At 72.4% G+C, this 114,250-nt stretch carries 96 protein-coding genes and 1 riboswitch (1 of these 97 cut by a window edge); of the genes, 41 read left to right on the top strand and 55 right to left on the bottom strand.

Annotation, left to right across the window (positions count from 1 at the left end):
* The 5 genes from ACZ3OF_RS13560 to ACZ3OF_RS13540 all read right to left on the bottom strand — a co-directional run.
* Positions 1-116: the 5' end (the start) of a GNAT family N-acetyltransferase gene (locus ACZ3OF_RS13560; protein ID WP_467304579.1), read on the bottom strand. Its footprint begins 421 nt before the window's first position; only the first 116 of its 537 coding nucleotides appear in the window; its start codon is at positions 114-116; its stop codon lies off the left edge, out of view.
* 163 nt (positions 117-279) lie between these two features.
* Entirely contained in the window at positions 280-1,722 is a 1,443-nt protein-coding gene (locus ACZ3OF_RS13555; protein WP_467304577.1) for a GH1 family beta-glucosidase, read from the bottom strand.
* 103 nt (positions 1,723-1,825) lie between these two features.
* Entirely contained in the window at positions 1,826-2,695 is an 870-nt protein-coding gene (locus ACZ3OF_RS13550; protein ID WP_467304575.1) for a carbohydrate ABC transporter permease, read from the bottom strand.
* Positions 2,696-2,699: 4 nt separating this feature from the next.
* Positions 2,700-3,698, bottom strand: a complete 999-nt coding sequence (locus ACZ3OF_RS13545; RefSeq protein WP_361673298.1) for a carbohydrate ABC transporter permease — start codon at positions 3,696-3,698, stop codon at positions 2,700-2,702.
* Between the two features lie 245 nt (positions 3,699-3,943).
* Positions 3,944-5,293, bottom strand: a complete 1,350-nt coding sequence (locus ACZ3OF_RS13540) for an ABC transporter substrate-binding protein (protein ID WP_361673301.1) — start codon at positions 5,291-5,293, stop codon at positions 3,944-3,946.
* 216 nt (positions 5,294-5,509) lie between these two features.
* On the opposite strand from ACZ3OF_RS13540, the gene ACZ3OF_RS13535 reads away from it, so the two are divergent.
* From ACZ3OF_RS13535 to ACZ3OF_RS13520, 4 genes are all read left to right on the top strand, one after another.
* A complete protein-coding gene (locus ACZ3OF_RS13535) occupies positions 5,510-6,538 on the top strand; it encodes a LacI family DNA-binding transcriptional regulator (RefSeq protein ID WP_361673304.1) in 1,029 nt (342 codons plus the stop codon).
* Between the two features lie 101 nt (positions 6,539-6,639).
* Entirely contained in the window at positions 6,640-11,256 is a 4,617-nt protein-coding gene (locus tag ACZ3OF_RS13530) for an aminotransferase class I/II-fold pyridoxal phosphate-dependent enzyme (protein ID WP_361673307.1), read from the top strand.
* Positions 11,253-12,026 (top strand): class I SAM-dependent methyltransferase, encoded by a 774-nt coding sequence (locus ACZ3OF_RS13525; RefSeq protein ID WP_361673309.1) that lies wholly within the window; start codon positions 11,253-11,255, stop codon positions 12,024-12,026. The genes ACZ3OF_RS13530 and ACZ3OF_RS13525 overlap by 4 nt, the downstream gene beginning before the upstream one ends.
* Positions 12,027-12,035: 9 nt before the next feature.
* Positions 12,036-13,163 (top strand): cellulase family glycosylhydrolase, encoded by a 1,128-nt coding sequence (locus ACZ3OF_RS13520; RefSeq protein ID WP_361673311.1) that lies wholly within the window; start codon positions 12,036-12,038, stop codon positions 13,161-13,163.
* Here the strand turns inward: ACZ3OF_RS13520 and ACZ3OF_RS13515 are convergent.
* The 6 genes from ACZ3OF_RS13515 to ACZ3OF_RS13490 form a co-directional block, all read right to left on the bottom strand.
* On the bottom strand, positions 13,150-14,898 hold the full coding sequence (locus ACZ3OF_RS13515; RefSeq protein WP_467304569.1) for a glycosyltransferase: 1,749 nt from the start codon (positions 14,896-14,898) through the stop codon (positions 13,150-13,152). The two genes, ACZ3OF_RS13520 and ACZ3OF_RS13515, sit on opposite strands and share 14 nt — an antisense overlap.
* A gap of 43 nt (positions 14,899-14,941) precedes the next feature.
* On the bottom strand, positions 14,942-17,224 hold the full coding sequence (locus ACZ3OF_RS13510; protein WP_467304568.1) for a glycosyltransferase family 4 protein: 2,283 nt from the start codon (positions 17,222-17,224) through the stop codon (positions 14,942-14,944).
* Between the two features lie 109 nt (positions 17,225-17,333).
* Positions 17,334-18,671, bottom strand: a complete 1,338-nt coding sequence (locus tag ACZ3OF_RS13505; RefSeq protein WP_361679869.1) for a lipopolysaccharide biosynthesis protein — start codon at positions 18,669-18,671, stop codon at positions 17,334-17,336.
* Positions 18,668-21,085, bottom strand: a complete 2,418-nt coding sequence (locus tag ACZ3OF_RS13500) for a hypothetical protein (protein ID WP_467304565.1) — start codon at positions 21,083-21,085, stop codon at positions 18,668-18,670. The genes ACZ3OF_RS13505 and ACZ3OF_RS13500 overlap by 4 nt, the downstream gene beginning before the upstream one ends.
* Complete coding sequence (locus ACZ3OF_RS13495; RefSeq protein ID WP_361679863.1) at positions 21,082-21,819, bottom strand: polysaccharide deacetylase family protein; 738 nt, start codon at positions 21,817-21,819, stop codon at positions 21,082-21,084. The genes ACZ3OF_RS13500 and ACZ3OF_RS13495 overlap by 4 nt, the downstream gene beginning before the upstream one ends.
* Entirely contained in the window at positions 21,816-22,256 is a 441-nt protein-coding gene (locus ACZ3OF_RS13490) for a hypothetical protein (RefSeq protein WP_467304563.1), read from the bottom strand. Before ACZ3OF_RS13490 ends, ACZ3OF_RS13495 begins: the two co-directional genes overlap by 4 nt.
* 385 nt (positions 22,257-22,641) lie before the next feature.
* Here ACZ3OF_RS13490 and ACZ3OF_RS13485 point away from each other — a divergent pair, with 385 nt between their 5' ends.
* On the top strand, positions 22,642-23,358 hold the full coding sequence (locus ACZ3OF_RS13485; RefSeq protein WP_361679857.1) for a TetR/AcrR family transcriptional regulator: 717 nt from the start codon (positions 22,642-22,644) through the stop codon (positions 23,356-23,358).
* A 124-nt stretch (positions 23,359-23,482) separates the two neighbouring features.
* Here ACZ3OF_RS13485 and ACZ3OF_RS13480 read toward each other — a convergent pair whose 3' ends face one another.
* The 8 genes from ACZ3OF_RS13480 to ACZ3OF_RS13445 form a co-directional block, all read right to left on the bottom strand.
* A complete protein-coding gene (locus ACZ3OF_RS13480; protein WP_467304561.1) occupies positions 23,483-24,220 on the bottom strand; it encodes a glycosyltransferase family 2 protein in 738 nt (245 codons plus the stop codon).
* Positions 24,221-24,550: 330 nt separating this feature from the next.
* Positions 24,551-25,552, bottom strand: a complete 1,002-nt coding sequence (galE, locus tag ACZ3OF_RS13475) for a UDP-glucose 4-epimerase GalE (protein WP_361679852.1) — start codon at positions 25,550-25,552, stop codon at positions 24,551-24,553.
* A 173-nt stretch (positions 25,553-25,725) separates the two neighbouring features.
* A complete protein-coding gene (locus ACZ3OF_RS13470) occupies positions 25,726-26,823 on the bottom strand; it encodes a glycosyltransferase family 4 protein (protein WP_467304558.1) in 1,098 nt (365 codons plus the stop codon).
* On the bottom strand, positions 26,820-27,077 hold the full coding sequence (locus tag ACZ3OF_RS13465; RefSeq protein ID WP_361679846.1) for a hypothetical protein: 258 nt from the start codon (positions 27,075-27,077) through the stop codon (positions 26,820-26,822). Before ACZ3OF_RS13465 ends, ACZ3OF_RS13470 begins: the two co-directional genes overlap by 4 nt.
* Positions 27,059-28,876 (bottom strand): glycosyltransferase family 4 protein, encoded by a 1,818-nt coding sequence (locus ACZ3OF_RS13460; protein WP_361679843.1) that lies wholly within the window; start codon positions 28,874-28,876, stop codon positions 27,059-27,061. The genes ACZ3OF_RS13465 and ACZ3OF_RS13460 overlap by 19 nt, the downstream gene beginning before the upstream one ends.
* On the bottom strand, positions 28,873-30,195 hold the full coding sequence (locus ACZ3OF_RS13455) for a hypothetical protein (protein ID WP_467304555.1): 1,323 nt from the start codon (positions 30,193-30,195) through the stop codon (positions 28,873-28,875). The genes ACZ3OF_RS13460 and ACZ3OF_RS13455 overlap by 4 nt, the downstream gene beginning before the upstream one ends.
* The gene (locus tag ACZ3OF_RS13450) at positions 30,192-30,422 is read right to left on the bottom strand and encodes a hypothetical protein (RefSeq protein ID WP_467304553.1); all 231 of its coding nucleotides are present in this window, start codon (positions 30,420-30,422) and stop codon (positions 30,192-30,194) included. Before ACZ3OF_RS13450 ends, ACZ3OF_RS13455 begins: the two co-directional genes overlap by 4 nt.
* A gap of 605 nt (positions 30,423-31,027) precedes the next feature.
* Positions 31,028-31,780, bottom strand: coding sequence for a glycosyltransferase family 2 protein (locus tag ACZ3OF_RS13445; RefSeq protein WP_467304551.1), 753 nt, complete (start codon positions 31,778-31,780; stop codon positions 31,028-31,030).
* 186 nt (positions 31,781-31,966) lie between these two features.
* On the opposite strand from ACZ3OF_RS13445, the gene ACZ3OF_RS13440 reads away from it, so the two are divergent.
* From ACZ3OF_RS13440 to ACZ3OF_RS13415, 6 genes are all read left to right on the top strand, one after another.
* Positions 31,967-33,790, top strand: coding sequence for a glycoside hydrolase family 15 protein (locus tag ACZ3OF_RS13440; protein ID WP_361679831.1), 1,824 nt, complete (start codon positions 31,967-31,969; stop codon positions 33,788-33,790).
* Between the two features lie 29 nt (positions 33,791-33,819).
* A complete protein-coding gene (locus tag ACZ3OF_RS13435) occupies positions 33,820-34,116 on the top strand; it encodes a hypothetical protein (RefSeq protein WP_467304549.1) in 297 nt (98 codons plus the stop codon).
* A gap of 169 nt (positions 34,117-34,285) precedes the next feature.
* A complete protein-coding gene (locus tag ACZ3OF_RS13430) occupies positions 34,286-35,326 on the top strand; it encodes a phosphatase PAP2 family protein (RefSeq protein WP_361679825.1) in 1,041 nt (346 codons plus the stop codon).
* Positions 35,327-35,371: 45 nt separating this feature from the next.
* The gene (locus ACZ3OF_RS13425; RefSeq protein WP_467304547.1) at positions 35,372-37,591 is read left to right on the top strand and encodes an NADP-dependent isocitrate dehydrogenase; all 2,220 of its coding nucleotides are present in this window, start codon (positions 35,372-35,374) and stop codon (positions 37,589-37,591) included.
* Positions 37,592-37,687: 96 nt separating this feature from the next.
* Positions 37,688-37,978 (top strand): hypothetical protein, encoded by a 291-nt coding sequence (locus ACZ3OF_RS13420; protein WP_361433854.1) that lies wholly within the window; start codon positions 37,688-37,690, stop codon positions 37,976-37,978.
* 115 nt (positions 37,979-38,093) lie between these two features.
* Positions 38,094-39,686: a sigma-70 family RNA polymerase sigma factor gene (locus ACZ3OF_RS13415; RefSeq protein WP_467304544.1), complete on the top strand. Its 1,593-nt coding sequence runs from the start codon at positions 38,094-38,096 to the stop codon at positions 39,684-39,686.
* A gap of 26 nt (positions 39,687-39,712) precedes the next feature.
* Here ACZ3OF_RS13415 and ACZ3OF_RS13410 read toward each other — a convergent pair whose 3' ends face one another.
* The 4 genes from ACZ3OF_RS13410 to ACZ3OF_RS13395 form a co-directional block, all read right to left on the bottom strand.
* Entirely contained in the window at positions 39,713-40,477 is a 765-nt protein-coding gene (locus tag ACZ3OF_RS13410) for a CAP domain-containing protein (RefSeq protein ID WP_467304542.1), read from the bottom strand.
* Positions 40,478-40,748: 271 nt separating this feature from the next.
* Positions 40,749-41,621 carry a universal stress protein gene (locus ACZ3OF_RS13405; RefSeq protein ID WP_467304540.1) on the bottom strand — a complete coding sequence of 291 codons (873 nt, stop codon included), beginning with the start codon at positions 41,619-41,621 and terminating at the stop codon, positions 40,749-40,751.
* A gap of 131 nt (positions 41,622-41,752) precedes the next feature.
* Positions 41,753-43,063: an acyl-CoA dehydrogenase family protein gene (locus tag ACZ3OF_RS13400; RefSeq protein WP_467304538.1), complete on the bottom strand. Its 1,311-nt coding sequence runs from the start codon at positions 43,061-43,063 to the stop codon at positions 41,753-41,755.
* 140 nt (positions 43,064-43,203) lie between these two features.
* Positions 43,204-43,662: an RrF2 family transcriptional regulator gene (locus ACZ3OF_RS13395; RefSeq protein WP_361679807.1), complete on the bottom strand. Its 459-nt coding sequence runs from the start codon at positions 43,660-43,662 to the stop codon at positions 43,204-43,206.
* A gap of 414 nt (positions 43,663-44,076) precedes the next feature.
* Here ACZ3OF_RS13395 and ACZ3OF_RS13390 point away from each other — a divergent pair, with 414 nt between their 5' ends.
* Entirely contained in the window at positions 44,077-44,943 is an 867-nt protein-coding gene (locus tag ACZ3OF_RS13390) for a glutathione S-transferase C-terminal domain-containing protein (protein WP_467304536.1), read from the top strand.
* On the opposite strand, the gene ACZ3OF_RS13385 is transcribed toward ACZ3OF_RS13390, so the two are convergent.
* Both ACZ3OF_RS13385 and ACZ3OF_RS13380 read right to left on the bottom strand, forming a co-directional pair.
* A complete protein-coding gene (locus ACZ3OF_RS13385) occupies positions 44,898-45,356 on the bottom strand; it encodes a rho GDP-dissociation inhibitor (protein WP_361679799.1) in 459 nt (152 codons plus the stop codon). The genes ACZ3OF_RS13390 and ACZ3OF_RS13385 overlap by 46 nt on opposite strands.
* A 160-nt stretch (positions 45,357-45,516) precedes the next feature.
* Positions 45,517-46,554: an NAD-dependent epimerase/dehydratase family protein gene (locus tag ACZ3OF_RS13380; protein WP_361679796.1), complete on the bottom strand. Its 1,038-nt coding sequence runs from the start codon at positions 46,552-46,554 to the stop codon at positions 45,517-45,519.
* A gap of 138 nt (positions 46,555-46,692) precedes the next feature.
* Between ACZ3OF_RS13380 and ACZ3OF_RS13375 the strand changes: the two genes are divergently transcribed.
* The 3 genes from ACZ3OF_RS13375 (at position 46,693) to ACZ3OF_RS13365 (ending at position 47,887) form a co-directional block, all read left to right on the top strand.
* Positions 46,693-46,938 (top strand): DUF5133 domain-containing protein, encoded by a 246-nt coding sequence (locus tag ACZ3OF_RS13375; RefSeq protein ID WP_467304533.1) that lies wholly within the window; start codon positions 46,693-46,695, stop codon positions 46,936-46,938.
* 127 nt (positions 46,939-47,065) lie between these two features.
* Complete coding sequence (locus ACZ3OF_RS13370; RefSeq protein WP_361679793.1) at positions 47,066-47,425, top strand: STAS domain-containing protein; 360 nt, start codon at positions 47,066-47,068, stop codon at positions 47,423-47,425.
* Positions 47,426-47,431: 6 nt separating this feature from the next.
* On the top strand, positions 47,432-47,887 hold the full coding sequence (locus tag ACZ3OF_RS13365; RefSeq protein ID WP_467304530.1) for an ATP-binding protein: 456 nt from the start codon (positions 47,432-47,434) through the stop codon (positions 47,885-47,887).
* 111 nt (positions 47,888-47,998) lie between these two features.
* On the opposite strand, the gene ACZ3OF_RS13360 is transcribed toward ACZ3OF_RS13365, so the two are convergent.
* Entirely contained in the window at positions 47,999-48,889 is an 891-nt protein-coding gene (locus tag ACZ3OF_RS13360; RefSeq protein ID WP_361679787.1) for a SigB/SigF/SigG family RNA polymerase sigma factor, read from the bottom strand.
* A gap of 130 nt (positions 48,890-49,019) precedes the next feature.
* Between ACZ3OF_RS13360 and ACZ3OF_RS13355 the strand changes: the two genes are divergently transcribed.
* Positions 49,020-49,481 carry an ATP-binding protein gene (locus ACZ3OF_RS13355; protein ID WP_467304527.1) on the top strand — a complete coding sequence of 154 codons (462 nt, stop codon included), beginning with the start codon at positions 49,020-49,022 and terminating at the stop codon, positions 49,479-49,481.
* A 117-nt stretch (positions 49,482-49,598) separates the two neighbouring features.
* Complete coding sequence (locus tag ACZ3OF_RS13350; RefSeq protein WP_361679781.1) at positions 49,599-52,574, top strand: hybrid sensor histidine kinase/response regulator; 2,976 nt, start codon at positions 49,599-49,601, stop codon at positions 52,572-52,574.
* Between the two features lie 67 nt (positions 52,575-52,641).
* Here the strand turns inward: ACZ3OF_RS13350 and ACZ3OF_RS13345 are convergent, their stop codons facing one another.
* Positions 52,642-54,996 carry a SpoIIE family protein phosphatase gene (locus ACZ3OF_RS13345; RefSeq protein WP_361679778.1) on the bottom strand — a complete coding sequence of 785 codons (2,355 nt, stop codon included), beginning with the start codon at positions 54,994-54,996 and terminating at the stop codon, positions 52,642-52,644.
* Positions 54,997-55,152: 156 nt separating this feature from the next.
* Between ACZ3OF_RS13345 and ACZ3OF_RS13340 the strand changes: the two genes are divergently transcribed.
* The 3 genes from ACZ3OF_RS13340 to ligA all read left to right on the top strand — a co-directional run bounded on the left by ACZ3OF_RS13340 (position 55,153) and on the right by ligA (position 58,084).
* Positions 55,153-55,500, top strand: a complete 348-nt coding sequence (locus tag ACZ3OF_RS13340) for a DUF3040 domain-containing protein (RefSeq protein WP_467304524.1) — start codon at positions 55,153-55,155, stop codon at positions 55,498-55,500.
* Positions 55,501-55,561: 61 nt separating this feature from the next.
* Complete coding sequence (locus ACZ3OF_RS13335; RefSeq protein WP_361679772.1) at positions 55,562-55,885, top strand: plasmid stabilization protein; 324 nt, start codon at positions 55,562-55,564, stop codon at positions 55,883-55,885.
* A gap of 90 nt (positions 55,886-55,975) precedes the next feature.
* Positions 55,976-58,084: an NAD-dependent DNA ligase LigA gene (ligA, locus tag ACZ3OF_RS13330; RefSeq protein WP_467304521.1), complete on the top strand. Its 2,109-nt coding sequence runs from the start codon at positions 55,976-55,978 to the stop codon at positions 58,082-58,084.
* Positions 58,085-58,172: 88 nt separating this feature from the next.
* On the opposite strand, the gene ACZ3OF_RS13325 is transcribed toward ligA, so the two are convergent.
* A complete protein-coding gene (locus ACZ3OF_RS13325) occupies positions 58,173-59,588 on the bottom strand; it encodes a D-alanyl-D-alanine carboxypeptidase family protein (RefSeq protein ID WP_467304519.1) in 1,416 nt (471 codons plus the stop codon).
* 338 nt (positions 59,589-59,926) lie between these two features.
* On the opposite strand from ACZ3OF_RS13325, the gene ACZ3OF_RS13320 reads away from it, so the two are divergent.
* Positions 59,927-61,828 (top strand): NAD-binding protein, encoded by a 1,902-nt coding sequence (locus tag ACZ3OF_RS13320; RefSeq protein ID WP_467304971.1) that lies wholly within the window; start codon positions 59,927-59,929, stop codon positions 61,826-61,828.
* 85 nt (positions 61,829-61,913) lie between these two features.
* On the top strand, positions 61,914-63,137 hold the full coding sequence (locus ACZ3OF_RS13315) for a cytochrome P450 family protein (protein WP_467304517.1): 1,224 nt from the start codon (positions 61,914-61,916) through the stop codon (positions 63,135-63,137).
* 28 nt (positions 63,138-63,165) lie between these two features.
* Here ACZ3OF_RS13315 and ACZ3OF_RS13310 read toward each other — a convergent pair whose 3' ends face one another.
* The 6 genes from ACZ3OF_RS13310 to ACZ3OF_RS13285 all read right to left on the bottom strand — a co-directional run bounded on the left by ACZ3OF_RS13310 (position 63,166) and on the right by ACZ3OF_RS13285 (position 68,998).
* The gene (locus ACZ3OF_RS13310) at positions 63,166-63,411 is read right to left on the bottom strand and encodes a hypothetical protein (RefSeq protein ID WP_361608008.1); all 246 of its coding nucleotides are present in this window, start codon (positions 63,409-63,411) and stop codon (positions 63,166-63,168) included.
* A gap of 56 nt (positions 63,412-63,467) precedes the next feature.
* Positions 63,468-63,950 (bottom strand): NUDIX hydrolase, encoded by a 483-nt coding sequence (locus tag ACZ3OF_RS13305; protein WP_361679758.1) that lies wholly within the window; start codon positions 63,948-63,950, stop codon positions 63,468-63,470.
* Between the two features lie 23 nt (positions 63,951-63,973).
* Positions 63,974-64,708, bottom strand: coding sequence for a D-Ala-D-Ala carboxypeptidase family metallohydrolase (locus ACZ3OF_RS13300; RefSeq protein ID WP_361679755.1), 735 nt, complete (start codon positions 64,706-64,708; stop codon positions 63,974-63,976).
* Between the two features lie 155 nt (positions 64,709-64,863).
* A complete protein-coding gene (locus ACZ3OF_RS13295) occupies positions 64,864-66,105 on the bottom strand; it encodes an FAD-dependent oxidoreductase (RefSeq protein WP_467304513.1) in 1,242 nt (413 codons plus the stop codon).
* Positions 66,090-67,550, bottom strand: coding sequence for an FAD-dependent oxidoreductase (locus tag ACZ3OF_RS13290; RefSeq protein ID WP_361679749.1), 1,461 nt, complete (start codon positions 67,548-67,550; stop codon positions 66,090-66,092). The genes ACZ3OF_RS13295 and ACZ3OF_RS13290 overlap by 16 nt, the downstream gene beginning before the upstream one ends.
* Positions 67,547-68,998, bottom strand: a complete 1,452-nt coding sequence (locus ACZ3OF_RS13285; protein ID WP_467304511.1) for an FGGY family carbohydrate kinase — start codon at positions 68,996-68,998, stop codon at positions 67,547-67,549. The genes ACZ3OF_RS13290 and ACZ3OF_RS13285 overlap by 4 nt, the downstream gene beginning before the upstream one ends.
* Positions 68,999-69,296: 298 nt before the next feature.
* Between ACZ3OF_RS13285 and ACZ3OF_RS13280 the strand changes: the two genes are divergently transcribed.
* Both ACZ3OF_RS13280 and ACZ3OF_RS13275 read left to right on the top strand, forming a co-directional pair.
* The gene (locus ACZ3OF_RS13280; RefSeq protein WP_361679743.1) at positions 69,297-70,271 is read left to right on the top strand and encodes a hypothetical protein; all 975 of its coding nucleotides are present in this window, start codon (positions 69,297-69,299) and stop codon (positions 70,269-70,271) included.
* Positions 70,272-70,347: 76 nt separating this feature from the next.
* A complete protein-coding gene (locus ACZ3OF_RS13275) occupies positions 70,348-71,877 on the top strand; it encodes an amino acid permease (protein WP_361679741.1) in 1,530 nt (509 codons plus the stop codon).
* 116 nt (positions 71,878-71,993) lie between these two features.
* Here the strand turns inward: ACZ3OF_RS13275 and ACZ3OF_RS13270 are convergent, their stop codons facing one another.
* A complete protein-coding gene (locus ACZ3OF_RS13270) occupies positions 71,994-72,746 on the bottom strand; it encodes a GntR family transcriptional regulator (RefSeq protein WP_467304507.1) in 753 nt (250 codons plus the stop codon).
* A gap of 197 nt (positions 72,747-72,943) precedes the next feature.
* On the opposite strand from ACZ3OF_RS13270, the gene ACZ3OF_RS13265 reads away from it, so the two are divergent.
* Positions 72,944-74,284 carry a DUF2252 domain-containing protein gene (locus tag ACZ3OF_RS13265; RefSeq protein WP_361679736.1) on the top strand — a complete coding sequence of 447 codons (1,341 nt, stop codon included), beginning with the start codon at positions 72,944-72,946 and terminating at the stop codon, positions 74,282-74,284.
* On the opposite strand, the gene ACZ3OF_RS13260 is transcribed toward ACZ3OF_RS13265, so the two are convergent.
* Both ACZ3OF_RS13260 and ACZ3OF_RS13255 read right to left on the bottom strand, forming a co-directional pair.
* The gene (locus tag ACZ3OF_RS13260; protein WP_467304504.1) at positions 74,262-75,704 is read right to left on the bottom strand and encodes an FAD-dependent oxidoreductase; all 1,443 of its coding nucleotides are present in this window, start codon (positions 75,702-75,704) and stop codon (positions 74,262-74,264) included. The two genes, ACZ3OF_RS13265 and ACZ3OF_RS13260, sit on opposite strands and share 23 nt — an antisense overlap.
* A gap of 29 nt (positions 75,705-75,733) precedes the next feature.
* Entirely contained in the window at positions 75,734-76,111 is a 378-nt protein-coding gene (locus ACZ3OF_RS13255) for an ArsR/SmtB family transcription factor (protein ID WP_389576184.1), read from the bottom strand.
* A 119-nt stretch (positions 76,112-76,230) separates the two neighbouring features.
* Here ACZ3OF_RS13255 and ACZ3OF_RS13250 point away from each other — a divergent pair, with 119 nt between their 5' ends.
* Positions 76,231-78,126 carry a heavy metal translocating P-type ATPase gene (locus ACZ3OF_RS13250; RefSeq protein ID WP_467304500.1) on the top strand — a complete coding sequence of 632 codons (1,896 nt, stop codon included), beginning with the start codon at positions 76,231-76,233 and terminating at the stop codon, positions 78,124-78,126.
* A 105-nt stretch (positions 78,127-78,231) separates the two neighbouring features.
* Here ACZ3OF_RS13250 and ACZ3OF_RS13245 read toward each other — a convergent pair whose 3' ends face one another.
* From ACZ3OF_RS13245 to ACZ3OF_RS13200, 10 genes are all read right to left on the bottom strand, one after another.
* Positions 78,232-78,765 (bottom strand): PadR family transcriptional regulator, encoded by a 534-nt coding sequence (locus ACZ3OF_RS13245; protein WP_361679724.1) that lies wholly within the window; start codon positions 78,763-78,765, stop codon positions 78,232-78,234.
* A 32-nt stretch (positions 78,766-78,797) separates the two neighbouring features.
* Positions 78,798-80,819: an NADPH-dependent 2,4-dienoyl-CoA reductase gene (locus ACZ3OF_RS13240; protein WP_361679721.1), complete on the bottom strand. Its 2,022-nt coding sequence runs from the start codon at positions 80,817-80,819 to the stop codon at positions 78,798-78,800.
* A 171-nt stretch (positions 80,820-80,990) separates the two neighbouring features.
* Positions 80,991-81,830, bottom strand: coding sequence for an ATP-binding cassette domain-containing protein (locus ACZ3OF_RS13235; protein ID WP_361679718.1), 840 nt, complete (start codon positions 81,828-81,830; stop codon positions 80,991-80,993).
* Entirely contained in the window at positions 81,827-82,576 is a 750-nt protein-coding gene (gene cbiQ / locus ACZ3OF_RS13230; protein ID WP_467304497.1) for a cobalt ECF transporter T component CbiQ, read from the bottom strand. Before cbiQ ends, ACZ3OF_RS13235 begins: the two co-directional genes overlap by 4 nt.
* Before the next feature lie 6 nt (positions 82,577-82,582).
* Positions 82,583-82,924, bottom strand: a complete 342-nt coding sequence (locus tag ACZ3OF_RS13225) for an energy-coupling factor ABC transporter substrate-binding protein (protein WP_361679712.1) — start codon at positions 82,922-82,924, stop codon at positions 82,583-82,585.
* Complete coding sequence (locus tag ACZ3OF_RS13220) at positions 82,924-83,622, bottom strand: energy-coupling factor ABC transporter permease (RefSeq protein WP_361679709.1); 699 nt, start codon at positions 83,620-83,622, stop codon at positions 82,924-82,926. Before ACZ3OF_RS13220 ends, ACZ3OF_RS13225 begins: the two co-directional genes overlap by 1 nt.
* Before the next feature lie 29 nt (positions 83,623-83,651).
* Positions 83,652-83,847: riboswitch (cobalamin riboswitch) on the bottom strand.
* A gap of 114 nt (positions 83,848-83,961) precedes the next feature.
* Entirely contained in the window at positions 83,962-84,384 is a 423-nt protein-coding gene (dhaM, locus tag ACZ3OF_RS13215; protein WP_361679706.1) for a dihydroxyacetone kinase phosphoryl donor subunit DhaM, read from the bottom strand.
* Positions 84,381-84,995, bottom strand: a complete 615-nt coding sequence (gene dhaL, locus ACZ3OF_RS13210) for a dihydroxyacetone kinase subunit DhaL (RefSeq protein ID WP_467304494.1) — start codon at positions 84,993-84,995, stop codon at positions 84,381-84,383. The genes dhaM and dhaL overlap by 4 nt, the downstream gene beginning before the upstream one ends.
* A gap of 6 nt (positions 84,996-85,001) precedes the next feature.
* The gene (gene dhaK, locus ACZ3OF_RS13205) at positions 85,002-85,994 is read right to left on the bottom strand and encodes a dihydroxyacetone kinase subunit DhaK (RefSeq protein ID WP_361679700.1); all 993 of its coding nucleotides are present in this window, start codon (positions 85,992-85,994) and stop codon (positions 85,002-85,004) included.
* 351 nt (positions 85,995-86,345) lie between these two features.
* A complete protein-coding gene (locus tag ACZ3OF_RS13200) occupies positions 86,346-86,573 on the bottom strand; it encodes a DUF5133 domain-containing protein (protein WP_361679697.1) in 228 nt (75 codons plus the stop codon).
* Positions 86,574-86,709: 136 nt separating this feature from the next.
* Between ACZ3OF_RS13200 and ACZ3OF_RS13195 the strand changes: the two genes are divergently transcribed.
* Together ACZ3OF_RS13195 and ACZ3OF_RS13190 are read left to right on the top strand one after the other, a co-directional pair.
* Entirely contained in the window at positions 86,710-86,982 is a 273-nt protein-coding gene (locus tag ACZ3OF_RS13195) for a DUF3253 domain-containing protein (protein WP_361679694.1), read from the top strand.
* Positions 86,983-87,125: 143 nt separating this feature from the next.
* A complete protein-coding gene (locus ACZ3OF_RS13190) occupies positions 87,126-89,540 on the top strand; it encodes a bifunctional serine/threonine-protein kinase/ABC transporter substrate-binding protein (protein ID WP_467304491.1) in 2,415 nt (804 codons plus the stop codon).
* A 44-nt stretch (positions 89,541-89,584) separates the two neighbouring features.
* On the opposite strand, the gene ACZ3OF_RS13185 is transcribed toward ACZ3OF_RS13190, so the two are convergent.
* Positions 89,585-90,190: a hypothetical protein gene (locus ACZ3OF_RS13185; protein ID WP_467304489.1), complete on the bottom strand. Its 606-nt coding sequence runs from the start codon at positions 90,188-90,190 to the stop codon at positions 89,585-89,587.
* A 314-nt stretch (positions 90,191-90,504) separates the two neighbouring features.
* Here ACZ3OF_RS13185 and ACZ3OF_RS13180 point away from each other — a divergent pair, with 314 nt between their 5' ends.
* Positions 90,505-90,771 carry a DUF4235 domain-containing protein gene (locus ACZ3OF_RS13180; protein ID WP_361679685.1) on the top strand — a complete coding sequence of 89 codons (267 nt, stop codon included), beginning with the start codon at positions 90,505-90,507 and terminating at the stop codon, positions 90,769-90,771.
* A gap of 224 nt (positions 90,772-90,995) precedes the next feature.
* Here the strand turns inward: ACZ3OF_RS13180 and ACZ3OF_RS13175 are convergent, their stop codons facing one another.
* Entirely contained in the window at positions 90,996-91,295 is a 300-nt protein-coding gene (locus ACZ3OF_RS13175) for a hypothetical protein (protein WP_467304486.1), read from the bottom strand.
* A 362-nt stretch (positions 91,296-91,657) separates the two neighbouring features.
* Here ACZ3OF_RS13175 and ppk2 point away from each other — a divergent pair, with 362 nt between their 5' ends.
* From ppk2 to ACZ3OF_RS13150, 5 genes are all read left to right on the top strand, one after another.
* Complete coding sequence (gene ppk2, locus ACZ3OF_RS13170) at positions 91,658-92,620, top strand: polyphosphate kinase 2 (RefSeq protein WP_467304484.1); 963 nt, start codon at positions 91,658-91,660, stop codon at positions 92,618-92,620.
* Positions 92,621-92,869: 249 nt separating this feature from the next.
* Positions 92,870-94,036, top strand: a complete 1,167-nt coding sequence (locus tag ACZ3OF_RS13165) for a carboxylate-amine ligase (protein ID WP_467304482.1) — start codon at positions 92,870-92,872, stop codon at positions 94,034-94,036.
* A gap of 228 nt (positions 94,037-94,264) precedes the next feature.
* On the top strand, positions 94,265-96,049 hold the full coding sequence (locus ACZ3OF_RS13160; protein WP_467304480.1) for an N-acetylglutaminylglutamine amidotransferase: 1,785 nt from the start codon (positions 94,265-94,267) through the stop codon (positions 96,047-96,049).
* Positions 96,022-98,058, top strand: a complete 2,037-nt coding sequence (locus ACZ3OF_RS13155) for a S9 family peptidase (protein ID WP_361679671.1) — start codon at positions 96,022-96,024, stop codon at positions 98,056-98,058. The genes ACZ3OF_RS13160 and ACZ3OF_RS13155 overlap by 28 nt, the downstream gene beginning before the upstream one ends.
* A gap of 51 nt (positions 98,059-98,109) precedes the next feature.
* Positions 98,110-99,576: an aminotransferase class I/II-fold pyridoxal phosphate-dependent enzyme gene (locus tag ACZ3OF_RS13150; RefSeq protein WP_467304478.1), complete on the top strand. Its 1,467-nt coding sequence runs from the start codon at positions 98,110-98,112 to the stop codon at positions 99,574-99,576.
* A 28-nt stretch (positions 99,577-99,604) separates the two neighbouring features.
* Here the strand turns inward: ACZ3OF_RS13150 and ACZ3OF_RS13145 are convergent, their stop codons facing one another.
* Together ACZ3OF_RS13145 and ACZ3OF_RS13140 are read right to left on the bottom strand one after the other, a co-directional pair.
* Entirely contained in the window at positions 99,605-100,816 is a 1,212-nt protein-coding gene (locus ACZ3OF_RS13145) for an amidohydrolase (protein WP_467304476.1), read from the bottom strand.
* A 184-nt stretch (positions 100,817-101,000) separates the two neighbouring features.
* Positions 101,001-101,213 (bottom strand): hypothetical protein, encoded by a 213-nt coding sequence (locus ACZ3OF_RS13140; RefSeq protein ID WP_467304474.1) that lies wholly within the window; start codon positions 101,211-101,213, stop codon positions 101,001-101,003.
* A 192-nt stretch (positions 101,214-101,405) separates the two neighbouring features.
* On the opposite strand from ACZ3OF_RS13140, the gene ACZ3OF_RS13135 reads away from it, so the two are divergent.
* A complete protein-coding gene (locus ACZ3OF_RS13135) occupies positions 101,406-102,350 on the top strand; it encodes an RNA polymerase sigma-70 factor (RefSeq protein WP_361679660.1) in 945 nt (314 codons plus the stop codon).
* Positions 102,351-102,432: 82 nt separating this feature from the next.
* Complete coding sequence (locus tag ACZ3OF_RS13130) at positions 102,433-103,665, top strand: NAD(P)/FAD-dependent oxidoreductase (protein ID WP_361679657.1); 1,233 nt, start codon at positions 102,433-102,435, stop codon at positions 103,663-103,665.
* A gap of 38 nt (positions 103,666-103,703) precedes the next feature.
* Here the strand turns inward: ACZ3OF_RS13130 and ACZ3OF_RS13125 are convergent, their stop codons facing one another.
* From ACZ3OF_RS13125 to aceA, 3 genes are all read right to left on the bottom strand, one after another.
* Positions 103,704-104,549, bottom strand: coding sequence for a 3-hydroxybutyryl-CoA dehydrogenase (locus tag ACZ3OF_RS13125; protein ID WP_467304471.1), 846 nt, complete (start codon positions 104,547-104,549; stop codon positions 103,704-103,706).
* Positions 104,546-106,138: a malate synthase A gene (aceB, locus tag ACZ3OF_RS13120; protein ID WP_361679652.1), complete on the bottom strand. Its 1,593-nt coding sequence runs from the start codon at positions 106,136-106,138 to the stop codon at positions 104,546-104,548. The genes ACZ3OF_RS13125 and aceB overlap by 4 nt, the downstream gene beginning before the upstream one ends.
* A gap of 122 nt (positions 106,139-106,260) precedes the next feature.
* A complete protein-coding gene (aceA, locus tag ACZ3OF_RS13115) occupies positions 106,261-107,547 on the bottom strand; it encodes an isocitrate lyase (RefSeq protein WP_361679875.1) in 1,287 nt (428 codons plus the stop codon).
* 368 nt (positions 107,548-107,915) lie between these two features.
* On the opposite strand from aceA, the gene ACZ3OF_RS13110 reads away from it, so the two are divergent.
* Complete coding sequence (locus ACZ3OF_RS13110; RefSeq protein WP_467304468.1) at positions 107,916-109,331, top strand: short-chain fatty acyl-CoA regulator family protein; 1,416 nt, start codon at positions 107,916-107,918, stop codon at positions 109,329-109,331.
* A 38-nt stretch (positions 109,332-109,369) separates the two neighbouring features.
* Here the strand turns inward: ACZ3OF_RS13110 and ACZ3OF_RS13105 are convergent, their stop codons facing one another.
* Positions 109,370-110,287 (bottom strand): LysR family transcriptional regulator, encoded by a 918-nt coding sequence (locus ACZ3OF_RS13105; RefSeq protein ID WP_361679646.1) that lies wholly within the window; start codon positions 110,285-110,287, stop codon positions 109,370-109,372.
* 72 nt (positions 110,288-110,359) lie between these two features.
* On the opposite strand from ACZ3OF_RS13105, the gene ACZ3OF_RS13100 reads away from it, so the two are divergent.
* The 4 genes from ACZ3OF_RS13100 to ACZ3OF_RS13085 form a co-directional block, all read left to right on the top strand.
* Entirely contained in the window at positions 110,360-111,859 is a 1,500-nt protein-coding gene (locus ACZ3OF_RS13100) for an aminotransferase class I/II-fold pyridoxal phosphate-dependent enzyme (RefSeq protein ID WP_467304465.1), read from the top strand.
* Positions 111,860-112,006: 147 nt separating this feature from the next.
* Positions 112,007-112,960 (top strand): ABC transporter substrate-binding protein, encoded by a 954-nt coding sequence (locus ACZ3OF_RS13095; RefSeq protein ID WP_467304463.1) that lies wholly within the window; start codon positions 112,007-112,009, stop codon positions 112,958-112,960.
* Positions 112,961-112,990: 30 nt separating this feature from the next.
* Positions 112,991-113,932, top strand: coding sequence for an amino acid ABC transporter permease (locus tag ACZ3OF_RS13090; RefSeq protein ID WP_361679637.1), 942 nt, complete (start codon positions 112,991-112,993; stop codon positions 113,930-113,932).
* Between the two features lie 5 nt (positions 113,933-113,937).
* Positions 113,938-114,250: ATP-binding cassette domain-containing protein (locus ACZ3OF_RS13085; protein WP_467304969.1), on the top strand; the 313-nt coding region annotated here is incomplete at its 3' end.

Here is a 114,250-nt window from a genome sequence, read left to right as displayed (position 1 = left end):
TCCGGGCGGGGCAGCACACCGCTGTACGCGGACACGTCGTGGCGGAACATCAGCCAGAGGCGTTCCAGGGTGGGGCGGTCGGCCGGGCCGGCAAGGCGCACAGATGCGTCGGGCATGGGTCTCCTCGGGGTTCGGGGCATGAAAAAAGCCTCCCTGGCGGGGGCGATTGCCCGGCCGGGAGGCGAATTGACGTACCGGAAGAATACCAGCTGCCGAGGGCCGGGGGTGGTGTGTGAGGGCCGAACTCCCCCCTCACACACCGTGACTCGGCCCTCGGACTCAGCCCTCCTCCGGGTCCACCAGCTCGTTCGACCGCGCCACGCGCGCGTACCAGTGCGCGCTCGACTTGGGGGTACGGGCGAGGGACGTGTAGTCGACGTGGACCGCGCCGAACCGCTTCTCGTAGCCGTACGCCCACTCGAAGTTGTCCATGAGCGACCAGAGGAAGTACCCGCGGACGTCCGCCCCGTCCGCGATGGCCCGGTGCACGGCCGCGAGATGACCGTGGACGTAGGCGATCCGGTCGGGGTCGTGCACCGAGCCGTCCGCGCCGATCTCGTCCTCGTACGCGGCGCCGTTCTCCGTGATCAGCAGCGGCAGCTCCGGATACCGGGCGGAGACCCGGGTCAGCAGCTCGTACAGCCCGTTCGGGTCCACCGCCCAGCCCATCGCGGTGGGTTCGCCGGGCGCACGGTGGAAGGCCACGTCGTCCGCGCCCGGCCAGGGGGAGTGCTCGCTCGCCCCGTGCCCGTCGTCCTGCGGCTTCGCCATCCCCTCGGTGACCGCCGACACCACCGTCGGCGTGTAGTAGTTGATGCCGAGCGAGTCCAGCGGCTGTCCGGTCGTCGCCGTGTCGCCGTCGCGTACGAAGGCCCAGTCGGTCAGCGAGGCGGTGTCGGCGAGGAGGTCCGGGGGGTAGCCGCCGTCGAGGAGCGGACCCAGGAAGACCCCGTTGCCGACCGCGTCGATGCGGCGGGCCGCCTCCCGGTCCTCCGCCGACGTGGTGAGCGGCCGGATCTCGTGCAGGTTCAGGCTGATGGAGACCTTCGCCTGCCCGGGGTGGGCGGAGCGCAGCGCCTGCGCGGCGAGCCCGTGTCCCAGGTTCAGGTGGTGCGCGGCACGGAGGGCCGCGACGGGGTCCGTCCGGCCGGGTGCGTGGACGCCGGAACCGTAGCCGAGGAAGGCGGTGCACCACGGCTCGTTGAGGGTGGTCCAACGGGCGATCCGGTCGCCGAGAGCCTCGCCGACCAGCGCCGCGTACGCCCCGAACCGCTCGGCCGTGGCCCGCTCGGGCCAGCCGCCCGCCGTCTCCAGGTCCTGCGGCAGGTCCCAGTGGTAGAGAGTGGCGACCGGCTCGATGCCGGCCGCGAGCAGCTCGTCGACGAGCCGTCGGTAGAAGTCCAGGCCCTTCTGCACGGCCGGTCCGCGGCCGGTGGGCTGGACGCGCGGCCACGACACCGAGAACCGGTAGGCGCTCAGGCCGAGGTCCGCCATCATCCGGACGTCGTCCCGGAAGCGGTGGTAGTGGTCGACCGCCACATCGCCGTTGTGGCCCTCGAACACCTTCCCCGGGGTGTGCGAGAAGGTGTCCCAGATCGACGGCGTACGGCCGTCCTCGGCCGCCGCTCCCTCGATCTGGTACGCGGCGGTGGCGGCGCCCCACAGGAAGCCGGGCGGGAACTGACGGACCGTCGTGAGCGGTCGGGGATCTGTCGCGGTCATGCGGAAGTGCTCCCGGGTGAGAGGGGTGTACGGGGGAAGGGCAGGGGCCGGCCACCGGTCCGCGGGTCGGGTCGTGACCCGCGGACCGGCCCGTGACCTCGGGTCAGCTCTTGACCGCGCCTGTGGTGATGCCGCCGACGATGTGCTTGCCGAGCACGGCGAAGACCAGCAGCAGCGGCAGGGTGGAGATCAGCGCGCCGGTCAGCACGATCGACTGGTCGACGGTGTGGTTGCCCGCTCCCAGACCGGCCAGAGCGACCTGGAGTGTGGGACTGCCGTCCGGGGTGAGCGCGATGAACGGCCAGAAGAAGTCGTTCCAGGCCTGGACGAAGACCAGCATGCCGAGCACCGCCATCGCGGGCCTCGCGACGGGGAACACCACGTGCCAGATGATCCGCAGGCTGTGCGCGCCGTCCACCCGGGCCGCCTCCACCAGCTCCACGGGCAGCGCCTCGATCAGGTACTGGCGCATGAAGAACACGCCGAACGCGGCGACCAGGGACGGCAGGACGACGGACTGGAGCTGGTCGACCCAGCCCAGATCGGTGATGATCCGGTACAGCGGGATCACGCTCAGCTGCGGCGGGATCGTCATGGTCGCCACGACGAGCGTCAGCATCGCGCCCCGTCCCTTGAAGGGCAGCTTGGCGAAGGCGAAGCCGGCCAGGGTGGAGAAGAGCACGGTGGAGACCGCCACCAGCCCCGCCACGACCGTCGTGTTGACCAGCGCCTCGCCCATGTCGACCTGGTTCCAGGCGAAGGCGAGGTTGTCGAAGAGCCGGGGGCCGGGCAGCAGCGGGGCCGGGGGAGACACGACGCGCTCGCCCGAGTGGGAGGCGGCGACCAGGTTCCAGTACAGCGGGAAGAGCGAGATCAGCGCGGCCAGAGAGAGCAGGACGTAGGTCAGCGGGCCGGCCCGGTGCTGATCACCGGCCGGCGGGCGCGGACGGAGACGTACGTGCAGACGTGACATGAGGTCAGGCCCCCAGCTTCTTGCGGTTCGCCCGGGCGAGGAGCGTACGGACCGCCCCGATCACCAGCAGGAGCAGCAGCATCACCCAGGCGATGGCGGACGCCTGGCCGAGCGCTCCGGTCACCCAGCCCTTCTCGTACATCAGCAGACTCAGCGTCTGGAACTGGTTGCCGCTGCCGCCGCTGATGCCGAGGCTGCCGCCGAAGATCATCGGTTCGCCGAAGAGCTGGGTGGCGCCGATCGTGGAGACCACGATCGTGAAGAGGATCGTCGGACGGATCGACGGGATCGTCACGCTGAGGAACTGGCGCCACCGGGAAGCCCCGTCCAGCGCCGCCGCCTCGTACAGATCCTTCGGCACGGCCTGCATCGCGGCCAGGTAGATCAGCGCGTTGTAGCCGGTCCAGCGCCAGGTCACGATCGTCGAGATCGCGATCTGCGCGGGCCACTTGGAGGACTCCCAGTCCACCGGCTCGAAGCCGACCCAGCCCAGAACGGTGTTGATCAGGCCGTAGTCGGTGTTGAAGAGCTGGGCGAAGACCAGGGTCGCCGCCGCGATCGAGGTGGCGTACGGGGCGAGGACCGCGACCCGGAAGAACCCCCGGGCGCGCAGGCGGTAGTTGAGGAGATGGGCGAGGCCGAGCGCCATCAGAAGCTGGGGGACGGTCGACACGACACCGATCGTGAAGGTGTTGGCGAGCGCGTTCCAGAAGAACTCGCTGTCCGCGAGGGAGGTGTAGTTGTCCAGCCCCCGCCACTCGGCCGAACCGCCGAGCTCCACCCGGTGCAGCGAGAGCCAGCCCGTGTAGATCAGCGGGAAGAGCCCGAAGGCGGCGAAGGTGAGGAAGAACGGCGCGACGAAGGCGTACGGGCTGAACCGCAGGTCCCAGCGGTAGAACCGGCTGCGCAGGCCCGCGCGGGGCGATGGGGGAGGGGGCGAGGCGGGAGAGGGCGGGGCGGGCGGCGGGGAGCCGTCGGCCGCCGCCCGGAGGGAGGTGGCCACGGGGGCGTCCCTTCGGAATCGGTACGGATGCGCGGCGCGCGGTCGGTGCGGCGGGTGCGGGTGCGGGTGCGGTGGGCGCGCGGGCGGAGGCGGGCGCGCGGACGGAGGTGGGGGCGGTGGCGCGCGCGGACGGGGGGTGGCGTCGGTGCGGGCGCGGCGCGAGGGCGGTACGGGTGCCGGGACGGCGGGGCCGGCGGCCGCCCGGCGGGGGAGCGCCGGGCGGCCTGCGGCGTCGGGCGCCTCCGCTACTGCTCGATCTTGTCCTCGATCAGCTTCTTCACGTTCTCCCAGGCCTTCGCGGGATCCGTGCCGCGCTGCTCGACGTCGAGGATGCCGTTGTCGGTGAGGAAGGTCTTCACCTGGCCGTCCCAGCGGCTGATCGGGGCCGGGGTGATGCCGGCCGCCGCCTCCGAGTAGATCCGGCCGACGGGTGTGTCGCCGAAGTACGGCAGCTTCGCGTCCTGCACGGCCGCCGACGAGAGCGTGTCCTTGGTCGAGGGGATGTTGCCGTTCACGCCGAAGACCTTGGCGTGCTGCGCCGGCGCGGTGAGCCAGGCGGCCAGCTCCGCGGCCTCCTTGGCGTGCTTCCCCGACTTGGGGACGGCGAGGAACGAACCGCCCCAGTTGCCGGCCACCGGCGGCGCGGCGATGTCCCACTTGCCGTGGTTGCCCGCGCCCGCCTGGTCCTTGATGATGCCGGTCATCCAGCTCGGGCAGGCGACCGTGGCGAACGTGGAGTTCTTGAAGGCGGCGTTCCAGGTGCCCTTCTCGTCGAACTGGCGGAGCTTGGCGGTGAGGCCGCCCTGCGCCGCCGCGACGGCGGTCTCCCATGCCTTCTTCACGCCCGGGCTGTTCTCGTAGTCCAACTCGCCCTTGGTGTCGGCGTACTGCACGGCCTCGCTGGAGACGACGGCGTTGAACAGACCGCTCGCGGAGTCGTGGAAGGACGTTCCGGACGGAGCGGCCTTCTTGTAGGTCCGGCCCGTCTCCAGGAACTTGGCCCAGTCCCCCTGCCAGAGCGCGCCGACGGCGGCGCGGTCGGTGGGCAGCTTGGCCTTGGCGAAGAGTTCCTTGTTGTAGCAGATGGCCATCGGGCCGATGTCGGTGCCGAGGCCGATGACCTTGCCGTCGGCGGTGGTGGCCTGCTTGACCTTCCAGTCGAGGTACGCGCCCAGGTCCGCGCCGCCGGTCGTGCCGAGGTCGACCCACTTGTCCGCCATGGCGGGACCGGTGGCCTCCGCGACGTAACCGACCTCCAGGGCCTGGATGTCGGCGAGGCCGCTGTTGCGGGAGAGCCGCAGCTTGAGGGTGTCCCAGTACTTCTGGCCGTCGGCGACGTTCGACTCGACGATCTTGATGTTCGGGTGCGCCTTCTCGTACTCGGCGTAGAGCTTGGCGCCCGTCCTGTCGTCGTAGCCGAACGAGCCGAAGGTCCCGATGCGCAGGGTGATCTTTCCGTCGCCGCCGGCCTCGTCGGAACCGCCGTCGCTGCCGCAGCCGGTGATCAGGGCGGCGCAGACGGCGACCCCGGCGACCGCGGCCCGCGCGGTGCGGCGCCGTGCCTGTCTGCTGCGGCTCGTGCTGGAAGTGCGCATTCGACTCTCCTCGTCCGGGGTGGTGCGATGCGTGGCCCGGTACGGCCCGCGCGCGGCTCGCTGCGTGGGAGCGCTCCCACTGCGTCTCGCCGGAAGGTTGCTGCCTGGCTCGTACGGGTGTCAAGGGGCGGGCCGGAATCCGTTACACCGACCTTGGGAGCGCTCCCACGCTTGATACAGTCACCGGGACGCAGGGGACACGAGGGGAGACGGCAGATGGTGGTGAGCGGGCGCCAGACCGGCAGGCCCACCCTGGAGGAGGTCGCGGCCAGAGCCGGCGTCGGCCGGGGCACGGTCTCGCGGGTGATCAACGGCTCCCCGCGGGTGAGCGAGCACGCCAAGGCCGCCGTCACCCGGGCCGTCGCCGAACTCGGCTACGTACCCAACCGCGCCGCCCGGGCCCTGGCCGGCAGTCGTACGGACGCCGTGGCGCTCGTGATCCCCGAGACCGAGGCCCGGCTCTTCGCCGAGCCGTACTTCCTCGACATCATCCGCGGGGTCAGCGCCGAACTCGCCGACGCCGACAAGCAGTTGCTGCTCACGCTGATCCGCAACGACAAGGAGCGCCAGCGCTTCGAGCAGTACCTCACCGCGCAGCGGGTGGACGGCGTGCTGCTCGTCTCGGTCCACGCCGACGATCCGCTGCCTGACCAGGTGAGGGCGCTCGGTCTGCCGGCCGTGCTGAACGGCCGGCGCACCGAGGCGGAGCAGGTGGCCTATGTGGACTCCGACAACGTCGGTGCCGGGCGGTCGGCCGTCGCCCATCTCGCCGGGCGGGGCCGCCGCCGCATCGCCACCATCACCGGCCCGCTGGACATGTACGGCGCCCGCTGCCGCCTCGACGGCTACCGGCAGGGACTCGCGGAGGCCGGGATCGCCGTGGACGAGCGGCTCGTCGCCACCGGCGACTTCACCGAGGAGGGCGGGCGGCGGGCCATGCGGGAGCTGCTCGACCGCGAGCCCGGCCTCGACGCCGTCTTCGCCGCGTCGGACGTGATGGGGGCCGGTGCGCGCGGGGTGCTGAGGGAGTCGGGGCGGCGGGTCCCGCAGGACGTGGCCCTGGTCGGGGTCGACGACTCGCCGGTGGCCCGTCACATGGACCCGCCGCTGACCAGCGTGCGCCAGCCGATCGAGGAGATGGGGCGCACGATGGCCCGGCTGCTGCTCCAGGAGATCGCGGGGGCGTCCGAGGAGCAGCCGCACCGGGTGCTGCCGACGGAGCTGGTGGTCCGCGACTCGTCCTGACCCACCTCCCCAAGATGCACCGGGGTCTCGATACCCGGAGAATTGCACGAACAGGGTCCGTTTCCGCCACCGGGCGCAACCTGGCAAGGGGGCGGTCGACGATGCCGCTGCGACAGGAGTACCGGGCGCTCGCGTCCGGGACACTGCGCCGGTGGGTCGTGGTCTATCTGGGTGCGGTGGCCGTTCTCACGGTCTGCTACCTCACGATCCCCTCCAGGCACACCGTCCTGTGGGCACTGATCGGCCTGAGCGGTGTCGCCGCCATCCTCACCGGGATCCACCTCCACAAGCCGGCGAGGCGCTGGCCGTGGCTCGTGCTCGCGGCCGCCAACTTCACCTTCGTCGCCGGGGACACGGCGTACAACCTCCTGGAGAACCTGTTCGGGCAGACCAACCCGTTCCCCTCCGTCGCGGACGCCCTCTACCTGGCCACGTACCCCCTGTTCGCCATCGGGCTCTTCGGGTTCATCCGCTACCGAGCCGCCGGGCGCGACCTCGCCGTGGCGCTCGACGCCCTCATCCTCACCTCCGGGCTCGCCCTGCTCTCCTGGGTGAACCTGATCACCCCGCTCGCCAAGTCGACCGACATGACCTGGATCGAGAAGGCCATCTCGATCGCCTATCCGCTCGGCGACGTCCTGATGCTGGCGATGCTCGCCCGACTCCTGGTCCCCGGCGGGCTGAGGTCGCGGTCGGTGCAGCTGCTCACCCTGGGGACCTGCGGAATCCTCGCGTCCGACGTCATCTACGGCACGCTCCAGTTGCAGGGAACCTGGCAGGTCGGCACCGGCTGGGACCTCGGCTGGGTCATCTTCTTCACGGCCTGGGGCCTCGCCGCCCTGCATCCCTCCATGACCGGGCTGACCGAGCGCGTGCCCCAACCGCCGCCCGTCATCGCCGAACGGCGGCTCGCCCTGCTCGCCGCGGCCTCGCTCATCGCCCCCGTCCTGCTGCTCTACCAGTCGCTGCGTGACGACCGGGAACAGGACATAGCCGTCATCGCCGTCTTCTCCGCCATCATGTTCCTGCTCGTACTCACCCGCCTGTGGGGCATGATGGCCGAACACCGCAGCGCCGAGGCCCGCGAGCGCAGCCTGCGGGTGGCCGCCGCCTCCCTGGTGGCCGCGTTGAGCCCGCGCGAGGTCGCCAGCGCCGTCGAGGTGGCCGCCGCAACCCTCGTCGGGCCCGGCACGCCGCACAAGACGATGCTCCTCGCCCGTGACCGACGGCGCTTCCTCTACGCCGTCCCGACCGGGCACCTGCCGTGGAACTTCCGGGGTACGGAACTCTCCGGCCCCCGGAGCCCGCCCTGGCCGCAGCTGCTCGATCAGGGCAGCCGGCTCGTCCGCACCGACGAACTCGACCCCACCGTCGCGCACGCTCTCGGTCCGCTGTCGCACGCCCTGCTGTGCCCCCTGGCCCTGCAGGCACCCGCCGCGGGCGAACCGCTGCTCGGCGTCCTGCTGCTCGCGGCGCCCGAGAAGAAGCTCCGCGCGATCTCCGGGCCCGCCCAGTCCCTGGCCTCCCAGGCCGCCCTCGCCCTGGAGCGTTTCGGGCTCAGCGAGGAGGTCAACCGCCGCACCAGCGAGGCGTACTTCCGCACCCTCGTGCACAACACCTCGGACGTCATCCTGATCGTCGACGACGACGACACCGTGCGCTACGCCAGCCCCTCGGCCGAGTCGATGTTCGGCCACTCGCTGCTGCCCGGGACGCCGCTGACGGACCTCCTGGCGCCCGGCGACGCCGCCAGCGCGCTGCGGATCCTCAAGGGTGTCCGCTCACGTGACGACGTGGACGCCCGGGACGACTGGAAGCTGCGAGGCGGCGAGTCCACCGACCTGCACGTCGAGGTCCGGTGCAGCAACCTCCGTAACGAACAGACCGTCCACGGCCTGGTCCTCACCCTGCGGGACGTGACGGAGCAGCGGAAGCTGGAGCGGGAGCTCACCCACCGCGCCTTCCACGACTCGCTCACCGGACTTCCCAACCGGGTCCTGCTCCTCGAACGGATCGAGCGGGCCCTGCTGCGCGGCCGCCGCGACTCCACCCTGACCTGCATGCTCTTCGTCGACCTCGACGACTTCAAGGTCGTCAACGACACCATGGGGCACTCGGTCGGCGACGAGCTGCTCGTCGCCGTGGCCCGCCGGCTGACCTCCGTGCTGCGGCTCAGCGACACCGCCGCGCGCCTGGGCGGCGACGAGTTCGCGGTCCTGATCGAGGGCGCCAAGGAACCCAGCGACGCCGAAGCACTCGCGGCCCAGATCGTGCACACCCTGAGCCAGCCCTTCCACCTCACCGACGGTGCCGTCTCCGTGTCGACGAGCGTGGGCATCGCCACCGTCCTGGACAGTGCCCACGCCGAGGAACTCCTCGGCCACGCCGACCTCGCGCTGTACGCCGCCAAGGCAGCGGGAAAGAAGCGCTGGCGGCGGTTCCGGCCCGAACTGCACTCCCGCCTCGTCGCCCGCCACGAACTCCAGGAGGGCATGGACACGGCCATCGCCGACCATGCCTTCGCCCTGCGCTACCAGCCGATCGTCGAGGTCTCCGACGGGTCCGTCGCCGGTTTCGAGGCCCTGATCCGCTGGCCGCACGCGCGGCGCGGCATGGTCCCGCCCGACCAGTTCATCACCCTGGCCGAGGAGAGCGGGCACATCATGCCGCTCGGTGCCTGGGTGCTCGAACACGCGGCGCTCGACGTCGCCCGCTGGCAGCGGGCCCGCCCGGGACGACAACCGCCGCTGTACGTCAACGTCAACGTCTCGCCCCGGCAGTTCCGCGACCCGGGCCTCCTCGACGACGTGCGCCGCACCCTGAGCTCCTCCGGGCTGGCTCCCGGCACCCTGGTCCTGGAGCTCACCGAGACCGTGCTGATGCGCAAGGACGAGCAGATCCGCACCACCATGCGGGCGCTGCGGGAGCTCGGAGTCTCCATCGCGATCGACGACTTCGGCACCGGGTTCTCCTCGCTCAGCTATCTGCGGGAGTTCCCCATCGACGTGCTCAAGGTCGACAAGTCGTTCATCGACGACATCACCACCGACCGGCAGCAGCTGGCCCTCGTGGAGGGCATCGTCCGCATCGCCGACGTCCTCGGGCTGAACGTCGTCGCGGAGGGCATCGAGTACGAGGGGCAGCGCGAACTCCTCGCCGACATGGGCTGCCAGTTCGGGCAGGGGTATCTCTTCGCCCGGCCCATGACCGCCCACCAGGCGGAGTCCTTCCTGCGCCGTTCCTCGCACGGGCCCGTGTCCGCCTCGCACGGGCCCGTGTCCGCCTCGGCGGGAACCGCGTCCGCGCCGGCCGGGACCGCCGTCGCCGAGCGGCCCCGGCCGGTCGACCGGCCGATGACGGCGCAGCAGGCAGCGGCAGAGGCAGCGACGGCACAGGCGCGCGGGGCGCCGGCAAGGAAGCGGCCTTCCGGGAGCGCGCGGCGCGGTGCCGCCCAGCGCGATCGCCGGTGGCGCGACCTGGAGCGCCTGAAGCGGACCAGCCCGATGTGCGACGCCGTCATCGACGAGATCGACGGCCGCAAGCTGCGCGTCGAGAACGAGTGGCTCGTCGACTTCGCCTCCTGCAACTACCTCGGCTTCGACCTCGACCCGGAGATCATGGCGGCGATCGGCCCGCAGGTCAGCAGCTGGGGCACGCACCCCAGCTGGTCCCGCCTGATCGGCAGCCCCCGGCTGTACCCCCGTATCGAGGAGCGGCTGACCGAACTGCTCGGCGCTCCGGACACCCTGCTGCTGCCGACGATCACCCTCATCCACCAGTCGGTGATCCCGCTGCTCGCGGGCGACGGACGGGTCTTCGTGGAGGCGACGGCCCACCGCACGGTGTACGACGGATGTGTGGTGGCCCGCGGTCAGGGCGCCACCGTGCAGCGCTTCCACGCCGACAGCCCGTGGGAGCTCGACATGCAACTGCGGTCCGTCCCCGGCGACGAGAGCCGCCTGGTCTGCATGGACGGCGTCAACAGCATGACCGGCAACTTCCCGGACCTCGGCGAGATCGCCCGGATCTGCCGGGAGAACGGCGCACTGCTGTACGTGGACGACGCCCACGGCTTCGGAGTGATCGGCGAACGGACCCAGGGCGAGACCTCGCCCTGGGGCTCCCGGGGTAACAGCATCATCCGCCACCTCGGCGAGTCCTACGAGGGGGTCGTCATGGTCGGCGGCTTCTCCAAGGCCTACTCCTCGCTGCTCGCCTTCCTCGCCGTGCCGAGGTGGCTGAAGGACCATCTCAAGGTCGCGGCGGCGCCCTACCTCTACTCCGGGCCCTCCCCGACGGCCTCGCTCGCGACCACCCTCGCCGGGCTCGACGTCAACGCCGAGCGCGGGGACGCGATCCGGGCAGACCTCCACCGTAAGACCACGCGGATCCTCGACCACGTACGGGCGCTGGACATCGCCACCCCCAACACCGACGGACTGCCGATCATCGAGATCCCGCTCGCCGACGCACAGGACCTCGAAGCCGTGGCCTCGTTCCTGTGGGCGCGGGGCATCTACGTCACCCTGGCCAGCTATCCGCTCGTCCCGCGCAACCGCGTGGGCTTCCGTATCCAGGTCACGGCCCCCAACACCGATGAGGAGATCGACCAGCTCAACGCGGCGCTGACCGACCTCTCGCGGCGCTTCGCCCTCCAGCGGGTGCCCGGCAGCCCGCACCCCGGCGTCCCCGCCGGCCGGCCCGCGGACTCCCGGTGAACCCCTCCGCGCGAGCGCGGGCGTTCCGGCACAACCGCGACGCGGACTGGGACTCCTGGCCGGTCGCCGACTACCTGGCGGAGAACTACCGGCAGCTGCATCCGTGCGACATCGGCGTCATCCACCACCACTCCGCCTTCTACCGGCAGTTCGCGCCCGGCAGCGTCGCCCGCTCCCTGGAGTTCGGCGCAGGACCCAATCTGTATCCCCTGATGCTGGCCGCCGCGGCGAGCCGGCACATCGACGCCCTCGAACCCGGCGCGGCCAGCGTCCGCTATCTCCGCGAGCAGATGGCCCGGGGGCCCGACGCCAGCTGGGACCCCTTCTACACGCTCTGCCGTGAACTCGACCCGGGCCTCCCCGAGACGCCCGCCGAGGCCCTGGCCCGGGTACGGATCGTCCCCGGCGCGGCCGACGGGGTCCCCGCGGGAGCGTACGACCTGGCCTCGATGAACTTCGTCGCCGAGAGCGTCACCGAGGACTTCGCCGAGGTCGCCGCCCTGTGCGGCGACTTCGTCCGCTCGGTGCGTCCGGGCGGGCGCCTCGTGGCCGCCTTCATGGAACGCATGCCGAGCTACCGCATCGGCGACGGGCCGGTCTGGCCGGCCTGCCCCGTGGACGCGGGCGCGCTCCGTACCGTCTTCGCGCCGCTGACCGAGGAGCTGCGCATCACCCGGCTGGCGAAGGACCGCACGCTGCCCGAGTACGGCGACACGGGCGTGCTCCTCCTGACGGCCCGGCGAACGGAGACCTCACGTTCGCAAAGTTAGGATGAGTGGATGCGAGGCACCCACCGATGCCGTCGGTCGGTCACGTGGACGGCGGTGATCGCGTTCATGGCCCTGGCGCTCCTGACCACGGGATGCGCGCCCCCGGCTCCGGACGGCCTGCGCGTGGGCATCGCCTACGGTGACCGTCTCGTCTGGATGTCCGACAAGGATCTCGACGCCGCCCTCGATGATGCCGTCGCGGTGGGTGCGCGGTGGGTGAGGGCGGATCTGATGTGGACCCATGTGCAGCCGGATGGGCCGGACACATACCGGTGGGAGGGATTCGACAGAGTTGTCACCGCGGTCGAGGAGCGGGGCCTGGACCTCCTGCCGGTTCTCGGATTCACACCGGAGTGGGCGCGCCCGGCCGATTGCACCGGCAAGCAGTGCCGACCTGCCGACCCCGTGGATTTCGCCGCATTCGCCGGCGCTGCCGCGGAGCGCTACGCACCGCGCGGGGTGCACACCTGGGAGGTCTGGAACGAGCCGAACCTCACCCGTTCATGGGCGCCCGCGCCCGACGAAGGCGCCTATACGGCGCTGCTGAGGGAGACCAGCAAGGCCTTGCGGGACAGCGACCCGGAGTCGTACGTCATCCTGGGCGGACTGGCGGCGACCACCACGAAGGACGGGAACATCTCCCAGACCGCGTTCCTGCAGGGTGTCTCGGCGCGCGGCGGAAACCACCTGGTGGACGCCATCGGCTATCACCCGTACACGTACCCGTTCCTGGCGAGTTCCGTGACGTCGTGGGGTACGCCGTGGGAGCGGATCGAAGGGGCACGGGACAGCCTGAGGAGCGTGCTCGTCGCGAACGGCACACCGAAGATGCCCCTGTGGCTCACCGAGTTCGGCGCGCCGACGAACGGTCCCGGCGCGTCGTCGGACGGCCGGGGGGCCGTGGCGGCGGACACCACGCACGTGCCCGAGGAACGTCAGGCACAGATCGCCACGGACGCCGTGCGCACGGCGGCCTCGACCCCGCATGTCGCCGCGCTGATCTGGTATGCCGAGCGTGATCTCGGTACGGACAGACGGGACAGCGAGAACTTCTTCGGGCTGCGGCGGGCCGACGGAAGCGCGAAACCCGCCCTCGCCGCCCTGCGGGACGCGGTGGCCGGACTCAGCGGCCGGTAGGTGTGGGGGGCAGTGTCCGGAAGAGGTCGAGGTAGCGGTCGGTGAGTGCGGGCCAGGCGTAGCGTTCCACGGCGCGTTGTCTGCCGGCGGCGCCGAGTCGGTCTGCCAGGTCGCCGTCGCGGAGTACGCGTGTGCAGGCGGTGGCGAGTGCTTGTGGGTCGCCGTGCGGGACGATGAGGCCGGTGACGTTGTCGGCGATGACGTAGGGGATGCCGCCGGCGTCGGATCCCACGACGGGGGTGGCGCATGCCATGGCCTCGACCAGCACCATGCCGAAGGACTCGGCCGCGGTGAGCGAGGGGAGCACGAGCACGGCAGCGTTGCGCATCTCTGTGACGAGAGGGGGCCCGGTGAGCGGTCCGGTGAACTCCACGCGGTCGTCGATGCCCAGGCGTTCGGCCAGTGCGGCGTGGTCGGCCGCGGCGTCCCCGCCGCCCACCAGGCGCAGCCTGGCTTCGGGCAGTTCGGACGCCAGGAGCGCGAACGCGCGCAGCAGCACGTCGACACCCTTCCATGGCGAGGCCCGGTCCAGCCTTCCCACGAACACGATCGTGCGCGGCCGGGTGGATGCCTTCGGTCCCGGAGTGAACCGCTCCACGTCGACGCCCGGCGTGATCTGCAGGGCCCCGGGGCGGCCGGATGCCAGCGAGGCGGGTGACACCGCGACCAGTGCGCGGGTGCGGTCGAACACCCGGGGCAGGGCGTTCCGCTCGTAACAGCCCAGGAGCCGGTCGCGGAATCTGTCGCCCTTGACCATGGTTCCGGCGTGGTAGGTCATGACGGCCGGCCTCTTTCCGGCCACCGCGACCGCCAGTTCGCCGAGGCCGGGGACCGGTGCATGGGCGTGGACGACGTCGACGCGGAGCCGGCGGAGCCAGCGGCGCAGCTGGAACGGCCACAACGGACTGACCGGTGTGTTGACGTACCGGCTTGTCCAGGTGCCCAGGCGGACGACCGGTACGCCGTCCTCGACGCCCACCGAGGTGCGCCAGCCGGTCGTGCTCGCGGTGATGACCGCGGCGCGCATCCCCGGATCCGCGGCGACCGCCTGCGCGACGCGGTGCGCGTAGTGCTCGACACCGCCGATGTGGGGCGCGTAATAGGGCGCGACGACGGCGACGGTGCGTGCCCGGCGGCCGGGGTCGGCGGCGCGCTCGAAGACCTCGACGGTACGGTCGCACAGGTCCTCCCAGGGTGGTTCCCCCGGCGTGTCCTCGAAGCTCCGGCGGCCGATCGCGGTGGCCCGGGCCGCGAGGAGCCCGGGCAGGTCTGCCGCGGAGTCCGACACGCACACGATCTCGCGCGCCCGGGAGACGGCCGGGGCCGGGAACGTCCGGTGGACCGGCATCCGTGGGCCTCGCGAGGGCCGGCCGGCGTGACAGGTCAGCACGAGCGGCAGGTCACGGCCGGCGCGGGCCGCGGCGGCCGCGAGCAGCGCTGCGGGGGTGTGGGCGTCGACGAGGTCCACATCCTCCGTCTCGATGATGCGGCGCAGGTCGTGGCCCCAGCGCAGGGCCGGGGGAGTGCCGGGCGCGGCCAGGCGGTACACCGGCACGCCGGGGGGGCCTTCGTGGGACCGAGGTTTCGTCCCCCGTTCCGAGGGTGCGGCGACCACCACCCGGTAGTCGTGACGGGAGCTCAGGAGGCGGGCGAGATGCCACACGTGCAGGGCCACCGGACCTGTGTCGTCGGGCGGGAAATGCGGCGCCACGATCAGAACGGAACGCGGATTCATGAGAACGCTCCTGACGGCAGGTCTGCCGGGCTCGGTGCCGGACTCAGCGGCCGGCGGGTGTGGGGGGCAGTGTCCGGAAGAGGTCGAGGTAGCGGTCGGTGAGTGCGGGCCAGGCGTAGCGTTCCACGGCGCGTTGTCTGCCGGCGGCGCCGAGTCGGTCTGCCAGGTCGCCGTCGCGGAGTACGCGTGTGCAGGCGGTGGCGAGTGCTTGTGGGTCGCCGTGCGGGACGATGAGGCCGGTGACGTTGTCGGCGATGACGTAGGGGATGCCGCCGGCGTCGGATCCCACGACGGGGGTGGCGCATGCCATGGCCTCGACCAGCACCATGCCGAAGGACTCGGCCGCGGTGAGCGAGGGGAGCACGAGCACGGCGGCGTTGCGCATGGCGTCGAGCAGGTCGTCTCCGGGAATGGTTCCGGTGAACTCCACGCGGTCGTCGATGCCCAGGCGTTCGGCCAGTGCGGCGTGGTCGGCTGCGGCGTCCCCGCCGCCCACCAGGCGCAGCCTGGCTTCGGGCAGTTCGGACGCCAGGAGCGCGAACGCGCGCAGCAGCACGTCGACACCCTTCCATGGCGAGGCCCGGTCCAGCCTTCCCACGAACACGATCGTGCGCGGCCGGGTGGATGCCTTCGGTCCCGGAGTGAACCGCTCCACGTCGACGCCCGGCGTGATCTCCAGGGCCCCGGGACGGCCGAAGGCCAGCGAGACCGGGGAACTGGCGACGAGTGCGTCGGCGCGGGCGAACACCCGGGGCAGGGCGTACCGCTCGTAGGCGCGGACCAGCAGATCGACGTCCTTGTGTCCTTGGAGCATCGACCCGGCGTGGTAGGTCATGACGGCCGGCCTCTGTCCGGAGCAGGCGATCGCCAGATCGCCGAGGCCGGGAGCGGGCGCGTGGGCGTGGACGACGTCGACCCCGAGACGTCGCAGCCAGCGGCGCAGCTGGAACGGCCACAACGGGTTGACCGGTGTGTTGAGATGGCGCACCCAGGTGCCCAGGCGGACGACCGGCACGCCGTCCTCGACGCCCACCGAGGTGCGCCAGCCGGTCGTGCTCGCGGTGATGACCGCGGCGCGCATCCCCGGATCCGCGGCGACCGCCTGCGCGACGCGGTGCGCGTAGTGTTCGACACCGCCGCGCCGCGGGGGGAAGTTGGGCGCGACGACGGCGACGGTGCGTGCCCGGCGGCCGGGGTCGGCGGCGCGCTCGAAGACCTCGACGGTACGGTCGCTCTGCCGGTCCCAGGTCAGCTCGCGGGCCACGTGCTCGCGGCCGGCGCTGCCGAGGCGCTGCGCCGTGGTGTGATCGCCGAGCACCGATCCCAGCGCCTCGACGAGGCGCCGACCGTCGCCGGGAGGCACGAGGAGTCCGTTGTCCCCGTCCTTGACGAGCCAGGGGATGCCGCCCACACGGGTCGTCACCACCGGGCGCCCGCTGGCCATTGCCTCGACGAGCACGCAGGGGAAGCTGTCGAAGTGGGTCGGCAGCGCCAGGACGAGGGCGTCGCGGTAGGCCGAGGCCAGATCCGCGCCTTCGACCCGTCCCCGGAACGTCACGTGCCGGGAGATACCCAGCCGGTCGGCGAGCGCCGCGTGGCCGGAGGCCCCCGAGCCGTCTCCGACCACGTCGAGGTGCACCTCGGGAAACTCGCCGGCCAGCTGCTCGATCGCTCGCAGCAGGTCGGGAAGCCCCTTGTAGGCGGCGGACCGCTCCAGCGAGCCCACGAACACGATGCGCGGCGCGTCGGGCACCGGGCTCGCCGGGAAGCTCTCCAAGGACACCCCCGGTGAGATGGTGGTGCACCGGCCTGCGAAGAGTTCGGGCAGGTCACCCGGGATGTAGTCGGAAGAGCACACGATCTCCTGGGCGCGCCCTGCCGTCCGGGCCAGCACCGTCCGCTCGTAGGCCGCGCAGACCAGATCCGGCAGGAGGCGGCCCTTGCGCATCCGGCCTGTGTGGTAGGTCAGCACGAACGGCAGGTCGCCGCAGGCCCGTGCGGCGGCGTCGGCGAACAGGGGCACCGGCGCGTGCGCGTTGACGAGTTCGACGCCCTCCCGCTCGATCACGGTGCGCAGGTGGCGGCTCCAGTACAGGCCCAGCGGTGTGTGGGAGACCCGCAGCGGAGCCGGCAGGCGGTACACCGGGAAGCCCTCGGGGTGGTCGTACCGTCCGCCGTCCGTTCCGCGGGGCGCGGTCGTGGCGACGACGACCCGCATGCCGTGCCGGGATCTCAGCGATCGCGCGAGATTCCAGACGTACTGCTCCAGTCCCCCGAGGGCGGGGGGGAAGTAGGGGGCGGCGAGCAGGACGGCGCGCGGTGTCATGACGTTCCTCCTTCGGCGCGTGTCGCGTCACATGAGACGGGTGCCATGAGGCTTGTGGTCGGGGTTCCCGACGCGGCGCGGGACGGCGGGGTGGTCACGATGACCGTCATCATCGGTCTCCCTTGCTCGGGGAGGGCGCCGGCGTGGACGCCGGACGGTTGGCGGTTCGCCGGCGGGCGAACAGTGCCAGGCAGGCGTAGACGCCGGAAGCGAGGTTGCCTATCAGCCATGCCCAGCCGATCCACAGCAGGCCCCTCGGTGCCCACGCGACGGCGAGGCCGACGGTCACCGCGGTGAGGACGACACCGCTCGCGACGAGGTGCCCGAGGCGTCCGGCCAGCTTGAGCCCGAAGCTGGCCCACGTCCGCAGGGCGACGGCGAGGGCGCCGAGCGTCAGCACGATCAGCGGGCCCCGGGCGTGGTCCACGTAGGAGCCGCCGAACAACCGCAGTACCAGGCCCGCGGCGGCGACGAGGACGACCGAAGCGGGCACCTGCACCGCGGCGAGGATGACGGCCGAGCGCCTGAGCATCTGCGCGAACCGCGTCTCGTCGTAGGAGACCTCGGCCAGCAGGGCCTCTCCTACGTTGTCGGACAGGGTGTTCAGCAGGTTCGCGATCTGGAAGGCGACGAAGTAGTAGCCCGCGGCGGCGGGGCCGAGCCAGTGCAGGGCGATCAGCGGCGTCACCAGGATCGGCACCAGGGTCAGCGCGCTGAACGCGTAGCTCGCGGCCGAGAAGCCGGCCTGCGGGAGCAAGGGGGCGCGGCGCAGCCGGAGATCGAAACGGAAGCCGGCTCTGCGCCACAGGAAGAAGAAGGAGGCGAGCACCGCCGCGGCGCAGGCACCACCGGACGCGGTGACGATTCCGTACGATCCGACGCCCACGAGGAACAGGGGCAGAATGATCTTCGTCAGTCCCTGGACACCTCCGTCGACGACCAGGTTGTACTGGGGTTTGCGGGCGCCGATGAAGACGGCGTCGGTCAGCTGGTTGAGGGCGGCGAAGACGCAGAACGCCACGAAGGCGGCCGAGAGCACCAGGTCGGCTCGCACGAACAGCAGGTCCTGGCCGTACCACCGCAGACCGAAGAGGTAGGCCGACGCCAGGATGCATGCGGCGCCCGTGACGAGGAGTACCGACTTGGTGATCTGCGCGTTCCGGGTGCCCGCCGGGGCGAGGAAGCGGATGAGTGTGCTGTTGAGCCCGAAGAGGCTGAAGAAGGCGATCAGTTCGGTCGCGGAGATCAGGGTGGTGGCCAGACCCACCTGCTCGGGCGGGTAGAGGCGCGCGACGATGATCCAGAAGACGAAGCCGAGCACGGCCATCGCCAGCGACGAGGCCATGAGGAAGAAGGAGCTGCGGGTCAGCTGGTCCTGACGCCGTGTCCGCCAGCCGCCCGAGGGGCGGGCGGGAGGCCTCGAGTACCGCTGCGCGGGCGCCTTCATCGGTAGATCTCCGCTCCCTCGCTGCTGTAGATCTTGTTCTTCGTCTCCTCCAGGAGTGCGGTGGGGTACTTGTAGGTCACCAGGTCACCGCGGTAGAACATCGTCGCTTCGCCGCTGCGGGCCGTCGTCGTGCCCAGCAGGACGGTGGCGTCGTCGCGGACGAGGAGGGGGTGGATGTCGTTCCTCGCCGTGATCGGGACGACCGTCCCCGCCTTGCTCAGGGTGAATCGGTTGCTCAGGTTCTCCGACTGGATGTCCCCGAGTTCGTCGGGGGGAGTACGGGCGGTCAGCCAGGCCAGCGCCGCGCGCTCCTCCGCATGGGGGTAGTAGATGTCGTAGTACGTGCCCGCGTTGTCGAGGTGGAGCTGCGGCGGATTCCCGCCGAAGAGCCGGGGCAGCACGCCGGTCAGGTCGAAGAAGAGCAGCAGGACCACGGAGCAGGCGAGCGATTCGGCCCATCGCCGTCCCACCCATCGGCACACCCACAGCACACCGGCCGCGATGAAGGGCGCGAACACGAAGAGCCCCTGCTGGAAGGCGCGTAGTACGCCGTACTCGACGGAGAGCTGCGGCAGCACGGTGAGCATCCCGATGACCCCGACCATGCCGGCGGTCAGTGTCACCTGGTCACGGGTCGGGTGGAACTCCTTGCGCCGTCCCCAGAGGGCGGTGACGACGCCGAGCAGCAGGAAGACCTGCCACAGCCGTGCGGCTGCCTGCCGCAGGAAGTCCCCGACCGCCGACACGTCGACGCCCCGGTCCTCGACCTGCTGCCCGAGCGAGGTGAGGGGGAGGCGGGGCTCCGGTACGGCCTCGACGGCATCGGCAGAGGTTGCCGACCACGGCACGTACACCCCGGCGGCCCGTTCGGCGGCCGTGTCGCGCAGCGTGACGGTCTGGAAGTCGCGCAGCCGCTCTTCGGGGCTGCTCCGCTCCCCGCCGAACAGGCTGTACGACACATCGGACGACCAGGCCATCGGCTGCCTGCCGCCGGTCACCTCTTGCACGGTGGTGACGAGGGTGGATTTGAGATGGCCGCCCGTGTGGGTCAGCGGGCCGGTCCACACGAGGGCCGCGGCCGCGGCGGCGACGACGATCCACCAGGTCACGAAGGCCTGCTGCCCGGTGGCCACGGGCCGCCCTCGCCGGGTGCGTGAGAGCAGCCGCCAGCAGAAGTCCGCTCCGAGTGCCAGCGCGAGGGCCGCGAGGAAGACGTACGCCGTGGAGTAGTGCGCCAGGACGACGCCGATGGTCAGCACCACGAACGTGATCCGACGGCTGAGCAGCGCCCGGCCTCTGTCGGTGAGCACGACCATGGCGCATCCGAGGAGGACGAAGGCGACCTCCTGACGGGCCAGGAACATCATGTCCGTGAAGAAGGTCGGAAAGACCATGAACAGGACGGCCGACAACAGCGCCACGAACGGAGGCGCCACATTGCGCACCGAGCGGTGGACGAGCACGGGTGCGAGTGCGAACAGGAGAGGCAGGACGGCCTTGAAGACGTACGGGCCGGGGATGTCGGTCAGCCGGGTCCATGCCGTCGGCAGCAGGTTGATGCTCAGGCAGGCGTTGTAGGGGTCGCCGAACGCGGACATGTCCCAGCGGCTCCGGTCCGACGTCAGCTCGAAGACCTCGTACTCGCGCTGTATGTCGTGGCCCGTGATGTACCAGCCGCGCAGCGAGCTGAGGAGCAGGAGTCCGGCGGCGGCGAAGAACAGCCCGACTCCCACGACGGAGGAGGAGTAGCGCCGATGCCTGATCATCAGGAGCGTCAGGAGAGCCGCGATGGTGACCATCGAGGCGACGCTGACCGACGAGCCCAACCCGTTGTTGAGCCGGATCGGCCCCGCGACGGACAGGATGAGTGCGAGCGTGCCCAGGACCGTCACGGCGACGAGGCCGGGCGGCAGGCCCTGCGCACGGGCCCGCAGCCACCGTGCGGGAGCGGCCGGGTCCTTGGCCGGAGGGTCCACGACGGCGGCGACGACCGTGACGGTCAGGGCCGAGCCGATGGCGAGCGCCGGACGGGTGAGGGGCCCGTCCACTCCGACGAGCGGCAGCACCGAGTTGACCGCCAGGGCCACGACGATGGACGAAAGGACGCTCAGGCCGACGGCCAGCAGCACGCGCGCGTCCCGGGTCGACACGATCCGGGAGGCGGGCCCGTACCACACCACGGTCGGCGCGCCGAGGAGGAGCCACACACCGGCCAGGGTCGGCAAGGGCATGAGAGCACCGGCCAGGGTCGGCAAGGGGGTGAGGGCGCCGGGCAGGAGTTCGACGAGAACGGCCAGAGCGGTTGCGGCAAGGACGCCCCGGCGAGCGGCGATGCGCCGTCCGATGCGGCCCGCCGCACGCTCCACCGGCGGGGCAGTGGTCGTGGGGCCTCCTCCGGGCGGGTTCGCGGTCATGGCTGCGCCAGGTCGGGGAGATCGCGGTTGGAGAGGTAACTGACCCCCGGGCGACCGGATATGTGGGTGAGCACCCGCTCCAGACGGTGCCAGTCGCGGTGTGCGTCGACCTCCCAGCTGTGGCCCCAGAGGTGGAACACGCCACCTCGCTCGAGGCAGAGGTCGAACCATCTGAGGGCGAGTTCGTCCCACTGGAGGAACAGCCTGGCGGCTGTGCGCGGCCGCCCCCGCGCCAGGCGGAGGGCGACCGGCCCGTCGACGCGGTGGGCGCACGCGTGGACCGTGGTGGGCAGCTCCAGAGGAGGACCGGCGGTGAGCGAGTTGCGTCGCACGGTGCGCGCGCGCCTGAAGCCCACGGCGCGGGCCGAGTCGATGTGGGCCGCGGTGTACTCGCCGCGCGGATAGCAGAAGCTCGTGACCGCGGTGCCGACCGTCCCCTCGAGCTCCTCCTTGCCGGCGCGCATCTCGTCAGCGGCCGCGCTGTCCGTCAGCCGCGGAAGCCGCTGGTGCGTCAGCGTGTGCCCGCCGATCTCGAACCGCTCGGCCAGTCGGCGGACTCCCGCCGGGGACAGCCGGTCGCGGGCGGCGATCTCGATGTTGCGCGGCGCGATGTAGAACGTGCCGGCGATGCCGTACCGGTCGAGCAGCCTGGCGAGGCGGTCGTCGAGCCGGTGCCCGTCGTCCCAGCTCGTCGTCACCACGACACGGCGGTGCGCTCGGGCCCCTTCGGTCATGGCGTACTCCCCGGTGCCGGAGCGCTCTGGGCGGGCAGCCGGAAGTGCAGACTCTGGCTGCTGTCCAGCAGCGCGACGCGGACGATGACGGACCCCGCACTCAGCGGCAGTCGGGAGACGGCCGACGCGGGAGTGTCGGAGGGCGCGGTGAGGGCCGTGGTGGTCGATGCCGTGGTGCGGCCGTCGGACGCTTCGACGGAGATCCGCAGCTGATGCGTTCGCTCACCCGGCCCGCGGTCGTCCACGGTGACCGGGACGAGCACCGAGTCCCCCGCGACGACCGGGGCGCTGGTGAAATACAGCTCGGTGTACCGGGTCGGCACCGGTGAGAAGGACTGCTTCAGTTCCTTGCGGACCGCGGGCGTGGCCACAGCGACCACGGCGGCCACGACGACCGCCAGGAGGACCAGGACGACCTTGCGCAGGCGAGGCGACATCGGCCTCCTGCGCGGGCGGGGGCGGAGCCGGCGCATCGAGCGGCGGCAGACTTCCGACGCCTCGTTCAACGCGTGCTTGGCAACCGACGGACTGCTCATCGCAGGTCACTCCGTGGGAACACCCGTAGCGGGCCCTGAGACGCTTTCAGCGCACACGCGCGAACACTCAGCCCCGAGCACGCAAGGCGCACATGACCTTCCGATCGGGAGTGATCCCCCATCCACGGAAGATATCCATCATAAAATGATTCTGTCTATTTACGCCGTATACGCCCATAATGTTCCCTGTCTCGGTCAGAGTCAAGACGGCGACGGGAGGTCTCCCGCGCGGCCCCTCCCCTTTTCGGCCGCACGCCATACAGTCGGGTGGTGAGGAGGAACGCTCATGGCACAGGACTCGGCAGCCCGGCCGGCCCGTCGGGCGGGCGACCACGGGCACCGGGGCAGGCTCAGCCGTGAGGTCGTGCTGGCGGCGGCCCTGGAACTCGTCGACCGCGAGGGCCTGTCCGCACTGAGCATGCGCCGCCTCGGTGCCGAACTCGGCGTCGAGGCCATGGCCCTGTACCGCTACGCCAACGGCAAGGATGCGCTTCTGGACGGGCTGGTCGAGGCCCTCTATCTGCGGTTGGAACAGAATCTCGACCACGCGCAGGCCGCCCCCGACGCCGACTGGAGAGCCGGACTGCACCAGATGGCACTGCAGACGTATCAGGCGTGCCTCGCTCACCCCCACGTGGTGCCCCTCCTCGCCACCCGCATGCTGGCGGTTCCCCTGGCGCAACGGCCGCTCGCGGTCCTGAGGAGTCACGAGCGCATGCTCGCCATGTTCAGGGCGGCGGGGCTCGGGCCGGTCCAGACCGCGGCCGCCTTCCGTGCGGTCACGGCCTGGATCCTCGGATACGTCTCCGTGGAGCTGGGGGCCATGGTGGACAACCCCGCGGAGCCCGATCCGTCGTTCCGGCTCGGCCTGCACCGCATGCCGGCCCAGGAACTGCCCACCCTGCGCGAGATCACCCCCGTGCTCGCCGAACGGGGAGGCTACGCGGGCCTCATCGCCGGCTTGGACGCCCTGCTCGACCGTTTCGCGAGCGAGGAGCCGTGAGCCGTGTCAGGCGGACGGTCGGAGCCGGGCCCGGCGGCGGGTGCCGGCGGGCCCGGAGAGCCGGGCGCTCATGCGAACCTCGCCGGGGAGTCGTGGCACCGACCTTCCCGGGGGCGGCCCGCGTTCACGCCGTGCTGCGGCCGGTGAGAGCCTCGGAGGGGTGGGTCGGGCCTTCCGCGGGGAGGGCGGCGGACGTGCTCCTGCGGCGGAACCGGTGTGCGAAGAGCTGACAGAGGTTGGCGGTGCCGTCATGCAGGGCGTGCAGCTTCACTTCACCCCCGCGTACGCGGTACGCGATCGGGACTTCGAGGCAACGGCACCCCGCGAGCGTGGCCGCATTCTTGATCTCCTGAGAGAACGCCATGCCCGTCGACCGGACGTCGAGACTCTGCCAGACGTAGCGGCGGAAAACCCACATGCCCGACTGTGAGTCGTGCAGTCCGTTGCGGAACAGCATGCGGCTCACCATGCTCAGCACGTGATTGCCCATGGAGTGCGTCGGCTGCATCGCGTCGCGGTTGCCGGGGACGAGCCGATCCGTCGTCAAGAACTCGACGTCCAAGGCCTCCAGGACCTTCAGCAGCCCTGGCAGTGCGTCGAACGGGTACGTGCGGTCGGCGTCACCGGTGGCGATCACGTCCCCCCGCGCCGCGTCGAACCCCGCGTGGTAGGCGTTGCCGTAGCCCCGCTCGGGCTGGGAGACCACACGTGCCCCCAGTGAACGTGCGATGTCCCCCGTGCCGTCGGTGGACGCGTTGTCCACCACGACCAGTTCCGTCTCCCACCCCCCTTCTGCCAGTTCCTTCACGGGAACAGCGGCAAGCACCGCGGGCAGATTGGACGCTTCGTTGTATGCAGGCATGACAACCGACAGACTGCTCATCGCAGGTCACTCCGTGTGGAACACCCTTAACGGGTTGTGAGGAATGTCGGCGCACGCGCGCCCCGAGCCTGCGCGGCACCACGCGGACTCCGGCCCGGCGAAGCAACAGCCGGAAGTATCCGCTGTAGAACAACATCGCCCATTTACGACGTATACATACACTTTGCGCCTCTGTGTGGCCGGCGTCAAGAGCAGCGGGATCACAGGGTTCGCCGGGGGAGCGGGCACGTGCCCGCCGCGAAGGCCGCAACCGGCCGGGGCTCCCTGGCGGGGCGCGTCGTGGCGGCGGGAACCCCGGGCGGGCGGAGGTTATCGTCCCGGTGGGTCGAGCACCGCGTCGCGATGCTCGACCCACGCCAGGGCGTCGGCAATTCCCTGTTGCAGGGTGAGACGGGGCCGCCAGTCGAGCAGTCGGCCGGCGAGGCCGATGTCGGGATAGGCGCCCTCGACATCGCCCGGCCGGCGATCGGTCAGGACCGTGGCCAGCGGAGTGCCGGTCACCTCCTCGAAGGCCCTCACGAGCTCAAGGACCGTGGTGCCGGTGCCGGAGCCGAGGTTGACCGCGCGATAGGAGTCGGGCCCGCCCGGAACCACCTGGTCGAAGCGCCGGACGGCGGCGACGTGCGCCCGGGCGAGGTCCCAGACGTGGACGTAGTCACGGATGCCCGAGCCGTCGCGCGTGGGCCAGTCCGTCCCGGTGACGGGGAACGGCTCCCCGGCCAGGTACTTGTCGATCATGACGCCCAGGGCGTGGGACGGCCTTCTGGACTGGAGGCCCGTACGCAGCTTGGGGTCGGCCCCGATCGGGTTGAAGTAGCGCAGGGAGACGGCACGCAGGTCCGTCCCGTGGGCGACGTCCTCGAGCGCGTTCTCGAAGGCGGCCTTGGTGCGGGCGTACGGGGACAGCGGCTCGAGCGGGGCCGTCTCGGTGATGCCCTGGCCGGAGGCGTAGATCGACGCGGAGGAGCTGAACACGAACCGGTGGCACCCGTTGCGCAGCAGGTGCTCGATCAGGGCCAGGCCCTTGACCACGTTCGCCTCGTAGTAGCGCAGCGGTTGCGCGACCGACTCGGGGACGACGATGAGCGCGGCGCAGCCGATCGCGGCCTCGATGTCGGGGTGGTCGGCGAAGATCCGGTCGATCAGGTCGCCGTCACCGATGTCTCCGCGGTAGAAGTCCCGGCCCGCGACGAACTCGGGCCGCCCCGTGGCCAGGTTGTCCAGGACGATGGGGGTGAGGCCCTCGTCCAGGCAGGCCGAGGCGATGGTCGAACCGATGAATCCGGCGCCGCCGGTGATGAGAGTCTTCACGGTCTTCTCCGCGGTCGAGGAAGCACACCGCGCACAGCCTGACGGCGTTCAGTGGCGGTTTGTCATGACTCGTCGTTATTCGCGACAGCATAAGGGCAGTTCGTTCCTCGGCCCCCGCTCCGTGGTTCCGCCTGGTGCCGCACGCGTACGCCTCCGACGCGACGTCGGCGGCCTCATGCCAGCAGTTCCCGGTACAAGGACCCGTACTGGGCCGCGAATCGCTCGGGCCCGAAGGACTCCTCCACGGTCGCCCGGCCGCGCTCCGCGAGCATGTCCCAGACCCGGGGCTGTTCGAGCAGCCAGGCCAGCTGCTGGCCGGTCCTGCGGGCGTCACCGGCTGGAGCCCGCAGAACCGCGTCCCCGAAGTCGGCGAACTGCGGAAGGTCGCTGAGGATGGCCGGCCGGCCGGTGGCCAGCGCCCGCAGCACCGTGAGGGGGATGTCCGCCGTGCCACCGATCACCGGTGGCGGGAAGAGCAGGACGTGCGCCGAGGCCAGCAGGCCCTGCATGTCGTCGACGTAGCCCCGTACCTCCACGTCGGTCAGGCCCCCGGCCCCGGCCCGCTCCCTCAGCTCCCTCTGCAGGGCGACCGAGTTCTGCCCGGGCCGCCCGCCCATGGCCAGGACCAGTCGGAACACCGCTCCGGACGTCGCCGCCTCCGCCGCCGCCTCGACGGCGGTCAGGGCGCCGCCCTGCGCATCGAGATGTCCGGCGAAGAGGACGGTCGGCACCCCCGCGGGGCGGGGGAGGAAGGGCCACTCGCTCAGCCGGATCATGGGAGGGATCACCCGGACGTCGCCGAAGTTCGCGGCGCGCAGCCGGCGGGCCATCGACTCCGACAGGGCGACCGTCGTCCCCAGCGGCCGGGTCCTCGCGAGCAGTCGCGCCTCCATCACACCGGGCACGGTGTGGACGACGGGGCGCGCCCCCAGCATCAGAGGGCGTAGCCAGGAGTAGGCGGGAAAGGCGCGCCCGATCGTCACGAACGCGTGGACCAGATCGGCGCGGCGTGCCGCGACGGCCCCGGCCAGCGCGGCCTCCAGACGGACCGGAACCTGTTTCGTGCCGCCCGGCGACCAGAGACGGACCGCTCGCCCGACGGGCGGCGGCGGTCGGCCGCGACGGGCGGGCCACTGGCAGAACCAGAGGAAGTCCGTGTCCGGCAGGGCTCGGAGGACGTCCCTGGCCATCCCCACGTCCGACCCGTCCGCGCCGTCCAGCGGGCTGCCGGTCAGGAGCAGGACACGCGGCGGCCGCGCGCTGACGGTCATGATCCACGTCCGGGGTGGGCCGCCGGGGCCGTGCCGCCCGGCAGCGGGATCCGGCAGAGCGGGAGCGGCCGGTACGGCTCTCTCCCGGAGGCGGACAGCGGCTCGCCGCGCCCGGTCAGCCGCTCGGCCTCGGCGAGGCCGGTCTCCTGCGCGTCCGAGGCCCGGGTCTGCCGCACGCCGTCGTACGGATGCGGTGACCGCACGCCCCACGGGCGGCCGTACGCGATCGGGGCGGTCAGAGGGTCGTCGGCCATGGCTCGCCCCTCCGGTCCTTCCTCGGCCGTCGCCCGCGGACGGACCCGTCCACCAGACGGCGCGTCAGGGCCAGGTACCGGCCCGTCATCTCGTCCCATGTGTAGTGCTGCGCCGCCTGTCCGGCCTGCCGCCCGAGCGCCCGCCGCGCCCGCTCGTCGGAGGCCAGCATCCGCATCCCGTCGCCCAGCGCGGCGACGTCGAACGGCGGCACGGCGACATCGCCTCCGCCGCGCATCCACCGCAGGGCGGGCAGATCGAAGTGGAGGATCGGTTTCCCGTACGACATCCCTTCGAGCGCCACCAGGCCGAAGGTCTCGTGACGCGACGGCATCACCAGGAAGGCGCTGTCGCGCAGGAGGTCCCGCTTGAGCTCCTCCCCGGCGAACCCCACCCAGCGGACGCTGCCCGGGTGCGCGGCGAGCAGCGCCGCCAGCTTGCGCTCCTCCGTCTGCGTGCCGCTGCCCGCCAGCAGCAACGGCAGCGGAGGACGGCTCAGCCGGTACGCCTCAAGGAGCAGGTCGAGTCCCTTGACGCGGGTGTCGATCCGCCCGAGGAACAGGATGTAGTCGCCCGCGCCGATCCGGGCGTCGTCGAGCTGCCGCTGCTCGACACCGTCGGCGATGACCTGGACGTCCGCCCGGGAACTGAGCCGCCGGACGGCGGAGGCGTCGGCCTCGTTCATCACCACGATGTGCCGGTAGCAGCGCAGCCCGAGCCGCTCCACCAGGAAGAAGGGGATGTGGTACCGCCGCCACAGCGCCTCGGCGCTGCGTCCCTGGTCGATCCCGACGACCGGCGCGCGGGAGAACAGCGGCAGGAAGCTCGTCGAGAACGGCGGCGTGAAGTTCTCCAGCCACGCGTCGTGCGGAAGCCTGCGGGCCAGGAAGGGGAGCAGCGTCAGGAAGAGCAGCTGCCCGGCGCGCGGACCGGCCCAGCGGACCGGGAGGTAGAGGTAACGGATGCCGTCACGGCGGAGGGAGACACCGCGCCTGCCGGCCGTCACCACCGTCACGTCGAAGTCGTCCGACAGCCGCCGGGCGACCTTCTCGACCACCAGGGCGCCACCGCCCCGGTGGTCGGGATTGCCCGCGTCGTCGTAGATCGAGACGACGATCCGCTTCCGCCGCGCCGGGCCCGCCCCCTCCCCGGCGTCCGGGAGACGCCGCGTCCGTACGGTGTCGAGCACCCGCTCCAGCGCCTCCGCCGCCACCCGCGACGGGGCACGCTCGCCGTCGAGCCGCACCACCCGGGGCAAGTGCGAGGCCCAGGCGCGGTGAAGCGCCCACCGCAGGGCCGGCGATCCGGCGGTCCGCTCCCCGCCGCGCCCACGCGACGAGGCGGGAGCGGTCTCCACCAGCAGGGTCAGGTCGTAGCGGCGGACGAGCCGGGTGAAGCGGTCCGAGGCCCGGTGCCCCGGCGGGAGGCCGAACGTCACCAGCCCGTCCAGCGGCCCTCCGTCCGTCAGGAGGATCGCCGGACGGCCCCGGGAACGTGCCGCCAGGGCGCGGCGGGTGGCACGCGTCCGTACGGACAGGTCACCGGCGTCGAGCACGGCGTGGGCACGGCGCGCCCACGATCCCCGGCGCGCGGGATCGGCAGGGCGCCGTACCGTCTCCTCCTCTTCCCTCACCCGTGGAGGAGAGCCGGATCCACGGCACAGGACGCAGCCGTGGCAGTCGAGGGTGGTCACCGCGAAGCCGCGCTGCCGCAGCAGCCCGGCCACGCGCCGGACCAGCGAGGACCTGCCCGCGCCGTCGGGGCCGGACACCGCGATCAGGAGCGGCCGCGCCGTGTTCATGAGGTGCGCCTCCGCAGTCGCTCGGTGACGACTAGCGGCACTCGCAGAGCGACCTCACGGGCCGCCGTGGAAGCCCGCCCGCGGGTCAGCAGGTGCCCGGCGTGCTCCACGCCGGTGCGCAGCGACGTCGATACGGGCAGCGGCAGGGGGAGCCGTACGAGCTCGCCCCGGTCGAGCGCGGCGATCGCCTCGGTCGCGAGGTCCAGGGCCCGGTCCGCGCCCGCGGACCAGCCCTCCCGAGCGGTCTGGGTGCGGGCCTCGGCCATGACCTCGGGCGCCAGCAGCTCGCGCAGCGCGAGGAGTTCGGACAGGTCGAGCGACTGGTTCCGGAACAGTCCGTGGGCCAGCCAGATCCGCAGCCGGTCGGCGGGGCACGGGACGAGCCAGGCGCGGCCGTCGTGGTCGGGGACGGCGTGGGCGAAGAGACGGTCCGTCGCCATGACCGGGACGCCGCGCCAGGCCACCGAGGTGTGCAGCTGGGCCGAGGGACCGTCGGGCGGCTCCAGGAGGACCGAGGTGGACCGCTCCAGCCAGTGCGCCGACCGCTCCACGTACCAGCCGTCGAGCGCCTCCTGGGCGGCCTTCCAGCGGTTCGTGGGGACGACCAGGTCGAAGGTTCCGTTCACGAGATCGCCGGACAGGTCGGCCTTGATGAGCACCGTGGGGATGTCCGCCGCGCCCAGCCGGTCCGTCGACTCGACGAGGTTGCGGCGGAAGAGGAGGGTGGCGTCGCTCACCGCGTCGAGCGTCGCGGCCAGTTGGCGGGGGTAGGCCCGCGCGAGCCGGCCCTCGACCCGGTTGACGCGGGCGGCGGCCAGCGCCGCCCGCAGCTCCTCGTCGGACGCCGGCCGGGGGTCCCCCCGCCAGACGGCGTCGACGAGCAGGCGGAGGGTGCGCTCGGGGTTCTGCCCCGTGCCACGGCCAGGGCCCACCCCGTCCGACCGGGGCCCGCGCCGCTCCGTCCCGTCCGACCGGGTCTCGTACGGCTCGCTCCCGTCCGGCACCGCCTCCTGGGGCACGGCCTCGCCCTGACCGTTGTCGTCCGGCTCGGGGGCGCCGCGGCGGCTCAGGAACCGCCCCAGCACCACAGTGGTGGTCAGGATCGCCGCGAGCAGCCACAGGACCGCTCCGGCGAGGAAGAGCGGGACCCGGCCCAGGTACGAGTCGATGTCGAGCAGCTCGGTGAGCGCAAGCGCGTGCACGGAGTTGACCACTACCACGGTGACCGCCGCAGTGGTGATCCAGCGCGCGCCGTGCGCCGCCGTGACCTCGTCCTGGAGGACGGGCGCGCGGGGGGCGACGGGGCCGGCGGTCGTCATGGCCTGATCCCCCGCGGAGGGCTCGGCGTGCCGACGAGTACGTCCCGGCCGCCGGCGGGCGAGACGGTCGCCTCGCGCACGTCGAGCCTCCTCAGGGCCTCCGGCGCCTGCACCTCGTCACAGCCGTGCAGCAGCCGGAAGCGGTCTCCGGGGTCGTGGTCCGACGCATCGGTCGTGCGTGGCGCCCGACGTGGCGGCCGCTGCGTGGCCTCGGCGTCCCGCGCCATGAAGCGAGTGACGGCCGAGAGGCCGCTCGGAGTGCGCCGCGAGCGCCGGGTGCCCAGTCGTTCCGGCCCTGGCCCGTCGCCGCGGGCGGCCGCCCCGAGGCCGGGCGCGGCGTGCAGCAGGCCAGGGAAGACCTGGTGGGGCGTGATGCGGGCGTGACCGGCGGATGCCGCCGGAGGGGTGGGCGGGGCGTGGCCCGCGGGTCGGGCGGGTCCGGCGGGTTCCGAGGGTGAGCCGTGCGAGCCGCTGCCGCGTCGGTTGCTCGCGGTGCGGGCGCGGACGCTACGGGAGCGCCGGCGCCGGGCGGTCGCCCGCGGGCGGCGTACGGCGGAACGGCAGGGGCGGACCGTGGGCCGGAGCCGGTCGGTGGCCCGCCGTCCGGGATGGGACGTGGGGCGGCGGCCCGGGACGCGGGGGCTACGGCGCCGGGACTCGGCGGAGGGCCAGTCGGTCACCCGTCGCAGTGGATGCGGAGCGGGTGCCGCCGGTGTCCTGCCGATCAGATGTGACCTCACGGGAAAGCTTCTTCCGGCAACCGACCCTGCCAAGGGTCTCTCATCCATCCAAAATGCCTGACTTCCACCGTTAGCATCGGATTTCTGATCCGTCAAGCGTGGTGGGCCCGTTCCGTTCGGCCCGCGAGACGCGGCGACGGCGCGAGCCGGTGCAGCGCGTTGTGCGGGCGCTCGTCGAGCAGCCCGCCCAGGATGCGCGCACCGTCACGCACCGTGCGGGTGTGCGACAGGCCGTGGTGGCAGGGCAGTTCGAGACTCGGCACCTCGGCGATGCGCAGCCCGTAGTGCAGGGCGTGGGTGACCAGTTCGGCGCCCAGCTCCACCCCGTCCTCCCGCAGGTCGAGGAGGTCCACGAAGCCGCGGCGGAAGGCGCAGAAGCCGTACCAGAGGTCGGTCAGATGCTGACCGTACAGCTGCCGGGCGAGGCGCAGCAGCGCGCTGTGGCCGAGTCTGCGCAGGAGCGGGTAGTCGGCGAAGTCACCGCCCGCGATGAAGCGCGAGCCCTTGACGAAGTCGTAGCCGCTCTCCAGGTAGTGCAGGTAGTGCGGGATCTCCTTCGGCGACATGCTGCCGTCGGCGCCCATCAGCACGATGTGCTCGCCGGTGGCGGCGAGCAGCCCCGCGTGCGGGATGTCGCCCGCCTCGCAGTTCCACGGCCCGAGCCTGCGTACGGTCACAGACGCGCGGGCACCGCTGGGGCCGGTGGCCGTGGCGCTGCCTTCGTCCGCCGTCGATTCCCCGGACGCGCTCCCGACCAGGACCACCTCGCGAACCTCGGCCGGTACCTGCTCCAGCAGCCGGTCGGTGTCACGGTCCCCGGGACGCACCGGAATCACCAGACTCACCGTGCGGGTGTCCGCGTCGGGTGAACGGTCGGTCGACCGGCGCATCGGATGTGGCCCGTTACCCATTGGTACGGCTTTCTCCAGAATCGCGGGAGCGACTTTCAGCATCCTGCGCGGAATGCCGCGGAGTCAAGGCCGCACCCTTCTGTCCGTGCGCCGCACCGCTCAGAGGAATACAATCCGTTCATGGCAGGGCGAATTGAGGACTACGCCCTCATAGGTGATCTGGAGACGGCTGCCCTCATAGGGAAGGACGGGGCTGTCGACTGGTGGTGCGCGCCTCGATTCGACTCGCCCGCCTGTTTCGCCGCGATCCTCGGCGACGAATCCCATGGGAAATGGAGTCTCGCGCCCGTCGGAAATCGCCCGTGCAGTCGCCGGAGTTACCGACGTGATTCGCTCGTCCTGGAATCGGTCTGGGAATCCGTCTCCGGCACCGTGCGCATCGTCGACTTCATGCCGCCCCGCGAACGAGCCCCGCAGATCATCCGGTTGGTGGAAGGCGTCTCCGGACGCGTCGACCTGCACGGTGAGTTGCGCATGCGGTTCAACCACGGCACCGTGATCCCCTGGTCCCGGTCGGTCGACCGGCGTACGGTCGCGACCGTGGCCGGCCCGGACGCCGCATATCTGCGGTGCGGGCCGGGAACCGAGATCAGCGTCACCGATGAATGCACCTCCCTCGACGTGTCGGTGACGGCCGGTCAGCGCATTTCCTTCGTCCTCGGCTGGAGCCCTTCCCATACCGCGCCGCCCCCGGAGCCCGACGTGGCAGGGGAATTGGCCCGCACGCTCGCCTTCTGGGACGAGTGGGCCTCACAGTTCCGCTACGAAGGTCCCTTCCGTGAGGCCGTCATCCGATCGCTCGTCACCCTCAAGGCTCTCACCTACGAACCGACCGGCGGCGTCATCGCCGCGGCCACCGCCTCGCTCCCCGAACGCATCGGGGGAGAGCGGAATTGGGACTATCGATTCTGCTGGCTGCGCGACTCCACCTTCACCCTGTCCTGCCTCCTGCGCAGCGGATACCGACGCGAGGCGCTCGCCTGGAAGGACTGGCTCGTCCGCGCCGTCGCGGGTGACCCCGCCGACCTCCAGCCGCTCTACGGCGTGGCCGGTCAGCGCAACCTCCCCGAGGTACGCGCCGACTGGCTGCCGGGCTACGAGGGCTCCAGGCCGGTCCGGTTCGGGAACGCGGCCGTCGACCAGTTCCAACTGGACATCTATGGCGAGGTGTTGAGCACGATCTACTCGGCCGTCCGCGCCGGAGTCGCCATCGACCCGCACGTCTGGAGCCTGATGGCCTCACTCCTGGAGTACGTGGAGAAACGCCGGCGGGAACCGGACGAGGGCATCTGGGAAGTGCGCGGCCCGCGCCGCCACTTCGTCCACTCCAAGATCATGGCCTGGGTCGCTGCCGACCGCGCCGTGCGCCTGGCCCGCGTCGCCGGGCTGCGTACCTCCGTCCGGCGCTGGCAGACCATGCGCCGCGAGCTGCGCGACGAGGTGTGCGCGCGGGGCTGGAGCGACGAGCAGCAGTCGTTCGTGCAGTACTACGGAGCCCGGCGCATCGACGCGACGGCGCTGCTGATCCCCCGGCTCGGCTTCCTCCCCCCGTCCGACCCGCGCGTCCTCAGCACGGTCGAGGCGATGGGCCGGCTCGACGACCGCGGATTCGTACGCCGGTACGCGGACGTCGGCAACGGGGAGGTGCACGAGGTCGACGGCCTGGACGGCGCCGAAGGGGCCTTCCTGGCCTGTACGTTCTGGTACGCGGACGCCCTGGCGATGACGGGGAGGCCCACCGACGCCCGTACCGCCTTCGAGCGAGTCCTCGACATCCGCAACGACGTCGGACTGCTCGCCGAGGAGTGGGACCCGCACGCGGGCCGCCAACTCGGGAACACGCCCCAGGCGCTCAGTCACGTGGCCCTGGTGAACACGGCGTTCACCCTCTTCGGAACACGTCGCCACGACCGTTCACCCGCCGGACGGTCCGCTGTGGCATGATCCGGCCGACATCGAGGGGAAGGGTCGGCATGACGTTGTACGTCGGGTGGGCTGTCGGTCTGCTGGGGCTGCTGCTCGCCATCAGTGGAGTGCTCGCGATCGCGCGCGGCTGGATCCTGCCCTACCAGCGCACACGGATCCACCGCACGGCCGTGTTCGGCTGGGCGCAGCTCGTGGTGGCGGGTTCGTTCCTGCTCCACGCGGCCGAAGCGCTGCTCGTCGAGGACCCCGACGTGGGCATCGCCATGAGCAACGCCGGATTCGCGGCGCTGCTCTGCGGTCTCGCCCTCGGCGTGTACGCCCAGTGGCCCCGCCAGGACGGCTGACGGATTCTTTTGGGACGGCCGACAATTCGAGGACGGCCGACCCCCAGCTCGGGTGGCTCCCGGAGCCGTCCACGTGCCACCACGGCCGAAGGCGCCGGAAGGGCCGCTCGGCGATTCGTTCGGGTGCGCCCAGCGGGCGATTCGAACCCCGCGGGGTTCGAATCGGAGCATGGCCCCCAACGACAGGCTCCGCACCGACGGCACCCCGCAGTCGCTGACCGGCACCTGGTGGTACGCCGCCGTCGCCGGTGAAGCGGCCGACTCCTTCAGCGCCCGCGTACGCAAGCGGATGCGCCGCACCTGCCTCGGCTCGGTGCTGCTCATGGCGGTCGTCTACGCCGGACTCGTCCTGACCGCGACGGGCCAGCGCTGGGAGAACGCCGTCCTCACGGGCCGCTTCACCGACGAGACGCTGGCCGCCGCCCATGAGGCGAACAGCACACTCCAGCACATCACCGTCTATTCCCTCGCCGTCGCCCTGCTCGTCCTGACCGGCATCGGGATGCTGCGCCGGCGCTACACGCTCACCGTCACCGCACTGGGCACCGTCACCGTCTCGCTCTTCCTCGCCGAGGTGCTCGAGCGCCTCCTCCTGGCCCGCCCCGACCTCGTCGAGGCACCGGCGCACCTCGCGCACAACAGCTTCCCCAGCGGGCACACCGCGATCGCCATGAGCGTGATGTTCGGTCTCGTCCTCGTCGTCCCCTACCGCGCGCGCGGTGTCGCCGTGGGCCTGTGCGCCCTGTGGGCGGCGGCCGTGGGCGCGTACACCGTGGCCGCCGGATGGCACCGGCCCAGCGACGCGATCGGCGCCGACCTGCTCGTCCTCGCCGTGGCCTGCGGGCTGCTCGCGGTCCTCGCCCGCCGCGGCAAGGTCGCCCCCGCACGCACGCGCCGCTTCCCGCTGCGCGCGCTCTTCGTCGTGGCGCCCCTCGCCCTCGCCGCCGCGGGCGGCCTCGGCACCGGGATCGTCCTCCTCGTCGACTCCATGTACGTGCTGGAGCCCACCGACCCGTCCGTCCCCCGCGTCGCCCATCGGGCCGGACAGGCACTCGTCGCCGGGGCCGGCGCGGCGGTCACGCTCGTGCTGCTGGCCCTGCTCCGCCGCGTCGACCTGGACGCCGCCCCCGCCCCGTACCGGCTCACGGGCACCCTCGCGACCGAGCCGACAGGGCCCTTTCCCACCGAGGCCGATCACGAGATATCTTGATGTCGAGCAATCTCGCAGACGCAGACGTGGAGCGGAGCACACCCGGTGACTGACTCGACCATCATCTACACCCACACTGACGAGGCGCCCGCCCTGGCGACGTACTCGTTCCTGCCCGTGATCCAGGCCTACGCCTCGACGGCCGGAGTCAATGTCGAGACCCGTGACATCTCCCTGGCCGGGCGCATCATCGCCGGATTCCCCGAGCGTCTCGAGGCGGGGCAGCGCATCGACGACGCCCTCGCCGAGCTCGGCGCGCTGGCGAAGACGGCCGAGGCCAACATCATCAAGCTTCCGAACATCTCGGCGTCCATCCCGCAGCTGAAGGCCGCGATCGCCGAGCTCCAGGCGCAGGGCTACGCCCTCCCGGACTACCCGGACGACCCGCAGACCGACGAGGACAAGGACGTCCGCGCCCGCTACGACAAGGTCAAGGGCAGCGCCGTCAACCCGGTCCTGCGTGAGGGCAACTCCGACCGTCGCGCCCCCGCCTCGGTCAAGAACTACGCCAAGACCCACCCGCACCGCATGGGCGCCTGGAGCGCGGACTCCAAGACGAACGTCGCGACGATGGGCCAGAACGACTTCCGCTCCACCGAGAAGTCCGCCGTCGTCACCGAGGCCGGCGCCCTGCGCATCGAGCACGTCGCCGCCGACGGCACGACCACCGTCCTGCGCGAGTCGGTCCCCGTCCTCGCCGGCGAGGTCGTCGACGCCTCCGTCATGCGCGTCGCCGCCCTGCGTACCTTCCTCTCCGAGCAGGTCGCCCGCGCCAAGGCCGAGGACGTCCTCTTCTCCGTGCACCTCAAGGCCACGATGATGAAGGTCTCCGACCCGATCGTCTTCGGCCACGTCGTGCGCGCCTTCTTCCCGAAGACCTTCGCCGCGCACGGTGCGGCGCTCGCCGCCGCCGGCCTCTCCCCGAACGACGGCCTCGGCGGGATCCTCAACGGCCTGGCCGCCCTGCCGAACGGCGCCGAGATCAAGGCGTCCTTCGACGCCGAGATCGCCGAGGGCCCGGCCCTCGCCATGGTCGACTCCGACAAGGGCATCACCAACCTGCACGTGCCGTCCGACGTCATCGTCGACGCCTCGATGCCGGCCATGATCCGCACCTCCGGCCACATGTGGGGCCCGGACGGCCAGGAGGCCGACACCCTCGCCGTCCTCCCGGACAGCAGCTACTCCGGTGTCTACCAGGCCGTCCTCGACGACTGCCGCGCCCACGGCGCCTTCGACCCGTCGACCATGGGCTCCGTCCCGAACGTCGGTCTGATGGCGCAGAAGGCCGAGGAGTACGGCTCCCACGACAAGACCTTCGAGATCGCCGCGGCCGGCACCGTCCGCCTCGTCGACGCCGCGGGCAACGTCGTCCTGGAGCAGGAGGTCGCCGAGGGCGACATCTTCCGCGCCTGCCAGACCAAGGACCTGCCCATCCAGGACTGGGTCAAGCTCGCCGTCACCCGCGCCCGCGCCACCGGCGCCCCGGCCGTCTTCTGGCTGGACGAGACCCGTGCCCACGACGCCCGGCTGATCGCCAAGGTCGAGCAGTACCTGCCGGAGCACGACACCGAGGGCCTGGAGATCAAGATCCTCTCCCCGGTGGAGGCCACGAAGTTCTCCCTGGAGCGCATCCGCCGCGGCGAGGACACCATCTCGGTCACCGGCAACGTCCTCCGCGACTACCTGACCGACCTCTTCCCCATCCTGGAGCTGGGCACCAGCGCCAAGATGCTGTCGGTCGTCCCGCTGATGGCGGGCGGCGGTCTCTTCGAGACGGGCGCCGGCGGCTCCGCCCCGAAGCACGTCCAGCAGCTCGTCAAGGAGAACTACCTCCGCTGGGACTCCCTGGGTGAGTTCTTCGCCCTGGCCGCCAGCTTCGAGCACCTGGCCACCACCACGGGCAACGCCCGCGCCCAGGTCCTGGCCGACACCCTCGACCGCGCCACCGGCACCTTCCTCAACGAGGACAAGTCGCCGACCCGTCGCGTCGGTGGTATCGACAACCGCGGCAGCCACTTCTACCTGGCCCTGTACTGGGCCCAGGAGCTGGCCAAGCAGACCGACGACGCGCAGCTCGCCGAGGCCTTCGCGGGCCTGGCCAAGACCCTGACCGAGCAGGAGGAGACCATCGTCTCCGAGCTCAACGCGGTCCAGGGCTCCCCGGCCGAGATCGGCGGCTACTACCAGCCCGACCCGGCCAAGGCCGCGGCCGTGATGCGCCCGTCCGCCACCTTCAACGAGGCCATCGCGTCCCTCGTCTGATCCCGGCACGACAGCCGAACCGCCCCGGCCGGAATTCCTCCGGCCGGGGCGGTCCCGTCAGTGGCGGATGTGGCATCCGGGTGTGAACCTGGATGGATGAGCTGGGCATCATGGACGACCCCCGGCGTCTACACCGGGCGCGGTGGGGTGCTCACCGACGAAGTCGGTGCGGTCACGGGCGACCTGACCGTGCACACCACCTGGGCAGATGGCGAAGCACGCGTAGCCGTGCAGTACAGCGGTGCCTCCGACTGGTTCACGATGGCGGGCAGTCCGGTGCCGTGCTCCTCCGAGGCGGAGAGCCGCGAACTCCACGAGGCCGCCGTCGAGGCCGTACGGGCGGGGCAGGGGGCCACCTTGCCGTATCTGCCCCACCCACCCGCATAGCCGGTTTCGCGGCCCGGTAACGTCGCGTCCCCGGCCGCGAAGTGTTATCCCACCCGCTCCCACGGGTCTCCTCACGACGGGGACGGACAGACCCAGGTACGAGGGAGCAGGGCACATGCACAGCGACGAGCGCGGCACGGCCGCACTGGTGGACGCGGCGGCGGCGGGCGACGCCGACGCCGGTGAGCTGCTGATACGCGCCTACCTTCCGCTGGTCTACAACATCGTCGGCCGGGCGCTCGACGGACACGCGGACGTCGACGACGTCGTCCAGGAGACGATGGTCCGCGCCCTCCACGGTCTGCCCGGGCTGCGCGACTCCGAGAGTTTCCGGTCCTGGCTCGTCGCCATCGCGATGAACCAGATCCGCCGCCGCTGGCGCGAGCGGCAGAACGGCCCCGTCCCCGGTCTCGACCGGGCCGCCGAGCTGGCCGACCCCGACGGGGACTTCGTCGACCTGACCATCCTGCGGCTCGGCCTCTCCGGCCAGCGGCGCGAGGTCGCCGAGGCCACCCGCTGGCTCGACGAGAGCGACCGAGAGGTGCTCGCCCTGTGGTGGCTGGAGGCCGGCGGTGAACTCAGCCGCGCGGAGCTGGCCGAGGCCCTGGAGGTCACCCCCGCGCACGCGGCCGTCCGGGTCCAGCGGATGAAGGAGCGCCTGGAGACGGGCCGTGAGGTCGTACGCGCCCTGGCCGCGCGGCCGCAGTGCGCGGAGCTGGCCCGGCTCACCGCCGACTGGGACGGCCGACCCTCCCCGCTCTGGCGCAAGCGCCTCGCCCGCCATGTGACGAGCTGCGCCCGGTGCGTCCCCGCCGGCACGAACCTCGCCCCGGCCGAAGCGCTGCTGGTGGGCCTGGCCCTCGTCCCCCCGCTCCTTCTCTGGGCGACCCCGCCGCCGGAGACCGAGGCGGTCGTCTGGGCCGGCGACCACGCGGACCCGAGCCCCTACGGGACCGCGGGATCCGACCCGACTCCGTACGCCGGTACGCCCGCGGATCCGGTCGCCGGCCAGGCCGCGGGGCCGGCAGCGGCCGGGACCCCGCACGGCGGTACCGGGCCGGTACCCGTCGACTCCGGGGCGGGGACGAGCGGGGCGGCCGGGGGCTCGTTGCGGCGGGCCTGGGTCGCCGGGGCGGTCACCCTCGGCGTACTCGGCGGGATCATCCTGCTGATGCCGTCCGAGCCGGAGCCCCGTGAGCCCGCGCCCCCCGTCACGCCGGTGGCGGCACCGCCCCCGGCGCCGACCACCCCGCCCCCGCCGAGCCCCACCACCCCCGAGCCCACCCCGACCCCGACCCCGACGCCCACCCCGACACGGACGGCCACCCCCGAGGAGCGGTTGAACCGCCTGGTCAACCAGCGGCGGGCGGAGGCCGGGTGCAAGCCCCTGACGTCCGATCCCCGGCTCGCCGAGGCGGCCCGCGCCTACGCCCGGGACATGGTGCGCCGTGGCTACTACGCGCACAGCAGCCCCGAGGGCCGGTTCGCCGACGCGCGGATCTCGGCCGCCGGGTACTCCTGGTCGGCATGGGCCGAGAACCTGGCGCGCGGCTCGGCCGACCCGGCCGCCGTCTTCGAGGACTGGATGGACGGCGCGATGCACGAGCAGAACATGCTGAACTGCCGCTACCGCCACACCGGCGTCGCCGCCGTGTCCGGGCCCGACGGCACGGTGTGGGTGCAGAAGCTGGCCGCGCCCGCGTCCTGAACCCACCGCCGCACCGGCCCGCCGGATCAGCGCCGGATGCCGAAGTTCTGCACCCACCAAGGCCCGTTGGACGTCAGGGCCACCCCGACGCCGAGGTCCTTGAACGAGCAGTTGAGGATGTTGCGGCGGTGACCGTCGCTGTTCATCCAGTCCTCCATGGCCTCCACGGGGGTCTTGGGGCCGCGGTGGATGTTCTCCGCCCAGCTGGACCATGTGTAGCCGGCCGCCGTGATGCGGTCGCCCGCGTCCCGGCCCTCGGGGGTGGTGTGGGCGTAGTAGCCACGGTCCGCCATGTCGTCCGCGTGGGCCTGGGCCGATTCGTGCAGTCGGCCGTCGGCGCGCAGCGGGGAGCAACCGACTTTCTCCCGCTCGGTGTTGGCGAGCGTGACGACCTGCTCGATGACCTGCGCGGCCGCCCCGCCACCGCCCGCCTTCGGCGCCGGGGCCACCGCGTTCTCCACCGCGGGGGCCCGCGCCGGGGCCTGAGCGGGGGGCGTCGAGCCCGACGCGGACCCCTTCGGGACAGGGGCGGGCGCCGACGGCGCGGACCGGGGCGCGGAGGGGGTCACGGATGGTGCCACGGACCCCGAAGGGGTGGCCTCGGCCGGGGTGGATGGGACGGGCGCGGACGGCGGTGCGACGGGCGGCGCCGACCGGCCGATGAGGGGCGCCACATTCGTCAGGGCGACCTCCTCCGAACGGGTGTCCACCGCCGACGGGCCTCCGAGGGACGCCACGTACGCCCCGGCCGCGACCGTCAGCGCCACCGTCGCCGTACCCGCGAGGGCCACGGCCGTACGGAAGGACGGCGCCCGGCGGACAGGACGCGGAGGACGCCCGCCTCTGCGGTGCCGGCCACCGCCGTGCGTCCGCTGCTCGTCTGGCCTTGGCTCGTCGTGGTGCTGCATGGGCTCCGCTCTCTGCTCCGGAGCCGCCGGACGGTCCGGCGGCAGGGGAGAGCCGCCGGGGCGACGGTCATAACCCTTTCCGGGCCAGGACCAGCCGACACACCGCGTCAACCTGCCGCGTCACCCCGCAGGGTCAACCCGTGGCGCCACCGCATCACTCGTGCGGCACGACCGCCACCGGGCACGGAGCCAGATGGAGTGCGGCGTGCGCCACCGAACCGATCCGGGGACCGACCGCCCCACGCCGGGCCCGGCGCCCGACCACGAGGAGCCGCGCACCGCCCGATGAGGTGAGAAGCACCTGCCCGGCGCTCCCGATCTCCACCTGCTCCGTCACCCGGACGTCGGGGTACCGCTCCCGCCACGGGGCCAGGGCCTCGCGCAGCGCCTTCTGCTCGTACGGGACGAGTCCGCCGGCCTCGTCGGCGAGCGCCATCGACCCGGGGCTGTAGGTGTACAGGGAGGGCAGGTTCCACGCCCGTACCGCCCGGATCGACGCCCCGCGCGCCGCCGCCGTCGCGAACGCGAACCCCAGCGCGGGGGCGCTGTCCTCCGGCCCGCCCAGCTGGCCGACGACGATCTCGCCGCCCTCGGGTTCCGGCTCCTCGCCGCCGAGCGCCCGGACCGCCACGACCGGCCCGGTGGCGCCCGCGATGATCTGCTGTCCGTACGAGCCGAGCAGGAAGCCGGCCACCGCCTCGTGCCCCCGCGAACCGATGACGAGCATCTCCGCCCGTTCCTCGGTGCTCAGCAGCGCGGCGACCGGCGTGTCGGGCAGGACCTGGGCGGAGAGGGCCAGGCCGGGAAACCGCGAGGCGATCGCCGACTCGGCCTCGCGCACCACCTCGGCGGCCATTCGCTCCTGGTGCTCCGGGTCCTGGGTCAGCGGGAGGTCGAGCGGCTGCCACCGCCAGGCATGGACCAGGCGCAGGGCGAGCCCGCGGTGCACGGCCTCACGCGCGGCCCAGTCCGCCGCTGCCAGACTCTCGGGCGAACCGTCCACTCCGGCGACGATGTCACGGCTCATCAGGCTGCCTCTCTCACTCGACGACTCCGGCCTGTCGACCGGCGCCTTTCCCCTCCAGCTTGGGTCAAACGACCGCTGGGCGAGAGGGCCGGAGGTCCCGACATGCCGACGGCATGCCGACAGCGGGGACATCACGCGAGCAGTCGGAGTCCCGGTCGCGTGCCGTGGAGGTAGTGGTCGCCGATGTCGCGCAGGCGGTGCGTTTCGGAGGACCGGGCCGTCAGGGCGCGGGCGTTGCGCCAGAAACGGTCGAAGCCGGGGCCACCGCCCGGGGCGTCGGCGGGTTCGGTGGTGTCGACGAGTTCGAGGATCCGGCTGGTGATCCGTACCGCCGCCCGGCTCGTCACGGCCTCGGCCGCGGCGACGAGCACGGCGATGTCGGCGCGCTCCTCGACCCCGAGCGCGCTCCCGGCCGCCAGACCGCGCGCCAGAACGTCCGTCGCCCGCTCGACGACGGCCGCGGCGGCATGAGCGGAGGTGGCCAACTCCCCGTACGCCAGCAGGAGGAACGGGTCCTCGCGGCCGAAGGCGTCGTCGGACGGTTCGTCGGGCGCACCCGTGCGCTGTCCGGTGCGCTGCGGCACCGCCCGGGTCGCGCGGCTGACGTCCCGGGCCTCGGCGAGTGCTCCTTCCGCGATGCCGAGCCCGACATGGACGAGCAGGAGACGCAGGGCGAGCGGGGCGAGTGTCGTGAACGGGGCGACGGCGTGCTCGTCGCGGGGGAGCGAGCCGAGGACGTTCCGCGCGTCCACCCGTACCTGATCGAACGTCACCGTCCCGGCACCCGCGAGCCGCTGTCCGACCCGCTCGGCCCCGGGCTCGGTGAACACCGCGGGATCCGCGGGGTCCACCAGGACGACGAACAGCTCCCCGGTCTCCGTACAGCGCGCTCCGACGACGAGACGATCGGCGACGCTCACGCCCGAGGCGAAGGAGCGCCGCCCGTCGAGGAGGTGTCCGCCCGGCGCCGGGGTGAGGGTGAGGCCGGGCTCCGCGGGCGTACCGGACGGCTCGATGCCGCCGGCGAGCAGCCGGCCCTCCCGTGCCGTGCCGTCCTCGAAGCCGGCCTGCGGGGCGCTCGCGGGGACGGGTGACTCGCCGCCGGCGAGAAAGCGGGCGGTCCAGGAGAGGACGTGATGGTGGGCGAGGAGCTCGCCTATCGAGCTGTCGGCCGCGGAGATCTCCCGGATCACCGCGCAGGCGGCCCGCCAGTCGGCTCCTCGGCCGTTCGGTCCCGGCGGGGCGAGCAGGGCGGGCAGCCCGGCCTCCTGGAGCCGGGCCACCTCGTCGAACGGGGGCTTGCCCGCCCGGTCCCTGGCCGGGGCGTCGAAGGCGAGGTCGTCGGCGAGCTCCCGGGTGACGCGGGGCCATATCTCGTCGTCACCACGGCGGTCGGCCGGTCGGGAGGTGGGGCGTAGCGCTGACTTCTTCGGCGTTCTCACGTCACCTCATAGGTTCCCTAGGTTTCCCACTGGAATGGTAGGGATACTCGCAGAGGGGTGCCGGGGCGCCAAGGGGCGTTCACATCATGGACGGTTGAATCTCGTGAGCCGAGATGGCGGGGCTGTCCTGCGGGGAGATGTCAGGGGTTGGTCCAGGCGTCCGGGGCCTCCGCGAGCCCGGAGATCTCGGCCGGCAGCTTCGCCGCCGCGAGATCCGCGAGCGACACGCCGTCGAGCACCTGGCGCACATTCGCCCGCAACGCGATCCAGAGCGTCAGCAGGGACTCGGCCGGACCCGTGTACGAGAGCTCCGGCGGCCGCACCCCGCGCACGGACACCAGCGGGCCGTCCACGCAGCGGATGACGTCCGCGACGGAGATCGACTCCGCCGGCCTGGCCAGCCAGTACCCGCCCTTCCCGCCGCGCTGGCTCTGCACCAGACCACCACGGCGCATGTCGCCGAGGATCCCCTCCAGGAACTTGTGCGAGATGCCCTGGTCGTCGGCGATCGCCTCGGCCTTCACCGGCCCCGTGTCCTGGGCGGCGGCCAGCTGGAGCGCGGCGCGTACCGCGTAGTCGGCCCTGGCTGAGATGCGCATGCCCGCATTATTCCGCACCTCGGTGACCGGATTCGTACGCCCGGGCGGGGTGTGTCCGGGGTCGGTCCGCACTCTTGACGCGGACCGTGACCGCGTCGACACTCGGGGACGGGAATCCGAGTGAACAGGTAGGGAATGATGGGAATCGCCGGAACGCAGGACACCGCCGGGGCCGCCCGGCAGCCGCTCTCACCGGCCCTGACCTCCCGCCGTCACATCGACCTTCTGCGGATGTGCGGCGCGACACGTCGCCACCGCCGCCGGGGCGCGGTCTCGGCCCGCTGAGCGGCCGCGCCGGGCCTCCCGCGCACGGCTGCGCGCTCTCCTCCTTCCCGTATCGCCGCTGCCTCCGGGCGCGCGCCGACGTCGTCGCGCGCTGCCGTGACCCAGCACCGAGCACCCTCAGGGAGAAGCATGTCCGTCATCCAGCACCACGGTCCGTACGTACCGCCGTACCTCGCCCCGTTCGTCCCTCCGGCGACCGCCCGGCCCGCCTTCTCCGGCCGGATCGGCCAGGACGTCCGCAGCGGCCACTACCCCGTGCCGCACCGCTACCGGCTCCATGTCACGCGCGCCTGTCCCGGCTGTCTGGGCATCGCCGTCACCCACGGTCTCCTCGGTCTCCAGGAGACCGTTCCGCTCTCCTTCCTCCCGGCATCCCCCGACACACCCGACGGTGGTTACGCCGTGCTGCGCGCCCTGTACGAGGCCAGCGCCCACCAGTACGCCGGACCGGCGGCCGCGCCCGTGCTCAGCGACGGGTGGACCGGCCGGATCGTCAGCACCCACGCGCCCGACATCCTGCGCGACCTCGCCCTCCGGTTCCGCGGCCCGGACCGGCCCGACCTGCTGCCCGAGGGGTGCGACGCCGAGGTCGAGGCGATCGGCGACCTCTGTGCACGCGGCATCGACGGAGCCGCGCGCGACGCGGGGCAGCCGGGGCTCGACACGGAAGCCGCCCGCCAGGGCCCGCTCGTCGTCCTGTTCGCCGCCCTCGGCGAGCTGGAGCGCACGCTGGAGCGACGGCCCTACGTCCTCGGCGATGCCGTCACCGCGGCCGACGTCCATGTGTGGGTGACCCTGCTCCAACTGGACACGGTCCACCGCGGGCACCTCGACGGCGCCACCCGGGACCGGATCGCCGGACACCGCGCGCTCTGGTCCTACGCCCAACGCCTCGCCGCGCACCCGGCGTTCGCGTCCCATCTCGACTTCGGGAGCGGCGTCGGCGACGCTCAGGCCGCGAGCGGCTCCCAGTCCTTCCTGACCTCGAAGCGGTAGTTGCTCCGGTCGAGCACCCGCCCGTCGCCGTCGACGAGCGCCGCCTCCACCTCGTACAGGCCCCGGGCGCGTGGGCCGTTCGGTACCCGCTCGGGCGGGAGCGCCAGCTCGTACGGGCCGCCGTGCCGGAAGTCCCCGAGCGCCACCTCGCGGCCGCCGAGTTCGGCTCCGGCGCGGTGCCGGACGTCGACCACCTTCAGGCCGGTCACCGCCGTGCCGTCCACCTGGAAGCGGACCACGGCCCGGCACTCCGTGCCTTCCTTGACGGTGAACGGGGCGGACGCCCGCTCCGCCGCGGGCACCGGTACGGAGATGTCCTCATGTCCGGTGTACTGGAGCTCCAGTCCGAGCAACCGGACGGTGGGGCGTTCCCGGGGAGGGACGGCCGGGGCCGTGTCGGCGAGGGAAACCATGGTGTGCTCGCCTCTCAGGGCAGGGCCTCGCGAACGAGGAGGACGGTACGACGACGCATCAGCGGCTACCCGCTTCGCCCCCGCGCATGCGGGGCGGTGGACGCGGCGCGGCGGGCGGGCGGCGCGGCGGGGGAGACGGCGCGCGGCGCGCCCGTGTCTCTCAGCCTACGCGGCGCCCTGTGAGCGGGCCGGTGGCGTCCCCGCTGCCTGCCCGTACACCCCGTAGAAAGGCACCCAGTGCCTCCAGGGAGGTCGAGGACGGTTCCCAGTCGAGCTCGCGCCGCGCGCGGTCCGGGGCCAGCAGCGGAATCTTCAGCACCGCGTCGAAGAGGTCGGGCGAGGCGGGCGCCACCCGCAGGTGCCAGGCGGCCGAGAGCAGGCTCCGTGCGGCGCCGTTCGGTACCTTCACGGGCCGCGCGTCGAGGAGCGAGGAGAGCACCGCCGTGTCGATCACCGGGTCCGCCGCGAGGTTGAAGGGGCCCCGGACGTCCCGTACGAGCGCACGGCGGTACGCGTCGGCCGCGTCGTCCGTGTGCAGCGCCTGGAAGCGCAGCCCCCGCAGCTCCGGCAGGACGGGCAGCAGGTCGGGACGGAACAGCCAGCCCGGGAAGTACCGGCCGGCGAAGATCCGGCGCTGCTCGCTCGCCGACTCCTCCTTGAAGAGGAAGCAGGGCCGCATCCGCACCACCCGGGTCTGCGGGTGGTCGCGCTCGAAGGTGTCCAGGACGCGCTCCAGATACGCCTTCTCGCGGGTGTACGCGGCGCCCGGCCAGCCATGGGTCGGCCAGGACTCGGAGACGGGCGTTCCGTTCTCCGGCCCCGGCGAGTAGGCGGCGACGGACGAGGCGCACACCAGGGTCGGCACGTGCGCCGCCGCCACCGCGTCGAAGACCCGCAGGGACCCGAGCACGTTGGTCCGCCAGGTCTCGACGGGATCGTGCGTCGGCTGGAACCGCCACGCCAGATGGACCACGGCGTCGGCGTCCGCGATGTACTCCGCGAGCCGCGGTTCGTCGCTCTCCAGCGACAGGTCCACCTCGGCCCACTCGGTCTTCTCCAGCGTCAACGAGGGGGTGCGCCGGGCGAGTCCGAGGACGGAGGCGATCCGTGGCTCGCGCGCCAGAGTTCTCATCAGGCTCGTCCCGACATTGCCCGTGGCACCGGTGACGACGACCTTCAGTTCCGCACTCGCCTTCATGGAACGACCTTCCGCCATTCCCGGCGGACGCGCATGTCGACCCGAAGGCGTGACGCATCGTGTTCGCATGGGTCGCGCGGGTGACGCGGTGACCCGAATATGGAGCGACGGAGGGACGGGGGCCGCGCCAGGAGGAGCATGATGTTGCTGCCCGACAGAAACAAGATCGACCGGCTGCTGCGGCACTACCGGGCCCAGGAAAGAGTGGTCCTGGCCCGGCCGTGCGACCTGTCGATCCGAAGGCGGTTCGAGGACACGGCGTACACGCTGTGCGTGTTGATGGGGGAGCGGACCGCGCGCGAGGCGGTGCACGCCGCCGAGCGGTACGTGGGACGGACGAGCCCCGCACCCCGGCAGGCACTGGAAGGGCTCCCCGGTTCCTGACCGTTACGGCATCTCGGGGCACCTCGCCCGCGCCGATGGGACAAGAGAGGCGTTCCGGGGTAGGTCGGGGGCATGAGAGAGATGGACCCCTGACTCTGTACGACCATGGAGGGAGGCGGGTGATCCGATGACGTCGGAGCGGTTCGCCGTCACGGCCGAGCCCGGACCGCAGCCCGGTGCCGTGGTGCTCTCCCTCACGGGGGAGCTCGACCACGACACCGCGGACACATTGCGGAGCGCTCTGGAGGAGCGGATCGGTGCGGTACGGATCCTGGTCGACTGCGAGAAGCTGAGCTTCTGCGACTCGACCGGCCTGAACGTGCTCCTCCGCGCCCGCCTGCGCGCCATGGAGGAGGGCGGCCGGCTGGAACTGGCGGCCCTTCGCCCGCCCGTGGCCCGGATGTTCGAGATCACGGGGGCGCGGATGGTGTTCCGGGTGTACGAGGACGTGGCCGAGGCGCTCACCGACCACCGGGCCGGTGGCTAGGCGCGGATGGCGGAGGGAGTCGTGGGCGGGAAAGGCGTGGACGAGGGACAGGTGCGGCGGCTGGTGCTGTTCGGGACCAAGGGCGTCGTCATGCGCTGTCGTGACTTCACGGCGGAGGCGCTGACCGACTGGGGCTGGATCCCGGCCGAGGACGAAGAGGGACGGGAGCGGGCGGAGGACGTCCTGCTCCTGGTCTCCGAAGTCGTCACCAACGCCTGCCTGCACGCCGGAGGCCCCGAGGAACTCGTCCTGCGCCACAGGGACGGCCGGCTGCGGGTCGAGGTCTCCGACGGGAACCCGGAGCACCCGCGTCGGCGCCAGCCCCGCGCACCGTCGCTGCCCGGCGGCCACGGCCTGATGGTCCTGGACCGCCTGGCGCACGCCTGGGGTTCCGAAGCCCGCGAACGCGGCAAGGTCGTCTGGCTGGAAGTCGCCCGCCCCACGCCTCGCGGCGACGGCTGACCGCGCAGGAGACCGCGTACGTACCGCGTAGGACCGTGTGTGTGACGCCCTCGCCCCCGCGGGGCCGGCGGGCGGCACGGTGGCTCGGCGCCACCTAGTGGTCGGTGCCGCCTAGTGGTCGATCGGGTCCTCCAGGAGGCCCGTCCGGAGCTCGTCCAAAATGCGGGCCAGAAGACGCGAGATGTGCATCTGCGAGAGGCCGAGCCGATCGCCGATCTCCGCCTGCGTCAGCTCCTCGCCGAACCGCAGCGCGAGGATCCGGCGGTCGCGCTCCTCCAGCCCCGCGATCAGCGGCTTGAGCGACTCCAGCGCGTCGATCAGCTCGAAGGCCCGCTCCTCCTCGCCCAGCCGCCGCGCCCCCGCCGTGACGGCCGACTCGTCGTCCCCGGTCGGCGTGTCGAGCGACCGGGCGACATAGCCGTTCGAGGCCTGCTCGCCCTCGGCCACGCTCTCCTCACCGATCCGCAGATGCTCGGCGAGCTCCGCCCGGGTCGGGCGCCGGCCGAGCCGCTGCTCCAGCACGTCGACGGCCTTCGCCAGCTCGATGCGCAGCTCCTGGAGCCGGCGCGGCACCTGGACGGCCCAGCTGGTGTCCCTGAAGAAACGCTTCATCTCGCCCACGATCGTGGGGAGCGCGAACGCCGAGAACTCCACGTCCCTGCCGACCTCGAACCGGTCGATCGCCTTGATCAGGCCGATCGTGCCGACCTGGACGATGTCCTCCATCGGCTCGGCCCGGTTCCGGAAGCGGCGGGCGGCGAACTTCACCAGGCTGAGGTTCAGCTCGATCAGGGTGTTCCGCACGTACGCGTGCTCCGGCGTGCCCTCGTCCAGAGCCTCCAGGCGGGTGAAGAGGACGGTCGAGAGCGTCTGCGCGTCGCTCGTGCTCACCTCGGTGGGCCGGTCGATCTCGGGCAGACCGTCCAGAGCGCGCTCGCGCACGGCCGAGACATCGTCGACCCGGGTGCCGGTCGTGACGGGGGGCTTACGGGGGGTGGACATGAGGGCTCCCTCGACGGGGTGCGGGGTGAGCCTGTGCCGCCGGTGCGGCGGGCTCCGTCGTTCGAGCGTCCACAGAGAATCATTCCCTTTCCTGGCGGTTTGACACCGAATGTCCGGGAAGCGGAGACGTATGACGAGTGCACCGAGTGCTGACGGAACGGCCCGCGCGGCGGACCGGTCCCGGCTTTTCGCGCTGGGAGACGGCCCGGGCGTGGTCGGGGAATGCCGTGACCTCACGCGGCGGGCGCTCCAGGAGTGGTTCGGCACCTCGGCCGTCGTGGGGAACGTCGCCGTGGACGACATCATGCTGCTCGTCTCGGAGGTCGTCGCCAACGCGTACGCGCACGGGGGAGCGCCGTACGAGCTCCGTCTCGACCGCACCGGCGGCCGGCTGTGGGTCCAGGTCAGCGACACCAGCCCCGTACGTCCCCGGCCGCACGGTCCGCACCGGGCGAGCCGGGCCTCGGGACACGGGCTCTACCTGCTCGAACGGCTCTCCGCAGGGTGGGGCTCGGTACCGCGCGGCGAGGGCAAGGCGGTCTGGTTCGAGGTGGCGGTCACCGACGCTGCCGACCCCGCGCGCGGTGCCTAGAGTGGAGGAGCGGAACGGTGTCGCGACGGCTGCGCCCGGTACTCGTACCAGGTTCCGAGGCAGGCTAACCGCGTCCGTACCGCTCTCGTACCCCCCCCGTGGAGCGTGAGGTCCGCGATGGAGAGTTCCCCCCGGTCGCACCACCCCGATCCGCACGCGCCCGCCTACCGACTCGGTGAGGACGGGCTCGGCGAGCTTCTGGCCGGGCTCACCGCCGTACGCGACGGTGACCTCGCCGTCCGGTTGCCGGAGTCCTCCGGAGGCATCCTCGGCGAGATCGCGGCCGTCTACAACGACATGGTCGACCGGCTCTCCCTGGTCACCTCCGAGGTCACCCGGGTCGCCAGCGAGGTGGGCGGACAGGGCCTGCTCGGCGGCCGGGCCCGCGAGCTGCGGGTGAGCGGCGTCTGGCGCGACCTGACCTCGGGCGTGAACACGATGGCGGACAACCTGACCTCCCAGGTCCGGTCGATCGCCCAGGTCGCCACGGCCGTCGCCCAGGGCGACCTCACCCGGAAGATCCGGGTCGACGCCCGCGGCGAGATCCTGGAGCTGAAGGAGACCATCAACACGATGGTGGACCGGCTGTCCTCCTTCGCCGAGGAGGTCACCCGGGTGGCCCGCGAGGTCGGTACGGAGGGCAAGCTCGGCGGCCAGGCCACCGTCCACGGCGTCTCCGGCACCTGGAAGGACCTCACGGACAACGTCAACTCGATGGCGGACAACCTGACCAACCAGGTCCGCAACATCGCCCAGGTGACCACGGCCGTCGCCCAGGGCGACCTCACCAGCCGGATCGACGTCGCGGCGCGCGGCGAGATCCTGGAGCTGAAGACCACGATCAACACCATGGTCGACCAGCTCTCCTCCTTCGCCGCCGAGGTCACCCGGGTGGCCCGCGAGGTCGGCACGGAGGGCAAGCTCGGCGGCCAGGCCGAGGTCGAGGGAGTCTCCGGCACCTGGAAGCGCCTCACCGAGAGCGTCAACGGACTCGCTGGCAACCTGACCCGGCAGGTCCGCGCCATCGCCGAGGTCACCAGCGCCGTCGCCGAGGGCGACCTCACCCGCTCCATCGCCGTCGACGCCCCCGGCGAGGTCGGCGACCTGCGGGACAACATCAACGCGATGGTCGAATCGCTGCGCGTCACCACCCGAGCCAACGAGGAACAGGACTGGCTCAAGACCAACATCGCCCGTATCGCCGCCCTGATGCAGGGCACCCGCAGCCTGCCGGACGTCGCCGAACTCATCATGACCGAGGTGCCGCCCCTGGTCTCCGCCCAGTACGGCGCGTTCTTCCTCGCCCGGCAGGACGACCGCGGCACCGAACTCGTCGTGACCGCCTCCTACGGAGCGTCCGACGAACCCGACGCCCCTGCCCGCCGCTTCCGCCTGGGCCAGTCCCTCGTCGGCCAGGCCGCCAGCGACCGGCGCACCCTCGTCGTCGAAGGAGTGCCCGCCGGCTACGCCACGATCGCGTCGGCGGCCGGTTCCGGCGAACCGGCCATGCTGATCATCCTGCCGATCGTCGTCGAGGACCAGGTACTCGGCGCCGTCGAACTCGCCTCCCTGCGGCCCTTCACGGACATCCACCGCGACTTCCTCGACCAGTTCGTCGACACCGCGGGCGCCGTCGTCAGCTCGCTCGTGGCCAACCTCCGTACCGACGAACTCCTCGGCCAGTCCCAGCGCCTCACCGACGAGCTGCGCTCCCGGTCGCAGGAGTTGCAGGCCCGGCAGCAGGAACTCCAGGACTCCAATGCCGAACTGAAGGAGAAGGCGGCGCTGCTCGCCGAACGCAACAAGGACATCGAGTCCAAGAACCTCGTGATCGAACAGGCCCGGCAGGAACTGGAGGCGCGCGCCCATCAACTCTCCCGGACGTCCATGTACAAGTCCGAGTTCCTCGCCAACATGAGCCACGAACTGCGCACACCGCTCAACAGCCTGCTGATCCTGGCCCGGTTGCTGGCGCAGAACCCGGAGGGGAACCTGACGGAGAAGCAGGTCGACTACGCCGAGGTCATCCACTCCGCGGGATCCGACCTGCTCCAGCTGATCAACGACATCCTCGACCTGTCCAAGGTCGAGGCGGGCAAGATGGACATGCGCCCCGAACGGTTCGCCCTGCACCAGCTCCTGGAGTATCTGGAGGCGACGTTCGGGCCGGTGGCCGACGAGCGCGCGCTGACCTTCTCGATCACCGTCTCCTCGGACGTACCGGAGGAACTCACCACCGACGAGTCGCGGTTGCGGCAGATCCTGCGCAACCTGCTCTCCAACGCGCTGAAGTTCACCGACGAGGGCGGGGTGGAGTTCAGCATCGAGTACGCGGGCGACGACGAACCGCCCGTCGCGCTCCGGGACAGCGGGCCCGTGCTCGCCTTCCGCGTCAGCGACACCGGCGTCGGCATCCCCGCCGAGCGCCTCGAAGGGATCTTCGGCGCGTTCCAGCAGGGTGACGGGACGACCGCCCGCCGCTACGGCGGTACCGGGCTCGGGCTCTCCATCAGCCGCGAGGTGGCCGGGCTGCTGGGCGGAGAGATCGACGTCCACTCGACCCCCGGCAAGGGCAGCCGGTTCACGTTCTATCTGCCCGCCCCACGGCCCGCCCCGGCGGGGGCGCGGGCCGCCGCGGCCGGCACCGCCGCGGGCCGGGCCGCGGACGCCGGATCCCCCGGGACCCCCACCGGCTCCCAGGACTCCAGGACCGCCGGCCGTACCGTCCTCGTGGTCGACGACGACGTGCGCAACGTCTACGCGCTCACGGAGGTGCTCGAACGCCACGGCGTGCAGGTGCTCCAGGCCGACAGCGGCGGGGCGGGCCTCGACCTCCTGGAGCGGCACGACGAGGTCGAACTCGTCCTGATGGACGTGATGATGGCGGGCATGGACGGCTACGCCACGACCGAGGCGATCCGCCGTCTCCCGGGCCGCGGCGAGCTTCCCGTCATCGCCGTCACCGCCAAGGCCATGCCGGGCGACCGCGCCCGGGCCCTCGCCGCGGGCGCCAGCGACTACGTGGCGAAGCCCGTGGACGCCGACGAACTCATGGACAAGGTCCGCCAGTGGCTGACCGCACCGACGAAATGACACGGAAGCGACGTCGCGTGGCCTCGGAGCGACCGGCTCCGAGTCGTGGACCCGCCCGGTGCCCTCGTCAGCGTACGAGCACGGCGACGAGGCTCGTGTCGTCGTCCGTGTCGCCGTCGGCGACGTCGAGCAGGCGCTCCACCTGTTCGTCCGGTGAGTAGCCGCTGACCAGTTCCGCCTGCGCCGCGAGGCGCGCGAGCCCGTCGTCGAGGCCGTCGTGGCGGCGTTCGATCAGCCCGTCCGTGAACAGCAGCAGTGTGTCGCCCGGTCGCAGCGCGGTGCGCCGTTCCTCGTACGCGTACGAGGGCACCGCGCCCAGCAGGACGTCCTGCGGCGGGTCGATCAGCCGCGCCGCGCCGTCGCGCACGAGCAGCAGCGGCAGGTGCCCCGCGCTCGCCCAGACCAGCTCCCGGTCCGCCGGGTCGTACAGCGCGCACACCGCCGTCGCCGTGGGGTGCCCGCTCGTGCGCAGCGTCATCTCGTTGAGCCACCCCATCAACCGCCGTGGCGACTCTCCGGTGATGGCCAGCCCCCGCTGGGCGTTGTGCAGCGCCACCATCCCGGTCACCGAGTCGATGCCGTGCCCGGCCACGTCCCCGACCGCCACGAGGACCTTGCCGCTGGGCAGCGGCTGGACGTCGTACCAGTCGCCGCCCACCCGGTACTCCGCGGCCGCGGGCCGGTACCGGGCCGCGACCACGAGACCGGAGAACTCCTGGAGATCGGGGACCTCGGGCACGATCGCCTGCTGGAGCTGCTGCGCCATCTGGTGCCGCAGTTCGGCCCGGGTCCGTACGGCCGTCAGCTGGTCGAACGTCGCGGTCAGCGCCGCCTCGGTGCGGCGGCTCGCGGACACGTCCTGGTACACCCCCGCGAACCCCGTGACCGTCCCGCCGTCGAGCAACGGCTCCGCCGCCACCCGGACATGGCGCACGGCCCGGTCGCCGGCGACGATCCGCAGCACCGCCTGCGCCCCGGTGCGCCGCTCGGTGAGCACCCTGAGCAGATCGGTCAGCGCCTCCCCGTCCTCCGGGTGCACCAGACCGCGCAGCCCGAGCAGGGGCACGGGAGGCTCCTCACGGCCCCGGCCGAGGACGGCGTACGCCTGCTCCGACCACACCGTGTCACCGCCGGTCAGGCTGTCCTGGAACAGCGCCACGCTCTGCAGCCGGGACACCGCGCGCTCGGAGGCGAGCCAGGGATCGGTGACGGCGTGCCACAACAACACCACCCGCTCTTCCCCGGCCGGCAGGACCCGTACGTCGAGCAGCGGCGCGTCGTCGCCCTGCCCGGGGGTCGCCGACGCCGGGAGCCGTGCCACCCGCTGGGTGCGCGCCGTCCGGTGGGCACGCCGCGCCAGATGGGCGATGTCGGCGTGGACCCGGGGGAGGGCGAGCGTCAGGGACCGGTCCTCGGACGGGTGCGCGCCCCCGAGAGCCGCGACGGCGGACTCGTTGAGATGCTCGACCGTGGGAGGCGACGCGGGCAGGCCCACCCGCAGCAGCATCGCCGGATGGGTGAGCGCGTCCAGGACGTCCACGAGCGCCGGAGCGCCCGAAGGGGACGAGTCCGTCGCGTCGAGCACGGTGCCCGCCACGTCGATGAGGCCCACCAGGGCCCTTCTCAGGGGCTCGTCGAACGTCGTGGGGCCCGGCCAGGCGGCCAGCGCCAGGCCGACCGTCGCGCCGCGCAGCCGGAGCGGCAGGACCGCCCGTCCGGCGCGTGGTGCGGGGCCCGGCAGCACCTCGGCGACCTCCGGGCCGGCGTCCAGCCAGACGGGTTCGCCGTCGGCGAGGACGGAGCGGAACGCGGGCGGGGCCGCAGGGGGGATCCACTGCCAGGCCGCCGCCTCCGCCGCACCGACACCGGCGTGTCCGGCGAGGCGCAGGCAGTCCCACGCGTCCCGGCGCCAGAGCCACAGACTCTCCGCGCCGAGCGGGGCGAGTCCGCCTTCGAGCAGGGCGTGCGCCGCCTCGCCGACGGTGTCCAGCGTCTCGGCCGCGCTGGCCGCTCGCCGCGCCCGCCGCTCGTCCGGGGTGCTGAAGACGACGGGAGGGGGCGGGGCGGGCTCCACCCGTGCGGCAGTCGAGGGAGGGGAGGGACGAGAGGAGGAGGACGACGTGGAAGAGGACGCCGTGGAGGCGGAGGACGATGCGGCGGAGGCGGCCGGCCCCTCGCCGGACGTTCCGGCGACGCCGTTGACGATGTCGGCGGACAGGTCCTCGACGCCGAGCCCCGTGGCGCGGGACAGGGCGGCCAGGTGCTCCGCCGCGTCGGCGGGGGAGGCGCCCAGCTGGGCCGCGAGGACACCGGTCGCCAGATCGATCAGATGGCGGCGGGTGAGTTCGGCGCGCAGTCGCCTGTTCTCGGCCGAGAGGCCGGCGGGGCCGGGCCCCTCGGGCCCCTCCGCAGACGTCGTCACGACTCCTGCCGTCCCTCCACCATGCGAATGTCCGTAGATACTCGTATTCGATCTGGATTCTACCGTTATGCGTGATTGCGGGGTGTGTCCGAACCTCCGGTCGCGGGTACGCGCCCCGCGGAACGGATTCGGCGCTCGGATGGGAGGTGTCCGGCGATGGAGGAAGCCCGTCTCTCGCCGCGCGAGCAACGCGTCCTGGCCGAGATCGAGGAGACGCTCGGCGAGGACGCGCCGCTGGAGCGCGGATTCCGCACGATGGGCGCGGAGCCTGCGGGCCACCGGGCGCGGAAGCGGCCTGGCCCGGGTCCCGGCGGTCGCCGCGAGGCGATGGCCGTCACGGTGCTGGGCGGCCTGGCCCTCGTCCTGCTCGTGCTCGCGGTCGGGACCGCCGAGCCCGCCCTGATCTGGGCCTTCGCGGCCGTATGGGTGATCACCCTGTCCGGCCTGCTGCGCCTCGTCGTCCGCTGGTCCCGACGGCTGAAGCCGAGGTCCTGGCCGCCCTGACGCCGCCGTTCGCCCGCCCCACGTCCCCACATCCACGCCCCGCATCGGAGAGGAGCACGTCATGCCGCGCGGATCGAGCCCCAAGCGGGAACGGCAGTACGAGCACATCAAGGAGAGCGCCCTCGACAGGGGCGAGAGCAAGAAGCGCGCCAAGGAGATCGCCGCGAGGACGGTCAACAAGGAACGCGCCCGCTCCGGCGAGTCGGAGACGGCGAGCAAGAGCTCGACGCAGGACATGTCGTCCTCGAAGCGGGGCGGACAGCGCTCGCACAGCGGCTCCGGGGGGCCGACGTACGACCAGCTCTACGCCGAGGCGCAGCGCCGCAACATCCACGGCCGCTCGTCGATGAACAAGGCCGAACTGAAGCGTTCCCTCGGCCACTGACACCGGCCAGGAGGTCGGCGAGGGCCGTTGTCGTCGGCGAGGACCGTTGCCGGAGGACCCGTTGTCAGTGGTGACCGGCACGATGGACACATGACGACGACTCCGGTTCTCGCCGATGCCGCCGCGTACGCGCGTGCGGTCGAGGACGCCCAGCAAGCCGCTGCCGCCTACTACGCGGGCGGCACGTCCCCGCTCGACGACGACGCGTACGACCACCTCGCCCGGGCGATAGCGGCCTGGGAGGCCGACCACCCGGACCAGGTGCGGAGCGACTCCCCGACGGGCAAGGTCGCCGGTGGTGCGGCCGTCGGCGACGTGCCGCACACCCGGCCGATGCTGTCGCTGGACAACGTCTTCTCCGCCGAGCAGTTCACCGCCTGGGCGGCCTCACTGGAGCGCAGGATCGGCCGGAGCGTCGAGCGGTGGAGCGTCGAGCCCAAGCTCGACGGCCTCGCGATCGCCGCGCGCTACGAACAGGGCCGGCTCACGCGGCTCATCACCCGGGGCGACGGCACGGCCGGGGAGGACGTGTCGCACGCCGTCGGGACGATCGTCGGACTCCCGGAGCGGCTCACCGAGCCCGTCACGGTCGAGATCCGCGGCGAAGTGCTGATGACCACCGAACAGTTCGAGGCCGCCAACCCGGTACGGGTCGCCCACGGCGGCGAGCCCTTCGCCAACCCGCGCAACGCGGCTGCGGGCACCCTGCGCGCCAAGGACCGTCCGTACCGCGTCGAGATGACGTTCTTCGCGTACGACATGCTGCCGCTGGACGAGCCCGGGCAGGGGGCGGAGAGCTCGGCCGGACTCGACGAGACGGCCCACAGCGAGCTGCTCGCCCGGGCCGTCACCCTCGGCCTGCACACCTCGGGCGCCACCGCCGTCCCCGGCCGGATGGTGACCGGCGTGGCGGAGGTCCTCGCCCGGGTGGACGAGATAGCGGCCCTCCGGGCGGAGCTGCCCTTCGGGATCGACGGGATCGTCGTCAAGGCGGACCTCGCCGCCGACCGCCGCGCGGCGGGCGAGGGATCCCGGGCGCCCCGCTGGGCGATCGCCTACAAGCTGCCCGCCGTCGAGAAGGTCACCCGACTTCTCTCCGTCGAGTGGAACGTCGGCCGCACGGGCATCATCGCGCCGCGCGCCGTCCTGGAGCCGGTGGACATCGACGGCAGCACCGTCACGTACGCCACGCTGCACAACCCCTCCGACATCACGCGCCGCGACCTGCGGCTCGGCGACCAGGTCATGGTCTACAAGGCGGGCGACATCATCCCCCGGGTCGAGGCGCCCGTCGCCCATCTGCGGACCGGCGAGGAGCAGCCCATCGACTTCCCCGAGGCGTGCCCGCAGTGCGGCTCGGAGATCGACCGGAGCGAGCAGCGCTGGCGGTGCGCCCGGGGGCGGAACTGTCACCTCGTCGCCTCCCTCTCGTACGCCGTCGGCCGCGACCAGCTCGACATCGAGGGCCTCGGCGGAACCCGGATCGTCCAGCTCGTGGACGCCGGACTGGTCGCCGACGTGGCCGACCTCTTCACCCTCACCCGCGAGCAGCTGCTCGGCCTGGAGCGGATGGGCGGGACGAGCACGGACAACCTGCTCGCAGCGCTCGCCACCGCCCGTACACGTCCGCTCGCCCGCGTCCTGTGCGCCCTCGGCATCCGGGGCACGGGCCGCTCCATGTCCCGCCGGATAGCCCGTCACTTCGCCACCATGGACGCGGTCCGGGCGGCCGACGCGGACGCGATGCGACAGGTGGAGGGGATCGGGACGGAGAAGGCGCCGGTCATCGTCGCCGAGCTGGCCGAGCTGGGCGCGGTCGTGGACAAGCTGGTCGCCGCCGGGGTCAACATGACCGAGCCCGGAGCGACCCCGCCGCCCCCGCCCGGCACCACCGCGGACACCGAAGCCCCCGACGCCCCCGGCACGGGCTCCGATGCGGCGGCGGGTCCGCTCGCCGGCCTGGCGGTGGTCGTCACCGGCGCCATGAGCGGGCCGCTCGAGGCGCTGAGCCGCAATCAGATGAACGAACTCATCGAGCGCGCCGGGGGCCGGGCCTCTTCCAGCGTCTCCAAGCGCACCGGGCTGGTCGTCGCGGGGGAGAAGGCCGGGTCCAAGCGGGCCAAGGCCGAGGAGCTGGGCATCCGTCTGATGGACCCGGAGGAGTTCGCCGTGCTGCTCGGCGACTTCCTGCCGGCCTGACGCACGCGCGGCGGGGCGCCGGTCGTGCGGCGTTCGGCGGGGCCTGTGGCGAGGGGCCCTGTCTCCGGAAGCGCCGCACGACCGGCCGTCACAGGCCCCCGTCACAGCCCCCGTCGCCCCGCCCGGTCGACCGGCGCCGCCACACCCAGAGGGAGAGCGCGGCGCCGAGCGACGCCCCCACCAGGGCCAGCGGAAGGCCCGCCCAGGGACGGGAGGGCACGTCCTCCCGGGACACGACCTTGGGCCCGCTCAGCGCCGCCACGTCCTTGGACACCGCCGCGCCCGGCCGCCCCTCGGTGGCGGACCGACCCGCCCCGGGACCGGCCTCGGGACCCGCCTGAGAAGCGGGCTTCTTGCCGGGTTCACCAGCGGGCTTCTCGCCCGGGCTTCCCGCGGACTTCCCCGTGGGCTGCCCGGCGGGCTTCTCGCCGGACTTCTTCACCGGCTTCTTCACCGGCTTCGTCACCGGTTTCGTCACCGGTTTCGTCTCCGACCGGTTGTTCGCCGCGTCGCCTCCCGACGCGGGAGCCAGTGAGCCCACCGGCTGGACCTCGCCCGCCGCGTCGAAGCCCCAGTCGAGCAGCGTCCGCGCCTCCTCGTACACCGCGAACCCGCCGCCCGACTGCGGGTTCATCACCGACACCACCAGCGTCCGCGAGCCCTGCCGCGCCGCCGCGATCAGCGTGTTGCCCGCGCCGCTGGTGTAGCCGTTCTTCACACCGATCAGCCCGGGATAGCGGTCCACCCCGTTGTCCCCGGTCAGCAGCCGGTTGGTGTTGCGGATGCCGTACGACCAGTCCCCCGAGGGGAAGTCCGCGTACCGGGTGGAGCAGTACCGTACGAAAGCCGGGTCCTGCAGCCCGGCCCGCCCGAAGAGCGCCAGGTCGTAGGCGGAGGACACCTGGCCCGGCGCGTCGTACCCGTCGGGGGAGACGACCCGTGTGTCGCGCGCCCCCAGTGCTCGGGCTTTCTCCTGCATCTGACGGGACATGGACTCCCAGCCGCCGTTCATCGCCGCGAGCACCCGCACCGCGTCGTTCCCGGAGCTGAGGAAGACGCCGTTCCACAGGTCGGACACCTTGTACGTGTATCCGGCCTGGACGCCGACCATGCTGCTCCCGCTGCCGATCCCCTCCAGCTCCGACTCGGAGACGGTGTGGTGCTCCTCGTGGTCCATGCGCGGGAGCGCGGTGACGGCGAACAGCGTCTTGAGCGTGCTCGCCGGAGGCAGCCGCCGATGCGCGTTGCGGGCTGCCAGGATCTCGCCCGTGGAGGCGTCCGCCACCACCCAGGACAGCGCGGAGACCGAGTCCGGTGCGTCCGGCCCGTCCGCGAGGGGCTGGACCTGTGTGCCCGTGCGGTACAGCCGGGCGGGATCGATGAAACGTTCGACAGGGGGCGTGGGTTCGGTGACGGTGGATGCCGTGGCCGCCGGGGCGGGCAGCGCGAGCAGCAGCGCCGCGGCACCGGCGGCCGCATGACGGACAGCTGACATGACGATCATTCAGCCACCGTAAGAAGCAGGCGCGGTACTCGCAGATCGAAGTGCGCCGACCGGCGTACGGACGGTGGCATTCGGGCGGTGTCGGCCGGAAGGAGCGGGGTGAGGGCGTGGCCCTGGCGCACGTGGCCCGGGGCCCCCGGGCCCCGTGCGCCGTGGGCGACGGCCGGGCTGTCGTACGCACAAGGCATGCTGGTGACGTGTCCTCACTTCCGTACCAGAGCACGCCCGTTCCGCCGGAGCCCTCGCCCCGGCCGCCCCTCGCGGATCCCCCGGGGGCGCCCTTCGGCGCGCCCGCGTCCCGGTCCGATCGGCAGCCGCGACCGGCCCCGTCCGGCCACATGATCGTCTGCGGGGACGACGTGCTCGCCCACCGGCTCGCCGGTGAGCTCCACGACGTCTACGGGGAGAGGATCACCCTGCTCGTCCCCGCCCGGAGCGACGCACCGCAGCAGAGCCCCGGCCGCCCGGGCCGCGCCGCCTGGCTCTTCGGCCGGGTGACGGCCGCCATGACGCGCACCCCCATGGGAGAGCAGCGAGAGACCTCCGAGGGCGGCCGGTCCGTCCGGGTGATCGAGACGACCGAAGTCGACGAGGCGGTCCTGCTGGACGCGGGAGTGGACAGGGCCGCCGCGCTCGCCCTCGTCCACGACGACGACGAGACGAACATCCGCGGCGCGCTCGCCGCCCGCCGGCTCAACCCGAGGCTGCGCCTGGTCATCCGGCTCTACAACCGCAAGCTCGGCCAGCACCTGGAGACGCTCCTCGACCAGGCCGCCTCCGTCGCCGAGCCCGGTCTCGACCCCAAGGCGCTCGACGGCTCCACGACCGTGCTCTCCGACGCGGACACCGCGGCGCCCGCCCTCGCGGCCACCGCCGTCGCCGGCACCAGCAAGGTAGTCCAGGCCGGCGGTCTGCTCCTGCACGCCGTCGAACGCACCCCGCCCGCCCGTGGCGAGGTCGCCGACCCGGGGCTGTGCACGCTCGCCCTGCTGTCGGCGACCACCAACGATCCGGCGGGTGTGGAGGGCTCGGAGCGGAGCGGCGCCCAAGGGCCGCTGCTGCTGCCCGACGACCAGGCCGTCGCGGCCGCCCGCGGCCGGGGCGCGGTCGCCCTCGAAGCGATCAGCTACGCCGGACCCACCCTGTCCACCAAGCGGTTCGGCGCCTCAGCCCTGCCCGTGGGCTCGCTCTTCTCCCGGCGTCTGCGCTGGTCGCTCGCGGGCGTGGCGGCCGCCGTCTGCGCGATCGCGCTCGCCTCCTCGCTCACCACCGGCGACCATCCCCTGCACGCGGCCTACCTCACCCTCCTCGACATCTTCGCCATCGGCGATCCGGCCGTGGACGAGACGACCGGCCGGCAGGTGCTGCAGATCCTCGCCGGCTTCGTCGGGCTCCTCCTGATGCCCGTCCTCATCGCCGGCATCCTGGAAGCCCTCGGCACCTTCCGCACGGCGACCTCCCTGCGCCGCCCGCCCCGCGGACTCTCCGGTCACGTGGTGCTCCTCGGCCTCGGCAAGGTCGGCACGCGTGTCCTCGCCCGGCTCCTCCGCCTGAACATCCCCGTGGTCTGCGTCGAGTCCGACCCCGAGGCGCGCGGCATCGCACTGGCCCGCAGGCTGCGCGTGCCCACCGTCATCGGCGACGTCACCGAGGAGGGCGTCCTGGAGGCCGCCCGGATCCACCGGGCCCACGCGCTGCTCGCGCTGACGAGCATCGACATCACCAATCTGGAGGCCGCGCTCTCCGCCCGTTCCGTCAAGCCGGACCTCCGGGTCGCGCTGCGGCTGTACGACGACGACTTCGCCACCGCCGTCTACCGGACGCTGCGCGCCGCCCATCCCGAGGCCCTGACCCGCAGCCGCAGCGTCTCGCACCTGGCCGCGCCCTCGTTCGCGGGTGCCATGATGGGCCGCCAGATCCTGGGCGCCATCCCGGTGGAACGCCGGGTGCTGCTCTTCGCGGCCGTGGAGGCGGCGGACAACCGGTTCCTGGAGGGCCGGACGGTCGCCGAGGCGTTCCGCCCCGGGGCCTGGCGGGTCATCGCCCTCGCGACCGGTTCGGCGCCACTCGGCCGGCACAGCGCGGGGCTCGTCTGGCGACTGGAGCCCGACCGCGTCCTGGCCGCCGGCGACCGCGTCCTCGTCGCCACCACCCGCCGCGGTCTCGCCGAACTCCTCGGCCGCCACCCCCAGCCGCCGCGCCAGGACAGGCCCGACTCCGTCCACCACAGGCCGAGTTGACACCCGCGACGTCCGCCGCCCGGCCCCGTAGGATCTGACCGCTCGTGAGCCGCCTCGGTCCGTCCCCGTCTTGAGGAGTGTCCCGATGAACGCCACGCCCCACCGCCTCGATCCCGCCGGCGGCTGCCCCCACGCGGCCAACGCGGGGCTCCTCGCCCAAGGGGCCGTGACCCCCGTGGTCCTGCCCGGTGGGGCCGAGGGCATGGCCGTCCTCGGCCACGACGCGCTGCGCGAATTCCTCGCACACCCCGAGGTCGCCAAGGGCGCGCAGCACTTCTCGGCGCTCGCCGAGGGCCGCATCCCCGACGGCTGGCCGCTGCGCACCTTCGCCACCGTCCAGGGCATGACCACCGCCGACGACGCCGATCACCGCCGGCTGCGCTCCCTCGTCAGCAGGGCGTTCACCGCCCGCCGGGTCGAGGCGCTGCGCCCGCGGATCGAGACGCTCACCGCCGGGCTGCTGGACCGGCTGGAGGAGGCCGCGCGCGAGGGCGACGGAGTCGCCGACCTGCGCCGCCACTTCGCCCTGCCGCTGCCGCTCGGTGTCATCTGCGAACTCCTCGGCGTGGACGAGGAGCACCAGGACCGGCTGCACCACCTCTCCAACCAGGTCGTCGCCACCGACATAGGCCCCCAGGAGGCCATGGCCGCCAACCGGGAGCTCCTTGAGGTCCTCACCGCCATCGCCGCCGACCGGGCCCGCCGGCCCGGCGACGACCTCACCAGTGCGCTGATCGCCGCCCGCGACGACGGCGGCGACCGGCTCTCCCAGCCGGAACTCATCGGCACGCTGGTCCTGATGATCATCGCCGGGCACGAGACCACGCTGAACCTCGTCACCAACGCCGTCCGCGCGCTGTGCGCCCACCGCGACCAGCTCGCCCACCTCGCCGAGGGGCGTGCCGACTGGTCCGACGCCGTCGAGGAGACCCTGCGCTGGGACAGCCCCGTGAGCTACTTCCCGTTCCGCTACCCCACCCGTGACCTCACCGTCGACGGCACGCTCGTCCCGAAGGGCACACCGGTTCTGGCCGGCTACTCGGCGGCCGGGCGGGACACGAAGGCGCACGGCCCGGACGCCGGCCGCTTCGACGTCACGCGCGTCGCCGCGGCCAGGCACCTCTCCCTGGGCCACGGCCCCCACTACTGCCTGGGCGCCCCGCTCGCCCGTATGGAGGCGACGATCGCGCTGAAGGCGCTCTTCACCCGCTTCCCCGGTCTGGACCTCGCCGTGCCCGAGGAGGACCTCGCCCGGCACGCGAGCTTCGTCGGCAACAGCGTCCGCGCCCTTCCGGTACGCCTGAGGTAGTGCCTCCCCGGACGCCTGCGGCCGCGCCTCACCCCGCCCGGCCGAGGTCGTTCGCGGGGGTGGCGCGCAGGGCCGAGACGAGGCGCAGCAGATGCGCCTCGTTGCCGGAGAGACCCGCGGCGCGCAGCGCCTCGTCGGCCTCCGCCATGGGGTGGGTGAGCATTGCCGCCGCGTAGGGCACGAGGTGCGGATCGGTCAACACGGCCTGCGTGGACTCGAGCAGGCGAAGGTACGCCTGGGCTGCGGCGCGCTCACGGACGGTGATCGTGGTCATGTCGGGCTCCCTCTCGACAGGTTGGCGACCTCCACCCTCTCGTACGGGTCTGACAATCAGGGTTCGCGTCGTCCGTCCCGCCATGCGGCGAGCCGATCCAGGAAGACGCGCTGACCCGCGACGAGGAGCGGAGCGGCCGCCTCCGGGGTGAACCAGCCGACCCGGTCGATCTCGGGGAACTCCCGTGCCACGCCCGAACCGCGCGGCCACTCCATGGTGAACGTGCCCGGCACGATCCGGGTCGGGTCGAGATCCGCCTCGACCGCCCAGATCGTGACGGTCTTTCCGTTCGACTGCCGCGCCTCGCCGAGCGGAATCCGCTCGCCGTCCGGCGCCGGCAGGCCGAGCTCCTCCTCGAACTCGCGGCGGGCGGCCGCCTCCGGTGTCTCCTCGGGGCCGTACTCGCCCTTCGGGATCGACCAGGCCGAGACGTCCCTCGACGACCAGAAGGGCCCGCCCATATGGCCGATGAGCACCTCGAAACCGCCGTCGGCCGTCCCGCGGAAGAGAAGGAGCCCTGCACTGCGCTTGTCCGGCATACGGCCCAGTGTGGCCGAGCGGGTCAGATCCCGCAGCTGCTCGCCGACCAGAAGCGCGAGGCGCGCGTGTCCACGTGCGCGTGGTCCCCGTGACCCGGGTAGCCGGGGCCGAGGATCCCGTTGAACCCGTGGTTGCGCGCCTGCTTGGCCAGTGTGCACAGCGACGGGGAACCCGTCAGGTCGATGCCGTCGCCGTACAGATGGCGGCTGTCGGAGGCCCCGCCCACCGCCGCGTTGCAGGCGTGCGAGCGGAAGCCGCTGCTCACCGAGATCGGTACGTCGCCCAGGGCGTGCCGCAGCGCCTCCAGCTTCCACATGGCGCGCAGGGCGTTGGACTTGGCGGTGGCCGCGCTGACGGCGCCGCCGGAGAAGTCACCGTTGCACTTGTTGAGCTCGGCGTAGGTGAAGTGGATCGGTGTGCAGTCCGCGTCCTGGAGGGCGTACAGCTTGGAGAAGGTCGCGGGACCGGCGACACCGTCCGCGGCGAGCCCGTAGGCCTGCTGGAAGCGGGTCACGGCGGCCTTGGTGGCGGGGCCGTAGTCGCCGTCGACGGCGAGCACGCCGCCGTAGCCGGGGTAACCGGCGACGCGGATCTGCAACTGCGTCACGTCCGCCCCGGACATGCCCGAGGACAGGGTGCGCCCCCAGGTGTAGCAGGCGTCGGCGTGGGCGGTACCGGAGGTGGCGACCGTACCCGTGAGGGCGGCGACCACCACCAGGACCGTGGCGAGCAGGGATCTGACCGTGCGCCGGACCATGACACCTCCGTGTCGTCGGAAGAAGACGGGATCTCCGGGATCTCCGGGATCTCCGTCGGAACTGTCCGTCATGAACATGACCATGAGGATGGGGTGAGGTGACCCGGGGGGTCAACGGTTCGGGGCATCTGCCAGTGGCCCAGGCCACTGGCGGTTCAGGCGGTGACCCGGACCTCCACCGGTCCGCCGGCCGGGTCGACCTCGCGCGCCCACCCGCCGGGCAGCCGTACGGAGCGGTGCGGCCACGCCGTCCCCAGGAGCCGGGCGCGGTGGAGCACCCGGCCGTCCTGGACGACCTCCACCAGCGGACGTGTCAGCGGCTCGCGGACCCGCAGCAGGAACGGCCGCCCGGCCGCCGCCGTACCGGGGATACGGTTCGGCGCCACCCACCCGACCGGGCCCTGGGCCGTCAACGGCACCGCGGAATCCGGCCAGGGCTCTCCCGACAGAGAGCGCAGTACGCCCTCGGCCGCCCAGCGCCCCTCGGCCGCCGCGGTACCCGCCGACTCGATGCCACGCAGCACGTTGCCCGCCGCGAAGATCCCCGCCGACGCGGTACGGAACGCGCTGTCGACCGACGGTCCGCGTGTTCCGGCGTCCAGCAACACCCCACCGGACCGGGCCAGTTCCTGGTCCGGGATCCAGTCGCCCGTGAACACGGCCGTGTCGCAGCGGATCGTGCCCGCCCGCCCGTCCGCGTGCCGCACCCCGATCCCCGCGAGCCGGCCCCGGCCCAGCAGTTCGGTGACCGTCGTCTCCGTGAGCAGCGGCGGGAGCGCGAGGGCCCCGAACCGCCGGGGGCCCCGCGGCTGCTCGGTCACCATCGCCACCACGTCCACCCGCGCCCGTCGGAGCGCCCGCACCGCGTGGTGGGCGACCGGCTCGGCGCCGATCACGACGGCACGCCGCCCGAGCCGCTCCCGCCGCACCCCGTACAGGTGCGTGGACTGCTGGAGCTCCCCGGTCGTCAGCACCCCGGCGGGGCGCGTCCCGGGCACCAGCCGTGCGCTGCGCGGCCGTTCGCGCGCCCCCGTCGTCAGCACCACCGCCCGCGCCGTGATCCGCTCCAGGCCGGTCGGTGCCGTGACCTCCAGGGTGAGCGGCCCCGACCAGCCGGTGGCCGAGACGCCCGTACGGAGGGCGGCGCCGGCCCGGACCGCCGCCACGGCCAGCCGGCGGGCGTATCCCGGGCCGTCCAGCGGCCGCCCGAGGCCGACCAGGCCGAATCCGCCGTGGGCGCAGTGGCGCGGCACGCCTCCCGCCTCGTGCTCGCGCTCCAGGACCTCGATCCGGTACCGGCCACCGTCTGCCGAGGCGAGCCGCGCGGCCGCGGCCAGCCCCGCGGGCCCGGCGCCGACCACGAGCACGTCCACGGCCCGGTTCACCGCTCCGACCACGGTGGCCCCGCCTCCTCGACCATCGACCTGACCGTCGCGCCGCAGAAGAACCCCTGGCACCGGCCGCCGCGCGCACGCGTCCTGCGCCTCAGCCCGTCGAGCGACGCCGGGGGAATCGTCGAGGCGAGCGCGTCCCGGATCTCGCCCCGGGTCACCCGCTCGCAGTGACAGACGACCGATCCGAACTCCGGGTCACCTGCGATGAGTTCGGCGTCCCGGTAAGGACGCGGGAACGCCTCGCCCAGATTCGGCATCCGGACCGGCGCGAGCGGGCGCTCCGGCCCGAGGACGAGCCCGCTCTCCACGAGCAGCTCGACCATGTGCGCGGCGATCGCCAGGGAAGCGGTCAGACCGGTGGACCGGATGCCGCCCGCCGTGACGTACCGCAGCCCGGGGTGGGCGGCGCACCTGTAGTCGTCGTACTCGGTGGCCGCCCTCAGCCCGGCGTAGACCGCCGTGACCTCCTCGTCGAGGAGCGCGGGCAGGATGCGGCGCCCCTGGCCGAGCAGGCCCTCCAGGCCCTCCGCCGTCGACTCGGTGGCCGTGCGGTCGTCGAGGTTCTCGGCCGTCGGCCCGAGCAGCACCTTCCCGTACACCGTCGGCGCGACCAGCACGCCCTTGCCGAGCGCGCCCGGCACAGGAAGGAGGATGTGCCGGAGGAGCGAGCGGGCGAACGAGTCGAAGACGATCAACTGACCGCGCCGCGGCGTCACCGTGAAGTCCGCGCGGCCGAACAGCGCGTCGAACCGGTCGGCGTAGAGCCCGCACGCGTTGACGACGTAGCGGGCGCGCAGCACCCCGCGGGGTGTGACCAGCCGGTGCGGAGTGTCGGCCCGCCGCCCCGGATCGACCTTCTCCACCCGGCAGTCGAGATGGAGGTCGACCCCGGAGCGTACGGCCTGGGTGGCGTACGCGAGCGTCGTCGTCCACGGGCAGATGATCGACTCGCCCGGGACCTCCAGCGCCCCGAGCGCTCCCGGCCCCACGTGTGCTTCCCGTGCGCGCAGTTCCTCGGCGCCCATGACCCGCGTGGTGCGGTGGCCGTTGCGTGCTGCCTTCTCCGAGAGGCGGGGGAGCGCGGCCCGCTGCTCCTCGTCCCAGGCGACGAGCAGCGCGCCGACCGGTTCGACCGGAATACCGGTCTCCTGCGCGTAGCCGGCGAGCAGACGCTGACCGTCCCGTACCAACCGCGCCTCCAGCGAACCCGGCACGGCGTCGAAACCCGTGTGCAGAATCGCGGTGTTGGCCTTCGAGGTGCCGTCGCCGACATCACCGGACGCATCGACCAGCGCGACCCGCAGCGGCCGGCGGGCCAGCTCGCGCGCCACGGCGCAGCCGACGACCCCGGCGCCGACCACGACGACGTCGTACGCCGCGCCGGAAGCCGAGGTGTCCGGCAGCGCCCCCGTGCGGGTGACGGTCCCGGGCCGTGGTTCCGCCGTCATACGGGCGACGGTCCCTCGGCGCCGTCGAGGAGCGCCGCCACGGCCGTACGGAACCGCTCCAGGCGCTCGGCGGCCTCCGCGCCGGTCACGGCGGGCTCGTAGACGGCCGACGGCTTCCACTCCGGTACGGCGTCGTGGACGGCGAGGCCCGGGTCGAGTCCGAGCCGGGCGACCGCGCCCACTCCGAGCGCCGTGGCATCGGGCAACGCGGATACCTCGACGGGGAGTTGCAGAAGATCGGCCTGGGTCTGCATGAGCAGCGCGGAGCGGGTGAGTCCACCGTCCACGCGCAGCGAGGTCAGCGGCCGGCCGAGCTCGGAGGCGGCCGCGCCGGCCAGCTCCACGACCTGCGCGGCGATCCCCTCGCAGAGCGCCCGCACCAGGTGCCCGCCGGTGGTGTCCAGGCCCAGGCCGTGCAGGGAGCCCCGGACCTCGCCGCGCCACCAGGGCGCGGCCAGGCCGGCGAGCGCCGGGACGAAGGTGACCCCACCGCTGTCCGGCACCGTCGCGCCCACCGTGTCGAGGTCCCCGGCGCCCGACAGCACGCCGAGGTCGGTGAGCCAGCGGACGGCGGACGCCGCCGTGTACACCTGGCCGTCCAGGCAGTAGCTCGTCCGGCCGGCGAGCCGCCAGGCCACACAGCTCACGAGCCCCGAGTCGCCCCGGCGCGCCGTCGTGCCCGTCTGAGCCAGCAGGAACGCCCCCGTTCCGTACGTGCACTTGGCCGCGCCGGGGGCGGTGACGCTCTGGGCGAGGAGTGCAGCCTGCTGGTCCACGAGGAGACCGGTCAGCGGGATCGGCGGTCCGAAGGCGGTCGTCGTGCCGACGCGCGTGTCGGCGTCGACCACGCGAGGGAGCCGTTCGCCGCCCAGACCGAAGACGTCGAGGGCCGGGGCGGACCAGGACACCGTGTCGAGGTCGAGCAGACCGGTCCGGCCCGCCGTCGCGGCGTCGGTGACGAACTCGCCCGTGAGGCGGTGCACGAGCCAGGAGTCACTCGTGGTGACGACGCCCGATCCGGTGAGACGGCGACGGATCCAGGCCATCTTGGGAGCGGCGAAGTAGGGATCGAGCGGCAGTCCGGTCCACCGTCTCAACTCGTCCGCATGGGCCGAGAGTTCGGTGCAGAGCTCTGCCGTCCTGCGGTCCTGCCAGACGATGGCGTCGGTGAGCGGCGCGCCCGTCGCCGGGTCCCAGGCGAGGACGGTCTCCCCCTGGTTGGCCAGGCCCACGGCCGTGACCGGGGTGTCCGCCTCGGTGAGCGCGGCGCGTCCGGCGGTGACCACGGAGTCGTACAGCTCCGTCGGATCGACCTCGACGAGCCCGCCGGGCAGGTAGCGGGGCCGCACGGGCGCGGAGCCGGTCCCGATGACACCCCGCTCGGGGCAGACGACGAGGGCCTTGGTCCCCGAGGTTCCCTGGTCGACGGCGAGCACCGGGCCCGTCATCTCGTACTCCCGTCCTCGGAGGGGCAGCTGCCTTGATCGCGGAACCGGCAAGACTGGTGCACGCGCTCCCTCCCGTCAAGCGGCTCACGACGGCTCCGTCGGCTTCGGCGAAAGAGGTGACGCATGTTCATATTCGGTCTGTGGCCGGATAGTTACGGTCAGATGCGAAAGTGGATCGCGATCGTCCAGCGGACTCTATAGTGATCGCCGATCAACGGCCCGGGAAGCCCATCGGGGGACTGACCACCCCCTTCACCCACCGAGGACCCATGTCACCCACCGCACGCCCCGCCCCCTGATGGCTGGACACGGCTTCCGGCCCGTCTACCATCCGGCAGGCCACGACCACGCCCTGCGCCACGCCGTCCAGGATCTGCGGACCGGCCGCTGGGTGTCGACGGCCCGATTACTCGACGAGACGTCCGGCTGGGCCGACTGGACGCGACGTACCCAGGTGCTCGCCACCGTCGCCGCGGCCGGCGACGTCGTCCGGACCTGGCGGACCGAGCAGCCGGACAGCGCCTCCGCCACCGTGATGCACACCCGTGTCGCCGTCGAACGAGCCGTACGCGCCCACCGCGGCGGCCACGCCCGCACCCGCGAACTGTGGCAGGAAGCCTGGACCGCCTGCCGCGAGGCCTCCGAACGGGCGCCCGCCGACCCCGTCCCGTGGATCTGCCTCCTCGCCCTCGCCGCACTCGACGACCGGCAGCGCATGGCGGAACACCGGCTCACGCCTCCCGCGCCCCTCCTCCCGCCAGGCCCCTGGGGGCTCCTCGCCGAGGTCGACAGACGCGACCCGCAGAACCGCGAGGCCCACCACCGGATGCTGCAGTTCCTCTACGCCCGCCACGCGGGCTCGCTCTCCGAGGCCGTCAACTACGCCCAATGGGCGGCGGCCTCGGCCCCCACCGGCTCCGCCCTGCACGCACTGCCGCTCTACGTACGGGTCGAGCGCTACCGGCGGGACCGCGGCCACCAGCACGCCCTCGACCTGCACTGGGTCGCCGAGGACGCCCTGCGCGACGCCCAGCGCGCCCTGCACCACTGGTTCCTCTTCTGCGCCACCGCCGAGGCCTCTCTCCTCGACCTGAACCATCTCGCCCACGCCCTGTACGGCGCCCAGAACTTCACGGACGCCGCCCGCGTCTTCGAAGCCCTCGGGCCCTACTACACGGTGCTCCCCTGGGCCTACCGCACCGACCGCCCCGACGACCGGGACCTCGCCACCGAGGTCTTCCTGCGCGCCCGCGCCCGCTGTCTCGACCCATGACCGCCAGGGCCGGCCCCGACCCTCGGCGTCCCGCCCGCTCAGGCCCCGCTCACCCCCTACCCCCGGAGGTACCGGCATGTCCCGCACCGTCCCCGACGAGATACGCAAGCCCCCCGCCGGCGCCCACGACGACGCGGCCCGGCTGAGGGAGCTCGGCTACCAGCCCGTCCTCGCCCGCCGGATGGACGGCTTCGGCAACTTCGCCATCAGCTTCTCCGTCATCTCCATCCTCTCCGGCTGCATGACGCTCTACGGCTTCGGCCTCGGCACCGGTGGACCCGCCGTGATGATGTGGGGCTGGGCGGGCGTCGGACTCTTCGTGCTCTGCGTCGGACTCGCGCTCGCCGAGGTCACCAGCGCCTACCCGACCTCCGGCGCGCTCTACTACATGGCCGACCGGCTGGGCGGCCGGCGCTGGGGCTGGTACACCGGCTGGCTCAACCTCCTCGGCCTGCTCGGCGCGATCGCCGGCATCGACTACGGCGCCGCCCTGTTCACCGGCGCCTTCCTCAACCTCCAGTGGGGCATCGTGCCCACGGCCGGTTCCACCTTCCTGATCTTCCTCGCGATCCTGCTGCTGCACGCCGTGCTCAACCTCTTCGGGGTACGGCTGGTCAGCGTGCTGAACTCGGTCAGCGTCTGGTGGCACCTCGGCGGCGTGGCGGTCATCGTCGGCGCCCTGGCGTTCGTCCCCGACCGCCACCAGTCCGTCGAGTTCGTCTTCACCGAGTTCGTCAACGACACCGGCTGGGCCAACCCCTTCTACGTCGCCGCCGTCGGTCTGCTCCTCGCCCAGTACACCTTCTCCGGCTACGACGCCTCCGCCCATCTCTCGGAGGAGACCTCCAACGCCTCGGTCAGCGCCGCCAAGGGCATCGTGCGGGCCATCTGGGTCTCCTGGATCGCCGGATTCGCCCTGCTCGCCGGACTGACCTTCGCGATCCAGGACTACGCCGGCACCCAGAACAGCGCCACGGGCGTTCCGCCGGCCCAGATCCTCCTCGACGCGCTCGGCTCGGGCGGCGCCGCCGCGCTGCTGCTCGTGGTGATCGTGGCCCAGCTCTTCTGCGGCAACGCCGAGGTCGCCGCCGCCAGTCGTATGGTCTTCGCCTTCAGCCGGGACAACGCCCTGCCGGGGTCGACGCTCTGGCGCAAGGTCAGCCACCGTACGCAGACCCCCGTTCCGGCGGTCTGGCTCGCGGTCGGCGTCGCCGCGCTCCTCGCCGTACCGTCGCTGTACTCCGCCACCGCCTACGGCGCCGTCACCGCGATCAACGTCATCGGCATCACCCCGGCCTACGCCATCCCCATCTACCTCCGCCTGCGCGCGGGCGAGCGGTTCACCCCGGGCCCGTGGAACCTGGGCCGCTGGAGCCGCCCGATCGGCTGGGTCGCGGTGATCTGGGTCGCCGTCGTCACCGTGCTCTTCTGCCTGCCGCAGAAGTCACCGGTGACGATCGACTCCATGAACTACGCGGTCATCGCCCTGGCCGTCGTCCTCGCGCTGTCGACCGTGTGGTGGTACGTGGCTCGGCGCTCGTACGGCACGCCGTCGGCGTACGGGACGGCCCGCGAGGAGGCGGAGATCGCGGAGGGGATCGTCTAGGGGATACCGGCTCACGGCTCACGGATACCGGATCCGGACTCACGGATACCGGCTCACGGATCGCGGATATTGGACATCGGATGTTGGATCCAACGCGTTGGATCCAGTCCCCTCCCTCAGCCGCTGAACTCGTACGTCCAGGAGACGCCCTGCGCCGCGCAGTCGATGTCCGTGATCTCCAGCGCGTGCCCGTGCTGGTCGCACACCACCCGGTGGACGGCCAGCCGGGGCGAGCCGCCCCCGGTCCCCGCCTTGGCGGTGGGCGGTACGGCGATCGACTCCCGTCGGGTGAGCCGGAGCCCGGCCTGGTGCATCCAGTGGTAGAGCAGCCGCAGGTCCGGCTGGAGGCTGGAACCCCGGGTCCGCCGGTACTTCGCCAGTTGGGGGATCTCCGCGAGCGCGGCCCGGGAGAACCAGGACACCGACCGCTGCATCGGGGTGCCGCCGGGGGAGAGCACGACGTGCCGATGGACGAGTGTCGGTTCGCCCGGCACGAGACCGAGCCGCCCCACAAGGCCGGCCGGTGGGGCCTCCCACATCAGTGAGGTGCGCACGAGGGCGTCGGCGGCGTCCGCTCCGCCGGGAAAGAGCTGCCGACGTATCGTCAGAGCCGGTTCGTGGGGCTCGTGTTCGCTGCCCGCGGCGAAGGTGCCGCGTCGGTCGGTGACGACGAGCCGTTCCTCGCGCAGCAGATGGAGCGCGCTGCGTACCGTCTGACGGTTGACGTGGTAGCGGTGCGCGAGGGAGCGCTCGGACGGGAGGCGGGTGCCGGGTGCGATGCGCCGCTCGGCGAGGTCGCCACGCAGGGCGGCGGCGACCTTCAGATAGAGCGGGACCGCCGCATCCTGTTCGGGTTCGGGCTCAGTCATGTTCCAACCCCTCTCTTTGCTCAGCGTGACAGTCTGATTCGCGGGGGTGATCAATTCCTATCATTGGTCTAAACCATTAAGGAAGAGGGGGCGACGGGAGTGGCCGAATCCGGGACCGCCCGGGGTGCGCGCGGACCGCTCTGACCTTGTAATGAGTCACAACCCCAAGTGGCTGCGGAAGAAGCGGGTGAGGCCGGATGACGACACCGGCAGCGCGGGCCGAGGTGGGCAAGGCGGCCCGTAAGATCGTGGCGCGGTCCTCACACGGCCGCTGGATACCCTCGTCGCAGCGGCCCGACCCGTTGACCGTCCTGGAGCGGCAGGCCGTCGACCGGGTGCCCGAACTGGTCCCCATCCGGTACGGCAGGATGGTCGTCTCGCCGTTCGCCTTCCTGCGCGGCGCCGCCGCCGTCATGGCCGCGGATCTCGCCGCACAACGCCACACCGGGCTCACCGTGCAGCTCTGCGGCGACGCCCACCTCCTCAACTTCGGCGTCTTCGCGTCACCCGAACGGGCGCTTCTGTTCGACGTCAACGACTTCGACGAGACGCTGCCGGGGCCCTTCGAGTGGGACGTCAAGCGGCTCGCCGCCAGCGTGGCCGTCGCCGCCCTCCAGAACGGCACCACCAAGGCCAAGGCCCACCGGGCAGCCCTGGTCGCCACCGAGGCGTACCGCACCGCCATGCGGCGCCTCTCCGGCCTCGGCGAGCTCGCCGTCTGGTACGAGCGGATCGACGCCGACGACCTGGCGCCGCTGGTCCGCGGCCACCGCCGCGCCAAGGTCGAGAGCCGCCTCGCCCGCGCACGCCGCCGTACCAGCCTCCAGGCGTTCGGCAAGCTGACCACCGTGGACGAGAGCGGTGCCATCCACATCGTCGACGACCCGCCGCTGCTCGAACGCAGCATCGGCCTCGACCGCGTCAGCCTCGGCAAGATCTTCAGCGACTACCGCAGCTCCCTCTCCGAGGAGCGCCGTCTTCTCCTGGACCGGTTCCGGTTCGTCGACGCGGCCCGCAAGGTCGTCGGCGTCGGCAGCGTCGGTACCCGCTGCTTCATCCTCCTGCTGGAGGGGCGTGACGACAGCGACCCGTTGATGCTCCAGATCAAGGAGGCCGGCCGGTCGGTCCTGGAGCCGTACCTGTCGTCGAGCGTGTACGCGCACCAGGGCCAACGGGTCGTCCGCGGGCAGCGCCTCACGCAGGCCGCCGGCGACATCTTCCTCGGCTGGATGACCGGCCCGGAGAAACGGCACTTCTACTGGAGGCAGTTGCGCGACATGAAGGGCTCGGCCGAGGTCGAGACGATGTCGCCGTCGATGCTCCGCGCGTACGCGGGTCTCTGCGGCCGTGCTCTGGCCCGCGCACACGCCCGTTCCGGCGACCGCATCGCCATCGCCGCGTACCTCGGCTCCTCGGACGTCTTCGACCGCGCCGTCGCCGACTTCGCGATGCGGTACGCGAACCAGAACGCCGACGACTACGCGGCCCTGAGCGCGGCGATCGCCGCAGGCGTGATCACGGCGGCGCCGGGCGTGTGACGACCGGCCCCGCGCCGCCGCCGCGCCCGTTCTGCGCCCCGCGCCGCATCGGCGGCTCGGCGGGCGTCCGGGGCACCGGTCCGAAGAGCACCGCCCGGGCCACGGGCGGGGCGAACAGCGAGGTCATCGGGGCCGTCAGGGTCAGGACCGAGCGGAACGCGGCTCCGACGACCGGATCCCCTCCGTACCGCTGCTGGAGGCGCCGCATGTACCAGCCCACCGGCCTGTCCATCGCCCGCGACCCGATCGCGTTGCCCAAGGCTCCCGGCATGTTCTTGTCCGCGCCGGCCGAGATGTCCCAGGCCTGCTTCGAGGAGTCGAGCATCGCCTTCTGGACCGCCCGCGTGGTCGCCGTCGTCCGGGGATCGGCCAGCGCCCCGCGCAGCGCGAGCGCGTTCAGCGCGGCGACGGTCATGCCCTGTCCGTAGATCGGGTTGAAGGCGCACAGCGCATCGCCGGTGGCGAGGAACCCGGCCGGGCGGCGGCCCGGACGGTCGTACCGGCGGCGGACGTTGGCGGTCTGCCGGAAGCCGTGGACGGGGGACTGGGGCGTGGCCTCGGCCAGCCACTCGCTCAGGATGGGGTGCGGGAGCTTCTTGGCGAAGGCCTCGAACCCGTCGTCGTCGGTGGGCGGCCGGTCGTCCCGGAGCCCGGACAGGGTGACCAGATGGAGTCCGTCCCCGATGGGCAGCACGACACCGCCGTAGACCTGCTCGGGGTTGGGGACCACGTTGAGGCCCGCCGCGTCCGTGTCCGGGGCCACGGCGGCGCGGTACATCCGGGTCGCGTAGGCGAGGCCGGTGTCGATCGTCTCCTCGTGCGGAGCCTCCGCCCCGATCGCCGCGAGCCAGTCCGAGGCGTGCGTGCCGCGGCCCGAGGCGTCGACGACCAGATCGGCCTTCAGGGAACGGCTCTCCCGCGCGCTCCCCGCGCCGCGCTCGCGCAGCAGAACACCGCGCACCCGCGACGCGTCACCGATCAGCCCGACGGTCTCGGTGCCCTGCACCGTCTCGATGCGGGGGTCGGCGAGGACCCGGCGGCGCACGAGCCACTCCAACTGGGCCCGGGGCCCGGTGTAGAGGTGGGTGGTCGCCGGAAGGCGGCTGAACCAGCGCCCGTTCTGCCACTGGATCATGTCCTCGGGCATCCCCACCCGGGGAGCGCCGAGCTCGCGCAGCTCACCCGTGAACCCGGGGAGCAGTTCGTCGAGGGCCTGTTGCCCCGCGTCGAGCAGGACGTGCACGTGCCGGGACTGCGGCACGCCCGGCCGGGTGTCCGGGCCCTCTGGGAAGCGGTCGCGCTCGACGACCGTGACCCTCTCGGCGTGTTCACTGAGTACGCGTGCCGCCAGCAGGCCCGCGAGACTTCCCCCGATGACCACCGCGTGACGTGTCCCGCGGTGCCCCAACTCGTCCGTCATCCCCCGCCCTTTCCCCGTAGTCGGTCGGTCTACGACGTCCCAGTATCCACGCTCTCCCTGGGGACATCGCGCGCGCCGAGACGCAGGTGCTCGATGTGGTAGACGGCCTCGTCGAGGAGTTGGGCGACGTGGTTGTCGTAGAGGCTGTACTCGATCCGGCGGCCCTGCCGAACCCCGGTCACCAGGCCGAGGGCACGCAGCAGGCGCAGTTGGTGGGAGACGGCGGACTGCTCCATGTCGACGGCGGAGGCCAGTTCGGTCACTCCGCACGGCCCCTGACGCAGCTTGGTGAGGATCATCAGCCGCGAGGGCGTCGCGAGGGCCTGGAGCGTGGCGGCGATCGTGGCCGCGGACTCCGCGTCCAGGTGGGTTGCCGGGGTCGTCCCGCCGTTCGCTCCGTGTCCCATGCGTTCATCGTAGCCGCGGAGATGAACTCATGAATGAAGACCTCTTCATGTGTTCCGCTATGGTGGTGCCCGCCGGACCCCGACGGCCCCGCCGTCCCCGACCGAAGAGGTGTCCACCCATGGCTTCACCGGTGCTCGACGCCCGGACCGCGGCGTCCGCGGGCAAGGCCCCGCCCGCCTCCCGCCGCACCCGCGTCTCCGACCTGCCGGAGGTCCGCTGGGCCGCCCTGTCGGCCCTGGCCTTCCTGTGCGCCCTGCCGTTGGACCTGGCCGGTGCGCCTGCCTGGACCTGGGGTCCGCTCTACGCGGTCTGCTACGCGGCCGGCGGCTGGGAGCCCGGCTGGGAGGGCCTCAAGGCGCTCCGCGAGAAGTCCCTCGACGTCGACCTGCTCATGGTGGTCGCCGCGATCGGTGCCGCCGCCATCGGCCAGTACCTCGACGGCGGCCTGCTCATCGTCATCTTCGCCGTCTCCGGCGCCCTGGAGGCGCTCGCCACCCGCCGTACCGCCGACTCGGTACGCGGACTGCTCGACCTCGCACCCGCGCGAACGGTACGCCTCACGAGTGCCGGCGCCGAGGAGCCGGTGGACGTCGCCGACCTGCGGATCGGTGACACCGTCCTCGTACGGCCGGGGGAGCGGCTGCCCGCCGACGGCACCGTGCTCGACGGCGCGAGCGACGTCGACCAGGCCACCATCACCGGGGAGTCGCTGCCCGCGCCCAAGACGCCCGGCGCCGAGGTCTACGCCGGAACCCTCAACGGCACGGGCGCCCTGCGCGTACGGGTGGACAAGGACGCGGGCGACTCCGTCATCGCCCGGATCGTCGCGCTCGTCGAGGAGGCCAGTGCCACCAAGGCGCCCACCCAGCTCTTCATCGAGAAGATCGAACAGCGCTACTCCGTCGGCGTCGTCGTCGCCACCCTCGCGCTCTTCGTGATCCCCCTCGCGCTCGGTGGCGACTTCACCCGTACGCTGCTCCGCGCCATGACCTTCATGATCGTGGCCTCGCCCTGCGCGGTGGTGCTCGCCACCATGCCGCCGCTGCTCTCCGCGATCGCCACCGCCGGCCGCCACGGCGTACTCGTCAAGTCCGCGGTGGTCATGGAACGGCTGGGCACCGTCGACCGGGTCGCGCTCGACAAGACCGGCACCCTGACCGAGGGCGCGCCGCGCGTCACGGGTGTCGAGGGCGGCCTGGAGGCGCTCGCCCTCGCCGCCGCGGCCGAGCTCCCCAGCGAACACCCGCTGGGACGCGCCGTGGTGGCCGAGGCACGCGCGCGTGGACTGCGCGTCCCCGAGGCGAGCGACTTCACCTCGGTGCCGGGCGACGGCGTCCGGGCCACGGTCGAGGGCCGGGAGGTGCGGGTGCGCCGGGCCGAGGGCGCGCACAGCGACACCGCCGTCGAGGTGGTCGTGGACGGCGCCCGTGCCGCCGTCCTCACGCTCGCCGACCGGCTCCGTGACGGCGCTCCCGAGGCCGTCTCCGCCCTCACCCGCCTCACCGGTACCCCGGTCACCCTGCTGACCGGCGACAACGCGGGCGCGGCCGCCCGGGTCGCGGAGCGGACCGGCATCACCGACGTACGGGCCGGGCTCCTGCCCGAGGACAAGGTCGCGGCGGTACGGGAGTGGGAGCGGGCCGGCTGCCGGGTCCTGGTGGTCGGCGACGGCGTCAACGACGCCCCCGCCCTCGCCGCCGCCCACACCGGCATCGCCATGGGCCGGGCCGGCTCCGACCTGGCCCTGGAGACCGCCGACGCCGTCGTCGTACGCGACGAACTGGCCACCGTCCCCGCGGTCGTGGCCCTCTCACGCCGCGCGCGCAGGCTCGTGGTGCAGAACCTGGTGATCGCCGGCACCTGCATCGGGGCCCTGGTGATCTGGGACCTCGCCGGCCACCTCCCGCTGCCCCTCGGCGTGGCCGGCCACGAGGGATCCACGGTCCTGGTGGGGCTCAACGGCCTCCGCCTGCTCCGCGACGCGGCCTGGCGGAAGGCGGCAGCCGGGGAGTGAGGGTGGCGGCCAGGAAGGACATGGGGCGGCGGCCAGGACGTAGGGTGGCGGTCGGCACGTGAGGGCGCCGGCGGATGCGAGAACGGCCGGGCGCGTCCCTCGCGCTCAGCCCTCCAGCTCGGCGAGCGCGTGGGTCAGCCACTCCACCCAGAAGCGCTCCAGGTCGATCCCGCCCCGCAGGACGAGGTGGCGCAGCCGGTCCGGTTCGCTCTCCCGGCGGCTGGGCGGGAAGTCCCGTACCTCGATCGCCAGGTACTCGTCCAACTGCCGCCGGTGCAGATCGAGATGGCGCCGCAGCTCCTCCCGCATGCCCGGCGCGCCGACGACCGCCGCCGCCCGCATCCGCAGCAGGAGGGCGGAGCGCATCGGTTTGGGATCCTCGCTGCGGGCGACCCACTCGGCCAACTCGGCGCGCCCCTCGGGCAGTACCTCGTACTCCTTCTTCTGTCCCCGCGCCGGCACCGGAGCGGGCAGGGCACGGATGTGCCCCGCCTGCTCCAGCTTGCCCAGCTCGCGATAGATCTGCTGGTGCGTGGCCGACCAGAAGTAGCCGATCGACCGGTCGAAGCGGCGCGTCAGCTCGAGGCCGGAGGACGGCTTCTCGAGCAGCGCCGTGAGGATCGCGTGCGGGAGGGACATGCACGCATCCTAGGTTCGGGGCACCGGGACGATCACAGGGTGGCCGCCAGCCGTGTGCCCTGGTCGATGGCGCGCTTGGCGTCCAGCTCCGCGGCCACGTCGGCGCCGCCGATGAGGTGCGCCGTGCGGCCCGCCGCGATCAGCTCCTCGTACAGACCGCGGCGCGGCTCCTGGCCGGTGCAGAGGACGACGGTGTCGACGGGGACCGTCTGCGGCTCGCCGTCGACGGTGATGTGCAGGCCGTCGTCGTCGATCCGCTCGTACGTCGCGCCCGCGACCATGGTGACCCCGCGGTGCTTCATCTCGGCGCGGTGGATCCAGCCGGTGGTCTTGCCGAGGCCCGCGCCGACCTTGGTGGTCTTGCGCTGGAGGAGATGCACCTGGCGCGGCGGCCGCGGCCGCTCGGGCGCGCGCAGACCGCCGCGCGTCTCGTACGAGGTGTCCACGCCCCACTGCTTGAAGTACGTCTCGGGGTCCTGGCTCGCGCCCTCGCCGCCGTCGGTGAGGAACTCCGCGACGTCGAAGCCGATGCCGCCCGCGCCGACGATCGCGACGCGCTCGCCGACCGGAGCGCCGTCGCGCAGGACGTCCAGGTAGCTGACGACGCTCGGGTGGTCGACGCCCTCGATCTCCGGGGTGCGCGGGGTGACTCCGGTGGCGACGACGACCTCGTCGAAACCGTCCAGGTCACCGGCCGTGACCGGGGTGTTGAGCCGGACCTCGACACCGCGCTCGGCGAGCTGGGTGCGGAAGTACCGCAGCGTCTCGTCGAACTCCTCCTTGCCCGGAACCCGCTTGGCGATGTTCAGCTGGCCGCCGATCTCGCCCGCCGCGTCGAACAGGGTGACGGAGTGGCCGCGTTCGGCTGCCGAGACGGAGAACGCGAGTCCGGCCGGGCCCGCGCCGACGACGGCGAGCCGCTTGGCGAGCCGGGTGGGGGAGAGGACGAGTTCGGTCTCGTGGCAGGCGCGCGGGTTCACCAGGCAGGAGGTGATCTTCAGGCTGAAGGTGTGGTCCAGGCACGCCTGGTTGCAGCCGATGCAGGTGTTGATCGTGTCGGCGCGGTCCGCGGCGGCCTTGGCCACGAACTCCGGGTCGGCGAGGAAGGGGCGGGCCATGGAGACGATGTCGGCGCGGCCCTCGGCGAGGATCTGCTCGGCGACCTCGGGGGTGTTGATGCGGTTGCTGGTGACGAGGGGGATGCTCACCGAGCCCATCAGCTTCTTGGTGACCCAGGTGTACGCGCCGCGCGGGACGGAGGTCGCGATGGTGGGGATGCGGGCCTCGTGCCAGCCGATGCCGGTGTTGATGATCGTCGCGCCGGCGGCCTCGATCTCCTTCGCGAGGGAGACGACCTCCTCCAGCGTCGAACCGCCCGGGACCAGGTCCAGCATCGAGAGGCGGTAGATGACGATGAAGTCCTCGCCGACCCGCTCGCGGATCCGGCGGACGATCTCCAGCGGGAAGCGGACCCGGTTCTCGTAGCTGCCGCCCCAGCGGTCGGTGCGGTGGTTGGTGGCCGCCGCGATGAACTCGTTGATGAGGTAGCCCTCGGAGCCCATGACCTCGACGCCGTCGTACCCGGCGGCCTTGGCCAGCTCGGCGCAGCGGGCGTAGTCCTCGACGGTCTGCTCGACCTCGGCGTCGGTCAGCTCGTTCGGTACGAAGGGGCTGATCGGCGCCTGGATCGCGCTGGGTGCGACGAGCGCGGGGTGGTAGGCGTACCGGCCGAAGTGGAGGATCTGCATCGCGATGCGCCCGCCCTCGCCGTGCACGGCGTCGGTGATGAGCTTGTGCTCGGCCACCTCGTCCTCGGTGCTGAGCTTGGCGCCGCCGTCCCAGGGGCGACCGGCCTCGTTGGGCGCGATACCGCCGGTCACGATGAGTCCGACCCCGCCGCGGGCGCGCTCGGCGTAGAAGGCGGCCATGCGCTCGAAGCCGTTCTCGGTCTCTTCGAGGCCGACGTGCATGGAACCCATGAGCACCCGGTTGGGCAGGGTGGTGAACCCGAGGTCGAGCGGGCTCAGCAGGTGCGGGTAGGGGGTCGAGCTCATGGGGCGCCTCCTCGCGCAGTGTCGTCATGACTGTTGTAGACGAGCCGAGGACCCTTGTGCAACAAGTTGCATAAGGGTGGGGGAGTGATCTGCGCGACGTTGCGACGCGCCACGGCCCCCGGCGGGGGTCCGCCGGGGGCCGTGGTGGGCGCGGGAATCACCGCGGCCGCATCAGGGTGTCGTGACCCAGCTGTCCAGGTCCTCCGCGGTGCGCGGGCCCTCCGCGTCCGGGGCGAGCAGGCCGTGCGTGCGCAGCAGCCGCGTCACGGCCATGCCCCAGGGGCGGCGCAGCCGCGCCGCCGCGAGCAGCGCGTCGTCGGCGAGCAGCTCCTCGATGGGGCCCGTCCGCAGCCCCGCCGGGGACAGGACGGCGGCCTCGTCCGCCCAGCGCAGCGCCAGGTCGACGTCGTGGGTCGCCATGACGACCGTCGTGCCCGACTCCCGCAGCCGGCCGAGCACCTCCAGGAGCCGCTCCTGTCCGTGCGGGTCGAGCCCGGCCGTGGGCTCGTCCATGATGAGGACCCGGGGACGCATCGCCACGGCACCCGCGATCGCGGCCCGCTTCCGCTGTCCGTACGAGAGCAGATGCGTCGGCCGGTCCTCCAGCGCGACGATGTCCAGCGCCTCCAGCGCCTCGCGGACCCGGAGCCGTACCTCCTCCTCCGGCAGCCCCAGATTCATGGGGCCGAACGACACGTCCTGCCCCACCGACGCGGCGAAGAGCTGGTCGTCCGGGTCCTGGACGACCAGCTGCACCGTCGTACGCAGCCGGGTCAGCCCCTTCCGGTCGTACGACACGTCCTCGCCGTCCAGCCGGAGCGCGCCGCTCCCGCAGCGCAGGCCCCCGCTCAGCAGCCGCAGCATCGTCGTCTTGCCGCCGCCGTTGCGGCCGAGGAGCGCCATCGCACGGCCCTCCGGCACGGCGAAGTCGATGCCGTCCAGGACGACGGGCCCGTCCTCGTACGCGAACGTGGCCTTCACCAGTTCCACGACAGGTGGCGCAGGACTCACGGCAGGGACCTTTCCAGTACGAGAGTGAGGGCGACGAGACCGGCGAGCAGGCCGACCGTCGACGCGAGGAAGCGGCCCGAGACCGCGGCCTCCGGCACCAGGACCCGCAGCGTCCCGTCGTAACCCCGACCGGCCAGGCCCGTCTGCAGCCGCTGCGCCCGGTCGAAGGCGCGGACGAACGCCGTGGCGCCCAGCCCGGCCAGTGAACGCCAGGTCGCCGCGCGCGTGGTCAGCCCCAGCCGGGCCGCCTGCGCCTGTCGGATCTTGGATATCGCGTCCAGAAGAAGAAAACTGATCCGGTACATCACCAGGGCGACGTCCACCACGGGCGCCGGAACCCCGGCCCGCACCAGCCGGGGCAGTACATCGGAGACGGGTGTCGTGAAGGCGAACAGCAGCACGCCCAGCGACGCCGACGAGGTCCGCAGCAACAACTCGCCCGCGTGGACGGGACCGTCGTGCGCGAACGCCACCAGGCCTCGGTCCCCGCCCACCTCGAAGAGCAGCGGGATCGCCCCCGTCACACAGAAGCCCAACGGGATGCGGAAGGCGCGCCACAGCTGACGCCCCGGCACCCCCGCCGGCCCGAGGAGGACGGCCAGGGTGGCCGCCGCGACCAGGACGGCACCGGGCCACGGCGGCAGGCACACCGCGCAGAGCGTCAAGCCGAAGCCGAGCACGGCTTTCTCGCACGGGTGACGGCGGCGCCAGCGACTGCTGTGCGCCGCCGCGTCGATCGGCAGCACCGGCGCCTACTCGCCGACGGACGCCGACCGCAGCGCCTTCGCATCGGCGCGGGCCTCGCCCTGCTTGCGGCCCTTGTGCAGACCGAAGTAGTAGGCGAGTACTCCGGCGCCGATGGCGGCCTGCAGGGCGAAGAGCGCCGACTCGATCTCACCGGAAGCGGGCTCGTACAGCGGGGAGAACCACGGCTCGTAGTCGGGGTCGATCTCCGTGATCGCCGTCTCGGCCTCGGCGTCGGCGCCGGTGAACGGCTCCTCCTTGTGGTCGCCGAGCCCCAGGACGAGCGGGAGCACGGCGAGCGCCGCGACGACGAGCAGCAGCAGCGTGTTGATCTTCGCGTTCCGGCTCATCAGGCGCTCGCCTCCGCGTTCTCGTTCTTCTTCCGGGACGGGAGCAGGACTCCGAGGCGCGTCAGGTCCGCCTTGCTGGACTGCGTGAGCAGCCGCATGACGAGGACCGTCAGCAGACCCTCACTGACGGCGAGCGGAAGCTGCGTGACGGCGAAGATCCCGCCGAACTTGGCCAGCGCGCCCAGCACACCACTGCCCGGGTCCGGGAAGGCCAGCGCGAGCTGGACACTGGTCACGCAGTACGTCGACAGGTCGGCGACGAACGCCCCGAAGAACACGCTCACCATGAGCGGAACGTCGAAGCGGCGCAGCAGCCAGTACGTACCGAAACCGGCCCACGGCCCGACGATCGCCATCGAGAAGACGTTGGCGCCGAGCGTGGTGAGCCCGCCGTGGGCGAGCAGCAGCGCCTGGAACAGCAGCGTGATCGTGCCCAGGACCGCCATCACGGGCGGGCGGAACAGGATGGCGCCCAGTCCCGTACCGGTCGGGTGCGAGCAACTGCCCGTCACCGACGGAATCTTCAGGGCGGACAGAACGAACGTGAACGCACCGGAGGCACCGAGCAGCAGGGTGGACTCGGGGTTGGCCTTGACCTCACGGGTCAGGGCGCGGACACCGTGGACGACAAAGGGTGCGGACGCGACGCCCCAGGCGGCCGCGTGCACAGGGGGCAGATACCCCTCGGCTATATGCATGGTTGGGAGACCCTCTCCAGCACCTCGTGGATGGACAACGCACCCTGGCCGGTCTCCTGGCTGACGGGTCATGCCGCCGCGGCTCCGCCTTCCCACACCGCCGCGGTCTCCCGCGGCGGTCCAGTGGCTTCCCCGGAGGGATGGAGCCGGACTTCCCGATCACAGTGGCGAGGGCCGCACCGGTACTGCACCGGTTTCCCGTACACCAAGGCGCTGTGACATTAGTGGGTTGACCAGGTACATCACAACACGGGTGCTGCCGGGGACGGTGTGTGACGGATCTCCCGCGCGCCCCACGCACCCCTGTCGGCCCCCTGCGCGCGCCTCCCGCGCCCCGCCTCACACCTTGCGGTACGTGTACGCCTCCGAGGCCGCCGCCACCACCGCGTCCAGGTCCCCTCCGGCGCTCGCCGTGACGAGGGCGGCGACGGCGCCCTCGACGAACGGGGCGTCAACGAGGCGCGAGCCTTCCGGCAGCTCGTCCTCCTCGGCGAGGAGCGCCTTGACGGTCAGGACGGCGCTGCCGAGGTCGACGAGGAGGGCCACTCCGGCGCCCCCGTCCACCGACTTCGCCGCCTCGACGATCCGCTCGGAGCTCGTGCCGAGACCCCCGTCGGGGGTGCCCCCGGCCGCGGCGACGGGAGCGGTCGGCCCGCCGCCCGCGAGGCCCCGGGCCAGCGCGGCGACACCGTCGGCCACGGCCGCGCTGTGCGAGACCAGCACGATGCCCACCGTGCCCACGATGCCCACCTGACCGGTCACGCGGCAGCCACCTCCGCGAGGGCGGCGATCAGCAGGGCCGACGAGGTGGCCCCGGGATCCTGATGCCCGATGGAACGTTCGCCCAGATAGCTCGCCCTGCCCTTGCGCGCCTGGAGGGGTACGGTCGCGAGGGCGCCGCGCTCGGCCGCGTCCCGGGCGGCGGCGAAGGAGTCGCCGAGCGCCTCGGCCGCCGGAACGAGCGCGTCCAGCATGGTCTTGTCCCCGACCTGGGCACCGCCGAGCTGCCCGACGGCGGCGACCCCGGCGGCCAGGGCCACGGCCAGGTCCTCCCGCGTCACCGAAGGGGCATCCCCGAGCGCCTTGCCGGTCCGCCGCAGCAGCGTCCCGTACAGCGGTCCGGACGCGCCCCCGACCGTGGAGATCAACTGCCGCCCCGCGGCGACGAGTACGGCCCCCGGCGTCTCCGGCGGCTCCTTCTCCAGCACGTCCGCCACCGCGGCGAACCCGCGCTTCAGGTTGGCCCCGTGGTCCGCGTCGCCGATCGCCGAGTCGAGCTCGGTGAGACGCTCGGCCTCACGGTCGACGGCGGCCGCGGCCGTGGTCAGCCAACGATGGACGAACACGGCGTCGCACGCGCTCACTTCGGGCATGCCCTCTCACCGGCCCCAGCGCAGCGCGGGCGTCTGCACGGGCGCGTCCCAGAGCCGCAGCAGCTCCTCGTCGGCCTCGCAGAGCGTCACCGAACAGCCGGCCATGTCGAGCGAGGTCACATAGTTGCCGACCAGCGTACGGGCGACCGGCACCCCGCGCTCGGTCAGCACGCGCTGCACCTCGGCGTTGAACCCGTACAGTTCGAGCAGCGGCGTCGCGCCCATCCCGTTCACGAGGGCGAGGACCGGTCCGGACGGCCGCAGGTCCTCCAGTACGGCCTCGACGGCGACGTCCGCGATCTCCCCCGAGGTCATCATGGGCCGCCGCTCGCGCCCCGGCTCCCCGTGGATACCGATGCCCAACTCCAGCTCCCCCTCCGGGAGTTCGAAGGTGGGGCTGCCCTTCGCCGGCGTGGTGCAGGCGCTCAGCGCCACACCGAAACTCCGCGACCGCTCGTTCACCCGGCGCGCGAGGGCCTCCACCCGCTCCAGCGGCGCGCCCCCCTCGGCGGCCGCCCCGGCGATCTTCTCCACGAAGAGCGTCGCCCCGGTCCCGCGCCGACCGGCGGTGTACAGACTGTCCGTCACCGCCACGTCGTCGTCGACGAGCACCTTGGCGATCTGGATGCCCTCGTCCTCCGCGAGCTCGGCGGCCATCTCGAAGTTGAGCACGTCACCGGTGTAGTTCTTGACGACGAACAGCACCCCCGCCCCGCTGTCGACCGCGGCGGCGGCCCGCACCATCTGGTCGGGCACGGGCGACGTGAACACCTCCCCGGGGCACGCGGCCGCCAGCATCCCGGGCCCGACGAACCCCCCGTGCAAAGGCTCGTGCCCGGACCCGCCCCCGGAGACCAGCCCCACCTTCCCGGCGACGGGCGCGTCGCGCCGCAGGACGACACGGTTCTCGACATCGACGGTGAGCTCGGGGTGCGCGGCGGCCATCCCGCGCAGCGCATCGGCGACGACGGTCTCCGGGACGTTGATCAGCATCCTCATGGGTACCTCCTGGGGAGATGGCAGGCGAGCCATTCGGTTCTGCGTGGTACTGAATGCTGACATTCCTGGTGGCGACCCAGGTCCGGATCGCGTGAACGAGTTCTGCGGATGCCCGGCATGGCGCAATTGTCGCCGCGAGTTCGCGGGAGCGCACCGGTGCGCTGCGCCATCGCCCGGGAGCGTGAGCGCCGGTACCGCTCGCGGGTGACATCGCCTCCCCCGAGGTCCGGCCCCAGGCGCCGATGCGGAGCGGCTCCCCGGTCCGCAGCCCGGCGAGATGCCGCCGCGGTTCGCCGGCCGCGGCGGCCGGTGTCTTCGGACCCGACCAGAACGCCCGGGTCACGTGCTGATTCAGGCCATCAGGACCGAGTCGTCCTCGGGACGCGCGCCGGGAAGGCGGTGCCGGGCCGCGATCAGCGCCGCGTCCGCGTCACGCGTGCCGGTGGAGACACACAGTGTGTACGCGACGTCGTCAAGGCGGCGCCGTACCTCGGCGGTGCCGTTCTCCGCGTGCAGCACCTTCAACGTCTCGTACTGCTCGATCAGGTTGCTCAACACCGCGGGATGGGCCATCAGCACAGTGCAACTCCCTTCGCCGTCCGGGCGTCGTCCGCCCGCTGGGATCGGCGCGTACCCCTTGTCCCGGGTTGTATGCAGGTCACGCGCGGCGCTCGCAAGCCCCGGCTCGTGGCGTCGCCGGTGCGACACTGGAGGAGTGACGGAACTCGGACGGCAGGCGGAACAGCGCTTGGAGCGCGCGATCCTGGAGCTGCTGGAGAGGCGTGGTCCGACATCGTCGATCTGCCCCTCCGACGCCGCGCGAGCCGTGTACACGGGGGACGACGACGGATGGCGCGCGCTCATGGAGCCGACCCGCCGCGTGGCCCGGCGGCTGGCCGCGGCCGGCGAAGTGGACATCACCCAGGGCGGACGTCCCGTCGATCCGGCTGACCTCCGAGGTCCTGTCCGCATCAGCCGCGCAGGCTGACACAGGCTCTCCATTCGACCGAACGCCCCGCCGTATGCCGGCGACGCGTCCCTCTTCGGACACTCGACGTCCTCGTCACCGTGGGGCGGGATCATGCCGATTTTTCGCCACCTGACCGGCTCAGCAGGACCTAGAGTGTGCGCGTGACCGAGGAGAACCCCGAACTCATCGCGGGCCGGTACCAGCTGGTCGAGCGCATCGGCCAGGGCGGTATGGGCCGGGTCTGGCGTGGCCTGGACCGGCAACTCTTCGGGCGCGAGGTCGCCATCAAGGAGATCCTCTTCCCGCCGGGCCTGGAGGAGGGGGATCGCGCCGCGCTGCTCAGGCGGTTCACCGGCGAGGCACGCGCGGCGGTCACCCTCAGCCACCCCGGTGTCATCACCGTTCACGACGTGGTGGAGCACCACGGCGCCCCCGTCATCGTCATGGAGCTGATCCGCGGGCAGTCCCTGGCCGCTGCCATCAGCGACCGGGGCCGGCTCTCCGTACGGCGGGTGGCCGAGATCGGCGCCGCCATGCTCGACGCGCTGGCCGAGGCGCACCGAGCGAGGATCGTCCACCGGGACATCAAGCCGGACAACGTGCTGCTGACCAGGGACCGGGTCGTACTGACCGACTTCGGCATCGCTCACCTCGCGGACGCCACGACCAGGCTGAGCCACAGCGGGACCGTCATCGGCACGCCGCAGTACATGCCCCCGGAGCAGCTGGAGGGCAAGCGACCGACACCGGCCAACGACCTGTGGGCGCTCGGCGCCACCCTCTACCACGCCGTCGAGGGACGCCCACCGTTCGAGGCGGACGGGCTCCACGCCCTCGCCGTTGCCGTGTTCACCCGCCCGCACCGGCCACCTGTCCATGCCGGCCCGCTGGCCCCCCTGCTGGACGCGCTGCTCACCAAGGACCCGGCGCAACGCGTGGACGCCGCGGAAGCCGCCGAGATGCTCGCGTCGGCGCTGCGTTCCTCACCGCCCGTGCCCGACGGGTCCGCCGGGCACGGGCCGACGGACGGCAACCCCGGTCACGCACCCGTCCCCACGCCCGATCCGCGGGCGACCCCCGCACCGGCGCCGGACGGGGCGGCGGAGCACGCTTCCGCTCCGACGATGCCGCAGCAGGCACCATCACCCACGCCACCACCCACCCCCACCGTCCTGGACCGCGGGTCCGTCGCCGGGACGCCGCCCCACCCCGCGCCCGAACGGCCGACCGCCCCGCCGCGGCCCGTACCCCCGGCCGAAGACACGGTCCCGCTCGGCGCGGCGGCCACGCCGGAGCCGGGCGAGCGGGCGCCCGCCCGGCGGCGTGGCCTCACCCGGCGCTCCGCGGTCCTGGGTACGGCACTGGCCGTGCTCACCACGGGCTCCGTCCTCACCTGGGCCCTCACCCGTGACGACGACGGACGCCGTGGCGGGGGAGTCGGCAACGGCTCGGGGGCCTCCTCCGTCACGGTGGTGATCGGCGTGGACGCGCCACTGAGCGGCGGGCTGTCCTCGATGGGCGCCGGTATCAAGAACTCCGCCGACCTGGCAGCCAGGACCGCCAACGAGTCCCGGCACGTCCCCGGCGTGACATTCGAGATCAAGGCCCTGGACGACGAGGCCGACCCCGCCAAGGGCGCGCCCAACGCCGCCCAGTTCGTGTCCGACGACAAGGTGCTGGGGGTCGTCGGTCCCCTCAACTCCGCTGTCGCCCGGACCCTGGTGCCCACACTCGCGCGGGCGGGCATGGTCAACGTGTCACCGAGCAACACCGACCCCGCCCTGACCCTGGGTCCCGACTGGGCCGCGGGCACGACGTCCCGTCCTCACTCCACCTACTTCCGTACCATCGCCACGGACGTCGTCCAGGGGCCGTTCGCCGCCCGGTACCTGCATGAGGCGAAGAAGACCAAGCTCTACGTGATCGACGACGCGAGCGCCCACGGCACTGCTCTCACCTCCGGTCTCACGGCCGAGTTCACCAAGCTCGGTGGGGCCGTCGTCGGCACCGAGCAGGTCGATCCCGCGGAACGCGCCTTCGCGGGGCTCGCCGTCAGGGTGCGGTCATCGGGCGCCGACGCCGTCTACTTCGGCGGCTACTACGACACCGCGGCGCCGCTCTCCCGACAGCTCAAGCAGGCGGGGGTGAACGCCCCGCTGATGGGCGGCGACGGCATCTTCGACCAGCAGTACCTCACGGCGAACCCGCAGGCCGAGGGCGACCTCGCGACCAACTTCGGCCTGCCCGCCGAGGAATCGGAGGCAGGGCGGGACTTCCTCGCCCGGTACCGGAAAGCGGGCTACTCGCAGCCGGCCGGCTGGTACGGCCCCTACGCCTACGACGCGACGTGGACCGTCATCGAGGCGGTGAAGGCGGTCGTGACGGCGAACGGCGGTACCGTCCCCGACAACGCCAGGGCGAAACTGGCGCAGGCAGTCGCCGGGTCGGCCTTCGACGGTGTCACCGGCCGTGTCGCCTTCGACAAGGACGGCGACACGGTCAACCGTCGGCTGACGGTGTACACGGTGGACGACGGCAGCTGGAGGACCGTGACGAGCGGCACGGCCACTCCCTGACACCCGCCGGAGGTGTGCTGTGGATCCCGTGTTCCGATGGCTCCTCAGGGCCGGAGCCCGGCGCGCCTGAGTGCCACCACGCTGAGGTCGGCGATGGCTTGCTCGTCTCCCCGGCGCCAGGCGTCGGCCCATCCGCCGAGCGGGGCCGGCAGCTTGGCGAGTGCGCCCGGCGGGCCGGTGAGGGCGCGCAGGGCGAGCAGGTCGGCTCCCCCGGGAGCCTCCACGAGCCGGCGCAGGGTGGCGCTGCGCCGGACCCAGAGCAGGCGTGGCGGGAGCCACAGCAGCAGGACGAAGAGCACCGGAACGACGATGAGGACCGCCGTGGTCGCGTCGGCGACCTGACTGACGGTCTCCTGGAGCGACACTCCCGCGTCGGCGAACCCGGAGCCGGCGTCGGCGGCGGACTGGAGCGGCTTCTTGAGGATGCCGCCGACGAGCGGCACGTTCGACGCGGCCTCTCCCGCGTTCCCCAGCTCCTCGGCGAGGCTGTCGCCGGCGCTCTCGACCTTGCGCCCCGGCTCGGCCAGCAACATGATCGTCTCGCGGACGACGAGGGCTGCCCACACCACGGCGGCGATCAGGGCCACGGCCATCAGGTCCACGAGCACCTGGAGGTTCCGGCGTGCGGGTGTCTGAGCGTAGATGCGCAACGGAGGGCTCCCGTTCGAGTCATGACGCCGAGAAGGCCCGGCAGCCCGGCCGCTGCTCGGCCGATGGGCCGTCGCATTCAACTCTTCCACCGCGTGCCGCACGGAAAAACGTTCATGGGCGAGCCCCGATGTCTGGCGACCTTTCCTTCGATGTTCGGACGAGTGGGGGAGCGTCATCGACTGTCGGCTGGGTAGTCGCGGCGGGGAGCGGCAGAGCGGCAGAAGCCGAAGGCCCGCGCTTCGGCGCGGGCGACGGCCCGCCCCGGGCCGTCGCCGTCAGGGCCCTACTCGTCCGATCGAGCCAGGAGGTACACGTGAAGGCATCCAAGATCGCCTACAAGCCGTTCGGCATGGCGCTCGGCGCGACCAGCGGCATGGTCGCCGGAGCGGCCTTCAAGCAGGCCTGGAAGGTGATCGGCCACGACCGCCATGCACCCGACGCCACCGACGAGGGCCGCAGCTGGCGAGAGGTCCTAGTTGCCTCGGCTCTGCAAGGTGCGATCTTCGCTGTGGTCAAGGCCACCGTGGAGCGAGCGGGCGCTGTCGCCACCCGCCGCCTCACCGGCACTCGGCCGGGCTGACCGGGCGCCGTTCCGGCGTGGGCGCTGGAAAGGTGCGCGCCGGGCGCGAACGCCGCCCGCGCCGCACTGCGCCGGCACGCACCCGCTCGCCGGGGCCCGGCGAGCGGGTGATCGGAAAAGCCCCCGCCCATGGGCGGGGGCTGGCGTGTGGGAGCGAACCCGGGACGCGGAGGTCCGTGAGCGCTACGCGCGCCCAAGAGCGGCCGCCACGCCGTCCAGGACGGTCAGCCCGGGCGGGGGCGGCCGGTGCGCGGCTCGTCGGGGTCCACGCCGGTGAACGCGGAGTCGTCCTTGGTGCCGCTGGGGCGCTTGGAGCGTCCCCGCGGACCGGTGTCGTGCATGCCCTTCTCGGGCGTGTCGGCCTGCTTCTCGCCGCGCCTGCCGTCGTGGCGGACGGTGTCGCCGGGGACTTCCTGCGTCTCCTCCTTGGAGACCTTGCGTCCCTTGCCGGGCGGAGGAGCGTGTTCATCGGGGTGGAAGGAACGTTCGGCGCTGGGGTTGTCCTGCTGCCGCGTCTCGTCCACGTCCGGCGACCATCCGTGGTGCCCGGACCCGCCGCGGCGGGTCGGTCCGTCGCCCTGCGACGACTTCGAGGACTTCGGTTTCCCGGCCATGAGCCGACCTGCCTGTCCGTTGCGGAGATACGCCTCTCTGTACTCACGGTACCTCCGGATCGCCTGCGCGTCCGCCGCTGCGATGCCGTCGACGTGCCGGGCAGTGCGTGGCGAGGACCCGGCCGGACCGTCCCAGCCACGGCACTCGGACCGGCGATGGGCGGTTGCATGCCGGCGGAACGGGGAGACGCGGGAAAGCGATCAAGCGAGGCAGATCGGCGATACTGGCAGCGAGGAGCGCCTCGACGTGCCGAGAAGGCGGGAGGCCGGGCGTGGGCGAGGAACGAGATCTGCTGGCAGGGCTGAGTGTGGACGGCCGGAGGCCGGAGCAGCCCGTGCTGCTGGACGGTGAGGGCAGGCCGATCCGGACGTGGCAGGAGAACTATCCGTACAGCCGCAAGGTGCCCAGGGCGGAGTACGAACGCACCAAGCGCATTCTGCAGATCGAGTTGCTGAAACTGCAGCGCTGGGTCAAGGACACGGGCGCACGCCTGATCGTGATCTGCGAAGGCCGTGACGCCGCGGGCAAGGGCGGGACCATCCAGCGCTTCACCGAGCGCCTCAACCCGCGCGGCGCCCGCGTCGTGGCGCTCGACAAGCCGACCGCCCGTGAATCCGGTCAGTGGTACTTCCAGCGCTACGTCGCCCACCTTCCCGGGCCGGGGGAGATCGTCTTCTTCGACCGGTCCTGGTACAACCGGGCCGGCGTGGAGAAGGTCATGGGGTTCTGCACGGCCGAGCAGTACGACGTCTTCCTCGCCCAGTGCCCGGCGTTCGAGCGGATGCTGGTCCAGGACGGCATCTGTCTGGTCAAGTTCTGGTTCTCGGTCTCCCGGGCGGAGCAGCGGACCAGGTTCGCGATCCGCCAGGTCGACCCGGTCCGCCAGTGGAAACTCTCGCCGACCGACGTCGCCTCACTCGATCTCTGGGACGCCTACACGCAGGCCAAGGTCGCCATGTTCCGCACGACCGACACGGCCGAGGCGCCCTGGACCGTGGTCAAGGCCAACGACAAGCGGCGCGCCCGGCTCGAGGCCATCCGGTACCTGCTCACCCGCGTCGACTACGACCGCAAGGACTCCGAAGCGGTCGGCACCCCCGACCCGCTGATCATCGGTTCCGCGGACACCCTTCTCGAGTCGGGGGAGGAGGACACCGCCTTGTCTCCCACCCCGCTGGCCGACCGCCTGATGGGCCCCGGGCAACACCCGCCCACCCGCGCGGCAGGCGGGTAGCCGTCCGGGAGTGCCAGATCGCGTGAGGCTCGCTGTGCGCGGATCATGGAGGCGTCGGTGCTTGCCGTTCCAGGGCAGACCTACCGCCGCGCCGCTCAGCTGAGCGATAAGCGTGACAGATGAGCGGCATGTGCTTAGATCGGCCCCGCCGGGGCAGTCGCATTCCAGACCTACCCGGCCTCTCAGGTCGGGGCGGTCGGCAGGCCCGAAGATCGTCGATCTCGCACAGGAGTCGCAGTGGTCGTCCGGATGGGTGTCGAAGAAGAGTTCCATGTGATCGATGTCGAGAGCGGCGCGCTGACACCTCGGGCCGACGCCGTACTCGGGCGGCTTTCCCGGCACAGGGACGACTTCACACAGGAGCTGGCCCAGTCGGTCGTCGAGTCGAACAGTGGCGTGCACGCGTCCCTCGACGACCTCCGCGCGGACCTGTCCGCGTCGCGGCGGCGTCTGAACGAGGCCGCCTCCTCCCAGGGCCTCGCGATCATGGCCGCGGGCGCGGCCCCGATCGCACGGCTCGGAGCCGTGCACGCCACCGACGACCCTCGCTACCACGCCATGACGGAGGAGTACCGGCGGGTCGCCGACGAGCAGCTGATCTGCGGAGCCCAAGTGCACGTCGACGTCCCCGACAGGGACACCGCCGTACGGGCGCTCTGCGCGATCAGTCCGTGGATCCCGCCCCTTCTGGCGCTGTCGGCGAGCTCTCCCTACTGGCTCGGGGCCGACACGGGCTACGCGAGCTGGCGGACCATGATCTGGCAGCGCTGGCCCACCTCGGGACCGGCCGGATGCTTCACCGGCGCGGAGGACTACGACGCCGCCGTCAGCGAGCTGATCGTCTCCGGCGTCATCAGCGATCCCGGGATGATCTACTACGACGTCCGCCCCTCCGCGCATCTGCAGACGCTCGAACTGCGCATCTGCGACTCCTGCCCGCGCGTCGAGACGGTGGTGCTGGTCGCGGCGCTGTTCCGCGCTCTCGTCGTCGACGCCTGCGCCCAGGCCGAGACCGGAGGCGACGCCGGCTGCGACGACCGGCACGAATGGCTGCGGACGGCGACGTGGCGGGCTGCCCGATCGGGCCTCGAAGGCGACCTGATCGACCCCGCAACCCGCCGGCCGGCGCCGGCTCCCGACGTCGTACGCAGCATGCTTCGTCGACTGCGCCCGACGCTGGAGGAGTACGGCGACTGGGAAACCGTCCACGGCCTGGCCGAGGAGGCCCTGACCCGCGGCAGCGCCGCGCACCGCCTGCGCCGGGCGGCGTCCGACGACGACCTGCTCGCGGCGGTGGACCTGTTCCTGGCCGAGACCCGCGGTGAGAACTGGAGCGGTCGCAGGCGTCCCGGCCTGCGGCGCGGGGCGGCGCGCTCCAGGGCGCAGGGCATGCCGGCGAAAGCCTTCTGGAGGTGACTCACCGGCGTCACCGACCCACGCGGCACGCCGGCCGCCGGTCTCGCCTGCCACGAGCGGACGACACCCTGCTGCCGGACGGCATATCGAGGAGAGAAAACCCATGCTGATGTCGAACAACGTGTGGAGGCGAGCAGGACTCATGCCGACACGCGTCTTCCCCACCGCCACGCCGCCTCGAACGTCCTCGGGGCTCGCGCGGGTGTCCGTCCGTCGTGGAGGTGCCGGGTGTGCGGCTTGAGCGGTGAGATCCGCTTCGACGAGGGACGGCCCGATCTGGCGGCGGTCGAGCGCATGACCGACCGGATGGCGGCCCGCGGCCCGGACGGCCGCGGCATGTGGTCACAAGGCCCCGTCGCCCTGGGCCATCGACGTCTGAAGATCATCGACCTGTCGGAGCGCGGAGCGCAGCCGATGACGGACAGCGATGCGCTCATGACCTGTGTCTTCAACGGCTGCATCTACAACTACCGGCAACTCCGCGAGGAACTGCGGCAGCTCGGCCACCACTTCGTCACCACCTCCGACACCGAAGTGGTGATCAAGGCCTACCGCCAGTGGGGCACCGACTTCGTCCAGCACTTCGTCGGCATGTTCGCCGTGGCGCTGGTGGAACACGACACGGGCCGGCTCGTGCTCGCACGTGACCGGCTTGGCATCAAGCCGCTCTACCTCGCCGAAATGCCCGGCCGTCTGCGCTTCGCCTCCACGCTCCCGGCCCTTCTCGCGGGCGGCGGGGTGGACACCTCGCTCGACCCGGTGGCGGTGCACCAGTACATGAGCTGGCACGCGACGGTCGCCGCACCGCGCACCGTCCTCGCCGGAGTACGCAAGCTCCCGCCGGCCACCGTCCGCGTCGTGGAACCGGACGGAACGCACCGCGACCACCTCTACTGGCAGCCCTCCTACACGCGCCGCAGCGCGTTCGCCGGGATGGGCCCGGACGACTGGCGGGACGCCGTCCTCGACGCGCTCCGCACGGCCGTCCGCCGGCGGACGGTGGCCGACGTGCCGGTCGGCGTCCTGCTGTCGGGCGGCCTCGACTCCAGCCTCATCGTGGCGCTGCTGGCCGAGGAGGGGCAGAAGGACCTGGCGACGTTCAGCGTGGGCTTCGAGTCGGAGGCGGGTGAGGAGGGTGACGAATTCGCCTACTCCGACCAGGTCTCGCGGCACTTCGACACCGACCACCACCAGCTGATGGTGCCGTCGGACCGGGTCTCCACCGCCCTGGGCGGTGCGATCGCCGCCATGAGCGAACCGATGGTGAGCCACGACGTCGTCGCCTTCCACCTGCTGTCGGAGCTGGTCTCCAAGGAGATCAACGTCGTACAGAGCGGCCAGGGGGCCGACGAGGTGTTCGCCGGCTACCACTGGTACCCCGCGCTGGCGGACGTCGATCGGGAGCGGGAGCCCCAGCGTTACCAAGAGGTCTACTTCGACCGCACGCACGCCGATCTCGCGCAGGTCCTGCAGCCGCACATGCTGCCCGACCACGACACGTCCGCCGAGTTCGTCCGTACGCACATGGCCGCGCCAGGCGCCGAGACCGCACTGGACGCGGCACTCCGGCTCGACGCGCACGTGATGCTGGTGGACGACCCGGTCAAACGCGTCGACAACATGACCATGGACTGGGGCCTCGAGGCGCGGGTGCCCTTCCTTGACCACGAGCTGGTCGAGCTGGCCGCCGCCTGCCCGCCGGAACTGAAGCTCGCCGAAGGCGGCAAGGGCGTACTCAAGCGAGCCGGGCGCACTGTGCTGCCGCGCAACGTCGTCGACCGCCCCAAGGGCTACTTCCCGGTGCCGGCCATCCGCCACATGGCGGGTCCCGTTCTCGAACGCGTACGGGACGCCCTGTCCGCACCGGAAGCCCGGGCGCGCGGGCTCTTCCGCGACGAGTACGTCGCCTCGCTGCTGGCGGCACCCGACGACCACCGCACGAACCGAGGGGCGAACGCCCTGTGGCAAGTAGCGTTGTTGGAGACATGGCTGCAGACGCACGGAATCAACTGACGGACGAGCCCGTGTCGACGGCTCCCGTCGCGGAGCTGCTCGCCGACGCGGTCGGCCCGCGTGACACCCCGCGACCGTGGGTGGCCCACGGCTGCTGGTACCCCTCGCCCGACCCACGAGGCGAGCAGATGGCGTTCATCTGCGACCGCGAAGGCGCGCCCCAGCTCTGGGCCGGGCCGGTGGGCAGTGACGACGTACACCTGCTGGACACCGGTCCGGATCACGTCACGGAGGTCTCCTGGTCCCCGGACGGCAACTGGATCGCCTACACCGTGGCCCCTGGCGGGAGCGGCCACACACGCGTGCTCTGCGTCCGCCCCGACGGCTCGGGCCGCCGGATCCTGGCGGGCGCGGAACCGGGGAGTTCGGCCTATCTGGGGTGCTGGGCGCCGGACGGCTCGGCCCTGGCGGTGACGGTCGCCGAGCCCGTGGGGGAGAGGGCCGACCCGCGCGCCGAAACGGACCGTCCCGCGGGCTGGACGGAGCGCGACGGGCACGCCACCCTCCTCGACGGTGTCGGCGCGGGCGAGGAGGGCGACCGGACTCCGGCGCCGGTCCGTGACCGGCTCACTGCGTATCTCGTCGATCCCGCCGGGACGAGCGGGCCCCAGCTGCTCGCCGTCGAGACCGAGGCGGCGACACTGCGCGTGTGCGACATCAGCCGGGACGGCCGCCTGGCCCTGCTGCGCCGCGGGCCCCGAGGGAGACGCGAGGCCGTGGTCGTCCGTACGGCGGACCAGACCCCGACGTGCGCGCTGCCGGTCGCCGACGGGGATCCGTGGATCGGCCGCTTCTCGTCCGACGCCCGCACGGTGTGGCTTCGCAGCGACCACGACCGGGAGTTCGCGGCGCTGTTGGCGGTCCACCTCGACGGCGCCGACGAGCGGAAGGACCTCTCCGTGGTGATCGCACGAGAGGGATGCGACCTCGAACTTCTCACCTTCGTGGAGCGCGACCGGCGAGCGGCCCTGGCCTGGAACGACGGGGGCACGAGCCTGCTCCACACCGTCGCCCTGACCGGTGGGTGGACCGAGCCGCCCGCTCCGCGCGAGGTGGAGCTGGCGCACGAGGTGGTCACCCGGGTGACGCCCGCGGGGCCGGACGGCATGGTGGTCGCGCTCTCGGGTTCCCGGCGCCGTCCCGGAGTGTGGTCCGTGCCGGCTTCGGCGCCACCCGCGCGTACGCCCTGGTCGGCGACCGACGCCGCCTCCGTACCCCAGGGGCTCCCGCCCGTACGGCCCGTACCCCTGCGGGCGACGGCTCGTGACGGGCTGCTCCTGGGCGGCTGGTACCACCGAGCTCCCGGCCGCCGCCCCGGTGAGCCCGCGCCGTGCGTCCTGCATCTGCACGGCGGCCCCGAGGAACAGGAACGCCCGGTCTTCAATCCGCTGTACCAGGAACTGCTCGGCCGGGGCATGGACGTCTTCGCGCCCGACGTCCGCGGCTCCTCCGGCTGGGGCCGCTCCTTCGTCGACGCCGACCTGGGCGAAGGCCGCTTCGCCGCGATCGACGACGTCGCCGACTGCGCGACCCACGCGGTCGCGTCGGGGCTCGCCGATCCCTGGCGGCTCGCCGTGATGGGGCACTCGTACGGCGGCTACCTGACACTGGCCTCTCTCGTGTGGCACCCCCACCTCTTCCGAACGGGCATCACGGTGTGCGGGATGTCCGACTTCGCCACGTTCTTCGCTGGAACGGAGCCATGGCTCGCCGAGTCCGCCGCTCACAAGTACGGCCATCCCGAACGGGATCGCGCTCTGCTGCGCGCGCTGTCGCCCATGAGCCGCGTCGACGAGCTGCGCGTGCCCCTGCTCGCGGTGCACGGCGAGCACGACACGAACGTCCCGCCCGGCGAGTCGGAGCAGATCGTCGGCGCCGCACGTGCACGCGGGCTGGAGGCGGAGCTGCTGCTGCTGCGCGACGAGGGGCACGACTTCCGGCGGGCCGGGAACCGGCGGCTGTTCCGCCGCACCGCCGCGGAGTGGATGCACCGGTGGCTGCTCGGCTAGGACCGGCGGCGGAGGCGTTTTTGCCCCTTTTCATGGGGAAGCCGCAGTCCCATGGACCATTCGAAGGCACCCGTGCTCGACGCGCTGGCCGCTTACCACGCGGAGAACCAGACCCCCTTCACACCGCCCGGGCACAAGCAAGGGCGCGGCGCGGACCCCCGCGTGCGGGCGGCCCTCGGTGACAGCGTGTTCCGGTCCGACATCCTCGCCTTCAGCGGCCTGGACGACCGGACCTCGTCCCACGGCGTGATCGCCCAGGCCCAGGAGCTGATGGCGGACGCCGTCGGCGCGGAGCACACGTTCTTCTCGACCTGCGGCAGTTCGCTCTCGGTCAAGGCCGCCATGCTGTCCGTGGCCGGGCCCTACGAGAAGCTGCTCGTGGGACGGGACGCGCACAAGTCGGTGGTGTCCGGCCTCGTCCTCGCCGGCATCGTGCCGATCTGGGTCGATCCTCAGTGGGACCCGGAGCGCCACCTCGCCCATCCGCCCTCCGCGGAGGCCTTCCGCGCCGCGTTCGCCGACCACCCCGACGCCCGGGGAGCCCTGGTCACCACGCCGACGCCCTACGGCACCTGCTCCGACCTGTCCGCCATCGCCGACGTGTGTCACGAGCACGGCGTGCCCCTCGTCGTCGACGAGGCGTGGGGCGCGCACCTGCCGTTCCACCCGGAGCTGCCGACCTGGGCCATGGACGCCGGCGCGGACGTGTGCGTCACCTCCGTGCACAAGATGGGCTCAGGGCTCGAACAGAGCTCGGTCTTCCACCTGCAGGGCGACCTGATCGACCCCGAGGTCCTCAAGAACCGCGAGGACCTCCTGGGAACCACCAGCCCATCCGTCCTCATCTACGCGGCCCTCGACGGATGGCGCCGCCAGATGGTCCAGCACGGGCACGCCCTCTACGACGACACGCTCGCCCTGGCCAAGTCCGTACGGGCGCGGATCGCCGAGATCGACGGGCTGCACGTCCACGGACGCGACGACTTCTGCGGGCCCGGCCGCGCGGCCGACCTCGACCCCCTTCAGGCCGTCGTCGACATCGGCGCACTCGGCACCAGCGGCTACCGGATCGCCGACTGGATCCGAACCCACCACCGCGTCGATCTGCACCTGTCCGACCACCGACGCACCAGCGCACAGCTCACCCACGCGGACGACGCCGAGAGCGCGGACGCGCTGATCGCCGCGCTGAGCGACGTCGTCGACCACGTCCACGAGCTGCGCCCGGCACCTCGATTCCACGTACCGGACCCGGCAAAACTCCGTCCGGAGCAGGCCATGCTGCCGCGTGACGCCTTCTTCGGGCGGGTCGAGCAGGTGCCGTGGGAGAAGGCCGCCGGCCGCGTCAGCGCCGAGATGCTCACGCCCTATCCACCCGGCATCCCGGCCGCGCTGCCCGGAGAGAGGCTCGACGCCGGGGTCCTGCGCTACCTGCGCGGCGGGGTCGACGCCGGCATGGTCGTACCGGACGCGGCCGACCCCGAGGTCAGGACCGTACGCGTGACCGTCGAGGAGTAGGCCTCACCGCGCCGGCGCGGGGCGTCCGTCACTGCCCCGCGGCGGCCTTCGCCCTCAGGCACGCCCAGGCCCGCTCCCGTACGTCCGGACGCAGCAGGACGTCGGCCGCCGTGCACGCCAGCGCCTCCGCCGCGGCCGACATCACCCGCCGCGCCCGGGGCCCTACCGCCGCTTCCGCGAACTCGGGCGTGTGGCGGGATCCGTCCGCACCCATGACGGCCACCCATGGATGGATCCCGGGCACCCGCGTGCTGACGTTCCCGAAGTCGGACGACCCCAGGTACACGCCGGGCGCCGGCTCCGACAACTGGATGCCCCCGCGGCCGAGATGGCCGGTGAACAGGCCCGACAGCACCTCGTTGGCACGGACGTGCTCGTACCGTCCTCCCACGTCGGTCACCTCCACTCTGGTACGGGTGGCCAGCGCCACGCCCTGCGCGCAGGAACGCAACTCCTCCACCAGCTCCTCCAGCGCGGACGTGGTACCCCCACGCAACCCGAACAGGCCCTCCGCGTACTCGGGGACGATGTTCGTGGCCCGCCCGCCCTCCGTCACGATGCCGTGAACGTGCGATCCCGCGGGAAGCCGCTTGGCCAGGACACCGAGCGTGTTGAAGAGCTGGATCAGCGCCCCCAGCGCGTCGATCCCCTCCGTAGGGCTGCCGGTCGGATGCGCGGCACGACCGTGGAACCCCACCCGTACCTGAGCGCTCGCCGTCAGCGGCGCCCACGCCCAGTCGTGGGCGCCCGGATGGAACATGAGCGCCGCGTCCACGCCCTCGAACAGCCCCGCCGCCACCATCGCCACCTTGCCCCCGCCGCGTTCCTCCGCGGGCGTTCCGACAGCCAGCAGAGTCCCCTCGAACTCGCCGAGCGCGGCCCGCACGGCGAGCGCCGCACCGAGGCCTGCCGACGCGATCAGATTGTGGCCGCACGCGTGCCCGACAAGCGGCAGCGCGTCGTACTCCAACAGCAGGGCGACACAAGGCCCTTCCCGGGGCCCGTCGGCCGGCCCCGACCCCGTACGCGCCACGAACGCGGTCGGCAGACCGGCCGCACCGCGCTCCACCTCGAAGCCCTCCCGCTCGAGCTCGCCCGCCAGCAGACGGGCCGCCCGATGCTCCTCGTAGGCCGTCTCCGGTTCGCGATGCAGCGCGAGACCGACTTCCCACAGCCGGTCCTCGCGGGCGGCCACCTCCTGCCGGATGCGGGCATACAAGGACTCCGGAACCTGTGACACGTGGGCCTCCTCGGGCCTGGTCGATCGCCGCGCCACCCCGAGCCTCGGCAGTCGCACGGGGGGCGGTCGCGCGGGGACGCCACGATCGCTCCTCCCGTCGTGGCGCCGCACGGTTGCGTACAGGGCGGCTTCCCTACGCTCCCCTCGCGACACGCATCCCCGTGGCCCGCCCCGACGACTGTGCCTACGGCTCCGTGACGAGGTGCAGGTGCGCCACGGGTACTTCCGTGGTCGCGTCGACGTTCTCGCCGTCGTACCAGTCGACGGTGGCCGTGTCGCCGGACAGCGCGGTGATCCTGCCGATCGGGAGGTCGGCGACCGAGACCGGTGGGGAGCCGGCGGTCTGCCCCAGATCCTGCGTGGTCACCCTGTCCCCGACTGCGAATCCGCTGGCCATTGCTTCCTCCGAGATCAGGACGTGACAGGAAGCCTTCCCACCCCTGAGGCCCCCACGTGCGGGGCCACGCCGCGGCAGGGCCTCGTTTCACCCGCCCGGCGAAGGTTCAAGCGCCTCGAACGTCTTCCCACCGTGCGGAGTCTCCGACGGAGCGGGTGGACGCGGCCGCGGCGGGTGGACGATCATGGCGGGATGTCACTCCTAACGTACGAGGCCGAGCTGTTCGAGCGCTCCAGGGGCCGCTTGGAGGCGATCGCGTACCGGCTGCTGGGGTCGGCGGGCGATGCCGAGGACGCCGTGCAGGAAACGTATCTGCGGTGGCACGCGGCGGACCGGGAACGGATCGAGACGCCCGAGGCGTGGCTGACGAAGGTGCTCACCAACCTCTGTCTCAACCAGCTCACTTCGGCACGGGTCCGACGGGAGACCTATGTGGGCCAGTGGCTCCCGGAGCCGGTCCTGGCCGGCGACCGGATGCTCGGTCCGGCCGACACCGTGGAGCAGCGCGAGTCCGTCTCCATCGCGATGCTCACCCTCATGGAGCGGCTGTCGCCCAACGAGCGTGCCGTGTACGTGCTGCGAGAGGCGTTCGGCTACGCGCACCGTGAGATCGCGGAGATCCTCGACCTCACCGAGGCGAACTGCCAGCAGATCCACCGGCGTGCCAAGCAGCACCTGACCACGGACCGGGCCCGCGCGGAGATCGACGCGGTCGCCGCGCGGAAGGTCGTCGAGGAGTTCCTCGCGGCCGCCCTCAGCGGGGACACCGAGCCGTTGGTCCGGCTGCTCACCGGCGACGCCGTCAGCGTGGCCGACGGTGGCGCCCATGTCCCGGCCCGCAGGACCCCGGTCGTCGGTGCGCTCCGGGTCGCGCGCTACCTGCGCGGTGTGTTCCGGCGGACCGAGGCCAAGCGAGCCCGTTTCGGAAGCCGTCCCGCGCTCCATGCCGTCGTCGTCAACGGCGGTCCCGCCGCGCTGGTCGCGGTCGGCGAGCGGATCGTCGGCATCATCTGCCTCGACGCGACGCCCGACGGCGTCCGGGGGCTCCAGCTCCTGGTCAACCCCGACAAGTTGGAACGCATCACGCGGCAGTGGGCGGCCACCGGCCCTCATCACCCCGTCGCCGAGATGTGGTGACGCACGTCACACTCCGTACGTGTCAGGGATCGCGCGGCTGTCCGGTTCAGGAGGTGAATCCCCACCGGAACAGGAGCCAGCCATGAAGCACCGCATCGTCGTCCTCGGAGCCGGGTACGCCGGAGCCACCGTCGCCGGTCGCCTCGCCAGGCGGCTGCACCACGACGACGTCGAGATCACCCTGGTCAACGGCGACCCCGAGTTCGTCGAGCGGGTGCGCCTGCACCAGCTGGCGAGCGGGCAGGATCTGCCGCCCCGCCCGCTGCGCGACGTCTACGCGGGGACCGGCGTCCGGGTTCGCACGGCGCGGGTCACCGCGGTCGACGTGGACCGCAGGACCGTCGAGCTCGTACCGGACGCACGGCCCGCGCAGAGCGCCGTTGAGCGCGACCCCGAGAGCGGTGGCGCCGAGACCCTCGGCTACGACACCCTCGTCTACGCCCTGGGGAGCACCGGAACCGACCACGGCGTCCCCGGTGTCGCCGAGTACGCCCACGACGTCGCCGGGAAGCAGGCCGCGCTGCGGCTGCGGGCCCGCCTGAGCGAGGTGGAGCCCGGTGGCACCGTGCTGATCGCGGGCGGCGGCCTGACGGCCATCGAAGCGGCCACCGAGATCGCCGAGGCGCACCCGCGCCTCAAGGTCGCCGTCGCCGCCCGCGGCGGAGTAGGCGACTGGCTCAGCGACAAGGCCCGGCGCCACCTGCGCGGTGCCTTCGACCGCCTCGGCATCACGGTCCACGAGCAGACCGACATCACACGCGTCGAGGCGAACGGCGTGGTGACCCGGGCGGCCGGCGAGATCCCGGCGGACGTGACCGTGTGGACCGCGGGCTTCGCCGTACACCCGATCGCGGCCGCCACCACCCTGGAGGTGTCCGACACCGGTCAGATCGTCGTGGACGGCACCATGCGCTCGGTCTCCCACCCCGACGTGTACGCCGTCGGCGACGCCGCGCTCGCCCAGGGAGCGGGCGGCAAGCCGCTGCGGATGTCCTGCGCCACGGCCACCCCGATGGCCTGGCAGGCCGCCGACGCCCTCGCCGCGCGCCTGACCGGCCGCAAGGTCCCCGAGACCACGATCGGCTACGCCGCCCAGTGCATCAGCCTCGGCCGCCGCGACGCCATCTTCCAGCGCGTGACCGAGGACGACCAGATGACGTCCACCGTCATCACGGGCCGCACCGGAGCCCGTATCAAGGAGTTGATCTGCTCGGGCGCGGCCTGGAGCGTCTCGCACCCGACCATGCTCCTCCCGACCCGCCGCCGCCGGCTCGCGCCGGTCATCGAGGCGGAACCCCGCCTCGTCACCCTCTGACCGGCACGCGGCGCGACGAGCACGGCACCCGGCGCCCCTCACTCCCGGTCGTACGCGTGGAACCCGTGGCCGGTCTTGCGGCCGAGCAGGCCGGCCTCCACCATGCGCAGGAGCAGCGGGGGAGGGGCGTACAGCGGTTCCCTGAACTCGGCGTACAGCGATCCGGCGATCGAGGCGACGGTGTCGAGGCCGATCAGATCGGCCAGCCCGAGCGGGCCCATCGGGTGGGCGCAGCCCAGTTCCATGCCGCGGTCGACATCCGTGGCGGTGGCGAAGCCGGACTCGGTCATCCGGATCGCCGACAACAGGTAGGGGACGAGGAGGGCGTTGACGACGAAGCCGGCCCGGTCTCCGGAGCTGATGACGGTCTTGCCCAGGGTGCGGGTGGCGAAGTCCGTCACGTCCGCCGCCACTTCGGCGGCGGTGTGCAGGGTGGTGACGACCTCGACGAGCGGCAGGACCGGTACGGGGTTGAAGAAGTGGAGTCCGATCACCCGGTCGGCGCGGCCGGTGGCCATGCCCAGGCGCATGAGAACGGCCTTCGGATCGGCGACGATCTTGTCGAGGGCGGCGAACACCTCGGTCTTGGCGTCGGCGTCCTCGGTCACGGCTTCGACGACCAGCTGCCGGTCGGCGAGGTCCACGAGCTCCGCCGTGACCGTGACGCGGTGGAGCGCGGCCTCGGCGGAGGGGCGGTCGAGCTTGCCCCGCTGCACGGCTCGTTCGAGGGAGACCGCGATCCGTTCGCGGGCGGCCGCGGCCGCCGGGCCGGTGGCCTCGCAGAGCAGGGTGTCGAGCCCGGCCCGCGCGCACACCTCGGCGATGCCCGCGCCCATCTGACCGCCGCCCACGACACCGACGCGCCGGATGTCCGCGGCGCTCATGCCCGCGGCTCCGTGGTGCGCACGAGGTGGCGCGAGTAGGCGTCAGGGGTGAAGAAGAGCGGCAGCTCGGCCGCGAGCGCGGTCTTCTCGAAGAGCGCACGCACCTCGTCCAGCGCCGCCCAAGGGTACTCCGCGCCGAGCCCGGTCAGCTCCTCGTCCAGCAGGCGCAGCACGGTCTCGCGGTCGACCACCCGGTGCCGAAGCCACTGCCAGACCTGGACCCGGGCGATCTCGGCGGTGGCGGCGTCCTCCATCAGCCCGTAGAGCGCCACGGCGCCCTGGCCGCGCAGCCAGGCGTCGAAGTAGCGCAGCGCGACGGCGATGTTGGTGCGCACTCCCTCCTCGGTCGGCGGCGCGCCGATCCGCCGTACGGAGAGCAGGTCGGTGACCGACACCTGGACGTCCTCGCGGGTCCGGTCGAGCTGGTGCGGGCGGTCGCCGAGCACTCCGTCGAACACCTCGCGGCAGACCGGCACGAGACCGGGGTGCGCGACCCAGGAGCCGTCGAAGCCGTCCTCGGCCTCGCGCTCCTTGTCCAGCCGTACCTTGGCGATCGCCGCCTCGTGCGCGGCCGGGTCCCTGCTCGGGACCTGGGCGGCCATACCGCCGATCGCATGCGCGCCGCGCCTGTGGCAGGTACGCACCAGGAGCTCGGTGTACGCCCGCATGAAGGGGGCGGTCATGGTGACCTGCGCCCGGTCGGGCAGCAGGAAGTCGGTGCGGTGACCGAAGGTCTTGATCAGGCTGAACAGATAGTCCCAGCGGCCTGCGTTGAGGCCCGAGCTGTGTTCGCGCAGCTCGTGGAGGATCTCCTCCATCTGGAAGGCGGCGGTGATCGTCTCGATGAGGACCGTGGCGCGGACGGTGCCCCGGGGGATGCCGACCAGATCCTGCGCGAGGACGAACACGTCGTTCCACAGCCGCGCCTCGTAGTGGTTCTCCAGCTTGGGGAGGTAGAAGTACGGGCCGCGTCCGGCGTCGATCTGGCGCTGCGCGCAGTGGAAGAAGTACAGACCGAAGTCGACCAGGGAGGCGGGCACCGCGCGGCCGTCGAACTCCAGGTGGTCCTCGTCGAGGTGCCAGCCGCGCGGCCGGACCACGACGGTGGCGAGCTCCTCGCCGAGGCGGTACTCCTTGCCCTCCGGCGTGGTGACGTCGAGGCGGCGCTCGACGGCGTCGAGCAGGGTCAGCTGGCCGCCGACGACATTGTCCCAGGTGGGCGCGGTGGAGTCCTCGAAGTCCGCCATCCACACCCGCGCACCGGAGTTGAGGGCATGGACGGCCATGCGCCGGTCGGGCGGGCCCGTGATCTCGACGCGGCGGTCGGTCAGGCCGGGAGCGGGCGGGGCGACCCGCCAGGTCGGGTCGGCGCGCACGGACGACGTGGCGACGGCGAAGTCGAGCGGGGCCCCGGTGGCGAGACGGATGGCCTGCCGGCGACGCTCCTTCAGGAGCCACTGCCGGCGTTCGCCGAAGGCGTCGGCGAGCCGGCCGACGAAGTCCAGGGCGGCGGGGGTGAGGATCTCGTCGTGGCGGTCACCGGGGCGGGCCAGGACACGGACGTGACGGGTCGGGGCGCTGGTGGTCATCGAACTCTCCTGTGCTGCGGGGTGAACGGGGGCGGGCGGAGTCGCCGCTCGCCCCCGTTCGGCCGTGACGCGGAACCGGCCGGAGGCCGGAGGAGCGGGCCGGTGGGTGCCCGAGGGGCGGACTAGTGGAACTGCTCCTCCTCGGTGGATCCGGAGAGCGCGGTCGTGGAGGAGGCGGGGTTGACGGCGGTGGAGACCAGGTCGAAGTAGCCGGTGCCGACCTCGCGCTGGTGCCTGACCGCGGTGAAGCCCTGTACCTGCGCGGCGAACTCCCGCTCCTGGAGGTCCACATAGGCGGTCATGCCGTGCTCCGCGTAGCCGCGGGCGAGATCGAACATCCCGTGGTTGAGGGAGTGGAAGCCGGCCAGGGTGATGAACTGGAAGCGGTAGCCCATCGCCCCCAACTCGCGCTGGAACTTGGCGATCTGGTCGTCGTCCAGCGCGGCCTTCCAGTTGAAGGACGGCGAGCAGTTGTACGCCAGCATCCGGTCCGGGTACCGGGCGTGGATCGCCTCGGCGAACTCCCGCGCCTGCGCCAGGTCCGGAGTACCGGTCTCGACCCAGATGAGGTCGGCGTACGGGGCGTAGGCGAGGCCGCGGGCGATGACCGGGGCCATCCCGTTCCGGACGCGGTAGAAGCCCTCGGCGGTGCGCTCGCCGGTCACGAACTGCGCGTCGCGCTCGTCGACGTCACTCGTCAGCAGGTTCGCCGCGAGGGCGTCCGTACGGGCGATGATCAGCGTCGGGGTGTCCGCGATGTCGGCGGCGAGGCGCGCCGCGTTCAGGGTCCGGATGTGCTGGGCGGTGGGCACGAGGACCTTGCCGCCGAGGTGGCCGCACTTCTTCTCGGAGGCCAGCTGGTCCTCGTAGTGGATGCCCGCCGCACCGGCCGCGATCATCGCCTTGGTCAGCTCGAAGGCGTTGAGGGGGCCGCCGAAGCCGGCTTCGGCGTCGGCCACGATCGGCGCGAGCCAGTCGAGGTCGTCCGAGCCGCCCTCGGCCGTCGCGATCTGGTCGGCCCGCAGCAGGGCGTTGTTGATCCGGCGGACCACCTGCGGCACCGAGTTGACCGGGTAGAGGCTCTGGTCGGGGTAGGTGTGTCCGGCCTGGTTGGCGTCGGCGGCGACCTGCCACCCGGACAGGTAGATCGCCTGGAGCCCGGCACGCACCTGCTGCACGGCCTGGCCGCCGGTCAGCGCGCCGAGCGCGTGGACGTAGTCCCGCTCGTGCAGCTGCCGCCAGAGCCGCTCGGCGCCGCGCCGGGCCAGGGTGTGCTCCTCGCGGACGCTGCCGGAGAGACGGACGACGTCCTCGGCGCCGTACGTGCGCTCGATCCCCGTCCAGCGGGGATCCGTCGCCCAGCGCCGGCCCAGCTTCGCCGCCGCTGCCGTCGTGTTCGTGTCTGCCATGACCGTCACCGTCTCCATGAAGTCGTTCGAGCGGGCCGTGCACGTCAACTGTGCAAAGGTGTGGCACGGTGTGCCGTATTGATGGGGTGCGGCCCGCCGTCCCTCGTGGAACGAACGGAGCAATCGCGCCTGACCGCCGACCGGCACCCGCCGGGATCACCGACATCAGGGCATGAATCGCGCCCGGTGGTACCGCCTGGGTCGTCTGGACCGGCGGGCCGCAGGACGACTCTCCCAATGACACTGGGTGCCATCAACCAGGGACGGCTGCCAACTTCTGCGAATCTTTTCGCGCCCGTTTGCCAAGCTTGCAAAGGTCGCTCCGCACGGATTGCCACGTAGGGTGAGCCGAGCGACGAGGGGGGCTGATGAGCAAGACGTATGCGGGAGCGCGGCTGCGGCGGCTGCGCGAGGAGCGGCGGATGAGCCAGGCCGAGCTGGCGCGCGTCCTGGCCATCTCGCCCAGCTATCTGAACCAGATGGAGCACGACTCACGTCCGCTGACGGTGCCCGTCCTGCTCCGGCTGACCGAGGCCTTCGGCGTCGATCCCGGCTTCTTCTCGGAGCGCGACACCAGCCGGCTGGTCGCGGACCTGCGCGAGGCGCTGGCCGGAGAGGTCGCCGCGGCCCGCGTCTCCGCCTCCGACCTGGCCGAACTCGCCTCCCGGATGCCGGCGGTCGCGCAGGTGCTCCTCGACCTCGGTCGCCGGGGCCGGCGGCTCGCCGAGGGTCTGGCGGGGGTGGCGGACGGCCGGGACGGGGACCGAGGTGGACCCCTGTCCCCGCACGAGGAGATCCGCGAGTTCTTCTACCGGCGGCAGAACTACCTCCACGACACCGACCTGGCTGCCGAGGACCTCGCCCGCGGCATCGGGATCCGGCCCGGGGAAGTCGTCCACGCCCTCTCCACCCGGCTGGCGGAGCGGCACGGCGTACGGGTCGTCGGCGACGCGGCGGCCGGATCCGAGCGGCTGCACCGCTACGAGGAGCCCGGGCGCGTGCTCCACCTCTCCGCACGGCTGCGGCCGGGCCAGCAGGCCTTCCGGATGGCCACCCAACTGGCCCTGATGGAGTACGGGGACGAGCTGGACCGGCTCGCCGCGGAGGACTTCCCGGCCGGGTCCACCGCGCACGGCCTGGCCCGGATCGGCATCGCCAACTACTTCGCCGCCGCGCTCATCCTCCCGTACCGCGCCTTCCACACGGCCGCCGAGGAGTTCCGCTACGACATCGAGCGGCTCACCGACCACTTCGGCCTCGGCTACGAGACGGTCTGCCACCGACTGAGCACCCTCCAACGCCCCAGACTGCGCGGGGTCCCCTTCTCCTTCGTCCGAGTCGACCGGGCGGGGAACATGTCCAAGCGGCAGTCCGCGACCGGATTCCACTTCTCCCGCGCGGGCGGCACCTGCCCGCTGTGGAACGTGTACGAGGCCTTCGCCGCGCCCGGCCGGATCCATGTCCAGGTCGCGGCCATGCCCGACGGGCAGCGTCACCTGTGGACGGCGCGCGCCGTCACCCGCCACCGGGGCGGCTGGGGCGAGCCAGGAAAGACCTTCGCCATCGGCCTCGGCTGCGAGATCCGCCACGCCTCCCGGCTCGTGTACTCGGACGGCATCGACCTCGACAACGCCGCGGCGGCAACCCCGATCGGCATGGGCTGCCGGCTCTGCGAACGCCTCGACTGCCCCCAGCGCGCGGTCCCCCCGCTGGGCCGCCCGCTCGCCGTGGACGAGAACACCAGCACCTTCGTCCCCTACCAGGTCGCCGACCGGCGGACATAGGACACACGCGGCACAACTCGACCCGAGGGAGCGGGGGTTCAGGCCATGGCCCAGCGCTCCGCGATCAGCGCGGCCTGCTCCTGCAACGCCGAGATCAACTCCTGGGCGGCCTGGTTCGAGGCGGTGCGCAGGACCGCCACGCTGATCTCCCGCGCGAGGGCGGGTCCGGTCAGGGGCCGTACGGCCAGGTCGGGGCGCGGAGCCCCCAGGGCGAGCCGGGGGATCAGCGCCACGCCCGTCCCGGCGGCCACGAGGCCCTGGACCACCGCGTAGTCGTCCGTGCGCATCGCGTGCAGCGGCTCGAAGCCCTCCTGGCCGCATGCCCAGGCCAGTACGCGGTCGCACGGGTCGTGCGGGTCGGCCGCGCCCACCCACGCGGTGTCGCGCAGATCGGCGAGCGGGACCCGGTCCAGCGACGCGCACGGGTGGTCTTCGGGCATGACCAGCAGGAGCGGATCGGACAGCAGCGGGTGGACCTCGACATCCTCGTCGAGGTTGAGACGGTCGCCGGGCTGGGAGAAGACCAGCGCGGCCTGGAGCTCCCCGGCGCGCAACGCGCGCAGGAGCAAGGGTAGTTCGCCTTCGGTGAGCGAGATGTGGACACCCTGCTGGTGGAGGCGCTTGACCGCCGGCGCCAGGAGCAGAGCTCCGGCCGTGGGAAAGGTGCCGATGTGGATGGTGCGCATGCCGCGCTCGGCGAGGTTGCGCACCTCAAGCTCGGCGTGGCGAAGGCGTTCGAGCACCGCCTCGGCGTGCGGCAGCAGGGCTTCGCCGAGCTCGGTCAGGGTGGCACCTCGCGGCCCGCGCTGCACGAGCTGGGCGTCGAAGTGCGCTTCCAGGGAGGCCAGATGGTGGGTGATCGTGGGCTGACTGTAGTGCAGCGCACGGCCGGCGGCGGCCAGCGATCCCTCCTGGGCGATGGAGCGGAGTACCTGGAGATGTCTCACGTCGAGCATATAGAGATCCTATGGAGGGGGCACGAAAAGTCCACCATTCCTCAATGGCTGGAGGAGTGTCACGCTCCCGGGGTGAACACGCGAACGACCGATTCCCGCACCCCGAATCCCACCGATCCCCGCTCCGGCCAGCTGTCCGCCCCCTTCGCCGAGGCGGTGCTCGCCCACGCGGGACGGGACTGGCTGAGGCTGAACGTCCCCGGGCACGCCGCGGCCCCCGGATCGGACCTCGCCGGGTTCTTCGGCTCGCGGATCACGGCGCTGGACTTCCCGCCGCTGCTCGACGGCATCGACCTCGGCGCGGACACCCCGCTCGACCAGGCGCTGGCGCTCGCCGCCGAAGCCTGGGGCGCACGGCGCACCTGGTTCCTGACCAACGGCGCGTCGCAGGGCAACCAGATCGCCTCGATGGTGGCCCCTTCGCTGGGGCGCACGCTCGTCGTGCAGCGCAGTGTGCACTCCAGCGTGATCGACGGGCTCGTGCTCTCGGGCATGGACGCGGTCTTCGTCCAGCCCTCCGTCGACCCCGAGCAGGGCATCGCTCATGGCGTGACGGCCACGGACGTGGCAGCGGCGCTCGAGCGGACACCCGACGCGGCGGCCGTGTACATCGTCTCGCCGAGCTACTTCGGCGCCGTGGCCGACGTGCGCGCCATCGCGGACACCGCCCATGCCGCGGGCGTTCCGCTGATCGTCGACGAAGCATGGGGATCCCACTTCGGCTTCCACCCCGAGCTTCCCGCGGGCGCGCTCTCCCTGGGCGCGGACCTGGTGACGTCCAGTACGCACAAGCTCGCGGGCAGCCTGACGCAGTCGGCGATGCTGCACGTGGCCGAGGGGCCCTTCGCGGACCAGCTCGAACCGCTCGTGGACCGGGCGTTCCGGCTGGTGCAGTCGACGAGCGCGAGTGCCCTGCTGACCGCGTCTCTGGACCTCGCCCGCAGGACCCTGGTCGTGGACACGGGCGCGACGGCCACGTCGGTCGCGGCCGCGGACAGAGTGCGGAACGTGGTGCGCGCGCTGGGCCGCTTCTCCGTGGTGAGCGACCGGTTCGACGCCTTCCCCGACATCGTCGGCCTTGATCCGCTGCGGATCGCCATCGACACCCGCGCGGGCGGGATCACGGGGCACGAAGCCAGGCGGCTGCTCTTCCGGGACCACCAGGTCATGGTCGAGGTGGCGACCGACGCGGCGATCGTCGCCGTGATCGGCGCGGGCTTCGTCCCCGACACCGACCGGTTCCTCGAAGCGCTCCACACCCTGCCCTCCCCGCTCACCGGATTCGGCTCCGACCCGGCGGCCATGCCGCACCTGCCGGCACCCGGCCCCGCGAAGCTCACTGCCCGCGAGGCGTTTCTGAGCCCGACCCGGGTGCTGCCCGCGGAGCAGGCCGTCGGACGGATCTCCGCGGACACTCTGGCCGCGTACCCGCCCGGCATCCCCAACGTCCTTCCGGGCGAGGTCATCACCGCCGAGGTCGTCCGCTTCCTTCAGCGGACCGCGACCGCACCGAACGGCCATGTCCGCGGGGCGCTCGACCCGGGCGTCACCCGGCTGCGCGTCGTCGACTGAGAGACCAAGCGACGACCCCGGCTCTCGCACGCCCGATCGGGCTCGCACCCGCTCTCCACCGTCCCGCACCCCCGCCGTCCCGCACGCCTCACCGTCCCCCACCCCCCGCCGTCCCGAACCCACACCGTCCTGAGAGAGAGCACGACCATGGCCGCACGCATTCCGATCCGTCAGTCGATCGCCGCTGCCGTAGCCGCGACGACAGCCACGCTGCTGCTGCTGGGCGCCTGCGGCGACCAGACCGGCGCAAGCCAGAGCTCCGGTGGCAGCCAGGCCGGCGGAGCCGGGAGCGAAGCCCCCTTGTTCGCCAAGCTTCCGAAGAAGTACCAGGACGCCGGTGTGATCAAGGTCGGTACGGACGCCGCCTACGCTCCGATGGAGTTCATCGAGAACGGAGAGATCGTCGGTGTCGACCCCGACATCGCCGACGCCCTCGGCAGGCAACTCGGCGTGAAGTTCGTCTTCACCAGCGGTACGTTCGACAGCCTCATCACCTCCCTCAACTCCGGGCGACAGGACATCGTCATGTCGTCGATGAGCGACACCAAGGCCCGCCAGGACGGTCTGGACGGGAAGGGCCGGAAGACCGGCAACGGCGTGGACTTCGTCGACTACTTCATCGCCGGCTCCGTCGTGTACGTCCAGAAGGGCAACCCGCGTCAGATCACGTCCATCGCGGACCTCTGCGGACGGACGGCCGCCGTACAGAGGGGCACCACGTTCGAGACCGTCGTCAAGACGCAGTCGAAGGACTGCGAGGCGGACGGCAAGCCGGCCATCGAGATCGAGTCCTTCCCGACCGATGCCGAGGCCCAGACCCGCGTGAAGGCGGGCGGCGCCGTCGCCGGAGTGAACGACTACCCGGTGGCCCTGGACCTGGCGCGCAAGGCGGACGGAGGAAAGGCCTTCGAAGTCGTCGGCGACCAGATCGAGGCCGGTCCCTTCGGTATCGCGGTCGACAAGAAGAACACCCAGCTGCGCGACGCGCTGAAGGAAGCGCTGGAGGCGATCATCAACGACGGTTCGTACAAGAAAGCCCTGGACAAGTGGGGTGCGGGCTCGGGGGCCGTGACCTCGGCCGAGATCAACGGCGGCTCCTGACCTCGCGCGTACCACTGAAGGGCAGTCGCAGTGACTGAGAAGATCGACAAGATTCCGGCCGGGACGGCACCCGCCCCCGCCGGAGGCCGGCCGGAGCCCATCAGGGCCATACCGGTCCGCCACTACGGACGCTGGGTCGCCGGCGTCGCCGTGGTCCTCCTCGTGGTTCTCCTGGGCCACGCCTTCTCCCAGGGCAACGTCCGCTGGGCCACCGTGCCGGAGAAGCTGTTCGACTCCGCCGTCCTGAGCGGCCTGGGCAACACGGTGCTCATCAGCGTCGCCGCGATGGCACTGGGCCTTGCGCTGGGCGTGCTGTTCGCCGTCATGCGGCTCTCCAGGAACCCGGTCACCAGCTCGGTCGCCTGGCTCTACATCTGGATCTTCCGCGGCACGCCGGTCTATGTGCAGCTGCTGATCTGGTTCAACCTCGCCCTGATCTTCCCGGTCTTCGACATCGGGTTCTACAAGGACGAGATGACCGACGTCATGACGCCCTTCCTGGCCGCCCTGCTGGGTCTCGGCCTGAACGAGGGCGCGTACATGGCGGAGATCGTCCGGGCCGGCATCCAGTCGGTCGACGAGGGGCAGACCGAGGCCTCGCAGGCCCTGGGCATGAGCCAGGCGAAGACGATGCGGCGCGTGGTGCTGCCGCAGTCGATGCGGGTGATCATCCCGCCGACGGGCAACGAGTTCATCAACATGCTGAAGACCTCCTCCCTGGTCGTGGCCGTGCAGTACCCGGATCTGCTGCGCGCCGCCCAGGACATCGCCTCGACCTCGTTCGCGGTCATGGAGATGCTCTTCGTCGCCTCGATCTGGTACCTGGTCCTGACCAGTGTGTTCAGCGTCGGCCAGTACTACCTGGAACGGCACTACTCCCGCGGCTCGTCGCGCTCCCTGCCCCTGACGCCGTGGCAGAAGATCACGGCGAACCTCTCCCTCCTCTCCGACCGTAAGGCGGTGGCCAAGTGACCGCGATGGTGAAGGCCGAGGGCGTCCACAAGTCCTACGGCGCGGCGCACATCCTGCGTGGCATCGATCTCGAGGTCGCTCCCCGTGAGGTGTTCTGTCTGGTCGGCCCGTCGGGCTCCGGCAAGTCGACGTTCCTGCGGTGCATCAACCACCTGGAGCGTGTCGACGGCGGACGGCTGTCGGTCGACGGCGAGCTGGTGGGCTACCGCCAGAAGGGCGACAGGCTCTACGAGCTGAAGGACAGCGAGGTCGCCGCCCAGCGCCGTGACATCGGCATGGTCTTCCAGCGCTTCAACCTGTTCCCGCACATGACGGCCC

It is taken from the genome of Streptomyces sp. NPDC022552 (assembly GCF_055561875.1).
The sequence above is the reverse complement of the archived record's forward strand: the minus strand, read 5'-3'. Positions and strand labels throughout refer to the sequence as shown.

Bases quoted from the DNA above. Each gene is read 5' to 3' on its own strand.
- ACZ3OF_RS13385 (WP_361679799.1), bottom strand. From the start codon at position 45,356: ATGGTTTCCCTCGCCGACACGGCCCCGGCCGTCCCTCCCCGGGAACGC.
- ACZ3OF_RS13130 (WP_361679657.1), top strand. From the start codon at position 102,433: ATGAAGCACCGCATCGTCGTCCTCGGAGCCGGGTACGCCGGAGCCACC.
- ACZ3OF_RS13265 (WP_361679736.1), top strand. From the start codon at position 72,944: ATGACGACACCGGCAGCGCGGGCCGAGGTGGGCAAGGCGGCCCGTAAG.
- aceB (WP_361679652.1), bottom strand. From the start codon at position 106,138: ATGACCACCAGCGCCCCGACCCGTCACGTCCGTGTCCTGGCCCGCCCC.
- ACZ3OF_RS13395 (WP_361679807.1), bottom strand. From the start codon at position 43,662: ATGCGCATCTCAGCCAGGGCCGACTACGCGGTACGCGCCGCGCTCCAG.
- ACZ3OF_RS13325 (WP_467304519.1), bottom strand. From the start codon at position 59,588: ATGATCGTCATGTCAGCTGTCCGTCATGCGGCCGCCGGTGCCGCGGCG.
- ACZ3OF_RS13300 (WP_361679755.1), bottom strand. From the start codon at position 64,708: ATGGTCCGGCGCACGGTCAGATCCCTGCTCGCCACGGTCCTGGTGGTG.
- dhaL (WP_467304494.1), bottom strand. From the start codon at position 84,995: ATGCCCGAAGTGAGCGCGTGCGACGCCGTGTTCGTCCATCGTTGGCTG.
- ACZ3OF_RS13155 (WP_361679671.1), top strand. From the start codon at position 96,022: ATGGCTGCAGACGCACGGAATCAACTGACGGACGAGCCCGTGTCGACG.
- aceA (WP_361679875.1), bottom strand. From the start codon at position 107,547: ATGGCAGACACGAACACGACGGCAGCGGCGGCGAAGCTGGGCCGGCGC.
- ligA (WP_467304521.1), top strand. From the start codon at position 55,976: ATGACGACGACTCCGGTTCTCGCCGATGCCGCCGCGTACGCGCGTGCG.
- ACZ3OF_RS13530 (WP_361673307.1), top strand. From the start codon at position 6,640: ATGCCGCTGCGACAGGAGTACCGGGCGCTCGCGTCCGGGACACTGCGC.
- ACZ3OF_RS13105 (WP_361679646.1), bottom strand. From the start codon at position 110,287: ATGCTCGACGTGAGACATCTCCAGGTACTCCGCTCCATCGCCCAGGAG.
- ACZ3OF_RS13500 (WP_467304565.1), bottom strand. From the start codon at position 21,085: ATGACCGCGAACCCGCCCGGAGGAGGCCCCACGACCACTGCCCCGCCG.
- ACZ3OF_RS13135 (WP_361679660.1), top strand. From the start codon at position 101,406: ATGTCACTCCTAACGTACGAGGCCGAGCTGTTCGAGCGCTCCAGGGGC.
- ACZ3OF_RS13255 (WP_389576184.1), bottom strand. From the start codon at position 76,111: ATGGGACACGGAGCGAACGGCGGGACGACCCCGGCAACCCACCTGGAC.
- ACZ3OF_RS13365 (WP_467304530.1), top strand. From the start codon at position 47,432: ATGGCGGAGGGAGTCGTGGGCGGGAAAGGCGTGGACGAGGGACAGGTG.
- ACZ3OF_RS13340 (WP_467304524.1), top strand. From the start codon at position 55,153: ATGGAGGAAGCCCGTCTCTCGCCGCGCGAGCAACGCGTCCTGGCCGAG.
- ACZ3OF_RS13440 (WP_361679831.1), top strand. From the start codon at position 31,967: ATGGCAGGGCGAATTGAGGACTACGCCCTCATAGGTGATCTGGAGACG.
- ACZ3OF_RS13335 (WP_361679772.1), top strand. From the start codon at position 55,562: ATGCCGCGCGGATCGAGCCCCAAGCGGGAACGGCAGTACGAGCACATC.
- dhaK (WP_361679700.1), bottom strand. From the start codon at position 85,994: ATGAGGATGCTGATCAACGTCCCGGAGACCGTCGTCGCCGATGCGCTG.
- ACZ3OF_RS13280 (WP_361679743.1), top strand. From the start codon at position 69,297: ATGGCTGGACACGGCTTCCGGCCCGTCTACCATCCGGCAGGCCACGAC.
- ACZ3OF_RS13350 (WP_361679781.1), top strand. From the start codon at position 49,599: ATGGAGAGTTCCCCCCGGTCGCACCACCCCGATCCGCACGCGCCCGCC.
- ACZ3OF_RS13435 (WP_467304549.1), top strand. From the start codon at position 33,820: ATGACGTTGTACGTCGGGTGGGCTGTCGGTCTGCTGGGGCTGCTGCTC.
- ACZ3OF_RS13485 (WP_361679857.1), top strand. From the start codon at position 22,642: ATGGCACAGGACTCGGCAGCCCGGCCGGCCCGTCGGGCGGGCGACCAC.
- ACZ3OF_RS13515 (WP_467304569.1), bottom strand. From the start codon at position 14,898: ATGAATCCGCGTTCCGTTCTGATCGTGGCGCCGCATTTCCCGCCCGAC.
- ACZ3OF_RS13460 (WP_361679843.1), bottom strand. From the start codon at position 28,876: ATGAACACGGCGCGGCCGCTCCTGATCGCGGTGTCCGGCCCCGACGGC.
- ACZ3OF_RS13420 (WP_361433854.1), top strand. From the start codon at position 37,688: ATGAGCTGGGCATCATGGACGACCCCCGGCGTCTACACCGGGCGCGGT.
- ACZ3OF_RS13165 (WP_467304482.1), top strand. From the start codon at position 92,870: ATGGGTGTCGAAGAAGAGTTCCATGTGATCGATGTCGAGAGCGGCGCG.
- ACZ3OF_RS13310 (WP_361608008.1), bottom strand. From the start codon at position 63,411: ATGACCACGATCACCGTCCGTGAGCGCGCCGCAGCCCAGGCGTACCTT.
- ACZ3OF_RS13095 (WP_467304463.1), top strand. From the start codon at position 112,007: ATGGCCGCACGCATTCCGATCCGTCAGTCGATCGCCGCTGCCGTAGCC.
- ACZ3OF_RS13275 (WP_361679741.1), top strand. From the start codon at position 70,348: ATGTCCCGCACCGTCCCCGACGAGATACGCAAGCCCCCCGCCGGCGCC.
- ACZ3OF_RS13470 (WP_467304558.1), bottom strand. From the start codon at position 26,823: ATGACCGTCAGCGCGCGGCCGCCGCGTGTCCTGCTCCTGACCGGCAGC.
- ACZ3OF_RS13360 (WP_361679787.1), bottom strand. From the start codon at position 48,889: ATGTCCACCCCCCGTAAGCCCCCCGTCACGACCGGCACCCGGGTCGAC.
- ACZ3OF_RS13240 (WP_361679721.1), bottom strand. From the start codon at position 80,819: ATGAGCTCGACCCCCTACCCGCACCTGCTGAGCCCGCTCGACCTCGGG.
- ACZ3OF_RS13110 (WP_467304468.1), top strand. From the start codon at position 107,916: ATGAGCAAGACGTATGCGGGAGCGCGGCTGCGGCGGCTGCGCGAGGAG.
- ACZ3OF_RS13220 (WP_361679709.1), bottom strand. From the start codon at position 83,622: ATGCATATAGCCGAGGGGTATCTGCCCCCTGTGCACGCGGCCGCCTGG.
- ACZ3OF_RS13370 (WP_361679793.1), top strand. From the start codon at position 47,066: ATGACGTCGGAGCGGTTCGCCGTCACGGCCGAGCCCGGACCGCAGCCC.
- ACZ3OF_RS13375 (WP_467304533.1), top strand. From the start codon at position 46,693: ATGATGTTGCTGCCCGACAGAAACAAGATCGACCGGCTGCTGCGGCAC.
- ACZ3OF_RS13465 (WP_361679846.1), bottom strand. From the start codon at position 27,077: ATGGCCGACGACCCTCTGACCGCCCCGATCGCGTACGGCCGCCCGTGG.
- ACZ3OF_RS13490 (WP_467304563.1), bottom strand. From the start codon at position 22,256: ATGTCGCCTCGCCTGCGCAAGGTCGTCCTGGTCCTCCTGGCGGTCGTC.
- ACZ3OF_RS13535 (WP_361673304.1), top strand. From the start codon at position 5,510: ATGGTGGTGAGCGGGCGCCAGACCGGCAGGCCCACCCTGGAGGAGGTC.
- ACZ3OF_RS13455 (WP_467304555.1), bottom strand. From the start codon at position 30,195: ATGACGACCGCCGGCCCCGTCGCCCCCCGCGCGCCCGTCCTCCAGGAC.
- ACZ3OF_RS13125 (WP_467304471.1), bottom strand. From the start codon at position 104,549: ATGAGCGCCGCGGACATCCGGCGCGTCGGTGTCGTGGGCGGCGGTCAG.
- ACZ3OF_RS13405 (WP_467304540.1), bottom strand. From the start codon at position 41,621: ATGAGCCGTGACATCGTCGCCGGAGTGGACGGTTCGCCCGAGAGTCTG.
- ACZ3OF_RS13245 (WP_361679724.1), bottom strand. From the start codon at position 78,765: ATGTCCCTCCCGCACGCGATCCTCACGGCGCTGCTCGAGAAGCCGTCC.
- ACZ3OF_RS13380 (WP_361679796.1), bottom strand. From the start codon at position 46,554: ATGAAGGCGAGTGCGGAACTGAAGGTCGTCGTCACCGGTGCCACGGGC.
- ACZ3OF_RS13355 (WP_467304527.1), top strand. From the start codon at position 49,020: ATGACGAGTGCACCGAGTGCTGACGGAACGGCCCGCGCGGCGGACCGG.
- ACZ3OF_RS13290 (WP_361679749.1), bottom strand. From the start codon at position 67,550: ATGACGGCGGAACCACGGCCCGGGACCGTCACCCGCACGGGGGCGCTG.
- ACZ3OF_RS13390 (WP_467304536.1), top strand. From the start codon at position 44,077: ATGTCCGTCATCCAGCACCACGGTCCGTACGTACCGCCGTACCTCGCC.
- ACZ3OF_RS13480 (WP_467304561.1), bottom strand. From the start codon at position 24,220: ATGCCTGCATACAACGAAGCGTCCAATCTGCCCGCGGTGCTTGCCGCT.
- ACZ3OF_RS13505 (WP_361679869.1), bottom strand. From the start codon at position 18,671: ATGAAGGCGCCCGCGCAGCGGTACTCGAGGCCTCCCGCCCGCCCCTCG.
- ACZ3OF_RS13225 (WP_361679712.1), bottom strand. From the start codon at position 82,924: ATGAGCCGGAACGCGAAGATCAACACGCTGCTGCTGCTCGTCGTCGCG.
- ACZ3OF_RS13495 (WP_361679863.1), bottom strand. From the start codon at position 21,819: ATGACCGAAGGGGCCCGAGCGCACCGCCGTGTCGTGGTGACGACGAGC.
- ACZ3OF_RS13320 (WP_467304971.1), top strand. From the start codon at position 59,927: ATGATCGTCTGCGGGGACGACGTGCTCGCCCACCGGCTCGCCGGTGAG.
- ACZ3OF_RS13430 (WP_361679825.1), top strand. From the start codon at position 34,286: ATGGCCCCCAACGACAGGCTCCGCACCGACGGCACCCCGCAGTCGCTG.
- ACZ3OF_RS13305 (WP_361679758.1), bottom strand. From the start codon at position 63,950: ATGCCGGACAAGCGCAGTGCAGGGCTCCTTCTCTTCCGCGGGACGGCC.
- ACZ3OF_RS13270 (WP_467304507.1), bottom strand. From the start codon at position 72,746: ATGACTGAGCCCGAACCCGAACAGGATGCGGCGGTCCCGCTCTATCTG.
- ACZ3OF_RS13415 (WP_467304544.1), top strand. From the start codon at position 38,094: ATGCACAGCGACGAGCGCGGCACGGCCGCACTGGTGGACGCGGCGGCG.
- ACZ3OF_RS13550 (WP_467304575.1), bottom strand. From the start codon at position 2,695: ATGTCACGTCTGCACGTACGTCTCCGTCCGCGCCCGCCGGCCGGTGAT.
- ACZ3OF_RS13150 (WP_467304478.1), top strand. From the start codon at position 98,110: ATGGACCATTCGAAGGCACCCGTGCTCGACGCGCTGGCCGCTTACCAC.
- ACZ3OF_RS13540 (WP_361673301.1), bottom strand. From the start codon at position 5,293: ATGCGCACTTCCAGCACGAGCCGCAGCAGACAGGCACGGCGCCGCACC.
- ACZ3OF_RS13510 (WP_467304568.1), bottom strand. From the start codon at position 17,224: ATGACACCGCGCGCCGTCCTGCTCGCCGCCCCCTACTTCCCCCCCGCC.
- ACZ3OF_RS13315 (WP_467304517.1), top strand. From the start codon at position 61,914: ATGAACGCCACGCCCCACCGCCTCGATCCCGCCGGCGGCTGCCCCCAC.
- ACZ3OF_RS13520 (WP_361673311.1), top strand. From the start codon at position 12,036: ATGCGAGGCACCCACCGATGCCGTCGGTCGGTCACGTGGACGGCGGTG.
- ACZ3OF_RS13450 (WP_467304553.1), bottom strand. From the start codon at position 30,422: ATGGCGCGGGACGCCGAGGCCACGCAGCGGCCGCCACGTCGGGCGCCA.
- ACZ3OF_RS13140 (WP_467304474.1), bottom strand. From the start codon at position 101,213: ATGGCCAGCGGATTCGCAGTCGGGGACAGGGTGACCACGCAGGATCTG.
- ACZ3OF_RS13250 (WP_467304500.1), top strand. From the start codon at position 76,231: ATGGCTTCACCGGTGCTCGACGCCCGGACCGCGGCGTCCGCGGGCAAG.
- ACZ3OF_RS13285 (WP_467304511.1), bottom strand. From the start codon at position 68,998: ATGACGGGCCCGGTGCTCGCCGTCGACCAGGGAACCTCGGGGACCAAG.
- ACZ3OF_RS13260 (WP_467304504.1), bottom strand. From the start codon at position 75,704: ATGACGGACGAGTTGGGGCACCGCGGGACACGTCACGCGGTGGTCATC.
- ACZ3OF_RS13555 (WP_467304577.1), bottom strand. From the start codon at position 1,722: ATGACCGCGACAGATCCCCGACCGCTCACGACGGTCCGTCAGTTCCCG.